107 protein-coding genes (2 of these 107 running past the window's edge) are annotated in these 114,960 nt (G+C 69.5%); 53 read left to right on the top strand and 54 right to left on the bottom strand.

The genetic code is table 11. The features are described from left to right. The 5 genes in view from AB0M51_RS04310 to AB0M51_RS04290 are tightly spaced (at most 43 nt apart) and all read right to left on the bottom strand, a layout consistent with a single transcriptional unit that may run on beyond the window. Positions 1-524 carry the 5' portion of a ribose-phosphate diphosphokinase gene (locus AB0M51_RS04310; protein WP_344201173.1) on the bottom strand. 454 nt of this gene lie to the left of the window's left edge, so the window shows 524 of its 978 coding nt (coding positions 1-524); the start codon lies at positions 522-524; the stop codon falls past the left edge of the window. Between the two features lie 37 nt (positions 525-561). Then, a complete protein-coding gene (locus AB0M51_RS04305; RefSeq protein WP_344201176.1) occupies positions 562-1,584 on the bottom strand; it encodes a GntG family PLP-dependent aldolase in 1,023 nt (340 codons plus the stop codon). Next, the gene (locus AB0M51_RS04300) at positions 1,581-2,954 is read right to left on the bottom strand and encodes a class II 3-deoxy-7-phosphoheptulonate synthase (protein ID WP_344201179.1); all 1,374 of its coding nucleotides are present in this window, start codon (positions 2,952-2,954) and stop codon (positions 1,581-1,583) included. The genes AB0M51_RS04305 and AB0M51_RS04300 overlap by 4 nt, the downstream gene beginning before the upstream one ends. A 43-nt stretch (positions 2,955-2,997) precedes the next feature. Beyond that, complete coding sequence (locus tag AB0M51_RS04295) at positions 2,998-3,399, bottom strand: DUF2237 domain-containing protein (RefSeq protein ID WP_344201182.1); 402 nt, start codon at positions 3,397-3,399, stop codon at positions 2,998-3,000. 27 nt (positions 3,400-3,426) lie between these two features. Beyond that, complete coding sequence (locus AB0M51_RS04290) at positions 3,427-4,191, bottom strand: lysophospholipid acyltransferase family protein (protein ID WP_344201185.1); 765 nt, start codon at positions 4,189-4,191, stop codon at positions 3,427-3,429. Positions 4,192-4,604: 413 nt separating this feature from the next. On the opposite strand from AB0M51_RS04290, the gene AB0M51_RS04285 reads away from it, so the two are divergent. From AB0M51_RS04285 to AB0M51_RS04270, 4 genes are read left to right on the top strand one after another with little or no spacing between them, the layout of a single operon-like run. Then, entirely contained in the window at positions 4,605-5,375 is a 771-nt protein-coding gene (locus AB0M51_RS04285) for an alpha/beta fold hydrolase (RefSeq protein ID WP_344201188.1), read from the top strand. After that, a complete protein-coding gene (locus tag AB0M51_RS04280) occupies positions 5,368-6,024 on the top strand; it encodes a hypothetical protein (protein ID WP_344201191.1) in 657 nt (218 codons plus the stop codon). Before AB0M51_RS04285 ends, AB0M51_RS04280 begins: the two co-directional genes overlap by 8 nt. A gap of 53 nt (positions 6,025-6,077) precedes the next feature. Beyond that, complete coding sequence (locus AB0M51_RS04275) at positions 6,078-7,310, top strand: TIGR00300 family protein (RefSeq protein ID WP_344201193.1); 1,233 nt, start codon at positions 6,078-6,080, stop codon at positions 7,308-7,310. A gap of 37 nt (positions 7,311-7,347) precedes the next feature. Next, positions 7,348-7,770, top strand: a complete 423-nt coding sequence (locus AB0M51_RS04270; RefSeq protein ID WP_344201195.1) for a nuclear transport factor 2 family protein — start codon at positions 7,348-7,350, stop codon at positions 7,768-7,770. A 1-nt stretch (position 7,771) separates the two neighbouring features. On the opposite strand, the gene AB0M51_RS04265 is transcribed toward AB0M51_RS04270, so the two are convergent. Further along, positions 7,772-8,866 carry a hypothetical protein gene (locus AB0M51_RS04265; RefSeq protein ID WP_344201198.1) on the bottom strand — a complete coding sequence of 365 codons (1,095 nt, stop codon included), beginning with the start codon at positions 8,864-8,866 and terminating at the stop codon, positions 7,772-7,774. Between AB0M51_RS04265 and AB0M51_RS04260 the strand changes: the two genes are divergently transcribed. From AB0M51_RS04260 to AB0M51_RS04250, 3 genes are all read left to right on the top strand, one after another. Next, entirely contained in the window at positions 8,817-9,566 is a 750-nt protein-coding gene (locus AB0M51_RS04260; RefSeq protein WP_344201201.1) for an enoyl-CoA hydratase-related protein, read from the top strand. The genes AB0M51_RS04265 and AB0M51_RS04260 overlap by 50 nt on opposite strands. A 94-nt stretch (positions 9,567-9,660) precedes the next feature. Then, positions 9,661-10,848, top strand: coding sequence for a hypothetical protein (locus AB0M51_RS04255; RefSeq protein ID WP_344201204.1), 1,188 nt, complete (start codon positions 9,661-9,663; stop codon positions 10,846-10,848). Positions 10,849-10,973: 125 nt separating this feature from the next. Further along, positions 10,974-12,020, top strand: coding sequence for a DUF5937 family protein (locus AB0M51_RS04250; protein WP_344201206.1), 1,047 nt, complete (start codon positions 10,974-10,976; stop codon positions 12,018-12,020). Here AB0M51_RS04250 and AB0M51_RS04245 read toward each other — a convergent pair. From AB0M51_RS04245 to AB0M51_RS04215, 7 genes are read right to left on the bottom strand one after another with little or no spacing between them, the layout of a single operon-like run. Then, positions 11,970-12,650: an endonuclease/exonuclease/phosphatase family protein gene (locus AB0M51_RS04245; RefSeq protein ID WP_344201208.1), complete on the bottom strand. Its 681-nt coding sequence runs from the start codon at positions 12,648-12,650 to the stop codon at positions 11,970-11,972. The two genes, AB0M51_RS04250 and AB0M51_RS04245, sit on opposite strands and share 51 nt — an antisense overlap. Next, positions 12,647-13,786: an ROK family glucokinase gene (locus tag AB0M51_RS04240; protein WP_344201211.1), complete on the bottom strand. Its 1,140-nt coding sequence runs from the start codon at positions 13,784-13,786 to the stop codon at positions 12,647-12,649. The genes AB0M51_RS04245 and AB0M51_RS04240 overlap by 4 nt, the downstream gene beginning before the upstream one ends. Positions 13,787-13,832: 46 nt before the next feature. Then, complete coding sequence (locus tag AB0M51_RS04235; RefSeq protein WP_344201214.1) at positions 13,833-14,792, bottom strand: ROK family glucokinase; 960 nt, start codon at positions 14,790-14,792, stop codon at positions 13,833-13,835. After that, the gene (locus AB0M51_RS04230; RefSeq protein WP_344201216.1) at positions 14,783-15,244 is read right to left on the bottom strand and encodes a hypothetical protein; all 462 of its coding nucleotides are present in this window, start codon (positions 15,242-15,244) and stop codon (positions 14,783-14,785) included. The genes AB0M51_RS04235 and AB0M51_RS04230 overlap by 10 nt, the downstream gene beginning before the upstream one ends. Further along, a complete protein-coding gene (locus tag AB0M51_RS04225) occupies positions 15,241-16,575 on the bottom strand; it encodes an ArsA family ATPase (RefSeq protein ID WP_344201219.1) in 1,335 nt (444 codons plus the stop codon). The genes AB0M51_RS04230 and AB0M51_RS04225 overlap by 4 nt, the downstream gene beginning before the upstream one ends. A 4-nt stretch (positions 16,576-16,579) precedes the next feature. Then, positions 16,580-17,011 carry an SRPBCC family protein gene (locus AB0M51_RS04220; RefSeq protein ID WP_131342091.1) on the bottom strand — a complete coding sequence of 144 codons (432 nt, stop codon included), beginning with the start codon at positions 17,009-17,011 and terminating at the stop codon, positions 16,580-16,582. A 4-nt stretch (positions 17,012-17,015) separates the two neighbouring features. Then, positions 17,016-17,483 (bottom strand): polyketide cyclase / dehydrase and lipid transport, encoded by a 468-nt coding sequence (locus tag AB0M51_RS04215; protein ID WP_344201226.1) that lies wholly within the window; start codon positions 17,481-17,483, stop codon positions 17,016-17,018. Positions 17,484-17,588: 105 nt separating this feature from the next. Between AB0M51_RS04215 and AB0M51_RS04210 the strand changes: the two genes are divergently transcribed. From AB0M51_RS04210 to AB0M51_RS04185, 6 genes are all read left to right on the top strand, one after another. Next, positions 17,589-19,376, top strand: coding sequence for an AMP-dependent synthetase/ligase (locus AB0M51_RS04210; RefSeq protein ID WP_344201229.1), 1,788 nt, complete (start codon positions 17,589-17,591; stop codon positions 19,374-19,376). A 605-nt stretch (positions 19,377-19,981) separates the two neighbouring features. Next, the gene (locus AB0M51_RS04205) at positions 19,982-20,884 is read left to right on the top strand and encodes an ABC transporter ATP-binding protein (protein WP_344201238.1); all 903 of its coding nucleotides are present in this window, start codon (positions 19,982-19,984) and stop codon (positions 20,882-20,884) included. Next, entirely contained in the window at positions 20,881-21,654 is a 774-nt protein-coding gene (locus tag AB0M51_RS04200; protein ID WP_344201240.1) for an ABC transporter permease, read from the top strand. Before AB0M51_RS04205 ends, AB0M51_RS04200 begins: the two co-directional genes overlap by 4 nt. A 19-nt stretch (positions 21,655-21,673) precedes the next feature. Further along, positions 21,674-22,906: a sensor histidine kinase gene (locus tag AB0M51_RS04195; RefSeq protein WP_344201243.1), complete on the top strand. Its 1,233-nt coding sequence runs from the start codon at positions 21,674-21,676 to the stop codon at positions 22,904-22,906. Beyond that, positions 22,899-23,531 (top strand): response regulator transcription factor, encoded by a 633-nt coding sequence (locus AB0M51_RS04190; protein WP_344201245.1) that lies wholly within the window; start codon positions 22,899-22,901, stop codon positions 23,529-23,531. The genes AB0M51_RS04195 and AB0M51_RS04190 overlap by 8 nt, the downstream gene beginning before the upstream one ends. 33 nt (positions 23,532-23,564) lie before the next feature. After that, positions 23,565-23,963, top strand: a complete 399-nt coding sequence (locus AB0M51_RS04185; protein WP_344201248.1) for an STAS domain-containing protein — start codon at positions 23,565-23,567, stop codon at positions 23,961-23,963. Here the strand turns inward: AB0M51_RS04185 and AB0M51_RS04180 are convergent, their stop codons facing one another. Genes AB0M51_RS04180 through AB0M51_RS04165 form a run of 4 tightly spaced genes read right to left on the bottom strand, consistent with a single transcriptional unit; the run spans position 23,964 to position 28,292 of the window. Next, positions 23,964-24,791 (bottom strand): carbohydrate ABC transporter permease, encoded by an 828-nt coding sequence (locus tag AB0M51_RS04180; protein ID WP_344201251.1) that lies wholly within the window; start codon positions 24,789-24,791, stop codon positions 23,964-23,966. Then, positions 24,788-25,837 (bottom strand): sugar ABC transporter permease, encoded by a 1,050-nt coding sequence (locus tag AB0M51_RS04175; RefSeq protein ID WP_344201253.1) that lies wholly within the window; start codon positions 25,835-25,837, stop codon positions 24,788-24,790. The genes AB0M51_RS04180 and AB0M51_RS04175 overlap by 4 nt, the downstream gene beginning before the upstream one ends. After that, a complete protein-coding gene (locus tag AB0M51_RS04170) occupies positions 25,834-27,072 on the bottom strand; it encodes an extracellular solute-binding protein (protein ID WP_344201256.1) in 1,239 nt (412 codons plus the stop codon). The genes AB0M51_RS04175 and AB0M51_RS04170 overlap by 4 nt, the downstream gene beginning before the upstream one ends. Continuing rightward, positions 27,069-28,292 carry a hypothetical protein gene (locus tag AB0M51_RS04165; RefSeq protein WP_344201259.1) on the bottom strand — a complete coding sequence of 408 codons (1,224 nt, stop codon included), beginning with the start codon at positions 28,290-28,292 and terminating at the stop codon, positions 27,069-27,071. Before AB0M51_RS04165 ends, AB0M51_RS04170 begins: the two co-directional genes overlap by 4 nt. Positions 28,293-28,416: 124 nt before the next feature. Between AB0M51_RS04165 and AB0M51_RS04160 the strand changes: the two genes are divergently transcribed. After that, entirely contained in the window at positions 28,417-30,135 is a 1,719-nt protein-coding gene (locus tag AB0M51_RS04160) for a glycoside hydrolase family 36 protein (RefSeq protein WP_344201262.1), read from the top strand. A 13-nt stretch (positions 30,136-30,148) separates the two neighbouring features. Next, positions 30,149-31,174, top strand: coding sequence for a LacI family DNA-binding transcriptional regulator (locus AB0M51_RS04155; protein ID WP_344201265.1), 1,026 nt, complete (start codon positions 30,149-30,151; stop codon positions 31,172-31,174). Here AB0M51_RS04155 and AB0M51_RS04150 read toward each other — a convergent pair. Beyond that, complete coding sequence (locus AB0M51_RS04150; RefSeq protein WP_344201268.1) at positions 31,163-32,059, bottom strand: LysR family transcriptional regulator; 897 nt, start codon at positions 32,057-32,059, stop codon at positions 31,163-31,165. The genes AB0M51_RS04155 and AB0M51_RS04150 overlap by 12 nt on opposite strands. A gap of 69 nt (positions 32,060-32,128) precedes the next feature. On the opposite strand from AB0M51_RS04150, the gene AB0M51_RS04145 reads away from it, so the two are divergent. Continuing rightward, positions 32,129-32,869, top strand: coding sequence for an SDR family oxidoreductase (locus tag AB0M51_RS04145; RefSeq protein ID WP_344201270.1), 741 nt, complete (start codon positions 32,129-32,131; stop codon positions 32,867-32,869). Here the strand turns inward: AB0M51_RS04145 and AB0M51_RS04140 are convergent. Beyond that, positions 32,829-34,031 carry an MFS transporter gene (locus AB0M51_RS04140; RefSeq protein WP_344201273.1) on the bottom strand — a complete coding sequence of 401 codons (1,203 nt, stop codon included), beginning with the start codon at positions 34,029-34,031 and terminating at the stop codon, positions 32,829-32,831. The two genes, AB0M51_RS04145 and AB0M51_RS04140, sit on opposite strands and share 41 nt — an antisense overlap. Positions 34,032-34,098: 67 nt before the next feature. Here AB0M51_RS04140 and AB0M51_RS04135 point away from each other — a divergent pair, with 67 nt between their 5' ends. Genes AB0M51_RS04135 through AB0M51_RS04125 form a run of 3 tightly spaced genes read left to right on the top strand, consistent with a single transcriptional unit; the run spans position 34,099 to position 36,785 of the window. Continuing rightward, positions 34,099-35,106 (top strand): DUF5937 family protein, encoded by a 1,008-nt coding sequence (locus AB0M51_RS04135; RefSeq protein WP_344201274.1) that lies wholly within the window; start codon positions 34,099-34,101, stop codon positions 35,104-35,106. Then, a complete protein-coding gene (locus AB0M51_RS04130; protein ID WP_344201276.1) occupies positions 35,103-35,774 on the top strand; it encodes a hypothetical protein in 672 nt (223 codons plus the stop codon). Before AB0M51_RS04135 ends, AB0M51_RS04130 begins: the two co-directional genes overlap by 4 nt. 45 nt (positions 35,775-35,819) lie before the next feature. Next, on the top strand, positions 35,820-36,785 hold the full coding sequence (locus AB0M51_RS04125) for an EamA family transporter (protein WP_344201278.1): 966 nt from the start codon (positions 35,820-35,822) through the stop codon (positions 36,783-36,785). On the opposite strand, the gene AB0M51_RS04120 is transcribed toward AB0M51_RS04125, so the two are convergent. From AB0M51_RS04120 to AB0M51_RS04090, 7 genes are all read right to left on the bottom strand, one after another. Beyond that, positions 36,778-37,929, bottom strand: a complete 1,152-nt coding sequence (locus AB0M51_RS04120; protein WP_344201280.1) for an alanine--tRNA ligase-related protein — start codon at positions 37,927-37,929, stop codon at positions 36,778-36,780. The two genes, AB0M51_RS04125 and AB0M51_RS04120, sit on opposite strands and share 8 nt — an antisense overlap. Positions 37,930-38,123: 194 nt before the next feature. Next, a complete protein-coding gene (locus AB0M51_RS04115; protein WP_344201282.1) occupies positions 38,124-39,230 on the bottom strand; it encodes a glycosyltransferase family 4 protein in 1,107 nt (368 codons plus the stop codon). Beyond that, positions 39,227-40,474 (bottom strand): M48 family metallopeptidase, encoded by a 1,248-nt coding sequence (locus AB0M51_RS04110; protein WP_344201285.1) that lies wholly within the window; start codon positions 40,472-40,474, stop codon positions 39,227-39,229. Before AB0M51_RS04110 ends, AB0M51_RS04115 begins: the two co-directional genes overlap by 4 nt. Beyond that, the gene (locus AB0M51_RS04105; RefSeq protein WP_344201288.1) at positions 40,467-41,894 is read right to left on the bottom strand and encodes a hypothetical protein; all 1,428 of its coding nucleotides are present in this window, start codon (positions 41,892-41,894) and stop codon (positions 40,467-40,469) included. The genes AB0M51_RS04110 and AB0M51_RS04105 overlap by 8 nt, the downstream gene beginning before the upstream one ends. Positions 41,895-41,932: 38 nt before the next feature. Then, positions 41,933-42,988 (bottom strand): NlpC/P60 family protein, encoded by a 1,056-nt coding sequence (locus AB0M51_RS04100; RefSeq protein WP_344201291.1) that lies wholly within the window; start codon positions 42,986-42,988, stop codon positions 41,933-41,935. Positions 42,989-43,244: 256 nt separating this feature from the next. Continuing rightward, complete coding sequence (locus AB0M51_RS04095; RefSeq protein WP_344201294.1) at positions 43,245-43,448, bottom strand: hypothetical protein; 204 nt, start codon at positions 43,446-43,448, stop codon at positions 43,245-43,247. Between the two features lie 106 nt (positions 43,449-43,554). After that, positions 43,555-44,862: an NYN domain-containing protein gene (locus AB0M51_RS04090; protein ID WP_344201296.1), complete on the bottom strand. Its 1,308-nt coding sequence runs from the start codon at positions 44,860-44,862 to the stop codon at positions 43,555-43,557. 174 nt (positions 44,863-45,036) lie between these two features. On the opposite strand from AB0M51_RS04090, the gene AB0M51_RS04085 reads away from it, so the two are divergent. Further along, positions 45,037-46,830, top strand: a complete 1,794-nt coding sequence (locus AB0M51_RS04085) for a DEDD exonuclease domain-containing protein (RefSeq protein WP_344201299.1) — start codon at positions 45,037-45,039, stop codon at positions 46,828-46,830. Here the strand turns inward: AB0M51_RS04085 and AB0M51_RS04080 are convergent. Continuing rightward, the gene (locus AB0M51_RS04080) at positions 46,827-47,246 is read right to left on the bottom strand and encodes a hypothetical protein (protein WP_344201301.1); all 420 of its coding nucleotides are present in this window, start codon (positions 47,244-47,246) and stop codon (positions 46,827-46,829) included. The genes AB0M51_RS04085 and AB0M51_RS04080 overlap by 4 nt on opposite strands. Before the next feature lie 84 nt (positions 47,247-47,330). On the opposite strand from AB0M51_RS04080, the gene AB0M51_RS04075 reads away from it, so the two are divergent. From AB0M51_RS04075 to AB0M51_RS04060, 4 genes are all read left to right on the top strand, one after another. After that, positions 47,331-48,128, top strand: a complete 798-nt coding sequence (locus AB0M51_RS04075) for a helix-turn-helix domain-containing protein (protein WP_344201303.1) — start codon at positions 47,331-47,333, stop codon at positions 48,126-48,128. Positions 48,129-48,160: 32 nt separating this feature from the next. Beyond that, a complete protein-coding gene (locus tag AB0M51_RS04070) occupies positions 48,161-48,445 on the top strand; it encodes an Lrp/AsnC ligand binding domain-containing protein (protein WP_344201305.1) in 285 nt (94 codons plus the stop codon). Between the two features lie 119 nt (positions 48,446-48,564). Then, positions 48,565-52,080, top strand: coding sequence for a hypothetical protein (locus AB0M51_RS04065; RefSeq protein WP_344201307.1), 3,516 nt, complete (start codon positions 48,565-48,567; stop codon positions 52,078-52,080). Between the two features lie 1,174 nt (positions 52,081-53,254). Next, positions 53,255-53,989 (top strand): hypothetical protein, encoded by a 735-nt coding sequence (locus AB0M51_RS04060; protein ID WP_344201309.1) that lies wholly within the window; start codon positions 53,255-53,257, stop codon positions 53,987-53,989. A 45-nt stretch (positions 53,990-54,034) separates the two neighbouring features. Here the strand turns inward: AB0M51_RS04060 and trpD are convergent, their stop codons facing one another. From trpD to AB0M51_RS04045, 3 genes are read right to left on the bottom strand one after another with little or no spacing between them, the layout of a single operon-like run. Beyond that, on the bottom strand, positions 54,035-55,075 hold the full coding sequence (gene trpD, locus AB0M51_RS04055; protein ID WP_344201311.1) for an anthranilate phosphoribosyltransferase: 1,041 nt from the start codon (positions 55,073-55,075) through the stop codon (positions 54,035-54,037). A gap of 4 nt (positions 55,076-55,079) precedes the next feature. Continuing rightward, the gene (locus AB0M51_RS04050; RefSeq protein ID WP_344201313.1) at positions 55,080-55,499 is read right to left on the bottom strand and encodes a hypothetical protein; all 420 of its coding nucleotides are present in this window, start codon (positions 55,497-55,499) and stop codon (positions 55,080-55,082) included. Positions 55,500-55,545: 46 nt separating this feature from the next. Beyond that, on the bottom strand, positions 55,546-56,463 hold the full coding sequence (locus AB0M51_RS04045; RefSeq protein WP_344201315.1) for a cytochrome c oxidase assembly protein: 918 nt from the start codon (positions 56,461-56,463) through the stop codon (positions 55,546-55,548). A gap of 142 nt (positions 56,464-56,605) precedes the next feature. Here AB0M51_RS04045 and AB0M51_RS04040 point away from each other — a divergent pair, with 142 nt between their 5' ends. Genes AB0M51_RS04040 through AB0M51_RS04025 form a run of 4 tightly spaced genes read left to right on the top strand, consistent with a single transcriptional unit; the run spans position 56,606 to position 60,793 of the window. Continuing rightward, positions 56,606-57,208 (top strand): heme-copper oxidase subunit III, encoded by a 603-nt coding sequence (locus AB0M51_RS04040; protein WP_344201318.1) that lies wholly within the window; start codon positions 56,606-56,608, stop codon positions 57,206-57,208. Further along, entirely contained in the window at positions 57,205-58,071 is an 867-nt protein-coding gene (locus AB0M51_RS04035) for a cytochrome c (RefSeq protein WP_344201321.1), read from the top strand. Before AB0M51_RS04040 ends, AB0M51_RS04035 begins: the two co-directional genes overlap by 4 nt. Next, complete coding sequence (locus AB0M51_RS04030; protein WP_363748011.1) at positions 58,068-59,123, top strand: Rieske 2Fe-2S domain-containing protein; 1,056 nt, start codon at positions 58,068-58,070, stop codon at positions 59,121-59,123. The genes AB0M51_RS04035 and AB0M51_RS04030 overlap by 4 nt, the downstream gene beginning before the upstream one ends. Then, complete coding sequence (locus AB0M51_RS04025; RefSeq protein ID WP_344201326.1) at positions 59,120-60,793, top strand: cytochrome bc complex cytochrome b subunit; 1,674 nt, start codon at positions 59,120-59,122, stop codon at positions 60,791-60,793. Before AB0M51_RS04030 ends, AB0M51_RS04025 begins: the two co-directional genes overlap by 4 nt. Positions 60,794-60,849: 56 nt before the next feature. Here AB0M51_RS04025 and AB0M51_RS04020 read toward each other — a convergent pair whose 3' ends face one another. After that, positions 60,850-61,314 carry a MarR family transcriptional regulator gene (locus AB0M51_RS04020; protein ID WP_344201329.1) on the bottom strand — a complete coding sequence of 155 codons (465 nt, stop codon included), beginning with the start codon at positions 61,312-61,314 and terminating at the stop codon, positions 60,850-60,852. 40 nt (positions 61,315-61,354) lie between these two features. On the opposite strand from AB0M51_RS04020, the gene AB0M51_RS04015 reads away from it, so the two are divergent. Beyond that, positions 61,355-62,176: an alpha/beta fold hydrolase gene (locus tag AB0M51_RS04015; RefSeq protein ID WP_344201332.1), complete on the top strand. Its 822-nt coding sequence runs from the start codon at positions 61,355-61,357 to the stop codon at positions 62,174-62,176. Positions 62,177-62,226: 50 nt separating this feature from the next. Here AB0M51_RS04015 and AB0M51_RS04010 read toward each other — a convergent pair whose 3' ends face one another. The 4 genes from AB0M51_RS04010 to coxB all read right to left on the bottom strand — a co-directional run bounded on the left by AB0M51_RS04010 (position 62,227) and on the right by coxB (position 66,703). Further along, positions 62,227-63,471: an Ig-like domain-containing protein gene (locus AB0M51_RS04010; RefSeq protein WP_344201334.1), complete on the bottom strand. Its 1,245-nt coding sequence runs from the start codon at positions 63,469-63,471 to the stop codon at positions 62,227-62,229. A gap of 195 nt (positions 63,472-63,666) precedes the next feature. Then, on the bottom strand, positions 63,667-64,062 hold the full coding sequence (locus AB0M51_RS04005; protein WP_344201337.1) for a cytochrome c oxidase subunit 4: 396 nt from the start codon (positions 64,060-64,062) through the stop codon (positions 63,667-63,669). Further along, positions 64,059-65,744 carry a cytochrome c oxidase subunit I gene (gene ctaD / locus AB0M51_RS04000; protein WP_344201710.1) on the bottom strand — a complete coding sequence of 562 codons (1,686 nt, stop codon included), beginning with the start codon at positions 65,742-65,744 and terminating at the stop codon, positions 64,059-64,061. Before ctaD ends, AB0M51_RS04005 begins: the two co-directional genes overlap by 4 nt. 71 nt (positions 65,745-65,815) lie before the next feature. Then, positions 65,816-66,703 carry a cytochrome c oxidase subunit II gene (gene coxB, locus AB0M51_RS03995; RefSeq protein WP_344201339.1) on the bottom strand — a complete coding sequence of 296 codons (888 nt, stop codon included), beginning with the start codon at positions 66,701-66,703 and terminating at the stop codon, positions 65,816-65,818. A gap of 94 nt (positions 66,704-66,797) precedes the next feature. Here coxB and AB0M51_RS03990 point away from each other — a divergent pair, with 94 nt between their 5' ends. The 5 genes from AB0M51_RS03990 to pulA all read left to right on the top strand — a co-directional run bounded on the left by AB0M51_RS03990 (position 66,798) and on the right by pulA (position 75,136). Beyond that, positions 66,798-67,913: an aminotransferase class V-fold PLP-dependent enzyme gene (locus AB0M51_RS03990; RefSeq protein ID WP_344201342.1), complete on the top strand. Its 1,116-nt coding sequence runs from the start codon at positions 66,798-66,800 to the stop codon at positions 67,911-67,913. Beyond that, on the top strand, positions 67,910-68,122 hold the full coding sequence (locus tag AB0M51_RS03985; RefSeq protein ID WP_344201345.1) for a sulfurtransferase TusA family protein: 213 nt from the start codon (positions 67,910-67,912) through the stop codon (positions 68,120-68,122). The genes AB0M51_RS03990 and AB0M51_RS03985 overlap by 4 nt, the downstream gene beginning before the upstream one ends. 13 nt (positions 68,123-68,135) lie before the next feature. After that, a complete protein-coding gene (locus AB0M51_RS03980) occupies positions 68,136-68,690 on the top strand; it encodes a GNAT family protein (RefSeq protein ID WP_344201348.1) in 555 nt (184 codons plus the stop codon). Beyond that, positions 68,687-69,421, top strand: a complete 735-nt coding sequence (locus tag AB0M51_RS03975) for a Sir2 family NAD-dependent protein deacetylase (protein ID WP_344201350.1) — start codon at positions 68,687-68,689, stop codon at positions 69,419-69,421. The genes AB0M51_RS03980 and AB0M51_RS03975 overlap by 4 nt, the downstream gene beginning before the upstream one ends. A 72-nt stretch (positions 69,422-69,493) precedes the next feature. Next, a complete protein-coding gene (gene pulA, locus AB0M51_RS03970; protein WP_344201353.1) occupies positions 69,494-75,136 on the top strand; it encodes a pullulanase-type alpha-1,6-glucosidase in 5,643 nt (1,880 codons plus the stop codon). Positions 75,137-75,170: 34 nt separating this feature from the next. On the opposite strand, the gene AB0M51_RS03965 is transcribed toward pulA, so the two are convergent. Next, the gene (locus AB0M51_RS03965; RefSeq protein WP_344201356.1) at positions 75,171-75,539 is read right to left on the bottom strand and encodes a DoxX family protein; all 369 of its coding nucleotides are present in this window, start codon (positions 75,537-75,539) and stop codon (positions 75,171-75,173) included. Between AB0M51_RS03965 and sigJ the strand changes: the two genes are divergently transcribed. Next, positions 75,463-76,530 carry an RNA polymerase sigma factor SigJ gene (gene sigJ / locus AB0M51_RS03960; protein WP_363748006.1) on the top strand — a complete coding sequence of 356 codons (1,068 nt, stop codon included), beginning with the start codon at positions 75,463-75,465 and terminating at the stop codon, positions 76,528-76,530. The genes AB0M51_RS03965 and sigJ overlap by 77 nt on opposite strands. Here the strand turns inward: sigJ and AB0M51_RS03955 are convergent. After that, positions 76,504-77,400: a diacylglycerol kinase family protein gene (locus AB0M51_RS03955; protein WP_344201358.1), complete on the bottom strand. Its 897-nt coding sequence runs from the start codon at positions 77,398-77,400 to the stop codon at positions 76,504-76,506. The genes sigJ and AB0M51_RS03955 overlap by 27 nt on opposite strands. 37 nt (positions 77,401-77,437) lie before the next feature. Between AB0M51_RS03955 and AB0M51_RS03950 the strand changes: the two genes are divergently transcribed. From AB0M51_RS03950 to AB0M51_RS03920, 7 genes are all read left to right on the top strand, one after another. After that, positions 77,438-78,847, top strand: coding sequence for a serine hydrolase (locus tag AB0M51_RS03950; RefSeq protein WP_344201361.1), 1,410 nt, complete (start codon positions 77,438-77,440; stop codon positions 78,845-78,847). Positions 78,848-78,894: 47 nt separating this feature from the next. Continuing rightward, complete coding sequence (locus AB0M51_RS03945) at positions 78,895-79,833, top strand: NAD(P)-dependent oxidoreductase (protein WP_344201364.1); 939 nt, start codon at positions 78,895-78,897, stop codon at positions 79,831-79,833. 31 nt (positions 79,834-79,864) lie between these two features. Continuing rightward, a complete protein-coding gene (locus tag AB0M51_RS03940; protein WP_344201367.1) occupies positions 79,865-81,124 on the top strand; it encodes a M20 family metallopeptidase in 1,260 nt (419 codons plus the stop codon). A gap of 567 nt (positions 81,125-81,691) precedes the next feature. Further along, positions 81,692-83,437 carry a DUF222 domain-containing protein gene (locus AB0M51_RS03935; protein WP_363748003.1) on the top strand — a complete coding sequence of 582 codons (1,746 nt, stop codon included), beginning with the start codon at positions 81,692-81,694 and terminating at the stop codon, positions 83,435-83,437. Positions 83,438-84,131: 694 nt separating this feature from the next. Then, positions 84,132-85,292 (top strand): amidohydrolase family protein, encoded by a 1,161-nt coding sequence (locus tag AB0M51_RS03930; RefSeq protein ID WP_344201373.1) that lies wholly within the window; start codon positions 84,132-84,134, stop codon positions 85,290-85,292. A gap of 33 nt (positions 85,293-85,325) precedes the next feature. Beyond that, a complete protein-coding gene (locus AB0M51_RS03925; protein WP_344201376.1) occupies positions 85,326-86,618 on the top strand; it encodes an amidase family protein in 1,293 nt (430 codons plus the stop codon). A 20-nt stretch (positions 86,619-86,638) separates the two neighbouring features. Continuing rightward, the gene (locus AB0M51_RS03920) at positions 86,639-87,445 is read left to right on the top strand and encodes a MerR family transcriptional regulator (protein WP_344201379.1); all 807 of its coding nucleotides are present in this window, start codon (positions 86,639-86,641) and stop codon (positions 87,443-87,445) included. Here the strand turns inward: AB0M51_RS03920 and AB0M51_RS03915 are convergent. The 3 genes from AB0M51_RS03915 to AB0M51_RS03905 are packed head-to-tail and all read right to left on the bottom strand — an operon-like array spanning position 87,432 to position 90,282. After that, entirely contained in the window at positions 87,432-87,923 is a 492-nt protein-coding gene (locus AB0M51_RS03915; RefSeq protein ID WP_344201381.1) for a DUF3830 family protein, read from the bottom strand. The two genes, AB0M51_RS03920 and AB0M51_RS03915, sit on opposite strands and share 14 nt — an antisense overlap. Continuing rightward, complete coding sequence (locus AB0M51_RS03910) at positions 87,920-89,305, bottom strand: amidase (RefSeq protein WP_344201384.1); 1,386 nt, start codon at positions 89,303-89,305, stop codon at positions 87,920-87,922. Before AB0M51_RS03910 ends, AB0M51_RS03915 begins: the two co-directional genes overlap by 4 nt. Further along, complete coding sequence (locus AB0M51_RS03905; RefSeq protein WP_344201387.1) at positions 89,302-90,282, bottom strand: D-2-hydroxyacid dehydrogenase; 981 nt, start codon at positions 90,280-90,282, stop codon at positions 89,302-89,304. Before AB0M51_RS03905 ends, AB0M51_RS03910 begins: the two co-directional genes overlap by 4 nt. A gap of 67 nt (positions 90,283-90,349) precedes the next feature. On the opposite strand from AB0M51_RS03905, the gene AB0M51_RS03900 reads away from it, so the two are divergent. From AB0M51_RS03900 to AB0M51_RS03890, 3 genes are read left to right on the top strand one after another with little or no spacing between them, the layout of a single operon-like run. Further along, positions 90,350-91,123, top strand: coding sequence for an Asp/Glu racemase (locus tag AB0M51_RS03900; RefSeq protein ID WP_344201389.1), 774 nt, complete (start codon positions 90,350-90,352; stop codon positions 91,121-91,123). Positions 91,124-91,146: 23 nt separating this feature from the next. After that, positions 91,147-92,331: a M24 family metallopeptidase gene (locus AB0M51_RS03895; RefSeq protein WP_344201392.1), complete on the top strand. Its 1,185-nt coding sequence runs from the start codon at positions 91,147-91,149 to the stop codon at positions 92,329-92,331. Between the two features lie 4 nt (positions 92,332-92,335). After that, a complete protein-coding gene (locus AB0M51_RS03890) occupies positions 92,336-93,526 on the top strand; it encodes a PLP-dependent aminotransferase family protein (protein ID WP_344201395.1) in 1,191 nt (396 codons plus the stop codon). Here AB0M51_RS03890 and AB0M51_RS03885 read toward each other — a convergent pair. Continuing rightward, the gene (locus AB0M51_RS03885) at positions 93,523-96,378 is read right to left on the bottom strand and encodes an FAD-linked oxidase C-terminal domain-containing protein (protein ID WP_344201397.1); all 2,856 of its coding nucleotides are present in this window, start codon (positions 96,376-96,378) and stop codon (positions 93,523-93,525) included. The genes AB0M51_RS03890 and AB0M51_RS03885 overlap by 4 nt on opposite strands. Before the next feature lie 93 nt (positions 96,379-96,471). Between AB0M51_RS03885 and AB0M51_RS03880 the strand changes: the two genes are divergently transcribed. Next, entirely contained in the window at positions 96,472-97,200 is a 729-nt protein-coding gene (locus AB0M51_RS03880) for a maleate cis-trans isomerase (protein ID WP_344201400.1), read from the top strand. Further along, positions 97,197-97,847, top strand: a complete 651-nt coding sequence (locus tag AB0M51_RS03875; RefSeq protein ID WP_344201403.1) for a GntR family transcriptional regulator — start codon at positions 97,197-97,199, stop codon at positions 97,845-97,847. The genes AB0M51_RS03880 and AB0M51_RS03875 overlap by 4 nt, the downstream gene beginning before the upstream one ends. 21 nt (positions 97,848-97,868) lie before the next feature. Here the strand turns inward: AB0M51_RS03875 and AB0M51_RS03870 are convergent, their stop codons facing one another. Continuing rightward, on the bottom strand, positions 97,869-99,329 hold the full coding sequence (locus AB0M51_RS03870; RefSeq protein WP_344201406.1) for an NAD-dependent succinate-semialdehyde dehydrogenase: 1,461 nt from the start codon (positions 99,327-99,329) through the stop codon (positions 97,869-97,871). Positions 99,330-99,391: 62 nt separating this feature from the next. On the opposite strand from AB0M51_RS03870, the gene AB0M51_RS03865 reads away from it, so the two are divergent. Beyond that, positions 99,392-100,657: an aspartate aminotransferase family protein gene (locus AB0M51_RS03865; RefSeq protein ID WP_344201409.1), complete on the top strand. Its 1,266-nt coding sequence runs from the start codon at positions 99,392-99,394 to the stop codon at positions 100,655-100,657. A gap of 74 nt (positions 100,658-100,731) precedes the next feature. Here the strand turns inward: AB0M51_RS03865 and AB0M51_RS03860 are convergent, their stop codons facing one another. Together AB0M51_RS03860 and AB0M51_RS03855 are read right to left on the bottom strand one after the other, a co-directional pair. After that, entirely contained in the window at positions 100,732-102,129 is a 1,398-nt protein-coding gene (locus AB0M51_RS03860; RefSeq protein WP_344201412.1) for an MFS transporter, read from the bottom strand. Between the two features lie 266 nt (positions 102,130-102,395). Beyond that, a complete protein-coding gene (locus AB0M51_RS03855) occupies positions 102,396-103,103 on the bottom strand; it encodes a TetR/AcrR family transcriptional regulator (protein ID WP_344201415.1) in 708 nt (235 codons plus the stop codon). A gap of 105 nt (positions 103,104-103,208) precedes the next feature. Here AB0M51_RS03855 and AB0M51_RS03850 point away from each other — a divergent pair, with 105 nt between their 5' ends. Then, positions 103,209-104,651, top strand: coding sequence for a DHA2 family efflux MFS transporter permease subunit (locus tag AB0M51_RS03850; protein WP_344201418.1), 1,443 nt, complete (start codon positions 103,209-103,211; stop codon positions 104,649-104,651). On the opposite strand, the gene AB0M51_RS03845 is transcribed toward AB0M51_RS03850, so the two are convergent. From AB0M51_RS03845 to AB0M51_RS03820, 6 genes are all read right to left on the bottom strand, one after another. Continuing rightward, positions 104,638-105,609, bottom strand: a complete 972-nt coding sequence (locus AB0M51_RS03845; protein WP_344201421.1) for a glycine betaine ABC transporter substrate-binding protein — start codon at positions 105,607-105,609, stop codon at positions 104,638-104,640. The two genes, AB0M51_RS03850 and AB0M51_RS03845, sit on opposite strands and share 14 nt — an antisense overlap. Then, positions 105,606-106,427, bottom strand: a complete 822-nt coding sequence (locus AB0M51_RS03840; protein WP_344201423.1) for an ABC transporter permease — start codon at positions 106,425-106,427, stop codon at positions 105,606-105,608. Before AB0M51_RS03840 ends, AB0M51_RS03845 begins: the two co-directional genes overlap by 4 nt. After that, the gene (locus tag AB0M51_RS03835; protein WP_344201425.1) at positions 106,424-107,590 is read right to left on the bottom strand and encodes an ABC transporter ATP-binding protein; all 1,167 of its coding nucleotides are present in this window, start codon (positions 107,588-107,590) and stop codon (positions 106,424-106,426) included. Before AB0M51_RS03835 ends, AB0M51_RS03840 begins: the two co-directional genes overlap by 4 nt. Continuing rightward, the gene (locus AB0M51_RS03830; protein WP_344201429.1) at positions 107,583-108,191 is read right to left on the bottom strand and encodes an ABC transporter permease; all 609 of its coding nucleotides are present in this window, start codon (positions 108,189-108,191) and stop codon (positions 107,583-107,585) included. The genes AB0M51_RS03835 and AB0M51_RS03830 overlap by 8 nt, the downstream gene beginning before the upstream one ends. A 154-nt stretch (positions 108,192-108,345) precedes the next feature. Beyond that, the gene (locus AB0M51_RS03825; protein ID WP_344201431.1) at positions 108,346-108,702 is read right to left on the bottom strand and encodes an iron-sulfur cluster assembly accessory protein; all 357 of its coding nucleotides are present in this window, start codon (positions 108,700-108,702) and stop codon (positions 108,346-108,348) included. A gap of 183 nt (positions 108,703-108,885) precedes the next feature. After that, entirely contained in the window at positions 108,886-110,013 is a 1,128-nt protein-coding gene (locus AB0M51_RS03820; protein WP_344201433.1) for a glycerate kinase, read from the bottom strand. Between the two features lie 119 nt (positions 110,014-110,132). Between AB0M51_RS03820 and AB0M51_RS03815 the strand changes: the two genes are divergently transcribed. After that, a complete protein-coding gene (locus tag AB0M51_RS03815) occupies positions 110,133-110,525 on the top strand; it encodes a VOC family protein (RefSeq protein ID WP_344201436.1) in 393 nt (130 codons plus the stop codon). Here AB0M51_RS03815 and AB0M51_RS03810 read toward each other — a convergent pair whose 3' ends face one another. Then, positions 110,526-111,257: an SDR family oxidoreductase gene (locus AB0M51_RS03810; RefSeq protein ID WP_344201439.1), complete on the bottom strand. Its 732-nt coding sequence runs from the start codon at positions 111,255-111,257 to the stop codon at positions 110,526-110,528. 76 nt (positions 111,258-111,333) lie between these two features. Here AB0M51_RS03810 and AB0M51_RS03805 point away from each other — a divergent pair, with 76 nt between their 5' ends. The 3 genes from AB0M51_RS03805 to AB0M51_RS03795 are packed head-to-tail and all read left to right on the top strand — an operon-like array spanning position 111,334 to position 112,940. Then, the gene (locus AB0M51_RS03805; protein ID WP_344201441.1) at positions 111,334-112,248 is read left to right on the top strand and encodes a LysR family transcriptional regulator; all 915 of its coding nucleotides are present in this window, start codon (positions 111,334-111,336) and stop codon (positions 112,246-112,248) included. Positions 112,249-112,255: 7 nt separating this feature from the next. Beyond that, the gene (locus AB0M51_RS03800) at positions 112,256-112,453 is read left to right on the top strand and encodes an endonuclease V (RefSeq protein ID WP_363747993.1); all 198 of its coding nucleotides are present in this window, start codon (positions 112,256-112,258) and stop codon (positions 112,451-112,453) included. Further along, a complete protein-coding gene (locus AB0M51_RS03795; RefSeq protein WP_344201446.1) occupies positions 112,446-112,940 on the top strand; it encodes an NUDIX domain-containing protein in 495 nt (164 codons plus the stop codon). The genes AB0M51_RS03800 and AB0M51_RS03795 overlap by 8 nt, the downstream gene beginning before the upstream one ends. A 6-nt stretch (positions 112,941-112,946) precedes the next feature. Here AB0M51_RS03795 and AB0M51_RS03790 read toward each other — a convergent pair whose 3' ends face one another. The 3 genes in view from AB0M51_RS03790 to AB0M51_RS03780 are tightly spaced (each overlapping or abutting the next) and all read right to left on the bottom strand, a layout consistent with a single transcriptional unit that may run on beyond the window. Continuing rightward, positions 112,947-113,612, bottom strand: a complete 666-nt coding sequence (locus tag AB0M51_RS03790) for an SRPBCC family protein (RefSeq protein ID WP_344201449.1) — start codon at positions 113,610-113,612, stop codon at positions 112,947-112,949. Further along, the gene (locus AB0M51_RS03785) at positions 113,609-114,463 is read right to left on the bottom strand and encodes a xanthine dehydrogenase family protein subunit M (RefSeq protein ID WP_363747990.1); all 855 of its coding nucleotides are present in this window, start codon (positions 114,461-114,463) and stop codon (positions 113,609-113,611) included. The genes AB0M51_RS03790 and AB0M51_RS03785 overlap by 4 nt, the downstream gene beginning before the upstream one ends. Beyond that, positions 114,460-114,960 carry the final stretch of a xanthine dehydrogenase family protein molybdopterin-binding subunit gene (locus tag AB0M51_RS03780; protein WP_363747988.1) on the bottom strand. It continues 1,884 nt past the right edge of the window, so the window shows 501 of its 2,385 coding nt (coding positions 1,885-2,385); the start codon falls outside the window, past its right edge — the gene reads right to left on this strand; it ends in the stop codon at positions 114,460-114,462. The genes AB0M51_RS03785 and AB0M51_RS03780 overlap by 4 nt, the downstream gene beginning before the upstream one ends.

The following is a 114,960-nucleotide window of genomic DNA, read 5'->3' as shown; positions in this document are numbered from 1 at the left end:
GTCTTGGCGTTGCCGAGGTCGGGGCTGACCACGACCGTGTCGGACAGGTCGCGGCCGCGGAAGTGGTCGGCGAGCACGCCGATGGCGGTCAGGTGGTCGACCGGGACCGAGAAGAACCCGTGCACCTGCGGTGCGTGCAGCGCCATCGTCAGCACGCGGTTGGCGCCCGCCGTGGTCAGCATGTCGGCGACCAGCCGGCCGCCGATCGAGATCCGGGAGGCGTCCTTCTTGTCGGACCGTGCGTACGCGTAGTGCGGGATGACGGCCGTGATCTGTGCCGCCGACGCGCCACGGGCGGCGTCGATCATCAGCAGCAGCTCCATCAGGTGCTCCTGCGTCGGCGGGACCAGCGGTTGCACGATGTACACGTCTCGTTGCCGGCAGTTCGTCTGCAGTTGCACCTGCAGGCAGTCGTTGCTGAAACGATGGATCTCGACCGGAGACAGCGGGACGCCGAGATCACGACAGATCTGCTCCGCCAACTCGGTGTGGGCACTTCCGCTGAACACGACGATCTCTCGCACGGCTCTCCCCGAACGCTGCGACCCGAACAGCTGAACCCTAACCGATGAGTCGCGCCAGCTTTTCCGCGGCCGTCCGGCAGTCGTCCGCCGACGCGTCGAGGTGCGTGACGATCCGCAGCTGCGTCGCCCCGACACCCCCGACGAGTACGCCGGCGTCGCGGGCACCGGCGACGATCGAAGGCACCGTGTGGCCGGTACCGGCGAGGTCGACGACGACGATGTTCGTGTCCACCTGGTCGGGCTTCACCGATCCCGGCGCGGCGTCCGCCAGCACGGACGCGATCATCTGCGCGTTCGCGTGGTCCTCGGCCAGCCGCTCGACGTTGTGCTCCACGGCGTACAGACCGGCAGCGGCCAGTACGCCGGCCTGCCGCCACCCGGCGCCGAGGCGCTTCCGCCAGACCCGCGCCTCGCGGATCAGGTCCGCCGACCCGACGAGCACCGAGCCGACCGGGGCGCCGAGGCCTTTCGAGAGGCAGACGCTCGCGGCGGCGGCCCGCCGGGCGAACGACTCGACGGTACGACCGGTGGCGACGGCGGCGTTCCAGAGCCGGGCGCCGTCCAGGTGCAGCGGCAGCCCGCGGGCGTCCAGCTCGTCCGCGAGTTCGTCGTACGCGTGCTGGATGGACCCGCCGCCGAAGTTGTGCGTGTTCTCGACCGAGACGGCCGACGTGACCACGAAGTACGGACCGAGGTCGGGCGCGATCAGGGCGCGGATCTGGTCGAGGTCGATCTGCCCGGCCGGGGCGCTCCAGGTCCGCGTGGTGACGCCGCTGACCGCTGCGTGCGAGCCGAGCTCCGCGCGGACGATGTGCGCGCTCGCCTCGCACAGCACCTCGCCGCCGGGTGGCACCAGTGCCCGGACGCCGAGCATGTTCGCGAGCGAGCCGGTGACGGTGAACAGCCCGGCTTCGTGCCCGAGCAGCCCGGCGACCGTCTCCTCGAGGCGGTTGATCGTCGGGTCCTCGCCGTAGACGTCGTCGCCGACCGGCGCGGACGTCATGGCCGCCAGCATCTCCGCCGACGGACGCGTGACGGTGTCCGACCGCAGGTCGATCACGCCCGCGCTCCCCGCAGCCGCTCCGCGACCAGGAACGCGAGCTCCAGCGACTGGTGCCGGTTCAGCCGCGGGTCGCACGCCGTCTCGTACCGGTTCGCCAGATCCTCCGCGACCAGCGCCTCGCCGCCGCCCAGGCACTCGGTGACGTCGTCGCCGGTGAGCTCCATGTGGACGCCGCCCGGCCAGGTCCCGACCTGCTCGTGCGCGTCGAAGAAGCCCTGCACCTCGTCCATCACGTCGTCGAAGTTGCGGGTCTTGTACCCGTTCGGCGTCTCGAACGTGTTGCCGTGCATCGGGTCGCACACCCACGCGATCGGCGAGCCGTGGTCGCGGACCGCCTCCAGCAGCGGCGGCAGCGCCTGCCGGATCTTGCCGGCGCCCATCCGGGTGATGAAGGTCAGCCGGCCCTCGATGCCCTTCGGGTTCAGCTTGTCGATCAGCTCCCGGATGTACTCCGGGGTCGTGGTCGGGCCGATCTTGACGCCGAGCGGGTTCGACAGCGAGGCCAGGAACTCGACGTGCGCGCCGTCCAGCTGCCGGGTCCGCTCGCCCACCCAGAGCAGGTGGCCGGACACGTCGTACGGCTGCTCGGTGCGCGAGTCGATCCGGGTCAGGGCGTGTTCGTACTCGAGGATCAGCGCCTCGTGGGACGCGTAGAAGTCGACGGTCCTGAACTCGTCGGACGTCGCGCCGCAGGCCCGCATGAACGCCAGCGCCCGCTCGATCTCGGACGCCAGCTGCTCGTAGCGCCGGCCGACCGGCGACGACTTCACGAAGTCGGTGTTCCAGGCGTGCACCTGGTGCAGGTCGGCGTACCCACCGGTGGTGAACGCGCGCGTCAGGTTCAGCGTGGCGGCGGCCGCGTTGTACACGCCGCGCAAACGCCGCGGGTCCGGAATGCGTGACTCAGGGGTGAAGTCGAAGCCGTTCACGGCGTCACCGCGGTACGACGGCAGCGTCACGCCGTCCCGGGTCTCCTCGCCGGACGAGCGCGGCTTGGCGTACTGCCCCGCGATCCGGCCGATCTTCACCACCGGCACGCTGGCGGCGTACTGGAGCACGACCGACATCTGCAGCAGCACCCGGAGCTTGGCCCGGATGTTCTCCGCGGTCACGCCCGCGAACGTCTCGGCGCAGTCGCCGCCCTGCAGGATGAACGCCTCGCCGCGGGCGACCGCGCCGATCTTCGTGGTCAGGTCGTCGCACTCACCGGCGAACACCAGCGGAGGCAGCGTCCGGAGCTCCGCGATCACCTGCTCGAGGGCCGAGGAGTCCGGCCATTCCGGCTGCTGCAGCGGCTTCAGGGCCCGCAGCTCGTCCAGCGTCGGAACCCCCGGCACCTGCCCCGTCGTCAACGTCGCGAATTGCATGCGCCCAACTCTAGGCGAACCGGTCGAACGGAGGGTGACCGTCTCAGGTCAACGACCCCGGATCCGCCGGTACGTCGACCGCGTGCGCCCGCAATACGGCCAGCGGAATCGTCTCCAGCGCCCGCGCATGTGTCGACGCCAGTACGACGGGAGCCGCCGCGCCGTCGTGGTACGCCTGCAGCCAGCGGGCCGCGACCACGCACCAGCGGTCGCCCGGCTGGAGGCCCGTGAAGCTGTACTCCGGGCGTGGTGTGACCAGGTCGTTCCCGACGGAGACCTGATGCGTCAGGAACTCCGCTGTCATCACCGCGCAGACGGTGTGGCTGCCGAGGTCCTCCGGGCCGCTCGTGCAGCAGCCGTCGCGGTAGAAGCCGGTGACCGGGTCGGTCCCGCACTCCTCCAGCGGCTCACCGAGCACGTTCAGGTCGCTGTCCATGACGGCCATCCTCGCCGGAAGCCGGGCGGAAACGGATCAGCTGGCCTTCGTGTCGCCGAGACGGACGTGTTCGTCGACGGACTCGCCGGCCTTGATCAGTTCCTTGGCCTTGTCGGCGTACATGTCGACGTACTCCTGGCCGGACAGGCCCATCAGCGCGTACATGATCTCGTCGGTGACCGAGCGGAGCACGAAGCGGTCGCGCTCCATGCCCTCGTAGCGGGAGAAGTCCATCGGCGCGCCGAACGCGACGCCCGGGCGGACCAGGCGCGGCAGCAGCCGGCCCTTCTCGCGGTAGAACAGGGTCGGCTTCATCCGGCCCGCGGGCTGCAGCTTGTGGGTGTCGATCATCGCGACCGGGATCACCGGTACGCCGGCCACGATCGCCATCCGGGCGACGCCGGTCTTGCCCTTGTACAGCCGGCCGTCGGGCGAGCGGGTGCCCTCCGGGTAGATGCCGAACAGGCCGCCCTTCTCGAGGATCTCCAGGCCGGTGTTCAGCGCCGCCAACGAGGCGCGGCCGCCGGAGCGGTCGATCGGGATCTGGCCGACCGAGCGGAAGAACGTCGCGACCAGCTTGCCCTTCAGGCCGGGGGCGGTGAAGTACTCCGACTTGGCCGGGAACACGATCTGCCGCGGCACCGAGACCGGCAGGAAGATCGAGTCGCAGAACGCGAGGTGGTTACTGACCAGCAGCGCGGGGCCGTCGGCCGGTACGTGCTCCAGCCCGGTGACCTTCGGCCGGAAGAGCAGTTTCACCAGTGGCGCGACAAAGAACCGTCTCAGGAACAGATACAGCATCCGCCTCGACCTCCGTCAACTCGCCCGACACACATCTACCCAGACACGACAACCGCGGCGCGTCAACCGTTCCGGTGCGGACACTACGTTCCAGCTTCCCCCTCAGGCAATGTCACCGCCAGGAATGCGGGTGTTGCTCACCGTGTTGTCACCTGGATGCAGACTGGATGCAGACTGATCGCAGCCTGTTCCTCGTCGAGGCACGTTGGTGCCACTGGCGGTGGTCCAGTCGTTCGCTGGCAAGGCGGAGGAGGGAGGCAGGACGGAGTCCTGTCGACCGACGACAACGCCGCCAGCGGGCGTCTGGGGCGCCGCCAGTGGTGCCAGACGTGTCTCGACGAGGAACTTAATGCGACGATTGTCACGCGCCCGGACGGCGCGACGGTGAGGACGTGAGCGGCGAGGAGTCGAGCGTGCCAGTGCAAGCCCACGCGGAGGAGTTTCGCAGTGCCGGGACCGGGGAGAACGCCGCCGTCGGCGTGCTGCTGAGTCACGGGTTCACCGGCTCGCCGCGCTCGATGCGCCCGTTCGGCGAGCACCTGGCCGCCGCCGGGTACGGCGTGGCGGTGCCGCGGCTGCCCGGTCACGGGACCAGCTGGCAGGAGATGAACCGGACCACCTGGCAGGAGTGGTACGCCGTTCTGGACAACGAGCTGGAGCGGCTCCGCAAGGAGCACGACCAGGTGTTCGTGATCGGCCTGTCGATGGGCGGCTGTCTCACTCTGCGGCTGGCCGAGGAACACGGTACGGACATTTCCGGCGTGGTCCTGGTCAACCCCTCGGTGCAGACCGACGACAAGCGGCTGGCGCTGCTCCCGGTGCTGGCTCGGGTACTGCCGTCGTTCCCCGGCATCTCGAACGACATCAAGATGTCCGGCGTCGACGAGGGCGCGTACGACCGGATGCCGCTGCGCGCGCTGCTCTCGCTGTCGCAGCTGTGGAAGGTCACCCGCGCGGATCTGGCGAAGATCACGCAGCCGGTGCTGTTGTTCCGCAGTACTGTCGATCATGTGGTGGAACCGAGCTCGGGGCGGACGATCCTGTCCTCGATCTCGTCCCGCGACGTGACCGAGACCCTGCTCGAGGACAGCTATCACGTGGCAACACTGGACAATGACGCACCGCGGATCTTCGCGGACTCGGCGGCCTTCATCAGCCGCTTGAGCGGCCGGCACGATGCGTGACAACGGCCTGACCGCGACGTCGTACACGTCACTCGGCGGCATCGACCCGCTGGTCGCCGAGCCGGTCCTGGACGCGCTCCGGGCGGCCGGGATCGCGGCGTACTGCGAGACCCGGAGCGAGGCCGGGAACGACGAGATCTTCGTCGACGCCGCGGCGGTGGACCGGGCCCGGCCGGTGATCGACCGCAGTACCGAGGACGCCGAGTGGAGGTCGCTCGTCGAGCAGTTCAACAAGCCGTCCGCGCCCGGGCACGACGGCGGCGAGGACCCGGTGCCGCGGTGGCCGGTCAGCGAGGACGTCGAGGAGAAGTACGAGCCGCTGATCGACGTACCGACCGGCCTCACCATCCAGGAGGAGGCGCCGGAGGAGGAAGCGAAGCCGGCGAAGCGCGCGGACGACGTCCACGACCACTTCGTGCCGCCGGAGCCGCCGCGCGGCCCGCGGCTGGACTGGGTCAGCCGGCTCGCCTGGCTCGGCCTGCTCGGCGGCCCGTTGCTGCTGATCGCGGCCGCGGTCTTCGACTTCGGCACCGGCCGGCTCACCACGCTCGCGGTCGCCGGGTTCATCGGCGGCTTCCTCACGCTGGTGCTCCGGATGAAGGACCGGCTGCCCCCCGGCGACGGCGGCGACGACGGGGCGGTCGTCTGAGCTAGCATGCAGATCGTCGGACAATCTGACGAGAATGCTTTGGGAGGCGTGCCGTGCCACAGGTCACCGAGACCGTCGAGATCACCGGCCACCTGATGGACTCCGGGTTGCTGTCGCGCGTCCTCGACGACATCCGCGGGTACGGCGGCGAGTACACGCTGGACAAGTTCGACCTCGGGTACGACAAGGACGACCCGTCGACGGTCCGGATGACCGTCGGCGCGGAGGACGAGGAGTCGCTGCAGCGGCTGCTGATGCGGATCCAGACCAAGGGCGCGAACCTGGTCGACCCCGGGACGCCGGAGATCACCGAGGTGACCCAGGACGGTGTCTTCCCGGACGGCTTCTACTCGACCACGAACCTGCCGACCCGGGTCCGGCTCGGCGGTCGCTGGGTCGACGTCCTGAACCCGGAGATGGACTGCGGACTGCTCGTCGACGGCGACACCGTGCGGACCATCCCGATGTCGGACGTGCGCGCCGGGATGAAGATCATCACCAGCGCGCAGGGCGTCCGGGTCACGCCCCCGATCGTCGTGAACACCGACGAGGGCTTCGGGTTCATGGAGTCCGACGTGTCCTCGGAGAAGCCGCAGCGGGTGCTGGTCAAGCAGGTCGCGGACGGTATGCGCGAGGCGAAGGCGAACGGCCAGAAGGTGCTGTGGGTCGGCGGTCCCGGCATCGTGCACACCGGCGCGGCCCCGGCGATGGTCGCGATCGTCGAGGCCGGGTACGTCGACGTACTGTTCGCCGGCAACGCACTCGCGACGCACGACATCGAGTCGTCGCTGTACGGGACGTCGCTGGGCGTCGACCTGGCCCGCGGGCGCGGCGTCGAGCACGGGCACGAGCACCACATCCGCGCGATCAACACGATCCGCAAGGCCGGGTCGATCGCGGCGGCCGTCGAGCAGGGCGTGCTGACGTCGGGCGTGATGCACGCGCTGGTGCGGCAGGGCAAGTCGTTCGTGCTGGTCGGGTCGGTGCGCGACGACGGTCCGCTGCCGGACGTGTACACCGACGTCCTCGAGGGCCAGCGGGCGATGCGGGCCGAACTGGACGGCGTCGGGTACTGCCTGATGGCCGCGACCATGCTGCACTCGGTTGCTACCGGCAACATTCTTCCGGCGTCGATCCCGCTGACCTGTGTGGACATCAACCCGGCGACCGTGACGAAGCTCGCCGACCGCGGCTCGTCGCAGGCCCGCGGGATCGTCACCGACGTCGGGCTGTTCATCGAGCACCTGGCACGTGAGCTGTCTCCCAGCTACGCCGACGGGAAGTGACCCCGGCGGCGTACAGGCTGGTGGCATGGCTGGGAGGATGACAGAGGACTTCGCAACGTTCCTGCGCCGCTTCGAGGAGGCGAACACCGCGTTCGTGAACGGCGACCCGTCGCTGTGGTTGCCGTTGGTGTCGCGCAGCGAGCACACCTCGATCTTCGGCGGGTTCGGCGGGCACGAGGTCGGCTGGTCCGAGATCGGGCCACGCTACGAGTGGGCGGCGTCGCAGTTCCACGACACCGGGAACCCGGTCGAGTTCGAGTACCTGGACCTGCACGTGGGCGCGGACACGGCGTACACGGTCGCGATCGAGCGCTGCACTGTCCACCACGTCACCCAGCCCGGGCCGGTCCCGCACGTCCTGCGGGCGACGATGATCTTCCGGACCGAAGGCGACGAGTGGAAGATCACGCACCGGCACGCCGACCCGCTGAACCCCAAGGCCGGCCCGGCGGGTCCCTGACTCAGCCGCGGGGCAGTCCGCGGTCCGGCCGCGTTGTGGACAGGCCTGATCTGCGGCCGGCCTCTCCGGTGGTGGCCACCGGAGCGGTCACACCGCGTGTCCCCTGGCCTCTGTTCAAGCCTGCAACGTTGGCGGCTCGCAACTGCCGTACGTTCTGGCGCAGAGCCTCGGCGAAGTTCTTGACCGTCTGCACCCTCATCTCGTGATCGTTGAAGTCCGGGTCGCGCACCAGCGCAGTCGTCGGCAGTGCGACCCTGGCGACGGTCGCCGACAGGTAAGTCTTCTTCGGATCGATCCACAAGCCGTCCGGGCTGGGCCCCGAGTCCTCCATGGTGCTTCCCGGAGCGACGCCGACCATCTTGGCGGTGTAGATGGAGGTCTGCCCGACGACCCTTCGCGCGTTGCTGTCCGGCGCTGACTCGAAGTACCCCGTGCCGGTGTCCTTGCCGCACGACATCTCCACCGCCGAGATCAGGTCCTGGCCGGTGATCGGCCCGGCGAACTCGACCATCTCCTGCACCGCAAAGTCAGGGACCTGCCTCGGTATCTGGTGTACCGATCCGTCGCGGCTCCGCATCTCCTCCATGGGGTCCAGGTCGGCGACCTGCTGCCGCAACTCGTCGCCGAACTGCTGCATCGAGGCGACGATGTCGCGGACGTCGGGGGTGTTCGGGTCCGGGGCGGAGTGCTCGTTTCCGGGAGCCGCTGTCGGGAGTGGCTGATAGGCGAGCTTCACCCGCGAGTACCGCATGTGCGGGTCGAGGTACGGCGTGTTCTCGTGAGCGGCGACGACCAGCGAGCGCTCCGGGTCCTCGGAGGCACGCCCGACGACGTGGCGCCAGCCGTCCCGGTACACCTCGTTCTCGAAAAACTGATCGCCGCCACGTTCGGTCACGGTCCGCACCGCGGCGATCACCTGCTGGCCGCTGGCAGCCTGGTCGAAAGTCACCGTGTGAATCGCCGGCGAATTCCTGAGGTCGATATCGATCACCGGCCGAGCGTAGTGGCGCAAGGGGCTAGGGCACGGGACGGTGTTGGATGGGCTCATGACCGAACTCGTGCAGCTGGCGGTGTCCGACGGGGTGGCGACGATCACGTTGAACTCGCCGCACAACAAGAACGCGTTGTCGCAGCAGTTGACCGGTGAGCTGCTCGCGCACCTGGAGACGGCGGGCGCGGACGACGCCGTACGGGTGATCGTGATCCGGTCGGCGCTGGACGTGTTCTGCTCCGGGGCCGACCTGTCCGAGGCGACGACGGTCGGGATGGGCGTCGGCGCGCAGCGGATGGTCGACGTCCAGCGCGCGATCGTCGCGAACCCGAAGCCGGTGGTGGCGCGGGTCGCCGGGCCGGTGCGCGCGGGCGGCATCGGCATCGTGGCGGCGGCCGACCTCAGCGTCGCCGGGGAGAGCGCGACGTTCGCGCTGACCGAAGTACGGCTGGGGCTGGCGGCGGCGACGATCTCGCTCACGGTCCTCCCCCGCCTCACCGACCGGGCCGCGGCCTACACCTTCCTCACCGGCAACGGCTTCGACGCCCTGGAAGCCGCCCGCCTCGGGCTCCTCACCCTCACCGTGCCCGACGCCGACCTGGACGACGCGCTCACCACGGTCCTGACGTCCCTCCTCAAGGGGGCCCCGCAAGGACTCCGCGAGACCAAGAAGCTCCTCAACCGCACCCTCCTGGCCGACATCGACGCCCGCGGCAAGGACCTCGCCGAGCTCTCCGCCTCCCTCTTCGCCTCCCCCGCCGCCCAAGAAGCCATGCTCGCCTTCCTCAACCGCCGCAAGAGCTAGTTCCGCGCCGAGGATTCGCGCTGGGTTTAATCGTTGCGGGTGGATCAGAGCGGACCGAAGGTCGAGCCGTCAGCTTCGGCCTTCAGGAGGACTCATGACCCATCGATCCGTACCAGCCGTTCTCGCGGCCGTGGCACTTCCCGTCGTGCTGCTGAGCGCCTGGTCCGGTCCCGCGGTCGCGGACGGCACCGGCGCCCCGGCGTACCGGATCACCGAGCTTCCGTCGCTCGGCGGCTCGATCAGCACCGCGACCGGAGTCAACGACCGCGGCTGGATCACGGGTTCGTCCACTCTGGCCGGTGACCGGATCACGCACGCGGCGCTCTGGCGGTCCGGCCGCGTGACTGATCTCGGAACCCTCGGCGGGGACAACAGCGCGGCCGTGTTCTCGAGCCACAGCAACCGGTTCGTGGTGGGCGTCGCCGAGACGGCGGCGGTCAACCCGGACGGCGAGGACTGGAGCTGCAGTGTGTTCTTCGCCGCTGCCGCATCGCACCATGACTGCGTCGGGTTCGTGTGGCAGGACGGCCGGATGCGGCCGCTGCCGACGCTCGGCGGGCACAACGGGTTCGCGGCCGGCTCGAACCGGCGCGGCGACATCGTCGGCTGGGCCGAGAACGGCCGGCTCGATCCGACCTGCAGCGGCACGCAGATCCGGCAGTTCCGCGCCGTCCGCTGGGACGCACGGACACATCGGGCTCACGAGCTCCCACCGCTGCCCGGCGACTCGACCAGTGCGGCCACCGCGATCAACGACCGTGGGGACGCGGTCGGGATCTCCGGTGCCTGCGGGTTCGCCGTCGGCGGGGTGAGCGCGGCGCACGCGGTCCGGTGGGACGCGGACGGTACGCCGCACGACCTGGGACGGATCGGCGGTGTGCAGTGGAACACCCCGGTCGCGATCAACGAGCGTGGCCTGATCACGGGATTCGCCAACGTGCCGGGCGGCGCGACACCGGCCAGCTTCTACCCGAACGCCTTTGCCTGGTCGCCGCGGAGCGGGATCCGCACTCTCGGGACGCTGCCGGGCGACGTACTCAGCGAGGGCCTCGGGCTCAACGACCACGGGCAGATCGTCGGCGAATCGTGCCAGGCGCATCTCGCGAACTGCCGCGCGGTGCTGATCGAGGACGGCCACATGACCGCCCTCAGGCCACAGGCCGGCACGCCGCTCACATTGCTCGACGCCGACGACATCAACGATCAGGGCACCATCGCCGGGACCGCGCGGCACGGCGCGTCAACCGTCGCGTACGCCGCCGAACCGGTCGGTCCGCGCTGACCGCGACGATTCGAGCAGAGCCGAATCGTTGCCGGCCCGGCCGCCGTTCGGCACTGTGATGCTGTGAACGACGCGCGGACGGGAGAGGGCCGGGCGCAGTCGCGGTACGTCGACGAGGTGGCGCCGTGATCCGGCTGCGCCTGAGCCCAGGCGACCTGGAGCGGCTGCGGTTCGCGTACTCACCACTCGCCGAGGTCGCGGAAAGCCTGTACGTGCTGCATTCGGGCCGGATCCCCCGCCTGCACCGGGCGTGGTACGAACGGATCCGCGAGGACTTGCACCGGGTCGACTTCGACGTACTCCGGGCGATCGTGCCCGCGCCGAGGCCGCACGTCGCCAGCTTCCTGCTCGCCGGGGCGCGGGAGCCGTCGACGTCGATCGACGAGCAGCTCGCGATGGTGGCGGCCTGTCCCGCCGACCGGCTGCGCGAAGATCTCGAGGTCGTCTGGCGCGGCGAACTGCCGGCTGCCACGGAGCGGGTTCTGCAGCATGGCGGCGCCCGGCGGATCGCGGAAGTACTCGACCAGTACTGGCAGGTCGCCGTTCGCCCGTACTGGCCGCAGATCCGGGCCGTGCTCGACGCCGACGTCGCCTACCGCGCCTCGCGGCTGGCCCGGGGTGGTATCGAGGCGCTGCTGGCCGACCTGCATCCCGAGCTCGAACTGGCCGAGCACGCGATCCACGTTCGCAGCACCCAGCCCGAAGGCCCCGACCATCAGCTCCGGGGCGCCGGGCTGTTGCTGGTCCCGTGCGTCTTCGCCTGGCCGCACGTGATGGCAGACCTCGGCAGCACCAACACCCCGAGCATCACCTTCGGCCCGCGAGGGATCGGCAACCTGTGGCCGGCCGCCGAGGTGTCGCGCACGGGTGCCGAATCCCTCGGCGCGCTGCTCGGCCGGAGCCGGGCGGCGATCCTGCTCAGCCTCGGGCTGCCCCGCTCGACGTCGGACCTGGCGGCCGATCTCCAGCAGAGCATGCCGGCCGTCAGCGCCCATCTCGCGGTCCTGCGCCGCTCGGGCCTCGTCACTTCCTGGCGGGCCGGCCGGCGTGTGCTGTACCAACGAACTCCGCTCGCCACCAGCGTGATCGCGGCCGGCGACAGCTTGCCGGAACCGCGCGAGTCAGCCGGTGACCTGGATCAGGAGTGGGAGGTGGTCGGAGGCGGCGGCTAGGTCCTCGTGGGTGGCGGGGACGGGGAGGAGGTGACCGGTCAGCGGAGGTTCGAGCTGGGCGGTGTCGATGCGTTTGTGGGGGTTGCTGGAGCTGAAGGTGAAGGCGTCGCCGAGGTCGGTGAGGCCTTCGGCCGTGAGGCGGTTCCAGATCGGGCCGTCGGGTTCTTCGTTCAGGTCGCCGGCCAGCAGGTACGGCGTGCCGAAGGAACGGCACAGCCGCAGGACCTGAGCCAGTTCGTGTTGGCGGCCGCGGGGGTGCAGGCCGAGGTGGCAGACGACCACCGCGAGGCGTGTGGGGCCGGCCTGCAGTACGCCGCCGACCGCGCCGCCGGGGAGCTGGGTGGCGACGAAGTTCAGCCGGCGGCGGACGAACGGGCGCCAGATCCGGCGGCCGCGGATCCCGCCGAGGTGGATGCCGTCGGCAACCAGGATCGCGTTCCGGGCGGACGCCGCGACGTACCGCAGGCCGAAGGTGGCGGCCATCGCCCGGCGTTTACGACGGGTGCCGAACCAGGTCGGCGCCTCCTGGACCAGCATCACGTCCGGTGCGCACGCACGCACCACCCGCGCGAGCGCCGTACGGTCGTCGCCCCACCGGTGCACGTTGTACGACAGCACCCGCAGGGTCACGCGTCAGGGTCGCCGTTCACGTCGGCCTTGAGATCGGCGTGGTGCAGGTCGGCGTCGGTGCGCATTCCGGTACGCCGGGCCGCGGACTTCCGGGCGGCCCGCTCCAAGCGGGTCGAACGCGCCGCGGCCGTCTTGGCCGTCACGGCCGTGGTCTTCACCCGGACCCGCCGCAGCCAGGTCGCCTCCTCGCGGGCCAGGTCGGCCGCGCCGACCATGCCGGCCTCCGGGCCGAGCACCGCGCGCACGATCCGCGCCTCGGGCCGGAACCCGCGGCCGGTCAGCGTCCGCTTGAACGCCTCCCTGGCCGGCGCCAGCAGCAACTCGCCCGCATCGGACACGCCGCCGCCGATCACGAACGTCCCGGGGTCCAGCGCGGCGGCGAGGTTCGCGAGGCCGATGCCGAGCCAGCGGCCGACGTCCTCGAGCAGCTCGACCGCGACCGGGTCGCCGTCCTTGGCCAGCTCGGTGACCATCGGGCCGTTGATCTTCCGCGGGTCGCCGCCGGCCGCCCGGAGCAGGTTGTGTGCGACCGGCGAACCGGACAGCGCCAGCTCCCGCGCCTCCCGGGTGAGCGCGTTGCCGGAGGCGTACTGCTCCCAGCAGCCGCGGTTCCCGCACTCGCAGCGGTGACCGCCGGGCACCACCTGCATGTGCCCGAACTCGCCCGCGATGCCGAACTTCCCACGCTGCAGGGCGCCGTCGTTCAGGATCGCCCCGCCGATCCCGGTGCCGAGCGTGACGCAGACCAGGTGGCTCTCGCCCTGCCCGCCGCCGAACCGCCATTCGGACCAGGCGGCCGCGTTCGCGTCGTTCTCGACCACGACCGGCAACCCGAGCCGGCGCTCGACCGCGTCCTGCAGCGGCTCGTGCCGCCAGGCCAGGTGCGGCGCGAACAGCACCGACGACCGGGTGCCGTCGACGAACCCGGCGGCGCCGATGCCGACGGCGATCACGTCGTGCCGGGACTCCAGGTCGTGGACGATGTCCGCGATCGCGTCCTCGGTCTCCTTCGGATCCGTGGTCGGCGTGTCCCGGCGCAACCGGGCGAGGATGTTGCCCTCCGGGTCGACCACTCCGGCCGCGACCTTGGTGCCGCCGATGTCGATGCCGATCGTCAGAGCTTGTGTCAGAGCCAAGGTTCGACCTTCCTCGCGACCCCCGCCGGACTGTCTCCAGTATCCGTCATAGGGTGGGAACGGGTTGCCGAGCCAGGTCGGCGGCGCCGATCAGACCGGCGTCGTTGCCCAGTTCGGCGAGCCCGAAGGCCGCGTGCGGCCGGTTCGACCTGGCCGGCAGGTTCTTCTCGAACGCCTGCTGCGCGGACTTCATCAGCAGCTCCTTCGCCGCGCTGACGCCGCCGCCGATCACGATCTGGCTCGGGTCGAACATCGTCGCCAGACTGGCCAGTCCCTCGCCGAGCCAGCGGCCGAGGTCCTCGAGCAGCTCGACCGCGCACGGGTCGCCCGCCATCGCGGCCTCGGTGATCATCGGCCCGGTCAGCTTCGCCGGGTCGGTGATGCCGCACACGCTCAGCATCTGCGCCGCCGCGAGCGAGCCCGACTCCGCGCGGGCCCGGCCCTCGCGGACCAGCGCCGTACCGGACGCGTACTGCTCCAGGCAGCCACGGGCGCCGCAACCGCACCGGTGCCCGCCGGGTACGACGCGCATGTGGCCGAGCTCGGCCGCGACCCCGTGGGCGCCGCGCAGCAGCTGGCCGTCGATCACCACGCCGCCGCCGATCCCGGTACCGACCGTGATGCAGATCATGTGCTCGGCGTCCTTCGCGGCGCCGAACGCGAACTCGCCCCAGGCCGCCGCGTTCGCGTCGTTCTCGACCACGACCGGGACCTTCAGCTCCTTGGCGACCCGGGCACCGAGCGGCTCGTCCCGCCAGGCCAGGTTCGGCGCGAACAGCACGGTCGAACGGTCCGACGACACGAACCCGGCGGCGCCGATCCCGACCGCCTCGACGTCGTGTGCGGCGATCAGTTCGGCGGCCGCGTCGCAGATCACCGCCGCGATCGCGTCGGTGTCGTCGGCCGGGGTGTCGCGGTGCGTGCGGGCGATGATCGCGCCCTGCTCGTCCACCACGCCGGCCGCGATCTTCGTACCGCCGATGTCGATGCCGATCGTCAGTCCCATGGTTCGGGGTCCTCACTCACGTCGATCCGGTCCACCCGGGACCGGGCCGATTCTTGATCCTGGGCCGGCTCCTCCTGCTGCGCGGTCCGCGACGCTGCGTCCTCCCGCGCCTGCCGGGCCGCGTCCGCGGCGGCCTCCAGCAGCGACCTCAGCGAGCCCAGGACGTGCGCGGCCGCGGTGGACAGCTGCTCGATCGTCTCGGGGCTGGTGTTCCGCACCCGATGGATCAGCTGACACACCGGGCACCAGACACAGTCCGGGCCGAGCTTGTGCTCGTGGTCCTGCTCGTGCTGCTCCGCCCGCTCGTCGGCGTCCGGCTCCGCGGCGGGTGTCTCCGCGGCCGGGGTCTCCGCGGCCGGTGTCTCTGCGGCGGGGGTCTGCGCGGCGGCGTTCTGCAGTACGGCGAACAGTTTCGCGGCTTCTTCCGCGACCGAGCCGACCGGCTCCTTCACCGGCCCTCCCCGATCGCCGCTTCCCGTCGCGCGAGCTGCTCGTGGTACTCCGCCGCCAGCCCCTGTGCGAGCTCCTGCGCGGACTCCAACGGCCCGGTCCCGCTCGGGACCTCGGGGACGGCAGGCCGCGCGGACTCCTTCGGTGCGAACCGCACCTGAAGGCGTCCCTCGTCCAGCCGCGCACCCGCGACCACGCCCCGGGCCAGCGCGGCCGGCAGCGGCAGGACCCGACGGTACGACCCGACGGTGATGATCAGCTCGTCCCCGTGCCGCGCCAGCTCCAGCTCGTCGGCGGATGCCAGCGGCAACGGCATCGTCAGTGTGTACGTCCGCCCGTCGGTGTCGATGTGCCGGTCCACCCACAACGACGTGTCGTCGGTGGCCCGCGAGAACGGGTCGTCCCCGCCGTACATCTCGACCGCGAACGCCGCCAGTTCCTCGACGCCGACCGGTTCGCAGACGCGGTACGGCGACTCCCAGATCGGCAGCGGCCGGAACGAGTCCGCGACCTCCTCGAGGATGCCCCGCTGGGCGGCGACCCACTGCCGGCGCCAGGTGTCCGCGCCGGCGGCCGGGAACACCCGGTTCGCGACCACGCCGTCCACGCGGTACCCGTACAGCGACAGCCTGGTCAGCGACCGGCGCGCCTCCGCGACCACGACCGCCTCCGGCGTCAGCACCAGCCGCACCGACGCGTCAGGGCCGGCCAGCAGCGTGCGGATGTCGGCCAGGTCGCCCTGCAGCTTGCGCAACGCGTCGAACACGTTGTCGTCCGGCACCGGCAGGCTGGACCCGCGGCTCAGACTGGTCCCACGGTTGATGAAGGGCCGGAACGTGCGCATCATCTTGCGCTCGGCGTTGAAGATGCGGTCCAGGTACCAGTTGAGTGCCTCGGGCAACCCCAGCAGCCGCAGCGTCTCCGCGGTCGGCGCGCAGTCGACGACGATCACGTCCCAGCGGCCGGACCGGACGTGGTCGCGCACCTCGAGCAGCGCGAGCACCTCCGCGGCGCCGGGCAGCACGGTCAGCTCCTCCGCCTCGATCGGGTCGACGCCGACCATGTGCAGCACCGACCGCAGGTAGCTCTGGATCTCGCCCCAGGACCGCTCGAACTTGCGCTGCGCGTCGATCTGCTGGACGAACAGCAGGTCGTCGATCTCGGTCGGCTCCTGGCCGACCTCGGAGTCGAACGCGTCCGACAGCGAGTGCGCGGCGTCCGTGGACAGCACCAGCGTGCGCAGTCCGCGGAGCGCGGCGAGCGTCGCCGTACCGGCCGCGGAGGTCGTCTTGCCTACGCCGCCCTTACCTGTGTAAAGCAGAACCCGGGTCACTGGATTACGACTCGACGCGCTTCTTCAGGCCCTTGAGAGCCGTGTCGATGATGACCTTCTCGGCCTTGCGCTTGAGCATCCCGATCATCGGGATCGCCACGTCCACAGCAAGCCGGTACGTCACCTCGGTCCCCTCCGCGCCCAGATCCTTGAGGACATAGGCACCGTCCATCCCCTTGACCATCTTCGCCTCGACCAGCGTCCAGGTCACCTCGTTGCGGGACCAGACGTAGGCCAGCGTGTACTCGTCGGAGATCGCCCCCGCGTCGACCTTGAACCGCACCTTGTTCGGCCGGCCCGCCTCGTCGGTGGACAGCACCTCGGTCTCCCGCATCGAGTCGGCCCACTCCGGATAGGCCGCGAAGTCCGCGATCACCGCCATGATTTCCTTGGGGGTCGCGTTCACCTGGATGGTCGAGGTGGTCTGTTCCGCCATCGATTCACCTCTTACCTTTGCTGGGACGGATGCTGCGAACGGCTGCCGGACCCCCCGATGGATCCGTGTCCTCCCCGGAGACTATCGCGGGATCGGATCCGGTACGGCGTTCGCCCGCCGCGCGGCCCTCCTCGATCTCGTCCTTGAACCGCCACAGCCGCTCCCGGTACGCCGCGACGTACCGCTCCTTGAGCCGCTCGGCCGCCCGCCCGCGGACCGGTTTCGCCGGGTCGACCCGCAGGTACCAGTGCACGACCACGCCGTCCCGGACCGGCTCGAGCCACCACTCCGCCGTACCGGTCAGGGCACCCGTGACGGACCAGCGCACGCCCTCCGGGCCGCGGCGTTCGGACGGGGTCATCGTGAGGTCTGGCCACCACTCGCGCCAGAGGGTGTCCGAACCGAGCCGCTCGGCGACGTAGGCTGGATCAGCAACGACCAGGTCGTCGCAACTGATGTCGAGCTGTGGCATGGCTGAAACCTAGTTCCGTGGGTCACATAAAGGTGGCTACTAGTGGGTAGGTGACTGTAGCGTGCGCCGGAAGTCGACAATTCGTGACCGACTGAGGAGACGCGGATGCGTGAGTACACCGTTCCTGCTGTGACAGAACCGCCCACCGGGAGCCTGAGCGACCCCGTGTGGGCGAACGCGTCCTCTCATCCTGACACCGCCGTGTTCAGCCGGCGGACCGGGGCGACCTGGACCGACGTCACCGCCGCGGAGTTCGCGCAGCAGGTCACCGGTGTGGCGAAGGGCCTGATCGCGGCCGGGGTGAAGCCCGGCGAGCGGGTCGCGCTGCTCAGCCCGACGCGGTACGAGTGGACGCTGGTCGACTACGCGATCTGGAGCATCGGCGCGGTCACGGTGCCGATCTACGAGACCTCCTCCCCCTCGCAGATCCAGTGGATCCTGACCGACTCGGAGGCGGTCGTCGCGATCGTCGAGAACGCGGCCCACGGTGCGGTCGTGGACTCCGCGCGGGCCGAGGCGCCGGCGTTGCAGGAGGTCTGGCAGATCGAGGCCGGTGCCGTCGACCAGCTGACCGCGCTCGGCCAGGACGTCACCGACGCCGAGTTCGACAAGCGCCGTACCGCCGTCACACCGTCCGACCTCGCCACGCTGATCTACACCTCCGGTACGACGGGACGCCCGAAGGGCTGCAAGATCAGCCACGCGAACTTCCTCGACGAGCTCGGCCCGGCGGTGAAGATCCTCGACGGCCTCTTCGACACCACCGGGGCCAGCACGCTGCTGTTCCTGCCGCTGGCGCACGTGTTCGCCCGGATCATCCAGGTCGGCTGCGTGATGAAGCGGGTCAAGGTCGGGCACAGCGCCGACGTGAAGAACCTCGTGGAGGACCTCGGCGCGTTCAAGCCGACGTTCATCCTGAGCGTGCCGCGGGTGTTCGAGAAGGTCTTCAACTCGGCCGCGCAGAAGGCGCACGCGGACGGCAAGGGCAAGATCTTCGACGCCGCCGCCGAGACCGCGATCGCGTACTCGCAGGCGCAGGACAAGGGCGGCGCAGGCTTCGGGCTGAAGGCCAAGCACGTGCTGTTCGACAAGCTCGTCTACAGCAAGCTCCGCGCGGTGCTCGGCGGCCAGGTGCAGTACGCCGTGTCCGGCGGCGCCCCGCTCGGCGACCGGCTCGGGCACTTCTTCCGCGGCATCGGCGTACCGGTGCTGGAGGGGTACGGGCTGACCGAGACCACTGCCGCGGTGTCGGTGAACCTGCCGGACGACATCCGGATCGGGACCGTCGGCCGGCCGCTGCCGGGTGTCACGGTCGGGGTCGCGGACGACGGCGAACTGCTGTTCAAGGGCGGCCAGGTGATGCAGGGGTACTGGAAGAACGACGACGCGACCGCGGCCGCGATCGACGAGGACGGCTGGTTCCACACCGGGGACCTCGGCGAGTTCGACGTCGACGGGTTCATCCGGATCACCGGCCGGAAGAAGGAGATCCTGGTGACGGCCGGCGGCAAGAACGTCGCGCCGACGCTGCTCGAGGACCAGATCCGGCTGCACCCGCTGGTCAGCCAGTGCATGGTGGTCGGCGACGGTAAGCCGTTCATCGCGGCGCTGATCACGATCGACCCGGAGACCATCGTCCCGTGGGCCACCGAGCGCGGGAAGCCCACCGACGTCGCGTCGCTGACCACGGACCCGGACCTGATCGCCGAGGTCCAGAAGGCGATCGACGACGCGAACGCCTCCGTCTCGCACGCCGAGGCGATCAAGAAGTTCTCCATCCTCCCGATCGACTGGACCCAGGAGTCCGGCGAACTCTCCCTCAAACTCTCCCTCCGCCGCCACATCGTCATGAAGAACCACACCGCCGACGTCGAGGCCCTCTACGCGAAGTGAAGAAGAGGAGAAACCGGAAGGAGGGAAAAGAAGGTTATCAGGAATGAAATAGCTAAAAGAACAAGGAAAGAAAACATACTTTAACCTGGTGGCCGGCCTTGGCGTTCAGCCGGAGGTCTGCCTGATCAAACTCCAGGCCGACGAACTTGAACAGTTCGAGCCACCACTCCAAATCCTGGCTGTTCGCAATCGCGGGTGTAGACGGGTCTGAGCCTTCAGGGGCGCTGCGTTCGCCCGCTGGCGGGTTATGTCATCGCCGGCCCACTACAGAGCGCCAGCGGACAAGCAATCCGCCATCCGCCCCAACCCCTCACCCGAGGGCACCCAACTGTCCCCGCCGTCGAGTCGTGGCGAACGGCTCACACCCCCTGCGCCGAGTCGTGAGAAAGTGCGCCAGAAACCAGCCACAATCCAGTACGTGGCCACCTGGGCACCGACCGGGCCCTTCCGTCGCACACCCTCAACTGCGAAGAGCCTCTTTACTCTTCTTTCCAACTACTCGTCCTGTGCCGTAGGTCGTACTCCCGGGGTCAGCCGATCGGTTGATTGCCGGTCGAGCTTGTTGGGCGATGTGGGTGCGGTACGTCGTCCGCGAGGCTCGGGGTATGACGATTGTTGAGGTGGCCGGCCTGCGGAAGGGGTACGGCGGGCGGACGGTGGTCGACGATGTCTCGTTCAGTGTCGAGGAAGGCGAGATCTTCGGGATTCTCGGGCCGAACGGGGCCGGGAAGACGACCACCGTCGAGTGTGTCGAGGGGCTGCGAATCCCGGACGCCGGGCAGGTCCGGATCGCCGGGCTCGATCCGGTGGCGGATCATGCGGCCGTCACGCAGGTGCTGGGGGCGCAGCTGCAGGAGAGCGAACTGCAGGCGAAGCTCACCGTCCGCGAGGCCCTCGAGCTGTACGGCGCCCTGTATCCGAAGCCGGCCGACTGGCGGCCGTTGGCGGAGCGGCTCGGGCTGACCGCGCAGTTGAACTCGCGGTTCGGTGTGCTCAGCGGAGGCCAGAAGCAGCGGCTGTTCATCGCGCTCGCGCTGATCGGCAACCCGCGGGTCGTCGTACTCGACGAGTTGACCACCGGCCTCGACCCGCGCGCCCGGCGCGACACCTGGGAGGTCGTCGAGGACATCCGCGCCCGCGGGGTCACGGTGCTGCTGGTCACGCATTTCATGGAGGAGGCGCAGCGGCTCTGCGACCGGATCGCGCTGATCGACAAGGGCCGGATCACCGCGCTCGACACCCCGCAGGGCCTGATCAGCCGGACCGCCGGCGCCACGGTCATCTCGTTCACGCCGTCCGGTCCGCTCGACGACGAGGAGCTGGCCGCACTGCCGGCGCTCGCGTCGGTCGAGGACAAGGACGGTCGCCTCACACTCGGCGGATCCGACGAGACCGTGACCGCGCTGCTGTCGCTGCTCGCCCGCAAGCGGATCACCGCCCACCAGTTGCGCGTCACCGACGCCACCCTCGACGACGCCTTCCTCGACCTGACAGGAGCCGCCCGATGACCACCGTCGCGACCACCTCCGCCGTACGGCGTCCCTCGCCGCGGATCGCCGTACTGCGAGCCGAGGCGCGGCTGTACCTCCGCGAGTTCGGCACGTTGTTCTGGGTGCTCGGGTTCCCGCCGTTGCTGCTGGTGATCCTCGGGTCGATCCCGAGCTTCCGGCGGGTCGACGACGGGCTCGGCGTCCGGCTGATCGACCTCTACGTACCGGTGCTGGTGATGGTCGGGCAGATCGTCGTCGGCCTGCAGGCGATGCCGCCGATCATCACCGGCTACCGCGAGCGAGGGATCCTGCGCCGGATGTCCGTGACCCCGGTCCGCCCGTCCGCGCTGCTGTCCGCGCAGATGGGCCTGCACGGCGCGACCGGGCTGCTGTCGGCGCTGATCTGCCTCACGATCGGTCGGCTCGCGTTCCACGTCCAGCTACCGCGCCAGCTCGCCGGCTACCTGCTGGCCCTGCTGCTCACGGCGGCCGCCGCGCTGGCACTCGGCGCTCTCGTGTCGGCCCGGGCCAAGACCGCACGGCTCGCGACTGCGTTCGGTATGGCGGTGTTCTTCCCGAGCCTGTTCTCGGCCGGACTGTGGCTCCCGGTCCAGTCGATGCCGCACACGTTGCGGCAGATCGTCGTCCTGCTGCCGTTCGGTGCCGCGTCGCGGGCGCTCGACCAGGCCGCGGCCGGGCAGTGGCCGGCGTGGTCGCACCTCGGTGTGCTGGCCGGCTGGACGGTCGTGGTGTCGATGACGGCGGCGCGATGGTTCCGCTGGGAGTAGGTTCGTGCAAACTGGGCTGGTGACGACGGCCGACAGCGAGCTCGACCGGCGCCAGGCGGCGTTCCAGCGCTGGGCGCCGTACTTCCTGCTCGGCCTCGGCACCCTCCTGGCGCTCGCGACGTCGGGAAGCCTGACGCCGGTCACCCGCGAGCGGGAGTTCGGGCTCGCGATGGTCGGGGTCGCGCTGGTCCTGCAGGTGTGGTGGACGTGGAGCGGCCGCGGCCACCGCGGGCCGAACGCGGTCTCGGTGACCTTCTACGTGATCCGCTGGGTGATCGCCTGCACGCTCACGGCGCTGAACGGGTTCTTCGCGTTCTACGTCGTGGCGGGGTACTACGACGCCGACGAGATGATCCCCGGCCGGAAGCGGCAACGCCTCGCGCTCTTCGCCTGCACGATCCCGATCGCCGGCGCCCAGACCGGCAAATGGCCGCCGCACGGCTCGATGTGGCTGGCGTTCGCCGGGCTCGTGGTCGCGAACAACGTACTGCTGACCGTCGTGAAGCACTTCGCCGAACAGCAGGAGGCCCGGTCGCAGGCGCGGGCCGACACCATCGCCGAGCTCGAGCAGGCCCACGAGGAGAACGCCGCGCTGCAGGCCCAGCTCCTCGTCCAGGCACGCGAGGCGGGGATCGCGGACGAGCGCCGCCGACTGGCCGCGGAGATCCACGACACGATCGCTCAGGGCCTGACCGGCATCATCGCCCAACTGCAGGCGGCCACGAACACCTCCGACCCGGACGTGGTCCAGGACCGCGTGGGCCGGGCGAGTGAGCTGGCCCGGCACAGCCTCGGTGAGGCCCGCCGCTCGGTGCAGAACCTCGCACCGGCCGGCCTCTCGTACGACGGTCTGCCCGAGGCGATGCGCAAGACCGTCGACCAGTGGTCGGAGCGGACCGGCGTACCTGCCGAGTTCACGCTGACCGGGACGGCGCAGCACCTGCACGGCGAGTTCTCCGCGACCCTGCTGCGGATCACGCAGGAGGCGCTCGCGAACGTCTCGAAGCACGCCGCCGCGACCCGCGTCGGCGTGACGCTCAGTTTCATGGACGACGAGGTGACGGTGGACATCCGCGACGACGGCAAGGGCTTCGACCCGCTGGCACTGCCGGCCCGGTCCGGTACCGGCGGGTTCGGGCTGGACGGCATGCGCGCCCGCGCCGAACGGATCGCCGGCTCGCTCACCGTCGAGGCCGAACCGGGTTTCGGTACGGCGATCTCGGCTCACGTACCGTTGGTGCTCAATGCCTGACATCACCCTGCTCCTGGTCGACGACCACCCGGTCGTGCGCAACGGCCTGCGCGGAATGTTCGAGGCCGCCGACGGTTTCACCGTGCTCGCCGAGGCACCCGACGGCGTCCGCGCGGTCGAACTCGCCGCCGAGCTCGAGCCCGACGTGATCCTGATGGACCTGCGGATGCCGGGCGGCGGCGGGCTGGACGCGATCACCGAGCTGACCCGCCGCGGCATCCGCTCGAAGGTGCTGGTCCTCACCACCTGGGACACCGACACCGACACGCTGCCCGCGATCGAGGCCGGCGCCACCGGATACCTGCTGAAGGACGCCCCGCAGGACGAGCTGTTCAACGCGGTCCGCCAGGCCGCCGCCGGCCGTACCGTCCTGTCCCCCGCCGTCGCGTCCCGGCTCGTCTCCGCGGTCCGCTCTCCCGCCCCGGCCCCACTCGCCGCCCGCGAACGCCAGGTCCTCGAGCTGGTCGCGAAGGGTACCTCGAACCGCGACATCGCCCGCGAACTGTTCATCAGCGAGGCCACCGTGAAGACCCACCTCAGCCACGTCTTCACCAAACTCGGCGTCACCGACCGGGCCGCGGCCGTCGCCAAGGGGTACGACCAGGGCATCCTCGGGCGCGACTGACCGCACAAGGTTGGACCGGGGTACCGGTTCGGCATGAAGGCAACCCCAAAACCACAGGTGGCCCGTTCCGTCCGTCCGCCGACGGACGCCAGCGGGCCCTTCGTCTGCAGCTGGAGCGCGGTCGGTGACTGCGCCGTCGTCCGGGTCGCCGGCGCGATCGACATCGGCACGCTGACCTCACTCGCCGACGAGCTGAAGCATGTGATCACCACCAAGCTCCCTCGCCTCGTCGTCGACCTCCGCCGGGTCACCCGGATGGAGGCCGCCGCGCTCGACGTACTCGCCGACGCCCACGACCTGGCCGTCGAGAACGGCGGCTGGCTGCGAACCTCCGGCGCCGGCCAATGGCTGCCCGAGCTGATGCGCCATACCCGGCCGGTCGCCCACTACCCGAACCTCGCGGACGCGCTCCCGGCGTACCGGCGTCGCTGACTACTTGCCGCCGGTGAAGGTGATGCCGTTGGTGATCTGCTTCTGGGCGGCGAAGAAGATCAGCAGACACGGGATCGTGATCAGCACGGACGTCGCCATCAACAACGGTGTGTCGGTGCCGTTGACGGACTGGAAGCCGGCGAGGGCCAGCGGAAGGGTCTTCCACCGGTCGGAGTTGATGTAGATCGCCGGGCCGAGGAAGTTGTTCCAGTAGCCCATGAAGAGCAGGATCGACACGGCGACCACGGCCGGGCGCGCCAGCGGCAGGTACACCAGCAGGAACGTCTTGAACCAGCCGCACCCGTCGACCACCGCGGCATCGGCCAGCTCCTCCGGCATCCGCGCGAAGAACTGCCGGAACAGGAAGATGTAGAACGGCGACCCGAAGAACGCCGGCAGGATCAGCGGGTAGAGCGTGTCGACCATGCCGAGGTTGTTGAACAGCATGAACTGCGGCACCATCGTCACCTCCCCCGGCAGCAGCATCGTCGCCAGGACGACGGCGAACAGCACGCCGGAGAACCGGACCCGCAGCCGCGCGAACGCGAACCCGGCCAGCGAGCACGAGAACACCGTCCCGGCGATCGGGATCAGCGTGGTCAGCACCGAGTTCAGCGCGTACCGCCAGAACGGGAACGACGTCACCGCGCGCACGTAGTTGTCCCAGCGGAACTCGTGCGGTACGACGCTCGCGCCCGCACTGCCGACGCCCGCGAGCGACCGCAGCGAGGTGGCGATCATCCACAGGAACGGGTACACGAAGACCACGGAGCCGAGGACCAGGACGACGTACAGCAGAACGGACTTCTGGAGGCTGGTGCGCGTCATCTCTTCGTCCTGCTCCTCTTCCTGCTCCGGAACTCGGTCTCGTAGTACACCGCGAACGCGCTGCCGCGCAGGGTCACCGCGGTGAGCGCCAGGATCACCGCGAACAGGATCCAGGCCAGCGCGGACGCGTAGCCCATCCGGAAGTTCTGGAACGCGTTGTCGTACAGGTAGTAGACGAAGAACAGCAGCGAGTCCTTCGGGCCGCCGTTCGCGATGAAGCCCTGGGTGAAGATCTGCAGCGAGCCGATGATCCCGGTCAGCGCGTTGAACAGGATGATCGGCGACATCTGCGGCAGCGTCACGTGCCAGAACTGCTTGATCGGTCCGGCACCGTCCAGCGCGGCCGCCTCGTAGAGATTCGGCGGCACGTCCTTCAGCCCGGCCAGGTAGATCACCATCGCGCCACCGACCGTCCACAGGCTCATCAGGATCACCGTCGGCAGCGCCCACGCCGCATCGTCGAACCAGCCCGGACCGTCGATCCCGAAGCGTCCGAGGACGTCGTTCATCAGGCCGTACCGCGGGTTGAACACCCACAGGAACAGCACCATCTGCGCGACCCCGGACACCAGCGACGGCAGGTACCAGATCGTCCGGAAGAGTCGCATTCCCGGAAGATCGGTGTTCAGCAGCATCGCGACCAGGAACGCCAGTGCGGTCTGCAGCGGCACGCTGATCACGGCGTACAGCAGGGTCACCTTGAGCGCCTGCGCGACCTTCGGGTCCTGGAACGCCTCCGTGTAGTTGGCCAGGCCAACGAACTTCGGCGGGGTGATGAGGTCCCACGCGGTCAGGCTGACGTACACCGACGACGCCATCGGGCCGAGCGTGAACAGGCAGAACCCGATCAGCCACGGCGACACGAACAGCCAGAACGCGATCGTCCGGTCCGCGCGCGGCCACTTCCGCCGCGCCCCGTACGCCGCCAGTCCGATGACGGCGTACAGGACGATCAGCAGCAGCAGGAACGGGACCAGCGGGACCAGCGCGCTCGGGACGCCCCAGGACGACGCCAGGTTCCGGATCCAGCCGACGGTCGGATTCACTTCTTCAGTGCCTCGGTGCACTTGGCGGCGAGCTGCGGCAGAACCTTTGCGACGTCGTCCTTGCCGGTGCCGAGCGCGGTGTAGCTGGTCATCCCCTTCTCGGCGTCACCGGAGATCTGTGCCTCCTTCGGCACCGACACGTCCACCACCCCGGACTTGAGCGCGGTCGTGAACGCGGCCAGGTTCCGGGTGGCGGGCAGCACCTTCTCCAGGGTCGGCGAGGACGCCTCGATGATCGGTACGCCGAGCGCCGTGCTGCCCTGGATCAGCTGGTCCTGTGCGACCTGCTGCGTACTCGCGAACTCGACGAACTTCTTCGCGGTCTCGAGCTGCTTTCCGGTCGCGTTCTTCGCGATGCCGAGCCCGTCCACCTCCATCGGGAACCCCTTGCCCGGGACCGGGACCAGCGTCCAGTCCGGCTTGCTGATCTTCGCGAAGTCCGCCACCGTCCACGGCCCGAAGTCGCTGAACGTGGCGAGCCGGCCGGCCGCGAACCACTGCGCCTGGTCCTGCCCCTGGATGTCGGTGGACGTCGGCGCGTACCGGTTCTTCTGCATGTCGACCACGTACTGCGCGGTCTTCACGCCGGTCTCGTCGCCGAAGGTGCATGCGGTCGCGTCCGCGTTGTAGTAGCCGCCGCCGGCCGCGGTCAGCCAGCCGCGGTACCAGAGGTTGCTGGAGCCGTACACGCGGGTCTTGCCCTCTCCGTGCGAGAGCTTGGCCGCGATGGCCTTGAACTCGTCCAGTGCCAGTGGCGTCGTTGCGCTCGGCAACGGCACGCCGGCGGCCTCGAACGCGTCGGTGTTGATCGCCATCACCTTCGGCTTGGCGGCAAATGGCATCGCGTAGTACTTGCCCTGGTACTGCATCGCCGACGAGATGTTCGGCTGCACGTACTTGCCGGGATCGACGGACTGTTCGGCGAAGCTCGGCGCGAAGCCGGCCAGGCTGGTGTTGCTGATCTCCATCACCGTCGACTGGGTGCCGGCCGCGATCGACGTCTGGAGCTTCTGCTCGTAGTCGGACTGGATCCAGTTTGTGGTCACCTTGGTGCCGGGGTTGGCGTGCTCGAACGCGGCCGCGATCGCCTTCAGTGAGGCGGCCTCGGAGTTGGTGCCCCAGAAGGAGAAGGTGATCTCGGCGCTGTCGTTCGCGGTGTTGGACGCCGGGGCGTTGCCGGTGGCGCAGCCGGCCGCCAGCAGGACGGCGAACGCGGCGGGGAGCAGTTTCTTCATGAACGGTCCTCGGGGTGGACGACCCGGGCGGTACTGCCGGGTGCGACGGAATGGGTCTGGGTGCCGACGGTCACGGTGAGCGGACCCGGTCCGCTGTGCACGGTGACTTCGGTGCTGTGCTTGCCCTCTTGCCGGATCCGGAGGGTCCAGGCGCCGATCGGCAGATTGTCGACAGTCAGATTGCCGACCTCGGCGGGCAGGTGGGACGTGACGGTCAGGGCGGCGTTCGGTGCGTCGGGCCGGAGCCCGAGCAGGCCCGCGACCAGGTGCTCGACCACCGTGAACGAGATCTCCGGGTAGTCGTCGCGGCTGTCGATCAGGTGCTTCGTCCAGCGCCACGCCGACTCGTCACGGCCGTGGTCGAAGAGGAACTCCGGCCAGTAGCTGAACGATTCGATGTTCTGCGGCGGCTCGGACTCCATCTGCCGCTCGAGGTAGTCGAGGAAACGCTCGGCGCGCTCCCCCGTGCCACTCAGCCCGAACACCGGGACGAGCGTGTGCGATTCCAGTCCCCAACTGAAGTCGAGCCCGTCCCTGGTGACGCCGCGAGCGAAGTGGTCGCCGTTCCACCACTCCTTGTAGACGGCCTGGAGCTTGTCGGCCTCCGCGTGCCGGCCGAGCTTGCGGAGCGCGCCGTACTGCGCGGCGAGGCCGTCGCCCGCACGCAGCAGCGGGGCCTCACGTTCGTTGTACGTCGCCGTGCCGAGGAAGATGTCCGCGGTGCCGGCGGCTTCGGGAATGCCGTCGCCGTCCGCGTCGTGGGCGGTGACGAACTCGTCGGTGCTGTGCCGGTAGTACGCCGCCAGGTCGGGGTCGTCGATCCAGCGCCGGTCGCCGGTCCAGTCGTACTGCTCCAGCGCCCGGTAGGTCAGGTCGAACACCGCGGGGATCTCCCGGACGAAGTGCTCGTCGTGGTGGTAGTCGAGGTCGGCAATCCGGCCGTCGAAGTGGAACGCCCAGAGCGGGAACCACTTCCGCGCCGGGGTCGCCGATCGGGCGAAGTGCCGGAACATCGCGAAGTTCTCCGCGTCCAGGCCCAGAAGGTGCGCCCCGGCTGCCTGGTGGCAGACGTCCCGGGAGTAGAACATCGGCCGCGACGGGTAGCCGGCCCAGTAGGACGGCAGGTTCCCGTCACCTGTCCGCACCCAGGCGAGAGCCCGGTCCCGGGCCCATCGGAAGGCGTCCTCGACATACGCCAGATCGGAGCTGACGGCCAGCACTCGCACTCCTCGCAAACGGTGTCACGCAAACGCGCAAAATCTGATATTAGCGGTAAAACTAGAGATCGGATCTCCTTCCGTCAATACCTTCAGCGGGCTGAGTTTTACCGCTATAGTCCTGTGCGTGACGACATTCGAGATCCGCTCTCCCGACGGTCGCACCGTTCGGACGGGGAGCTTGAGCGGGGCCGGCGCACTGACCGTGCGACCGGGTGGCGAGACCGGTGTGCTGCGCTACGACGTGGTCGCCGACGGCCCGGTGACGCTGCGCTGGACCTGGCCGGCCGAGGATGCGGTGACCCTCTGGCGGGCGGCCCAGGACTCACATCGGCAGCTCCCTACCGACTGGGGATCGCATCGCGAGATCCGCTCCGTCCGCTCGGCTCCGGTGGCGTCGCTCGTCGATGCGCGGAGCCGTAGTTTGTCGACAATCTCCTTGTCGACCAGCGTGCGGGTCTGTGACTTCGCGGTCGGGGTGAACGAGGAGACGGCCGAGCAGTTGGTCGAGCTGACCGTCACGGATGTCGAGGGCGAAGGTTTCACCCTGCGGATCGACCTTCGCGACCAGCACTTCGCCGACGCCCTACGTGCGGTCACTGCCGAGTGGGCCGCCGAGCTGGGTGACCGGATCGCGCCGGTGCCGGCGGTGGCCCGGGAGGCGATGTACTCGACCTGGTACAGCGACCATCAGCACGTCTCGGCCGCGTCGGTGGAGCGGCACGCGCGCGCGGGCACGGCGTACGGGACCAAGGCGGTGATCGTCGACGACGGTTGGCAGACCGCCGACACGCGGCGCGGGTACGCGTACTGCGGCGACTGGGAGCCGACCGGCGAGGCCTTCCCGGACATGGTGGAGCACGTACGGCGGGTGCACGAGCTCGGGCAGCGGTACGTGCTGTGGCTCGCGCCGCCGCTGATCGGTGTGCACTCGAAGGCCTGGCCGGACCTGCGGGACCGCATCCTGGGGTTCGCCGACGCCGACGTCACGGCGGTCCTCGACCCGAGGTACCCGGAAGTCCGCGAGCACCTGCTGGAGTCGTGCCTCCGGCCGGTGCGGGACTGGGGTGTCGACGGTCTGAAGATCGACTTCATCGACTCGTGGGCGCGGCCGTCCCCGCCGGCCGGGCCGGGCACCGACTGCGACTCGGTGGACGAGGGTGTCGAGCGGCTGCTGCAAGCGATCACCGACGAGCTGCGCGCACTCCGCCCGGACGTGTTGATCGAGTTCCGGCAGGACTACGTGCATCCGCGGCTGTGGCAGTTCGGCACGTTCCTGCGGGCCGGCGACTGTGCGCTCGACCCGGTCGAGAACCGTGCGCGGACGGTAGATTGTCGACTGTTGGCAGGTGACCGCGCGGTGCACTCGGACATGCTGATGTGGCACCCGTCCGCGTCGGCGGAGAATGTCGCGCAGCAGTTCATCGGCGCGCTGTTCAGTACGGCGCAGGTGTCGATGGAGCTCGACGAGCTGTCCGCGGAACACCAGCAGGTCGTCCGGTACTGGCTCGGGTTCATGCGCGACCATGCCGACGCCCTGCTGCACGGCGTACTGCTGCCGTCGCGGCCGGACGCGCGCTACACACAGGTCCGTGCGGTCGGAGCCGGCGAAACAGTCGTCGCCGTGTTCACCGACCAGGTTGTGCGGGTAGAGGATGCCTACACAATGGTGGTCAACGGTGGCGCCGAGCGACGGCTGTACGTCGAAGGTGCGGCCGGCGGCCAGGTGGAACTCGTGGTGTCGGACTGTTCCGGCCGCGAGGTGCATCGCGCGACCACGACACCGGCCGAGGTGTGGGCGCTCGACGTACCGGTCGGCGGGGTGGCCAGGATTTTACGAAGCTAGGGGGAAATCGACGGTGGTGGCACAGAAGCCGCGGCGGACGACGGTCGCGGACGTGGCGCGGCTGGCCGGGGTGTCGGCGATGACGGTGTCGAACGTGCTGAACGCACCGCACCGCGTCGCCCCGCCGACGGTCCAGACGGTACGCCGGGCGATCGAGGAGCTCGGGTACATCCCGAACCACGCGGCCCGCGCGCTGTCCTCCGGCCGCAGCCAGGTGATCGGCCTGCCGCTGTACTTCGACGACGAAGACGACACGGACGACGCTGACGACACTGAGGGTGCCGAGGACACCGGGCTCGGCGGGTTCCTGCACGGGCTGCTCGGCGGCCTGGTGAAGGCGGCCGCCGCGTCCGGGTACGGCGTCCATGTGACGACGCCGACCGAGGGCGCCACCGAGATCGCGTTGTACGAGAAGCTGATCGCGGCGCGGCAGGTGGACGCGATCGTCGTACTCGAGACGATGCCGAACGATCCGCGGCTCGAGTTCCTCAGTCGGCGGCGGTTCCCGTTCGTCGCGTTCGGGCAGACGGCGCCCGGCCAGCGGCAGTGCTGGGTCGACGTGGACAACGCGACGTCGATGGCGGGGATCGCCGACCATCTGCGGACGACAGGCCGCCGGCGGGCCGTCTACCTGGCGACCGACAGCCCACTGCCGTGGGTGCAGCAGCGGAGGGACGGGTTCGCGGACCGGTTCCCGGCGACCGAGATGCGGTCGTTCGGGTCGCTGGAGGCCGTGGCCGGGTACGTCGCCCAGGCGGACGTGCCGGACGCGTTCGTGGCCGACAACGACGCGTTCGCGGTGGTGGCGATGCGGACGCTGCAGCGGCGCGGGATCACGGTCGGCGAGGACGTCGCGGTGACCGGGTTCAACGACTTCCCGTTCGCAAGCATGCTGGACACGCCGTTGACCACGGCCCGGATACCGCTGCAGGACATCGCCCGCCATCTGTTCGACCGCGCGCTGCACGAGATCGCGGGGGAACCCGACGAACCGGGCCGCCTGGTCACGGCGCCGCTGGTGGTCCGCTCAAGCGCCTGACCGGTCGTGGGCCGGCGGTCCACTCGAGTACCGGACAGCGGCCTCGACGAACCTGGCCAGGTCCGCCGAGCGGCTGCCGGCGGGCCAGACCACCAGCATCCGGTACGGCTCGACGTCGGCCACCGGCCGGTACACGACGTCCGGCCGGACGTTCCGCTCCGCCATCGAGCGCGGCACCAGCGCGACCGCCTGACCGAACGCGACCACCTCGAGCAGCTGCGAGGAGTCCTGCACCACCGGCCCGTCCACCGGATCGTCCGGGCGCGCCGACCAGTAGTTGCGCTCGGCAACGTTCGCCCGGTTCCACCGCGGCGCCGGGATCCCGGCCAGGTCGTCGGCCAGCAACACGTCCCGCCCGGCCAGCTCGTGCCCTGCCGGAAGCGCAGCCACCCGCGGCTCCGCGTACAACATCTCGGTCTCCAGCCCGGCGTCGTCGAACGGCCTGCTGACCAGCGCGACGTCCGCCCGCCCGTCCCGCAGCATGTCCGCCTGCTCGCCGAACCCGCTCACCACCACCTGCAGCCCCGGCAGCTCATCGCTCAGCCGCTCTACCAGCACATGCAGCAGTTCGGTCGCGACCCCCGGTTTCGCGGTGACCACCAGCCCGCGGACGGTGCGCCCCGCCCGCTGCGTCCGCCGTACCGCCGAATCCAGCGCGTCCAGCACCGGCCCGGACTCCTTGAACAGCGTCTCCCCCGCTGTCGTCAGCGCGAGCCTGCTCCCCGACCGGTCGAACAGGTCGACCCCGACGCGATGCTCGAGCTGCCGCATCGCCCGCGACAACGGCGGCTGCGCGATCCCCAGCCGCTCGGCGGCCCGGGTGATGTTCAGCTCCTCGGCGACGGCTCGGAAATAGCGGAGTTCGCGGATCTCGGGTTCCGGCATACCTCCAGGGTATGGCGGACCACCCGATCGGTGTTGGTGTCCGGCAGCCCGGCGGGCTGGACTGGGGTCATGAATCAGAACGAAGTCGCCCTGGTCACGGGCGGGAACAAGGGAATCGGCCACGAGATCGTCCGGCAACTGGCGAGCCGCGGGTTCACGGTCTACCTGGGCGCGCGGGACACCTCGCGCGGTACGGCGGCCGCGGCCGAGCTGGACGGCGACGTACGGTTCGTCCAGCTCGACGTGACCGATGTGGACTCGGTCGCCGCCGCCGCGAAGCAGGTCGAGGCGGACTCCGGCCGGCTCGACGTGCTGGTGAACAACGCCGGCATCGTCGCCGAATGGGGCACGGCGGTCGCGGACATCACCGCCGAGCAGGTACGGACGGCGTACGACGTGAACGTGTTCGGCGTGGTGTCCGCGATCAACGCGTTCGTCCCGCTGCTCCGCCGTTCGCCGAACGCGCGGATCGTCAACATGTCCAGCGGTCTCGGCTCGGTGAACCTGCTGTCCGAGCTCGACGGGCACCTGGCGACGCAGGGTCTGCTCGCGTACAGCTCCTCGAAGGCCGCGCTCAACGCGCTGACCCTGGTCTACGCGAGCGCGCTCCGCGCCGACGGCATCAAGGTGAACGCCGCGACGCCAGGCCTCGTCCCCACGGACCTGAACACGCAGGCCGCCGTACCGCGCGGCACCCGGACGGTCGCGGACGGCGCCGCCGTGCCGGTCGCGCTGGCGACGCTCCCGGCGGACGGCCCGACCGGCGTCTTCAGAGGACCTGGGTCGCTGGACGACGTGGCGCCGTGGTGAGTGCCTGACGGGCGACCAGCAGCGTGGTCGTCGTACCGAGGACGCCGGCCAGCGCGATCGTCAGGTTCGGGGCGAGGAACGTGCCGACCACGCCGCCGAGCGCGATGCTGACGCCCTGGATCGCCATCAGTCCGCTCGTCTGGATGGTGAACAGCCGACCGCGGTGCGCCGGGTCGACGGCCTTCAGGATCAGCGGGTCGACGCCCTGGTTGAACGCGTACCCGGCACCGGAGACCGCGAGCAGGACCGCCGCCACCGGGATCGGCGGCACGGTCAGGAACGCGACCGCCGGCAGCTGGCTGGTGAGCAGGAACGGCACGACGAGCCGTCGCCGCACGGAAGGGGTGAACCGCGCGACGACGAGCTCGCCGAGCACACCGCCGACCGCGTACCCGGTGAACAACGCACCGGCGGCCGCGGCGACGGTGCCGACCTGGGCGGTGTACGCGACGGCGAGGCCGTCCGGCACCGACGAGAACGCCGGCGCCACCCAGGTCAGCAGGATCAGGTTGCGGAGCTTCACGTTCCCGAACACCAACCGCAACCCCGCCCACGAGTCGCGGACCGCGTTCCGGCTCCGCTCGCCCGCAGGTGTGGCCGGCGTCCCGGTGCCGATCAGGATTGCCGACAATCCGAACGTCAACACTTCGACGATCAGCAACGACCGCGCGCCGATCGCCGCGACCGCGATCCCGCCGAGCGCGAACCCGGTCAGCACCGCGGTCTGACCGATTGCCCGCAGCAACGACCTGCCCACCGGGAACAGGTCCTGCGGCAGCAGGTACGCCAGACTGGCCGCGCGGGCACCGGCGAAGATCGGCGCGATCATCCCGAGCCCGACCAGCAGCCCGAGCAGACCCCCGACCGGCATCCCCGGCAGCAACATCGCGAGTACACAGGTCGCGCTGAGTACGTCGCACGTCACCAGCACCCGCCGCGCCGGGAAACGGTCCGTCATCGACGAGAACAGCGCCCCGCTGACGGCGTACGGCAGGAACGAGCACACCAGGACGAGCGCCGACAGCAGCGGCGAACCGGTGCGCTCGAAGATCAGGATCGACAACGCCACCTGTGCGCCGACCGTCCCGAGCATCGAGACGGTGTGCGCGGCGTACACGGCACGCATGCCCGGGACGCGGAGTACAGCTCGGTAGGACCTCACGCTGCGAGGGTGCGGCACCGGGCACCGGCGGGCGTAGAGTTTTGGTTGTGGCCGAAAGTTCTGTCCGATGACGGTACTGCGTTTCACCCAGGCCGACGCGCTCCGCTGCCGCTTCGGCGCCTCGCCGCTGTGGGAGACGATGTCGGCGGTCCGGGTCATGCACCAGTCCCGCCGGCGATCGCTCTACGACGACTGGCTGGAGACGAAGCAGGAGGCCGTCGCACACCTCGACCTGCCCGGACTGCGCGCCGTACAGCCCCGGGCCGGGTTCACCCCGGACTTCCTGACCCCGCCGCCGAAGGCGTCCCGGGCGAGGTTCGCCACCGAGATCGCGCGCGTCCGCAGTACGCCGCTGACCAAGGTGCGGGAGGAGCTCGTCCAGTCCCGCGACGAGTTGCGGAACCCGGCCGCGCCCGAGATCGACAAGATGCTCGGCGACCCGGCCGGCACCCGGGAACGGCTCGCGGACGAGATCGAGCGGGCGTGGGAGGTGCTGGTCAGACCGGACTGGCCGTTGATCAGCCGGGTGCTCGAGGACGACATCGCGTACCGCGGCCGGCAGTTGACCGACGGCGGCCTGGCCGGGCTGTTCGACGACCTGCACCCGACGCTCAGCTGGGAGGACGACCGGCTGATCGCCTCCCGGTACCGTTCCGCCGACCGCGACCTGTCCGGGCAGGGCCTGCTGCTCGTCCCCGGCGTCTTCGCGTGGCCGCATCTCGTGATGGTCGTCGACCCGGCGTACCATCCGACCCTCGTCTACCCGGCCCGCGGCGCCGCCCGCCTCTGGTCCGACGCGCCCGCTCCCCCGGACGCACTGGCCCGCCTCCTCGGCCGTACGCGCGCGACCGTTCTCGTCGCCCTCGACCCGCCCGCCACCACGAGTGCCCTCGCCACCCAGTACGGCCTGGCCCTCGCCACGGTCGCCGAACACCTGTCCGCCTTGTCCGACGCGGGCCTCGCGACCCGACGGCGGACCGGACATCAGGTGCACTACCGACGGACCGAGGTGGGACAGGCCGTGATCGACGCCTCCGTCGGACAAGCACCCTCCGGCGTCAGAATGTTGAAGTGAGCAAGCCGACAATGGTCAGAGCGCCCAGCATCCGCCACACCAGGCGGTGGCCGGCCTCGCTGGCGGTGGTCTCGGTACTGGTCCTGCAACTGCTGGTGCCGCCGCAGGTGAACGCGTTGCCGCGATGGCTGATGCCGGCGCTCGGAGGCCTGCTGCTGTTGCCGTTGGTGTGGATGAACCCGTTCCACCTGCGCCGCGACGAACCGTGGTTGCGACCGGTCGAGGTGACTCTGGTCGCTGTGCTGGTCGCGGTGAACGCGTACTACCTCGCCGGGATGATCTCGATCCTGGTCAACGGCGACCCCAACCAGGGCAAGGTGCTGGTGAAGAGCGCGCTGCTGATCTGGGTGACCAACGTGGTCGCGTTCGCGGTCTGGCTGTGGGAGGTCGACCGCGGCGGACCGTTCGCGCGGGCGCCCGAGCACGCCCGCGAGGCCGAGCGGGCCGACCTGCTGTTCCCGCAGATGACCGTCGACCTGGACGGCTGGAAGACCTGGATCCCCGGGTTCACCGACTACCTGTACGTCTCGTTCACCAACGCGACCGCGTTCAGCCCCACCGACACGATGCCGCTGACCGCGCGCACCAAGGTGCTGATGGGCGTCGAGTCGGCGATCTCGCTGCTCACCATCGCGGTGGTCGCGGCGCGGGCGGTCAACGTGCTCTGAGATCTCACTCGACAGCCCTGTAATGGGCGTGAGACCGTTATGCGCATGTACAGCACGAAGTCGGTGGGGTTGGGGTTCGCGGTCTTCTCCGCGGTCACGTTCGGCGGGTCGGGACCGTTCGCCAAGGCCTTGATCGAGGCCGGTTTCACGCCGCAGCAGGCAGCCTGGTTACGGATCCTCGGCGCCGCCGCAGTGCTCGTGCCGCTCGTGCTGGTGTTCCGCGGCCGCGCCGGGTTGCGCGCGGCCCGGGCGTCCTGGAAGGCGCTGGTGCTCTACGGCCTGACCGGGATCGCCGGATGCCAGACACTGTTCTTCATCGCCGCGAGCCGGCTGCCGGTCGGCGTGGCGCTGATGCTCGAGTTCTCCGGGCCGGTGCTGGTGGTGCTGTGGCTCAAGTTCGGTGCGAAGGCCGCCGTACCGCGGTCGGCCGCGATCGGGGTGAGTATCGCGGTCGTCGGCCTCGCCACGGTGGCGGAGATCTGGTCCGGTTTGCGGATCGACGCGATCGGCCTGCTCGCCGGACTCGGCGCGGCCGCGTGCCAGGCGACGTACTTCATCCTGATCGACAGGCTGACCGGCGCCGCGGATCCGCTGGTGATGACCGCGGCCGGCAGCGTGGTCGGAGCCGTCGTCCTGACGCTGATCGCGGCACCCTGGGGTACGCCGTGGCACGTGCTCGTGGACACGATCGCGATCGGCCACCGGCACGCGCCCGGGTGGGTGATGGCGGCCTGGCTGATCGTGGTGAGCACGGTCGTCGCCTACCTGGCGGGCGCGGCCGCCGTACAACGGCTGTCGGCACCGATCGCCGGGGCGGTCGCGTACCTCGAGGTGGTCGCGGCGTGCGTCTTCGCGCTGGTGCTGCTCGGCGAGATGCTCCGGACCAACCAGATCATCGGCGGGGCGATCGTGCTGGCCGGCGCGTTCGTGGCCCAGTCGTCGGTCGGGAAGGTCGCGTCCCCGGAGATCCCCGAGCCTCCCCGCACCGACGTCCTGGACCCCGTCACCTGAGCGAGTCCACGAGCTCGCGCGGCAACCCGTGGGTCTCGTGCAGGTACTCGTAGTCGGTGTCGTCGAGCGACTTGTGGAACCGCTCGTGGCTGAGCACCTTGCGGCCCCGGTCGAGCAGGTTGCTGAACCGGATCTCCTCGTCGATCAGGATCCGCCGGATCAGCGTCACCGTCTCGCCCTGGTGGAAGTGGTTCAGGGTGTGCTCGAACAGCTCCACCGGAACGTCGGACAGTGAGCGCGACTCGTCGTCCCGCCAGAGGATCGTCAGCATCCTGCGGATCAGCCGGCGGAGCACGTAGCCGCGGCCGGTGTTCGACGGGTGCACGCCGTCGCCGACGATCACGATGCTGGACCGCAGGTGGTCGATCACGATCCGCCGAGATCGTTCGTCGAGCTTCCACAGCCTCGGGATGATCCGCATCCACGGCTCGAACAGCGACGTCTCGTACACCGACGACCTGCCCTCGAGCAGCATCGTCAGCCGCTCGAGTCCCAGGCCGGTGTCGATGTTCTGTTGCTTCAGCTCCTCCAGTGAGTTGTCGTCGTGGCGGCGGTACCGCATCATCACGTGGTTCCACACCTCGACCCAGCGGTCGTCGGTGGTCGGCGTACCCTCCGGCTCGCCCTCACCTGTCCAGACGAAGATCTCCGAGTCCGGCCCGCACGGACCGGTCGGGCCGTTCGACCACCAGTTGTCGTCGGTGGTCAGCTCGATCGGCAGCCCGAGCTCCTGCCAGGTCCGCAGCGACTCCTGGTCCAGCGGCACCTGGTCGTCACCGCCGAAGACGGTCACGTACAGGTTCTTCGGATCCAGGCCGAAGCCGGTCGTGAGCAGCTCGTACCCCCACCTCAGGGTCTGGCTGCTGCCGTAGTCCCCGAGCGACCACGAGCCGAGCATCTCGAACACGGTCAGGTGGGTGGAGTCCCCGACCTCGTCGAGATCCGTGGTGCGCAGACATCGCTGCACGCCGGTGAGTCTGCGCCCCAGCGGATGTGGTTCGCCTTCCAGGTACGGCGTGAGCGGATGCATGCCCGAGGTCGTGAACAGCACGGGATCGCCGAGCCGCGGGATGAGCGTGGACCCGGTTGTCGGAACGTGGCCGTGGTCGCTGAAGAAGTCGATGAAAGTCCTGCTGATGTTCATGGTTTTCGTCCTTGTCGAGAAAGGACCGGAACCAGACCACCGGCTACGGAAACAACAACACCGGCGAACCGTTTCCGGTCGCCGGTGGGAAGTTCAGGATGTCAGGCAGCGGCAGCCGGAGAGCATGAAGCTCGTACGGCTGCGGCAAGTCGGAACATCCGGTGCATGTCGGCCAGCGTACACGACATCCGCCGTCAGATGTCCAGCAGTTCCCTGAGCACCGCTCCCGAGCGCTCCCAGCCCCACTCGCTCTCGACCCACGTCCGCCCGGCCGCGCCCAGCTCGGCGCAGAGCCGAGGGTTCGCCAGCAGTCCGGCGATCCGCACGCCGACGGCCGCCGGGTTGTACGGGTCGACCAAGTACCCCGTCGTACCGTGCCGGACCGTGTCCGGCGTACCGCCCGAATCCCCCACGACCACAGGCTTCCCGCAGGCCGACGCCTCCAGCGTGACGATCCCCAGCGCCTCCGGCTCCAACCCGAACCGCCGCGTCCGGCACGGCATCGCGAACACGTCCCCGGCATCGACGTACGGCGGGATGTCCTGCCACGGCACCGCTCCGGTGAACACCACCGAGTCCGCGAACGGGGCGGCCAGCTCCTCCAGGCGGCCGCGCTCCGGGCCGCCGCCGACCAGCAGCAGCTTCGCCTCCGGTACGTCGGCCAGCACCCGGGGCCACGCCCGGACCAACGTGTCCTGCCCCTTCCGCCGGATCAGCCGCGACACGCACACCACCACCGGAACGCCGGTCAGCCCGAGCCTCTGACGGATCTGCTCCCCGCCGACGCCCGGGTGGAACCGGACCGAGTCCACGCCCGGCGTCAACCGGCGTACCACGGCTGTCGGCGACAGCGCCGGCCTGATCTGCTGCTCGCACCACCCTGACACCGTGGTGACGGTGTCGGCCGCGTCCCCGATCCGCCGCAGCGCCTGCCGGGCCCCGGGTACGCCGGCCCACCACGTCTCGTGCCCGTGCGTCATCGCGACGATCCGCCGCGCCCCGGCCCGCCGCAACGCAGGCCCCATCAGCCCGAGCGGTGCCGCCGCCCCGAACAGCACCCGGTCCGCGCTGTAGGACCGCATCAACTCCACGGCCCGCTTGGTGACCCGGGCCGTCGGCAACAACATCGACGTCCGGTCACGGACGACGGGAAACGGCAGGCGCGCGTCGTACGCCGTGTCGCCCGGCTCGCGCGACGTGTAGACGACGACGTCCGGGAGTTCGTCGCACAACGAGCGGACGAACGTCTCGATCCCGCCCTGCCGCGGCGGGAAGTCGTTGGTGACGACGAGGACCGTCATCGTTTGGCCAGTGGTGGCACCGTGGAGCCGTTCTGCGCGGCCCACGCGCGTCCCATCGCGATCCGCTCCGGCGGCGTCGGGTGCGTCGCGAAAATCCAGTACCGCCAGCGGCTCGGGTCCAGGCCGGAGATGTTCCGGACCGCGAGATCGCGTTGCATCGCGACGAAGTCCTCCGGGTCGTTCGTCAGCCGCAGCGAGTGGTAGTCGGCGCGCGCCTCGATCTTCCGGCTGACCAGGTTCTGCACCGGACTCGCCAGCGTGGTGGCGACGACCACCAGCGCGACGAACAACCCGGTCCGCCGCGGATCCGCCATCCGGGCCCCGAGCAACAGGTAGAGCAGCGTGATCCCGAACGCCGTACCGAGCACACCGATCAGGGTGCCGTGCAGTACGTCGTCCTCGGCGGCGTGCCCGAGCTCGTGCGCGACCACGAGCCGGATCTGCGCGGGCGGCGTGTCCTTCAGCAGTGTGTCGTACACGACCAGCCGGCGGGTCGACCCGAAGCCCGAAACGTAGGCGTTCAAGGCCGTCGTCCGCTTCGAGGCGTCCGCGACCAGCACGTCCTTGACCGGTACGCCGTCCTGGTCCGCGAGCTTGAGGAAATCGTTGCGCAGGGCGCCGGCCGGCATCGACGTGAAGTGGTTGAAGCGCGGCTCCACCAGCACCGGGTACGCGAACGAGACACCGAGCACCAGCAGCGCCGCGATGATTGCGCCCGGCAACCACCAGCCGCGCTGCCGGCGTTTCGCCAGCGCGATCAGCACGACCGCCACCACCGCGACGCCGAGCGAGGTGAGCAGCCAGTTCACGCCGCGGTCCCAGACCCACAACCGCCAGTTCTGCACCGACAGCCCGTACTTCAGGCTCACCCGCTCCGCGAGTACGTCGGTGGGGACGGTGACCAGGTTCGTGATCAGGGCGATCCCGGCGACCGTGACCGGTACGGCGAGGAACCACGGGCGGACGCGCAGCGCGTCGTACAGCCGGCGGCCGAGCGGGCTGAAGCCGATCACCAGCGGGACCACGACCGAGAGGATCCAGGACGTCGTCGACCACTTCAGGATCTCGTGCCGGAACGCGTCCTGCCGGGCGATCTGCGCGCTGGTGAAATCCAGCGCGGCGTCCGGCTCGGGCAGGTCGATCAGGTGCCACGGAGTGGTGACGGCGATCGTGAAGACCAGCGCAAGGGCGAGCAGGCTGGCGGTCACCCGCGGGGCCCACACGCCGGCCGGGCGCTTAGGCACCGGCGAGCCTCTTCAGGTACTTCTGCCACTGAGCGACGAACTCGGCCTCGGTCATCCCCAGCACCGACTTGAACGCGTCCGCCAGGCCGGTCGCGGTCCCCGACCGGTCCACCGCGCGGTAGAACGCCACCAGCTTGTCCTGCCCTTCACGCTCCGCGATCAGCCGGCATGCCAGCCAGGCCGACTCGTACGCCTGCGGCAAGTCGGCCGCCGACGCCGCGAACGCCTCCGGCGTCGGCAGGGTGGTCGGTACCTTCCCCGCCCGGACCGCCTTGAACAGTTCCTTCGCCGCCGAGTCGTCCTGCACCGGTACGGCGGTGAACGCGATGTAGTCCGCGAATCCCTCGGCCAGCCACAGCGGGACCGGTGACGCGGTCGCGTTCGACGCGACGTGGGTGGTCTCGTGGGTCAGGACGATCCGGCGGCCCTGCTTGCCGAGTTCCTCGAACAGCTTCGGGTTCGCCACGATCCGCACCGGCGCGTTGGCGACCGGCTGGTCCAGCTCGGCCATCGTGACCGCGGCGATCTGGGTGTACGTGTTCGGCTGGGCGCCGAGAATGCCCTCCATCTGCGCCTGTTTGGCCGGCAGGTAGACGATCACCTTCTGCCGCCACTTCTTGCCCCACACCTTGGACACCGACTCGACCGCCTTGTCGGCGACCGAGACATAGCTCTTCGCGTCGGTCTCCGACCCCAGACCGATCACCAGGCTTCGCTTGCCCTTCGCCAGCTCGAGCGGGCCGAGCGCCCAGATCGGCCGCCGCTGGCCGGCCGCGAACCGCTCCGAGAACGAGGCGGCGTACGTCTTCCCGTCGCGGGTCACGAACGTCACCGGGAGCGTCTCGCGCGCCGGCGTCACATCGAACCCGGACAGCTGCCAGGAGACCTCGACCTGCGCCAGCCACGCCTGCGCGCCGCCGAGCTCGAGCTTCCGGTCCGGGGTCAGTCCGCTCGAGTCCTCGCTCACATACCGCAACTGGAAGCTGCTGAGCGGGAGCGTGTTCAGGTTGCCGAAGATCATCCGCGCGCTCGCCTGGAACGCGGTGGCCTGCGGGTCGACGCTGTTCAGGAACTCGCTGCGGTTGTCGCTCGTGACCGCGTCGGCCATCTTCTGCAGGACCGCCTCGCCCGCGACCGCCCGCTGCACACCGGCCTGCGCCTGGTCCGTGCTCGGCGTCGACACCGGCTGGTGCGATCCGCGCGTGTTCGTCCCGGCCGGTGCGTTCGCGATGTGCTCCAGCCCGGCGTACCCGGCCCCGGCGACCAGGCAGACCGCGACGGCGAGCGCGACCTTCTTCAGGATCGGCGCGAACGGTTGCCCGGAGTGGCGATCCGGCTCCTCTGGGTCACCGCCGGACGAGACCACCGGCAGCGGAACCGTATCGCCGTGCTCGTCGATCACCTCGGCCCCTCGCTGCATGGATCCCCGGAGCCGCAGGATATGTCAAAAGCCTCGGATCAGCCCGGGCGGACCATGGTGTTGATCGGCATCTCGTCCATCGGGGCGATCTCGACGCTCTTGCCCGGCCGCGGGGCGTGCACGATCCGGCCGTTGCCGAGGTACAGGGCGACGTGGCTGATCGGGCTGTAGTAGAAGATCAGGTCACCGGGCATCAGCTCCGACCGGCTGACCTGGCGGCCCTCGCCGGCCTGCGCCTTCGAGGAGTGCGACAGCGAGACGCCGGCCTTGCCCCAGGCGTACATGGTCAGACCGGAGCAGTCGTACGAGTTCGGGCCGTCGGCGCCCCACACGTACGGGTCGCCGAGCTGCGACAGCGCCGCGTTGATCGCGATCGCGCCGCGGCCGCTGGCCGGGATGTTCGGGATGTCCTCACCGGTCCGGCTGCCGTCGCGGGTCGGGCGCTGCTTGCGCGCGTTCTCCGCTTCCTTGGCGTTTTCTTCCTCGATCCGCTTGCGGTCGGCCTCGCTGAGCTTGTCGAGGACCTTCTGGGCCTTGTCGAGGTTCCCGTTCAGCTGGTTCACGAGGCCGGTCTGCTTGGCCTGCACGGCCTGCAGCGCGGCCAGCTCGGTCTGCTCGCTCGCCTGCAGGTCGGTGAGCTTGCCCTGCGCGAGCTGGTAGCGACGGAGCGCCGAGTTCTGCTGGCCGGCGAAGGCCTGGGCGGTGGACGCCTGGCTGAGGAACTGGTCGGGGTTGGTCGAGAGCAGCAGCTGCGCCGTCGTCGAGATCCCGGACGTCTGGTAGCCGGCCACCGCCAGGGAGCCGATCTGCCGCTTCACCGCGTCCACCTGGGTCTGCTGCTTGGCGATGCCGGTCTTCAACGCGTTCACGCGGGCCTGCGCGGCGCTGATCTGGCCGCGGAGCTCGTTGGCCGACTCGCCGAAGACCTCGGCCTGCTGCTCGAGCGTGGCGACCTGCTTCTTCGCCTCCGCCAGGGTGGGCGTGGGGTCGGCGTCCGCCGCCCCCTGGATCAGGATCACGCCCGCAGCGACAGCGGTGCTGGTGATGGCGGCGAGGGCGATTCCCTTGGTGCGGTTGATGCGTCCGATGGACACAGCCCGGTCGGTCCCTTCCTCTGCTCGCGCCGTCCCCGTTGACCAGGCCGGACGCGGACATCAGGTCCGCGAAACCGCCGGGTCACTCCCTCGGCTTGCCGCTGCCCGGTCGGCCGGAGCGGCCGACACCCTGAGGCAACGAGAGGTAACAGTAGTGACCGTTTCGTGACCAGTGCAATTCGCCCCTCTGGTTTGATCGAAAATTAACGAAGCGAGTTCCCGGCCGAACGGCCGTTTCGCCTGCCGTCACAGGGCTTCAGCCGGTCTGCTCCCCGGGCCGGGCGTCCGGCTCGATGCTGTCCACCGCGTGCACCAGCCGCAGCGGCGGGACCAGGCCGGAGTCGGCCAGCGCGTCCAGCGCCGCCTTCTCGTCGTCGTCGATGCGCAGGCTGCCGGACCGTTCGGCCGACAACCCCAGCACGACCGTGACGACACAGTCCTGGCATCCCGGGCCCTTCATCACACAAGCGTCGCAGTCGATCAGCACAACATCCTCCAAGTGGGGAAGCACCCGGACTTGCATCCGGCTGAGAAGGACGCTAGAGAACCCCACCGACAGTTTTCCGCTAAGTGCGGGCTATGCGCGCCACCAGGCTGGCGGAGGAGAGGGCGCGGGCGCCGAGTTTGACGATGCTGTCGGCAACTTCGCGGTCGGTGGACACGACCACGACCGGGCGGCCCGGGGGTTCGGCGCGGACCAGCTGCCGGATCACCTCGTCGGCGATCACACCGGCCGGGCTGAACCGCACCCGGACGCCGCGCGGCGGGTTCAGCTGCACCGGTCCGGACAGCTCCGCGCCGTCGAACACCACCGTGACCTCGACGCGACGCTGCGCCACCAGCGCCCCCAGCGCGGTTACCAGCCGCTGCCGCTGCGAGTGCAACGGCGAGTTCGGCCAGGCCGTCTTGGTCACGTTGTACCCGTCGACGATCAGATGCACCTGCGGCAGCGCCAGCAGCTCGTCGAACAACGCCGGGTCGTCCTCGGGCGCCGTACGTCCGACCGGCGCCGCATCGGGCTCGGAGCCGGCCACCGTGTCCGCCGGGCGGAGCTCTCCCCCGGGCGGCAGCGCCAGCTCACGGCGCAGCCCGCTCGCTGCCTCCAGCAACGTGTCCAGCAGCAGTCGGGTGCGTGTCGTCGCCAGCTCACGCTCCTGTCCCGCCGTACGCCGGGCCGCGTGCTCGACCGCTTCCAGCTCGGTGATGCGGGCCCGGAGCTTGCGCAGCTCGCGGTCGACCTCGGCACGTGCGGCTTCGACCCGCTCGTCGGCGGACGCGGCCTCCTTCGTGCGCTGCTCGAGCTCGGTGTGCAGACCGGTGATCCGCTGCCGGGCCTCGTTCAGCTTGCGGCGGAGCGTGACGTTCTCGGTCTTGAGTTCGTTGACCTGTTCACGAAGCCGTTCGCGGACCTGACGGGTCTCGGTGCGGGCCTGATCGAGCTGGTCGGACAGCCGGTGCACGGCTTCGGCGTCGGCGCGCGGGTTCTCCACCGGGACCTGCGCGACCGCTGCCAGGTGCTGCTCCCAGTCGTCCGGACGGAGCAGGTACGCGAGTGCGGCGACCTCCACCGGGTCCGCGGCCGGGACCGGGACGCCGTCCGCGACGGCGTCGCCGAGCTCCGGGTGCGCCCGCCGTACCTCGAACGCGGTCAGCTTCCGGAAGTGGTCGTCGGTCTCCAGGATCGGGCCGAGCACCGACGCCGAGAGCTTCGCGCGTTTGGCCGGCGCGAAGCTGGCGAACCGGCGCAGCGGCGCCGGGATGTCGGTCGCGGGGAGCTGGCCGAGGGCGTGCGCGGCGAGGGTCAGGACGCGTTGCCGGACCGGTTCAGGCAGAGTCGTGGCGGCAGAGCTCGCGGCGGTGCCGGCCTCAGTCACCGGTCCGCAGTCCGGCTGGTACGGCGACCGGGAACGGCCGGTGACGCAGACCACAGTGAACGGCCCTGCGGCCCTGATCCACGGTGATCGCCTGTGTACGCATACAGAGAGCCTAGTCGACTCGCAGGCGTGTCACCCGCGGAATTGTCGGTGGCGGCTCCTAGCGTCGTGACCATGACCAGCCCCGGACGTGCCCAGGCGACGGATCCGCAGTTGCCGATCCTCGGCGTCCAGCACAGTTTCGACGACCTGGGGACCCCGCTGCGCGACATCACGTTCTGCATCGTCGACCTCGAGACGACCGGGAATCCGCCGGGCGAGGGCGGCATCACCGAGATCGGCGCGGTCAAGGTGCGGGCCGGCGAGGTGCTCGGCGAGTTCCAGACGCTGGTCAACCCGTCCGAGCCGATCCCGCCGTTCATCGCGGTGCTGACCGGCATCTCCGACCTGATGGTTGCCTCGTCGCCGCGGATCGAGTCGGTGCTGCCGGCGTTCCTCGAGTTCGCCCACGGCTGCGTGATGGTCGCGCACAACGCGCCGTTCGACATGGGCTTCCTGAAACACGAGACCCAGGTGCACGGGTACGACTGGCCCGACTTCGCGGTCGTCGACACCGCGCTGCTGGCCCGCCGCGTGATCACCCCGGACGAGGCGCCGAACTGCAAGCTCGGCACGCTGGCGAAGCTGTTCCGGACGACGACCACGCCGAACCACCGCGCCCTGTCCGACGCCCGGGCCACGGTCGACGTGCTGCACGGCCTGTTCGAGCGGGTCGGGTCGTTGGGTGTGCAAACGTTGGAGGACCTGCAGACGTTCTCGTCCCGGGTCGCGCCCGCGGTCCGGAAGAAGCGGCACCTGGCCGAGTCGTTGCCGCACGCCCCGGGTGTGTACCTGTTCACCGACGACCGCGGCGAGGTGCTGTACGTCGGCAAGTCGAAGGACCTCCGCACCCGGGTCCGCTCGTACTTCACCGCCTCCGAGACCCGGAACCGGATCGGCGAGATGGTCGGCATCGCCACCGGCGTCCGCGGGATCGAGTGCGACACGCCGCTGGAGGCCGAGGTCCGCGAGCTCCGGCTGATCGCGGAGCACAAGCCGCGGTACAACCGGAAGTCGAAGTTCCCCGAGCGGCAGCACTGGCTGAAGGTCACGGTCGAACCGTTTCCGCGGCTGTCGCTGGTCAAACAGGTCCGCGACGACGACGCCGGGTACCTCGGCCCGTTCAGCTCGCGGAAGACGGCGGAGCGGGCGATGGCCGCGCTGCACGAGGCGTTCCCGATCCGCCAGTGCACCGCGCGGATGTCCCGCCGTCCTTCGTTGTCGCCGTGCGTGCTGGCCGAGATGGGCCGGTGCGTGGCACCGTGCGACGGGCGCATCTCGGCGGATTCGTACGGCGAGTTCGTCACCGGGTTACGCGCCGCGCTGACCGTGGACCCGACGCCGGTGGTCGACGCGCTGGACCGGCGGATCGACGTACTGTCGGCGGACGAGCGGTTCGAGGACGCCGCCGTGCACCGGGACCGGTTGAGCGCGTTCGTGCGGAGCTCGGCGCGGATGCAGCGGATGGCGTCGGTGACCGGCTGTGCGGAGATCTGCGCGGCACGGCGTACCGACGACGGTGGCTGGGAGCTGCACGTGATCCGCCGCGGCCGGCTCGCGGCGGCCGGGTTCAGCCCCCGCGGGACCGATCCGCGGCGGCACCTGGAGATGCTCCGGGCGTCCGCCGAGACCGTGCTGCCCGGGATCGGCCCGGTCGCGACGGCGTCACCGGAGGAGATCGAGCTGATCCTGCGCTGGCTCGAGCTCCCCGGCGTCCGGCTGGTCGAGATGGACGGCACCTGGACCTGCCCGGTCAGCGGCGCCGGCCGGCACCTCACCCGCCTCGACAACGCCCACAGCGACATGCACCAGCACCCCACCGAACGCCGCCGCCACCTGCGCCCGATGGGCCCGGCCCGGGTCAGTTAACCGTCGATGAACTGGTAGTCCGCGCGGATCCTCCCGTCCGGAGCCAGCAGCAGCACATCAGTACCGCCACCCAGTACCTCTCCCCCGCCGGCCGGGACCATGGCCCAGCGCAGTTTCACCACATCCCGCAGTACGACGGCCTTGCCGTTCGGGACGAACTCGTACTGCCCGGGGGCGACGAACTCGCCGTACGCGGTGCTCACCCGGCGGACCAGCTCGTCGTGCCCCCGGGCCTCCAGACTCGCGGTGACCCCGATCTCGGCGGCCCGCTTCACGACCTCCTCGGGCGGTTCGAGGAGGTGTACGCCGTCCTCCGTCCACAGCTCCTCGACGGAGGCCCTCCGGACGTCGGCGTCGGGCTCGTTCCAGACTGCTACATAACGATTTGCCAGCTCTTGGGCTGAGTTGTTGTTCACGTCCACGACCTTGCCGGTGGCGGGTGCGCACGGACAATTCCCTGCTCGGTATGGACTGTCGGTGGCGTGCGTTAGAACTTGCGCATGACTTCCGAGGTGGCCGCGGGACTGCGGGCGTGGCGGACGCGGCGACGCGTCAGTCAGTTGGAGCTGGCCGTTCGCGCAGGCACCACGCAGCGGCACGTCAGCTTCATCGAGAGCGGCCGGTCGGTGCCCGGCCGCGAGATGGTCATCCGGCTGGCCGAGTCCCTGCAGGTGCCGTTGCGGGAGCGCAACCAGTTGCTCATGGCCGCCGGACACGCCCCGGCGTACGACGAGACGCCGTACGACGCCCCGAGCCTGGACGCGATCCGTGCGGCGCTGACCGGGATCCTCGACGGGCACCGGCCCAGCCCGGCCGTCGTCGTGGATCGGCGCGGCGACGTGGTGCTCGCGAACCACTCGTTCGATGCGCTGACCGCCGGCGTCGCGCCGTACCTGCTGGAAGCGCCGGTGTCGGTCCCACGCCTGTTCCTGCACCCGGACGGCCTGGCGCCGCGGATCGTGAACCTCGCCGAGTGGTCGTGGCACGTCGTCGACGGGCTCACCCGGGAAGCCGCGCTGGTGCCCGACCTGGCGGCCGACGAGCTGATCGCGGAGCTCGTCGCGCTGCTCCCGCCACGTCCGGAGCCGGGGCCGGACCACCTCGGGTTCGCCGTACCGTTGCGACTACGGACAGCGAGTGAGGAGTTGCGGTTGATCACCACGCTGACCAGGTTCGGCACTGCGATCGACGTCACCGTGTCGGAGTTGCGGATGGAGGCCTTCCTGCCCGCGGACGAACCGACGGCGCGGGCATTGCGGGGCCTCGATCGCACTATGCTTCAGCGGGTCGAGGTGTGAGAGGTATCAGAGGTCACAGAGGAGAGGACGGCATGGTCACCGCGATCGTGTTCATCAAGGCCGACGTCGCACGGATCCCGGAGGTCGCCGAGGCGGTGGCCGCCATCGACGGCGTCAGCGAGGTGTACTCCGTGACCGGCGGGCTCGACCTGATCGCGCTCGTCCGGGTCGCGCACCACGACGACCTGGCCACCGTGATTCCCGAGCACGTGAACCGGGTCGCCGGCGTGCTCAGCACCGAGACGCACATCGCGTTCCGCGCGTACTCCAGCCACGACCTGGAAGCAGCCTTCAGCCTGGGCGAGGACGGTGTCTGAGGACTGGTCCGTCCCGGTCCGACTGACACGAGCTGAAGTTACGGTGAGCACATGAACGTCTGGGGTCAGTTCGCCGAGCAGGTCCGCGCGTGCGCGCCGACGGTGCAGCGAGGACGCGGATGAGCAACCCACCCGCGGGCTGGTACCCGGACCCCACCGGCCAACCGAAGACCATCCGCTTCTGGAACGGCGAGAAGTGGACCAACCGCACCGACCACGAGGACCAGGCCGACCGCCTCTCCGCCGAGGTCGAGGCGGAGTCCTCCACCACACCCGCCGCCGAGCCCACGGCAACGCCGGACCAGTTCACGTCGTACGAACAATCCGCCCAGGAGCAGCACCCCACCAACGACCAGTGGTCGAACACACCCGACCAGTCGGCCTGGTCCGCGAACCAACAGCCCTGGGGCGCCGACCAGTTCACCCAACCGGACCCGAGCACCGAGCAGCCCCAGGTCCAGCCGTGGTCGAGCCACGAACAACAGCACCCCACCAACACACCCGACCAGCCAGCCTGGTCCGCTGACCAACAGCCGTGGGGCGCAAACCAGTTCACCCAACCGGACCCGAGCACCGAGCAGCCCCAGGTCCAGCCGTGGCCGGGCCACGAACAACAGCACCCCACGAACACACCCGACCAGCCGGCCTGGTCCGCTGACCAACAATCGTGGGGCGCAGACCAGTTCACCCAGCCGGACCCGAGCACCGAGCAGCCCCAGATCCAGCCGTGGCCGGGCCAGCAGCAACACCCGCCCAACGACCAATGGTCCGACACGTCCAACCAACCGGCCTGGTCCGCAGACCAGCAGCCCTGGGGCGCAGACCAATTCACGTCGTACGAACAGCCCGACCCCAACGCCGAGCAGACTCAGATCCAGCCGTGGTCGGGCGACCAGTCGGCACCCGACGTCGAGCAGACCCAGCAACAGCCGTGGTCCGGCCAGCAGTTCCCGGTTCACGACCAAACCCCCCAGCAGCCCTGGTCCGCAGACCAGCAGCCCTGGGGCGCTGACCAGTTCACGTCCTACGACCAGCCGGCACCAGATCAGCAGCACCAGCCGCCGGCCGACGCACAACCTTCTGCCGTGCAGACAGACGACACGGGCTCACCAGACGCCGGACAACCAGCCGACGCCTCAGGAACACGTACGTCCGGCCTCCGGTCGATCACCCCCTCCGAGGCAACCAACCCTCAGGACGCCACGACCGACGGCGGCTGGTGGCAACCGACCGCGACTCCACAACTCTGGGCGACCCCACAGCCCACCAACACCGCCCCCACGAACGACGGCCCGCGCCTGCGCGCCGTGTCCCCCGACGAGTACGCCCAGCCGCAGGAGACCGCGCAACCCGCCGGCGCCCAGCGCCCCGCCGTACCCACGGACAACGGCCCCACCCCCGCCGAACGCGCCCGCGCCACCTGGGGCGCCCCCGAACTCGCCCCCGCCCCCGCCGAACACTGGACCCAACGCGACATCGCCGAAGTCCAAGCCGCCGAGGCCGCCTTGGCCGCCACCGACGAGCCGGCGCCGACACAACCCACCACCCCCACCCTCAGACTCGCCCCACACCCCGCAGACACGCCCACAACCACAGAGCCGCCGACACCAGCCCCAACAACAGGCACCCCGACAACAGCCCCCACAGCCAGCACGACAGCAACTGGTACGACGGCGACGGGTAGCGGGGCCGGTACGACGGCGATTGGCTCCGCGGGCGGTACGACGGCGGCTGGCGCCGCGGCCAGTACACCGACAACGATTGGTAGCGCGACTGCCCCGCCGACGACCGCAGGTGCGAGCGGCACCCCGGCCGCTGCCGGTCCAGCGGCTGACGCACCTGTAGCTGACAAGACGGCGGCGCAGGCAGCCGGGCAGCCCGACGCGCAGGCGGCCGGGCAGGCCGACGTCCCGGCGGCCGGCCAGTCCGCGGTGCACGCGGACGGCGAGTCCACGGTTCAGGCAACTGGACAGACCGCTGCACAGACGGCTAGGCAGACCGGACCACAGGCGGACAGCCAGACCGAAGCACAGGGGTCTGAGCAGGCTGCTGGGCAGGTGGCGGAGGAGGAAGCGGCTCGGTTGGCGGCTGAGGACTCCGAGGCGACGGCGCTCCAGCCCGACTGGGGCAGCCCGGGCGGCGAGGACCAGTCCGACGACGCGACGAGCGACGTACCCGCGTGGGGTGTCGAAGCCAGTGACGAGGACGACCTGACGACGCCAGAGAAGGCCGGCCCACTCTGGACCGTTCCCGAGTCGACCGACTCGACCCCAGACCATCCCATCCAACTCTGGGGCGACCAGAACCAGAACCAAACCGACCAGCAGTCCCCGAACCAGAACCAAGGCTGGGCCAACCAACAGCCCGCCAACCAAGGCTCAGGCCACCAACAACCAGCCAACCAGGGCTGGGACGACCAGCAGGTCGGCGACCATGGCTGGGGTGACCCGCAAGCCGGCAACCAAGGCACGGGCGACCAGCAGGCCGGCAACCATGGCTGGGGTGATCCGCAGGCGGGTAACCAGAACTGGAATCAGCAGCCTCAGCAGGACCAGAGCTGGAACGCTCAGCAGCCCAACGGCGAGCAGCAGCAGTCCCAACAGCTCTGGGGCTCCCAGCAGGGTTCAGCTGGTACGGACGCGCCGCCCGACAACGGCTGGGGCGTCGGCGACCAGCACGGCGTACAGGAATCAGGCCCCTGGGGCCAGCAAGCCCAGCAGCACGCCGTCCAGCAACCCAACAACAACTGGTCCAACAACCAGCAGCAGTGGGGCGCCCAACAAGGCACAGGCACCCAGCAGACGGCCCAGCAAGCCTGGGGTGAGGACGGGAACGAAGCCTGGGGCGGCAAGGCCGACCTGAGCTCCAGCGTCGGCAAACGTGACAAGGGCAAGACCAAGAAGTCCAAGAGCCCGGGTGGCGGCGGTCCGTTCGGTGGGAAGCTGCCGTTGATGGTCGGCGGCGGCATCGCGCTGGTCATGCTGATCGTCGCCGCGATCGTCCTGATCACCAACCACGACGACAAGACGGCGAACCCCGAGCCGACCGGTACGCCGACACAGAGCGCCTCGCCCGGACCGACAGGTGGAACGACGCCCGGCCAGTCCAAGAACCCGAAGCTGCACGAAGGCGCCAACCGGATCGCGTCGACCGCGATCTCGTTCCCGCGCCGGAAGCCGCCGTGGTCGGACCGGATCCGGCTGGTGCAGCAACTGCAGCACTCGAACGGCCAGCGCATCGTGCTGACCGAGAGCGCCGTCGGCTCGGACGACTGGTCCGCGGACATCTTCGTCGGCGGGCTCGGTACCGGGTCCGGGTTCACCGGCGACCCGAAGGCGACCGCGCTGTCGCTGTCGGCGCAGCTGCACGGCGGTGGCATGTACGGCAACATCCCGGTGACGTTCAAGCCGCTCGCGAACGGCGCCGTGAAGCGGACCGGCAAGTCCGGCTGGTTCGTCCAGCAGACCGTGACCACGACCGCCGCCAAGGTGACCGACCGTGTGCTGACGCTGACGGTGGCCGTCTTCGACCTCGGCGACGGTACGGCGGTCGCGTACATCAGCGAGATCCCGAACAACCGCCCGGATCTGAAAACGGCCGCAGACGAGGCCTTTAAGGGAATTCAAGTTGGCTGACAACAACGACCAGAACCCGCCTGTCGAGGAAGGCTACGAGCCTTACCCCGGTACTGCGGGCAGTGAGGCACGCTCCACGGCAGGCGACCCCCTGGCCGGTACGCCGGTAGCCCCGCCGGCTCCGGCTCCCCGCTCCAACCAGCCGGCCCCCAGCGAAGCTCCCTCCTCGGACGCCCTCTTCGGCCAGTCCCCCGCCCCCGCGCCGCCCCCACCACCACAGGCCCGCCCCCAACACGCGGCCCCACCTCCGTGGTCCGGCCAACAGCCGGGCACCCAGGTCCCGCGACCGCAACAGCCTGCTCCAGGCAACCAGCAGCCCAGCAGCCAGCAACCGGGCGCACACCAGCCAGGCGGATCGCCTGGCCATCACTCTGCTGGTCAGCAGACGGGTAGTTCGCAGGCGGGCGGTTCGCAGGCAGGCGGCCAGCAGGCGGGCGGTTCGCAGGCGGGCGGTTCGCAGGCGGGTGGTTCGCAGTGGTCGGACGGCAGGCAGCAGGCCGGAGCACAGGCACCTGGCCAGCAGGCATGGAGCCAGCAACAGCGACCAGGGCACTCTGGCGGCCAGCCACCCACCGGCCAGCCGGCGCGGCAGCAGCCAACGGCCCAGCAGCCGCGTGCTCAGCACGCGGCTCCACCGGCAGGACCGCAGTACCCCGGTCAACAGCAACAACCGACCCCACCTAACCAGCCCGGGTACCCGCAGAGCGGGCAGGCGTGGGCTGCTCAGCAGGCACCACAGCAGTTCGGCCAGCAGCCCGGGCAGCGGCCGACCGGCTGGCAGGCGCAACCGATGGGACCGCAGCCCGGCGGGCAGCACAGTGGTCCACACGGCGCGCAACAGCCTGGCCGGCCAGGCGGGCAGCAGCCCGGCCCGCAGGGCGCGCAACACCCTGGCCCGCAAGGCACGCACCACCCTGGCCCGCAAGGCGCGCACCAACCCGGCCCACAAGGCGGGCAGCAGCCCGGCCCGCACGCGATGCCGCAGGGTGGTCCGCACGGCGGGCAGTTTGGTCAGCCGGCTGGTGCGATGGGTGAGGCTATCTCTCGAGCTGCCGGGCCATATGCGCAGCCGGCAGCCGGCAGCCACCGTGCGGGTGGGCACACCGACCCCGCGCGCGGGCCAGTTGCAGTCGGAGGCCACGACGGCCGGTCCGCGGCAGGTAGCGGTGGCTGGTTGAGTGGTGGTTCGGCAGGCGGCAACGGCCGGGCGAGAGTGATCGGTGCCGCCGTGCTGGTCGTTGCCGCGCTCGCGGCCACCGGGCTGAGCGCAGGCTGGATCTGGAACAAGGCCGACGCCCTCACCCCGGTCGCCATCCCGTCCACGGGCAAACCGCTCGAGACCGTCAAACCGTCGGCCAAGCCGACCAAGACGGAGGCGCCGACCGGCAAGGTGATCGGCACCGAGATCGTCGCCGCGAACACCGACACGATGCCGATCATGAGTTCGGCCTGGGGCAACTACGTCGAGACGACCGGTCTGTCCGGCGGCGCCGCGACCTGGCTGACCGTGCACAAGAACTACGACGGCAAGGGCGCCACCTGGGGCAACTACACGGCGTTCGGGCAGCTCCCGCCGGACATCCCGTACAAGAACACCCCGGCGGGTCTGAAGGAGGCCGGGATCCAGATCGGCGCCCGCGCGATCTCCAATCTGTACAAGAACGCGCAGATCATGAAGGGCACCCAGCACAAGGCGATCTCGGTCAGCGGCCACCCGGGCCACGAGATCGTCGCGAAGGTGGTCGTGAAGGTGCCGAAGCTGGCCGAGACCTACTCGACCGTGATGATCGCGGTGGTCGACCGCGGCGACGGTACGGCGGACGTGTCGATCGCAGACATCGCCGGCTCCACCCCGGCGTGGCAGAACGTCTGGCGCTACAAGGTCGCCCAGATCAAGATCAACAAGTAACGCGAGAGGGGCCGGCCGGACACCCGGCCGGCCCCTGTCGAAAGCTCAGCGAACCTCGGCGCAAGCGGCGATCCACCGGTCCAGCACGTCCTTCGCGGCCCCGGAGTCGAGCGCCTCCGCGGCCCGGTCCATCCCGGTCCGGATCCGCTCGGTCACGGTGCCTGCCTCCGGCGTGTACGCCGCCAGCGCCGCACCGGCGTTCAGCAGTACGACGTCCCGCACCGGCCCCGGCTCGCCCTCGACCAGCGCCCGTACGACCTTCGCGTTGTACGTCGCGTCCGCGCCCTTCAACGCGTCCGTGGACACCGGCTCGATGCCGAGCTCCTGCGGATCCAGCGTGACCGGGCCGGCGACCTCACCACCGCCGACGCTCCACACCTGGGACGTCGTCCGCGTGGTCAGCTCGTCGAGGCCGTCGTCGCCGTGGAACACGAGCGCGTCGATCCCGCGGCGCGCGAGCACCCCCGCCATCAGCCCGGCGACCCGCCCGTCGGCGACCCCGACGGCCTGCGCCGACGGGTCGCCCGGGTTGGCCAGCGGGCCGAGCAGGTTGAACGTCGTCGGTACGCCGAGCTCGCGACGCGGTACGGCGGCGTTCCGCAGCGCCGGGTGGAACGCGGCCGCGAAGCAGAACGTGATCCCGGCCCGCTCCCCCACCTCGGCCACCTGCGGACCGCTGAGGTCGAGCGGAATTCCGAGCTCCTCGAGGACATCGGCGGCGCCGCACGCGGACGAGGCCGCCCGGTTGCCGTGCTTCACGACCTTCGCACCGGCGCCGGCGGCGACGATCGCCGACATCGTGCTGATGTTCACGGTGTGGGCCTGGTCACCGCCGGTCCCGACCACGTCGAGCGTCCGGCCGGGGACGGTGATCCGGGTGGCGAACTCGCGCATCGTCTGCACGAGCCCCTCGACCTCGGTCACGGTCTCGCCCTTGGACCGCAGCGCGATCACGAACCCGGCGAGCTGGGCCGGCGTCGCGGCCCCGGACAGGATCTGTTCCATCGCCCACGCGGTGGCGGCGGCCTCCAGGTCCTCGTGCCGCAGCAGCGGACCGATGACCTGGGACCAGGTGTAGGCACCCATCGGGTCAGGAAGTGATGGCGGGCAGCGCTGCCACACGCTGCCGGAGCAGGTCCGCGACGACCTCGGCGAGCTTGATCGGGTCGATCGGGTGCGACACCGCGCCCTCGGCCCGCGACCAGGTCGCCAGCCACGCGTCCTGCGGGCGGCCGGTGATGACCAGCACCGGCGGGCACTGGAAGATCTCGTCCTTCAACTGCCGGGCGATCCCCAGGCCACCGGCCGGAACGGCTTCGCCGTCCAGGATGGCGAGGTCGATCTTGCCCTTGTCCATGGTCTTGATGACGGCCGGCTCGGTCGCGCACTCGACGTACTCGAGCTCGGGCAGATCGGCCGTCGGCCGCTTGCCGAGGGCCAGCCGGACGGACTCCCGCGTCGTACGGTCGTCGCTGTAGACCAGGACCCTCAGCGGACGCTCTGAACTCATCGATCCATCCCAAGCTGTGTTCTGACGAAGACTGGACACCCGAATGCTACCGGGGCACCTGTGCGGCCCTGCGAGCCTGTTCCTCCAAGCGGTCCAGACGCCGGTCCTCGCGGCGCGCCTCACGCTGCGAATCGCGCACCCACTGGACGAAAAGTACGGCGAAGAAGACCACGCCGACGATGTCGCCCGAGCCCCACAACAGCCCGCCCGCGATGTACTGGTCGTGCAACGGCGACGGCGGCCAGGATCGCTCGAAGCTGGTGTACCAGTCCTCGGCGATCAGCTTGTCCGCCGACATGATCGTGATCCCCAGGAACGCGTGGAACGGCAACGTGAGGAACGTCATCAGCAACCGGAACGGGTAGATCACCCGCCCGGGCACCGGGTCCAGCCCGAGCAGCGGCCAGAAGAACAGTGATCCGACCAGGATGAAGTGCAGGTGCAGCAGGTCGTGCAGGACCGTCGAGCGGAGCGTCGCGTCGTACCAGCCGCTGAAGTACAGCGCCCAGGGGCTCAGGACGAACAGCGTGAACCCGATCAGCGGGAAGCAGACCACCTTCGCGAACCGCGAGTGCAACACGGAGAGCAACCACTTCCGCGGCTGTTGCGGGAGCGTCCGGAGCGCCAGCGTGACCGGGGCGCCGAGCGCCAGCGCGAGCGGCGTCAGCATCGACAGGATCATGTGCTGGACCATGTGCACGCTGATCAGCACGGTGTCGTACGTCCCGAGCGCGGACTGGGTGGCGATCACGGCGCTCCCCAGACCGACCCCGACGAACGCGAACGTCCGGCCACGGGACCACTTGTCGCCGCGTGCCCGGAGCTTGTGGACGCCGTACAGATAGAGGGCTCCGAGCACCACGATCACGCCGAGTAACACCGGTTCGAAGGTCCATGCCGTCAGCAACCGGACCGCCGTCAGAGGCTCGATCTGGTCGCCCGGGGCGGCGTGAAGGGGAAGCACGCATCCACAGTAGGAACAGCCTGTCGGCGACATGCACGGGGGTGGTCGTAGCGCTGAACGCAAGGACCGACATAATGACCGCGTGGCCACTGCAACCGCGCTCCCAGCGTCTCGTGAACACGGTCATGCCGACCGTCCCAGCATGGTCAGTGTCGGCACGATCGTCTGGCTCTCGAGCGAACTGATGTTCTTCGCCGCCCTGTTCGCGGCGTACTTCACCATCCGGTCGGTGACGACCGCCGCCGCCGCTCCCGGAACGGACACGCTCTGGAAGCTGATGACCGAGCACCTGGACGTCCCGTTCGCCGCGGTGAACACGACGATCCTGGTGCTCTCGTCGTTCACCTGCCAGTTCGGCGTCTTCGCGGCCGAGCACGGCCGGGTCGGCCGCACCGGCTCGCTGCTGAGCGTCCGCACCTGGGGCATGCGTGAGTGGTTCATCCTCACCTACCTCATGGGCGCGGTGTTCGTCGCCGGTCAGGTGACGGAGTACACCGGGCTGGTGCAGGAGGGCCTGACGATCTCGTCCAACGCGTACGGATCGGTGTTCTACCTGGCGACCGGATTCCACGCCCTGCACGTGACCGGCGGCCTCATCGCCTTCATGTTCGTCCTGGCCAGGACGTACATGGCTCGTAAGTTCACCCACGAACAGGCCGTCTCGGCGATCGTCGTGTCGTACTACTGGCACTTCGTCGACGTGGTCTGGATCGCCCTGTTCGCGACCATCTACCTGCTCAAATGAGTGAGAAGAGAAATCCCTTGTCACCGGCGCGCTTTCTCTCCGCGCGACGACGGCACCGGTCCGCCGGCCTCGTCGTGCTCCTGTTCGGCCTCCTGGCAGTGGGTTCGGCGTACGCCGCCTTCGCCCCTGGCAACGCGGAGGCGGACAACTCGGCCCAGTCGCAGCAGATCGAGGAGGGCAAGAAGCTCTTCGCGGTCGGCTGCGCCAGCTGCCACGGTCTCAACGCCGAGGGCGGTACGAACGGTGGGGGCAAGTTCACCGCGCCCTCGCTGATCGGCGTCGGCGCGGCCGCCGTCGACTTCCAGGTCGGCACCGGCCGGATGCCCGCCATGCAGCCGGGCGCGCAGATCCCGCGCAAGACGCCGGTCTACTCGCAGGCCGAGATCGAGGCTCTGGCCGCGTACGTCGCCTCGCTGGCCCCCGGCCCGGCGGTGCCGTCCGCGGACTCGTACGACGTGAGCAAGGCCACCGACGAGCAGGTGACCCGGGGCGGCGAGCTGTTCCGCACCAACTGCACCGCGTGCCACAACTTCGCCGGCCGCGGCGGCGCACTGCCGAACGGCAAGTACGCGCCGTCGCTGATGGGCGTCAGTGAGAAGCACATCTACGAAGCCATGCTGACCGGCCCGCAGCAGATGCCGGTCTTCTCCGACCAGGTCATGCAGCCGCAGGACAAGCAGGACATCATCGCCTACCTGAAGGCACTGCAGAACCAGAAGGACCCGGGCGGCTTCGGCCTCGGCCGGCTCGGCCCGGTCTCCGAGGGCCTGTGGGGCTGGTTCGTCGGGATCGGCCTGCTGGTCGGCGTAGCGGTCTGGATCGGCGCCAAGGGCGTCAAGGCCAAGGGAGCGAAGGCCAAGTGAGCGACGAGAAGAAGCTTCCGGTCAAGGCGGAAGAGGAGCACCACGGGTCCGCCCTCGAGGTTGCGGAGCCGATCCCGGACCCCGGCATGGAGCCGCACGAGCCGCGGATCACCGACATCGACCCGAAGGCCGCCGACCGCGTCGAGCGTCAGGTGTCGGCGATGTTCGGCATCGCGACGCTGCTGGTGCTGGGCGCCTGCGTGGCGTACTTCGCGATCCCGCGGGACTCGATCCTCGAGTTCGGCCCGCTGTCCGGCAACGCGAACAACATGGTCATCGGCCTGTGCATCGGCCTCGCGCTGTTCCTGATCGGGGCGGGCGCGATCCAGTGGGCCAAGAAGCTGATGGTCGACGAGGAGATCGCCGAGGACCGGCACGCCGCGCACTCGTCGCCGGAGCAGATCGCCGAGATCACCGAGGCGTTCAAGCAGGGCGCCGCGGAGTCCGGCTTCGGCCGCCGCAAGATGATCCGGAACTCGCTGATCGGCGCCCTCGGCGTCCTCGGCCTGCCGGCCATCGTGCTGCTCCGCGACCTCGGCCCGCTGCCCGGCCGGGCGCTGTACAACACGATCTGGGCGAAGGGCATCCGGGTCGTCAACGACGTCACGAACCGCCCGATCAAGCCGTCCGACCTGGTCGTCGGCCAGCTGGTCAACGGCGCGCCGGCCAACCTGGCTCCGATGCAGGAGGAGGACCCGGTCGCCTACCAGAACGCCCGGGCGAAGGCCGCGGTGATCATGGTCCGGATCAAGCCCAGCGAGATCCGCACCAGGCCGGGGCGGGAGAACTGGGGCATCGACGGGATCCTCTGCTACTCGAAGATCTGCACCCACGTCGGCTGCCCGATCTCGCTGTACGAGCAGACCACGCACCACGTGCTCTGCCCCTGCCACCAGTCGACCTTCGACCTGTCCGACGGGGCGAAGGTCGTCTTCGGCCCTGCGGCCCGGCCACTGCCTCAGCTACCGTTGGCGTTGGACAGTGAGGGCTACCTGGTAGCGCAGAGCGGCTTCACCGAGCCGGTCGGCCCGAGCTTCTTCGAACGAGGGTGACAACAGTGTCAACAAGCACAGAGTTCCCCGGACCGGTCAAATGGTTCGACGATCGCCTCGGCATCGCGAAGATCGGGAAGAAGAACCTGCGGAAGGTCTTCCCGGACCACTGGTCCTTCATGCTGGGCGAGATCGCGCTCTACAGCTTCATCATCCTGCTGCTGACCGGCACGTTCCTGACCTTCTGGTTCAAGCCGTCGATGGCCGAGGTCACGTACAACGGCTCGTACAGCCTGCTCAAGGGCGTGCACATGTCGGAAGCGTACGCCTCCACGCTGAACCTCAGCTTCGACATCCGCGGCGGCCTGCTGATCCGGCAGATCCACCACTGGGCGGCCGTGCTGTTCATCGCCGCGATGATGGTGCACCTGCTCCGGATGTTCTTCACCGGCGCGTTCCGCAAGCCGCGTGAGCTGAACTGGCTGATCGGCTTCGGGATGCTGTTCCTCGGCATCATCGAGGGCTTCATCGGCTACGGCCTCCCGGACGACCTGCTGTCCGGTACCGGTCTGCGGATCACGAACGGCATGATCCAGGCGTCGCCGGTGGTCGGCACGTACATGAACTTCTTCATCTTCGGCGGTGAGTTCCCCGGCGGCGACTTCGTCTCCCGGTTCTTCATCGTGCACGTGCTGCTGATCCCGGGCATCATCCTCGCCCTGGTCACGGCGCACCTGTTCCTGGTCGTGTACCACAAACACACCCAGTACGCCGGTCCCGGCCGGACGCAGAAGAACGTGGTCGGGTACCCGCTGTTCCCGGTGTACACGGCCAAGGCCGGCGGCTTCTTCTTCGTGGTCTTCGGTGTCACCGCGCTGATGGGCGCACTGATGCAGATCAACCCGGTCTGGCTGTACGGACCGTACGACCCCGCCGCGGTGACCGCCGGCTCCCAGCCGGACTGGTACATGGGCTGGCTCGAAGGCTCGGTGCGTATCTTCCCCGGATTCGAGTCCCACTTCTGGGGCATCACCCTCAGCTGGAACCTGATCATCCCCGCACTGATCGTGCCACCAGCCTTCGTCACCCTGGTCGCGCTCTACCCCTTCATCGAAGGCTGGATTACCGGGGACAAGCGTGAGCACCACCTGCTGGACCGGCCGCGAGACGTGCCGACCCGGACCGGTATCGGCGTCGCGTTCATCACGTTCTACGCGATGCTGTGGATCGGCGGTGGTAACGACCTGATCGCCACCCACTTCCACATCTCGCTGAACAGCGTGACCTGGTTCCTGCGGTTCGCCGTGATCCTCGGCCCGATCCTGGGCTTCTGGATCGCCCGCCGCTGGGCGATCTCCCTGCAGCGCGCCGACCACGAACGGCTGCTGCACGGCCTGGAAACCGGCGTCATCATGCGCGACGCCGACGGCAAGTACACCGAGAAGCACCAGCCGATCTCGACGTACGAGGCCTACTCGCTCACCGCACGGGATCGCCTCGTGCCTCACGAGATCGGCCCCGAGACCGACGACAACGGCGTTCGCGCCCCGCGCCGGGCCCTGAACAAGGCCCGCGCCGCCCTGTCCCGGTTCTACTTCGCCGACGCGGTCCAGAAGCCGACCGCCCAGGAGATCGCGGAGGCGCACGAGCACGCTCACGACGCCGACGAGATCCACGAACTGACGGAGGACACGGAGACCTACCGCGAGGTCACCAGCGACCACTCCTGACGTCTGAAGCACCACCCAAAAGGCCCCGGGCACTCGCCCGGGGCCTTTTGCGTGGCTCAGCCGATGGCCTCGCTCATCGCGGTCAGCCAGCGCTTCAGCGTCTCCTGCTCAGTTGGACTCAGCTGGGCTGTCTCAGCTGTCATTCGGTTGAGGAGGGGGCCGAAGAAGTGCCAGCCGAGTTCTACGGCGCTGTCGGAGACCTGCAGGTGGGTGCTGCGGCCGTCTGAGCGGCTTCTGAGGCGTTCTACGTGGCCGGCGGCCTCCAGGCGGTGGATGACCGCGGTTGTCGCCTGAGAGGTCATTCCCAGCTGCTGGGCGAGCCAACCCGGTGTTGCGTCCACTCCGGCGCGTTCGGCGTCCAGGAGGCGGACCAGCGCCCGTACGTCGGTCCCGTGCAGTCCCGTCGTCCGAGCGAACTCCCCGATCGCCAGCTCCAGCTTGAGCGCGACCTCGCGCAGGCGGTGCACCACCTCCAGCGCAGCGGCCCGCTCGGGGTCCGCCGGCATCACTCCTTCACGCATGCCCGCAATTTACCTCACTCAGTGAGCTATTCTCGGCAGCATGAGCTTCCAGGCCGCGTACGACGCACTCCTCGCCCGCTGGAACGTCCCGGTCGAGCAGATCGAGCTGACCGACGAGTTCGGTACGACGCACGTGAACGCGTGCGGTCCCGCGGACGGCCCGCCCGTCGTACTGCTGCCGGGCCACGGAGCGACCTCGCCGGTGTGGTTCACCGTCGCACCGGAGCTCGCGAAGGACCATCGGGTGTACGCCGTCGACCTGATCGTCGACGCCGGCCGCAGCGCCAACACCGGCCGGAGACCGCGCACGCCCGACGACCTGCACAGCTGGCTGACCAACGTGCTCGACGGACTCGGGATCGAGCGCGCCGCGCTGTGCGGGCACTCGTACGGCTCCTGGATCGCACTCACCTACGCGATCGCCCAGCCGTACCGGGTCGACCGTCTCGCACTGCTCGACCCCACCGACTGCTACCTCGGGCTGCGCATCCCGTACGTCCTCCGAGCGCTACCCGCTCTCGTACGGCCCTCACGGGCCCGCAGCGCCGCGTTCTTGCGCTGGGAGACCCAGGGGCTCCCGCTGGATCCTCAAGTCCTGGAACTGGCCGGTCTCGCCGCCGAGCAGCCGTCGACACCGTTCGTCCGCACCAAACGCCCCACGGACGACCAGCTGGGTGCGGTCGCTCCCCTGGTGTTCGTCGCCACGCGTAGCAGGAGCCAGGACGCCGCCCGGCTGACCCAGCGCATCACCACGCTCAGCCCCGGCGCGATCGTCGTACCGCTCGACACCGCGACCCACCACTCGCTCCCGTCACTGCACGCGGACGAGGTCGTCCCCGAGCTGCAGAAGTACTTCAACTGAAAAGCCCCCTTCCCGCCGGCAGGCAGGAAGGGGGCTTGTAGTTCAGAGGGTCAGGACAGGGCCGAGCCGGCCTTGTAGGCGGCCCAGGTGGTGTTCCAGTCGGTCCAGCCGTTGCCGGGCTCCATGGTGCGGCTGGTGCCGGTCACGGTCACCGGGTCGCCGATCAGGGTCTGGCCGAAGTACCACTGGGCGTCCTTGAGGCTCATGCCGACACAGCCGTGGCTGACGTTGACACTGCCCTGGCTGCCGACGGACCACGGCGCGCCGTGGATGAACTCACCCGAGCTGGTGACGCGCTGCGCCCACTTCACGTCCGGGATGTTGTAGTAGTTCGGGTCGCCGGGCTTGATGCCGACGGTCGCCGCGTCCATCCGCTTGGTCGTGAACTTCTCCATGATCACCTTCACGCCGCTGCGGGTGGTGAACCCGTCCTTGCCGGCGGTGATCGGGATCGTGCGAGCCAGCTTGCCGTTGATCGTGACGGTCATCACGTGCTTCTTCACGTCGACGTGACTGACCACGGACTTGCCGATCGTGAACTTGATCGACCGGCTGCTCGTGCCCCAGGTGTTGTTCCCGGCGTTCACGCCCTGGGTGTCGACGTTCACCGTCACCTTCGTGCCGGTAGGCCAGTAGTTCTTCGGCCGGTAGTTGACCTGCTTGCTGTTCACCCAGTGCCAGCTGCCGTCGACCGGGACCGAGGTCTTGACCGAGAGCCGCTTCTCGACCGCGGCGCGGTTCTTGACCGGGTTGTTCCAGTAGATCTGCACCGGGTACGCCACGCCGACGGTGGAGGTGTTCAGCGGCGCGATCGAGGCCTTCAGGCTCCTGGACGCCTTCAGCGTCTTGAACGTCGAGCTGACCGGCACACTGCCGCCGTCGCTGCCCTCCGCCGAGCCGCTCACGGTGTACGACGTGCCCGGCTTGAGCAGGTCGGTCGACGTCCACTGGGTCTTGTCGGCGTTGAAGCTGCCGGCGATCGTGTTGTCGTCGTCGTCCTTGACGGTGACGGCGGTGAGCTTGCCGCCGGTGCTGGTGACCGTGACCGGCTTGTCCGGCTGCACCGAGGTGGCACCCTTGGCGGGCACGACGGCGATACTGGCCGCGTTGCTCTCCGTCGGAGTGCTCGAGGCACCGGGCGTGCTCGAGGCGCCCGGCGTACTGCTCTGCGACGTGGAGGCACTCGGCGTCGACTGCCCGCCGTTGCCGTTGCCGTCGGCCTTCGTGTCGCTGCACGCCGTGCCGATCATCAGCAGGACGCAGATTCCCGCCACAGCAAGGCCGCGCTTCCTCACCGAACCGCTCACCATTCCCCAGCTCTCCCCTGTTTAGTCAAACCGCGGTAAGGGTAACCTGCCGCGGCGACATTTCCCTGCATCGCACGCACCGAACCGGTACGGACCACAACCCTCCGTACCAACAACACTCTTAAGACGCACGAAGACGCCGCCCGGTTCGTTCCCGGACGGCGTTTTTCGTACGACTCTCAACTAGTGAGCGTGGTCCCCGCGGTAGTACTCGAAGATGAAACCGCTCAGCGTGATGATGCCGATACCGACACCGGCGATGAACAGCCACCAACCGAACACGATGCCGAGCACGACCACGGACAGGGTCAGCGCGCACCACAGCGGCCACCAGGAGTGCGGCGGGAAGAACCCGAGCTCGCCGGCTCCGTCGACGACCTCCGCCTCCTTGCGGTCCTCCGGGCGGGCGTCCATCCGGCGCGCCGTCACGCTCAGGTAGAACGCCACCAGCAGCGACAGGAAGAACGTCATCACCAGCGCGGTGGTCCCGGTGGGGTCCTCCGACATCAGCCAGTAGATCGGCGTGACGATCACCAAGAACACACTCAGGATCCCGAAGACCCAGGCTTCGACCTTCACGCCTCGTCCTTCCCCTCGGTCCCGGGCCTGCCGGCCTCCGCGATCGGCTTCTGATCATCGCCGTCGAGCAGGTTGTCCGACCGGGCCGGGTTCACCGGCCGGTCGGCCAGGGCCAGCTCGGCGTGGTGCAGGTCGAACGCGGGCGACTCCGAACGGATCCGCGGCAGCGTCGTGAAGTTGTGCCGCGGCGGCGGGCAGCTGGTCGCCCATTCGAGCGAACGGCCCCAGCCCCACGGGTCGTCGACGCCGACCGGCACCTTCTTGCGCGACTTGTAGACGTTGTAGAAGAACGGCAGCATCGACGCGCCCAGGATGAAGGCCCCGACGCTGGACACCTCGTTCAGCGTGGTGAAGCCCTCGTTCGGGCTGTAGTCGGCGTACCGCCGCGGCATGCCCTCGACACCCAGCCAGTGCTGCACCAGGAACGTCGTGTGGAAGCCGATGAACAGCAGCCAGAAGTGCAGCTTGCCGAGCTTCTCGTCGAGCATCCGGCCGGTGAACTTCGGCCACCAGTAGTAGAACCCGGCGAACATCGCGAACACCACGGTGCCGAAGACGACGTAGTGGAAGTGCGCGACCACGAAGTACGAGTCGGACAGCTGGTAGTCCAGCGCCGGCGAGGCCAGGATGACACCGGTCAGACCGCCGAAGAGGAAGGTCGTCAGGAAGCCGACCGACCAGAGCATCGGCGTGTCGAACGACACCGAGCCGCCCCAGATCGTGCCGATCCAGTTGAAGAACTTCACCCCGGTCGGGACCGCGATCAGGAACGTCATGAACGAGAAGAACGGCAGGTTCACCGCGCCGGTGACGAACATGTGGTGCGCCCACACCGCCACCGAGAGCACCGCGATACCGAGCGTCGCGCTGACCAGGCCGATGTAGCCGAAGACCGGCTTGCGGCTGAAGACCGGCAGGATCTCGGTGACGATGCCGAAGAACGGCAGCGCGATGATATACACCTCGGGATGCCCGAAGAACCAGAACAGGTGTTGCCAGAGTATTGGCCCGCCGTTGGCCGCGTCGAAGACATGGGCCCCGAGTGTTCGATCCGCCTCCAGGACCAGCAGCGCCGCCGCCAGGATCGGGAAGGCGATCAGCACCAGGATCGACGTCACCAGGATGTTCCAGGTGAAGATCGGCATCCGGAACATCGTCATACCCGGTGCCCGCATGGTGATGATCGTGGTGATGAAGTTGACCGCACCCAGGATCGTGCCCAGACCGGCCATCCACAGACCCATGATCCACAGGTCGCCGCCGACACCCGGCGAGCGGACCGCGTTGGACAGCGGCGCGTAGGCGAACCAGCCGAAGTCGGCCGCGCCGCCCGGGGTGAAGAAGCCGCTGATCGTGATCAGGCCGCCGAACAGGAACAGCCAGTAGCTGAACATGTTCAGCCGCGGGAACGCGACGTCCGGGGCACCGATCTGCAGCGGCATGATCTCGTTCGCGAAGCCGACGAACAGCGGCGTCGCGAAGAGCAGCAGCATGATCGTGCCGTGCATCGTGAACAGCTGGTTGTAGACCTCTTCGTTCACGATCTGCAGGCCGGGCTTGGCCAGCTCGGCCCGGATCAGCAGCGCCATCACGCCGCCGACCAGGAAGAACGCGAACGACGTGACCAGGTACATGTGCCCGATCAGCTTGTGGTCGGTCGTGGTCAGGTACTTGACCAGCATCTGGCCCTTGGTGCGCCGCCGGGGCAGCGCGGTGGTGCTACCGATGGCGCCGGTGCGCTCGGCGAACTCGGTCACTTCTCGCCCTCCCCTGAACCGGGAATGGTGGTGGCGTCGGCGCCACCGGTGGCTGCTCCGGTCTGGCCCTTGGCGGCCAGGTCCTTCAGGTGCTGGTCGTACTCCGCGCGGCTGACCACCTTGACGCTGAAAACCATGCGGCTGTGGTAGAGCCCGCAGAGCTCGGCGCACTTACCGGCGAAGGTGCCGGTCTTGGTCGGGGTCAGCTCGAACTTGTTGGTCCGGCCCGGGATCACGTCGAGCTTGAAGTAGAACGACGGTACCCAGAAAGAGTGGATGACGTCCGCCGAGGTCAGGTCGAAGTGGACCGACTCGTTCACCGGCAGCCACAGCGTCGCGGGCTTGTCGAGCGTGCCGGTCTCCCAGACGCCCTGCTGCCCGTCGACGGTGTCCTTGTAGTTGAAGGTCCACTGCCACTGCTGGCCCACCACGTTCACGGTGTGCTGCGGATTGGCGTCCATCCTCGTCACCGTGTTGCCGTGCTCGACGGTGTAGAAGAAGAGCACCCCGATGATCGCGAACGGCGCCAGGGTGTACAGGACTTCGAGCGGCAGGTTGTACCGCACCTGCCGGGGAGCGTCTTCGTTGCGCTTGCGGTACCGCACGCTGACCCAGAGGATCAGGCCCCAGACCATCACGCCGACGATCAGAGCGGCGGTCCAGGCACCGATCCAGAGGCTGCGGATCGCCTCGGTCCGGTCCGATGCGCCCTCGGGCAGACCGAGTCGCTTCCACTGCTCAGTGGTCGCCGACGAACAACCGGTCAGCAGCGTGGTGCCGAGCACCACTGCCGCACCGACCAGCAGGCGTCGCTTCGCCGGACGTGTGGCGCCGGCAGAACCTGCCGGTCGCTCCTCCACTCCGGGCGTGCCGTTCGAACCCACGGGGCGCCTTTCCCTTCCCAAGTGAGACTGACGACCAAACACTACTGGACCCCTTCCCCGATCCTGCGGAGAGGTAGGGCTTAGCGTTTCCCGCGTGAGCGAGCGTACGTATCTGGACGCCGCGTCGGCCGAGCCGATGCACCCCGCCGCGCGCGAGATGTTGCTGTCGGCAGTTGATTCCGGATGGGCCGATCCGGTGCGGCTGCACCACGAGGGCCGGACCGCGAGACTGCTGCTGGACAACGCCCGCGCGGTGCTCGCGGACGCGGTCGGTGTCCGGCCGGACGAGCTCTACCTGACCACCTCCGGTACGGCGGCGATCCGGGACGGGCTGGCCTCCGTACGGGCGGCCAGACGACGGGCAGGTACGTCGGTGGTGCACAGCGCCGTCGAGCACTCCGCCGTACTGCACACAGCCGGTGCGGACGCCGTCGAGGTCGGGGTGGACCGGCTGGGCCGGGTCGACCTGGACGCATTCACAGCGGCGGTACGGCGGCCTGGTGTAGCCGTGGCCGCGCTGCAGTCGGCGAATCACGAGGTGGGGACACGTCAACCCGTCGAGGCCGCGGCAGACGCGTGCGGCGACGTGCCGCTGTTCGTTGACGCGTCCGCTTCGATCGGGCACGACGCCGTGCCGAGCGGGTGGTCGCTGCTGGCGGCAAGTGCGCACAAGTGGGGCGGGCCGGCCGGTGTCGGGCTGCTGGCGGTGCGGAAGGGCACGCGGATCGCGCCGGCGTGGCCGATGGACGAGCGGGAGGACGGCCTCTCCCCTGGCTTTCCGAACGTACCGAACGCGCTGGCCGCGGCGGCAGCGTTACAAGCCAGGCTGGCCGAGGTCACGGAACTGAACGAGCAGCACAGGTCGTGGGTGGACGAAGTACGGCAACGCGTGGCAGCCGACGTACCGGACGTGGAGGTAGTAGGTGACCCGGTGGACCGGTTACCGCACGTACTCACGTTCTCGTGTCTCTACGTAGACGGTGAAGCTCTGGTGACCGCCCTGGACGCGGAAGGCTTCGCTGTCTCCAGTGGCTCCGCCTGTACGTCGAGCACGCTGTGGCCGTCGCACGTACTCGCGGCCATGGGCGTGCTGACCCACGGCAACGTCCGGCTCTCCCTGGCGCGTGACACGACGCATGACGACGTACTGCGCTTCTGCGCGGTGCTGCCGGGCATAGTGCAGCGCATTCGGGCGGAGGTGGGGATGTGAACGTGGACCTGGACTGCACCGGCCTGCTCTGCCCACTCCCCGTGATCAGGCTGGCCAAGATATTGCCGACCGTTGCCGTAGGCGACACCGTCACCGTCTTGGCCGACGACCCGGCCGCGGCAACGGACATCCCTGCTTGGTGCCGGATGCGCTCCCAGGAGCTGGTGTCAGCCGCCCAAAACCAGTACGTCGTGCGGCGGGTCAGCTGACACACTGCGCGACGTGACCGACTTCGCGTACAAGCCGACGCTGACCGGCGACCTGGTGGTCCTGCGACCGATGGACGAGGGCGACTACGACGCGCTGTCCGCCGCCATGGAAGACCCGGACGTGATCCGCTTCACCGGAAGCCACGGTGAGATCACCGAGGAGCGGGCCCGCCAGTGGATGCGGACCCGTAAGGACCAAACAGACCGGCTGGACCTCACGATCATCGACAAGGCGTCCGGGGTGGCCGTCGGCGAGGCCGTACTGAACCTGTGGGACCCGGACAACCAGTCCTGCAGCTTCCGCATCCTGATCGGGCCTGCCGGCCAGAACCGCGGTCTTGGCACCGAGGCGACCCGGCTGATCGTCGGCTACGGCATCGAGGAGCTGGGGCTGCACCGGATCAGCCTGCACGTTTTCGCGTTCAACCCGCGCGCCCAGCGCGCCTACGAGAAGGCAGGCTTCAAGCCAGAGGGCGTACTGCGCGAGGCGTTGCTCTGGGACGGCGAGTGGGTCGACGAGATCGTGATGTCCGTCCTGGCGACCGAGTGGATACCGTCGAGGGTGTGACCGACACTCTCAGGGACGCCGACCGCATCGCCGTACTGACCGGCGCCGGGATCTCGACAGCCTCCGGGATCCCCGACTTCCGCGGGCCTGAGGGCGTGTGGACGAAGAACCCGGCCGCCGAGGCGATGTTCGACATCGAGGAGTACGTCGCCAGCCGGGAGGTGCGGGTGGCGACCTGGAAGCACAGGCTCGCCGTACCGGCCTGGAGGGTCGAGCCGAACCCGGGCCACGTGGCCTTGGTCGAGCTGGAACGCCAGGGCCGGCTGGCCGGGCTGATCACCCAGAACGTCGACGGGCTGCACCAGAAGGCGGGGTCCTCACCGGAACTGGTCCACGAGCTCCACGGGACGGTCTGGTACGTCGACTGCCTCCAGTGCGAGCGCCGGGTCCCGATGGCCGACGTACTCCCCCGGCTCGAGTCCGGGGAGGAGGATCCGGCGTGTGAGGTGTGCGGCGGCATCCTGAAGTCCGCGACGGTCTCTTTCGGCCAGTCGCTCGACAGGGCCGTGCTGGATCGAGCCGTTGCCGCAACCGAGGCAGCGGACCTCTTCCTGGCGGTTGGCACCTCCCTGCAGGTCTACCCGGCCGCGGGGCTGTGCGACCTCGCACTGAACTCCGGCAAGCCCCTGGTCATCCTGAACGCGCAGCCGACGCCGTACGACGAGCACGCGACCACCGTGCTGCATACGCCGATCGAGACAACACTCCCGGAGCTCGTGACCTTACCGTGACCTTCGAGGCCTCCTCACAGTAGGACCTGCCCGCTACCGTCCCCGGCATCAGACGGCGGGGAGGGGTGCTTGATGCGCGGGTTCAGGCGTTGGACGGCAGGTTTCACAGCGGCCGCGGTAGTAGTACTGGGACTGGCTACTCCGACACCGGCGCCGGCGGCCGAGCGGGTGATCACTCTCGCCGGGTCACTACAGAGTGAGCTGGGCTGTGCGGGTGACTGGGACCCCGGCTGCGACGCGACCAGTCTCGGGAGCAGTGCGCCGTACACAAAGGTCTTCGACGTACCGGCGGGGTCCTACGAGTTCAAGGTCGCCGTCAACAAGAGCTGGGACGAGAACTACGGCGCGGGCGGAGTGCTGAACGGGCAGAACATCCCGCTCCGGATCGAAGGCCCGGCGAAGCTGCAATTCAGCTACAACGACACCAGCCACGTCGTAACGATCAAGCCGGTCGACCTGGCTGGTCCTACGGTGACGGCCGCCGACAAGGCGCTCGCGACGCCCAGTCTGCGGCAAGGCCTCACCAAGGAGCGCTTCTACTTCCTGATGGCGGACCGGTTCGCGAACGGCGACAGGTCGAACGACGCCGGCGGCCTCACCGGCGACCGCCTGCAGACCGGGCTCGACCCGACCGACAAAGGCTTCTACCACGGCGGCGACCTGGCCGGTGTGATCCAGAAGCTCGACTACATCAAGTCCTTGGGTACGACGGCCATCTGGCTGACGCCGTCGTTCAAGAACCGCCCGGTGCAGGGCTCGGGCGCGGATGTGAGCGCCGGGTACCACGGGTACTGGATCACGGACTTCACCCGGATCGATCCGCACCTCGGCACGAACGCGGACATGAAGCGGCTGATCGACCTCGCGCACCGCAAGGGCATGAAGGTCTTCTTCGACATCATCACCAACCACACCGCGGACGTGATCGACTACCAGTCCGGCAACCACGGGTACATCCCGAAGTCCACCACGCCGTACAAGGATGCTCAGGGCAACGTCTTCGACGACAGGCAGTACGCGGCCGGCGACACGTTCCCGGCGCTGGACCGGAACACCTCGTTCCCGAACGTGCCGATCTTCCACAGCAAGGCCGACGAGACCGTGAAGGTGCCGGCCTGGCTGAACGACCCGACGCTGTACCACAACCGCGGCGACTCGACCTTCGCCGGCGAGAGTGCGGAGTACGGCGACTTCTCCGGCCTGGACGACCTGTTCACCGAGCAGCCGAAGGTCCGGGACGGGATGATCGACGTCTACAAGACCTGGGCCGAGTTCGGGATCGACGGGTTCCGGATCGACACCGTGAAGCACGTCAACATCGAGTTCTGGCAGAAGTTCTCGCCGGCGATCCTGGCCGCGGCGCGTGGTGCGGGCGCGAAGAACTTCTTCATGTTCGGCGAGGTGTACGACGCGAACCCGCAGTTCATGTCGACGTACACGACCAAGGGCGACCTGCAGGCGACCCTGGACTTCGGGTTCCAGCAGAACGCCGTGGCGTACGCGAAGGGCGACCCGAGTACCAAGCTGCAGGACTTCTACGCGGACGACGACTACTACACCGACACGGACTCGAACGCGTACGAGCTGCCGACGTTCCTCGGCAACCACGACATGGGGCGTGTAGGCACGTTCCTGAAGCAAGGTGGTGCGTCGGGTCAGGATCTGCTCGCCCGGGACGAGCTGGCGCACTCCCTGATGTACCTGACCCGCGGGCAGCCGGTGGTGTACTACGGCGACGAACAGGGCTTCACCGGTGCCGGCGGCGACAAGGACGCCCGGCAGGACATGTTTGCGACCAAGACCGCCGACTATGCGGACGACGAGGTCGTTGACGGCACGGGTACGACGACGATCGGCAGCAAGGACCGGTACGACGTCAACACGCCCATGTACAAGCACATCGCCGCACTGGCGCAGCTACGGGCGAAGTACCCGGCGTTGTCGGACGGCCGTCAGGTGAACAGGTACTCGTCCAACAACAACGGGCTGTATGCGTTCAGCCGGCTGGGCAGCGACAACGTCGAGTACTTGGTGGTGGCGAACAACTCGAAGGCAACGGCGTCCGCGACCGTACCGACGTACGGCCCGAACACGTGGCTCAAGCCGGTCTATGGCGGCTCCCGGTCCATCAAGACCGACCGTGAGGGCCGTGTTGTCGTCAGCCAGGCGCCCTTGTCTGTGACGGTGTACCAGGCGCAGAACAAGGTCCCGCCGCGCGCCAAGGCGCCTGATGTCTACATGAGTTCGCCGGAACTCGGTGCGACAGTCGGTGGGCGTGCTGAGATCGCGGCTGCGGTCCCGGAGAACACACCGGCCACCGTGACCTTCGGCTACCGCCCCGTGGGCACAACGCAGTGGAAGCGGCTCGGCTCCGACGACAACGCGCCGTACCGGGTCTTCCAGGACGTCAGCGGGCTGGACAAGGGCACGCTCCTCGAGTACCGCGCCGTTCTCCGCGACGTCTCGGGCAATTACTCGGTCTCGGACTCGTACGGCGTGGTGGGCGACGCTACAGCGCCAGGAGGTGGCGGCGGCTCTACCGGCCCCGTCGTACAGCCGAACAACGTGTCCGTGCCGGGTGACCACAACAGTGAGATGGGCTGTGCGGCGGACTGGTCACCGGACTGCGACCAGGCGCAGCTGAAGCTGGACCCGAAGGACAACGTGTGGAAGGGCACGTACACCATTCCGGCCGGCGAGCACGCGTACAAGGCTGCCGTCAACAAGAGCTGGGATGAGAACTACGGTGCCGGTGGTGTCGCAAACGGCGCCAACATCTCATACACCGCGCCTAGCGGGCCCGTCACGTTCTACTACGAGCACGGGCGGCACTACGCCACGTCCAGCGCGGAGGGCCCGATCATCACGGCGCCTGGCTCGTTCCAGACCGCGTTGGGCTGCCCGACCGACTGGGACCCGTCCTGCATGCGACCCTGGTTGACCGACGAGGACGGCGACGGGACCTACACCTGGTCCACGAGCGAGTTGAAGGCGGGCAACTATGAGGCGAAGGTCGCACACAACCTGTCCTGGGACGAGAGCTACCCGGCTCAGAACGTCCCGGTCTCGGTACCGAGCGACGGACTCGTCGTCACGTTCTCGTACGTGCTGGCAACCCACCAGTTCACGGTGACGACGTCCAAGCCCGGTGCACAGCCGGACCTCAGCCAGGCGAAGGCGTACTGGCTCAACCGCGACACACTCGCCGTACCTGCCGGTGACCACCCGGAGCGGTACCGCTGGCGGCTGCATTGGTCGGACAGCGGTGCTCTGAAGGTGGACGCGGACGACATCGGCGGCTCGTCGGCGGCATTGCGGTACGACCCGACCGAGGTCAAACCCGGCTACACCACGCTGCGCCTGGACCGCGCTGACGTCGGCAAGATCCTGACTGGCCAGCTCGGTCTGGCGCAGTACGACGACACAGGCCGTCTGCTGGATGCCACTGGCGTGCAGATCCCCGGTGTACTCGACGATGTGTACGGCAGTGCGGTCAACCGCTCCTACGGCGTCACATGGCAAGCAGGCAAACCCACCTTCACCGTCTGGGCTCCCACAGCCCAAAACGTCCGCCTACTGGTCGGCTCCGATGCTGTAGCCATGCACCGGAACCCGGATGGTTCCTGGATCGTCACAGGGCCCCGATCGTGGAAGAACGCTTCGTACCGCTTTGAGGTGACGGTCTTTGCGCCCAGTACGGGAAAGGTGGAGAAGAACGTTGTCACCGACCCGTACTCGGTGGCGTTGACGACCGACTCGACGTACTCGGTGGCGGCGGACCTCAACGACGTGGCGGGCAAGCCGGCGCTCTGGACAACCACACCGTCGCCGAAGCTCGCCCGCGGGGTCGACTCGACGATCTACGAGCTGCACGTGCGGGACTTCTCCATCAACGACAGCACCGTGCCCGCAGCACACCGCGGTACGTACCTGGCGTTTGCGGACAACGGCAACGGTACGAAGCACCTGCGGTCGCTGGCCGCGGCAGGGCTGAACACGGTGCACCTACTGCCCACTTTCGACATCGCCTCGATCCCCGAGACCAACCAGCAGACCCCTGCCTGCGACCTGAAGTCCATGCCGGCCGACTCCGACCAGCAGCAGGCCTGTGTGACTGCCGTGGCAGCCAAGGACGGCTTCAACTGGGGTTACGACCCGTACCACTGGCTGGCGCCGGAAGGGTCCTACGCAACGCAGAAGGACGGCCTGCCGCGGGTAGCGGAGTTCCGCACGATGGTCGGCGCGTTGCACAAGTCCGGGCTCCGCGTCGTACTCGACCAGGTCTACAACCACACTCCGGCCGCGGGTGAAGCACCGACGTCGGTGCTCGACCAGATCGTGCCCGGCTACTACCAGCGGCTGGACGCGACCGGCAAGGTCGAGAACTCGACCTGCTGCAGCAACATCGCCACCGAGCACGCCATGGCCGAGAAGATCATGGTCGACGGCACGGTGAGCTGGGCGCGCAACTACCACGTGGACGGCTTCCGCTACGACCTGATGGGCCACCACACCAAGGCGAACATGCTGAAGATCCGCGCCGCGCTGGACAAGTTGACGCTCGCGAAGGACGGCGTCGACGGCCGGTCGATCTACCTCTACGGCGAGGGCTGGAACTTCGGCGAGGTCGCGAACGACGCACTGTTCGTCCAGGCCCGGCAGGGCAACCTCGGCGGCACCGGGATCGGCACGTTCTCCGACCGGCTGCGGGACGCGGTCCGCGGCGGCGGCCCGTTCGACGACGACCCGCGGATCCAGGGCTTCGGTTCCGGCGAGGCGAGCGACCCGAACGGTGCGGCCGTCAACGGTACGCCGGCCGATCGCGCCAAGCGGCTCGCGCACGACACGGACCTCGTACAGCTCGGCCTGGCCGGGAACCTGCGGTCGTTCACCTTCAAGTCGGTAGCGTCGGGGTCGGAGGTCCGCGGCGACCAGATCGACTACAACGGATCGCCTGCCGGGTACGCCGACCAGCCGGACGAAGTGGTGACGTACGTCGATGCCCACGACAACGAAACCCTGTGGGACACGCTGACGTACAAGCTGCCCACGGACCTGCCGATGCCGGACCGGATCCGGATGAACACGTTGTCGCTGGCGACGACCGCGCTGGCGCAGACGCCGTCGTTCTGGCACGCCGGCGCGGACCTGCTGCGGAGCAAGTCACTGGACCGCAACTCGTACGACTCCGGCGACTGGTTCAACACGCTGGACTGGACCGGCGCGGACAACGGGTTCGGACACGGCCTGCCGCCGAAGGCCGACAACGAGGCCAAGTGGCCGTTCATGAAGCCGCTCCTGGCGAACCCTGCGCTGAAGCCGACGGCGGCCGACGTGGCGACGGCTTCCGCGGCCGCTGACGATCTGCTGAAGCTGCGGTTCTCCACTCCCCTGTTCCGGCTGGGGTCCGCGGCGCTGATCAACCAGAAGCTGAGCTTCCCGGTCAGCGGTACGACGCCTGGGGTGATCACCATGCGGATCGACGACACGGTCGGCCCCGACCTGGACCCGGCGCTGAAGGGCGTCGTGGTCGTGTTCAACTCCACCAACGCCGCTGTCACCCAGCAGATCCCGGGCCTGAGCGGCGCCAACCTGAGCCTGTCCCCCGTCCAAGCCTCCGGGTCCGACCAAGTGGTCAAGCGGACCACCTGGTCGTCCGGCACCGGCACGGCGACCGTGCCGCCGCGGACTGTCGCCGTACTGGTCCAGCACTAGTGCCCTGAGATCGGCGAACTTCCGACTCAGAACGCTAGAGCGCGGCGAAGCGCGCCGCGGCGACGAAGGCCGCCAATGCCAGCAGGACGGTGTTGGCGGCCGTGGACCGCGGCTCGCGGAGTGACGAGTGGGAGGTCGCGGCGCCGACCATCACGACGCACAGGCCGACCGCAGCGAGCGGGGTGAGGACGCGGGCGGTGCCGCTCAGCCACGGCGCGAACAGGCCGGCGACCGCCAGCAGCTCGCAGACGGCGACCAGACGGACGAGTGGCATCGGGAACGGGGCGATCCCGGTCTGACCGGTGGCGATCAGCCGATCGCGGGACATGGTGACCTTCAGGACGCCGGAGATCGTGAAGACCACGCCCAGCGCGCCGGTGAAGATCCAGACGATTGTGTTCATGCAGATTGCAGACGATCGGGCAATCCGGTCTGTGACAGTGGAGGAGACTGTCACAGGGAGGATGACTCGATCGTCTGAGATGGATGTGATGGAGGAACTCAGACCGCTGCTGCTGTCGATCGCGTACCGGATGCTCGGAACGTTCGGTGACGCGGAGGACGTCGTCCAGGAGGCGTACCTGCGGCTACACCGCGAGCCTGCGGTGACCTCGCCCAAGTCGTTCCTCACCACGGTCACGACCCGGCTGGCGATCGACCAGCTGCGGTCGGCACGGCGGCAGCGGGAGCAGTACTTCGGGCCGTGGCTCCCGGAGCCGGCCGTCGACGAGTACGTCGACCTCGCGGACCGGGCCGCCCTCTCGGACTCGCTGTCCACGGCGTTCCTCGTCCTCCTGGAGCGGCTCTCCCCCGACCAGCGTGCGGTGTTCCTGCTCGGCGACGTGTTCGGCTACTCGTACGACGAGCTGTCCGCGATCCTGGGCAAGACGCCCGCGAACTGCCGCCAGCTCGCCGTCCGTGCCCGTCGTAGGATTGCCGACAATCGACCGCGCTTCGACCCGTCACCGCACGAACGCGACGAGTTGCTCCGGCGCTTCGTCGCCGCGGCCGAGGACGGGGACCTCGACGGCCTGGTCGCGCTGCTCACCCCGGACGCCACCTTCACCGGCGACGGCGGCGGCAAGGGCGGCTTCCCCCGCCCGATCCACGGCGCCCTGAACATCGCTCGGCTGGTGATCGGCTCGTTCGGCAAGTTCACCGCTCCGGAGGCCGCCGGCCGGCCGCCCGGGTTCAAGGGGCTCGGGACGTTGACGGTCGAGATCGTGCACGTCGGCGGCCAGCCGGCGCTCCGGGTCCACGACCGGACCGACCGGACGATCGCGATCTGGTCCTTCACCATCGTCGACAGTCGAGTGTCGACAATCCACGGAATCGTCAACCCGGACAAGCTCACCCACGTACAACCGTCACGGCACCCGGACCACGAGAGCTGACGGGTCGACCTCCGCGACCAGCGTGGCGCCGTCGGAAACGGTGTCGCCGTCGAGCTGCCGGCGTACCGCCCGGTCCGCCCGGACCTCGATACGGCGGCCCGTGAACCGTTCGAGATGCCGTTCGCGCCAGGACTTGATCACCAGCCCCAGCGCCAGGCGTGGCCAGTGGCTGATCCGGCGCGGCGCGAGGACGACCAGGTCGAGCAGGCCGTCGTCGGGTACGGCGTCCGGCAGCAGCGGGATGTTCGCCTGCAGGGTGCCGACGTTGCCGATCACCACAGTGCGCGCGCGACGGCGGACCGGCGGCCGGTCGTCGACCGTGATCCGCACCCGGACGAACGGATGGTTCAGGTTCTTCAGCGTCGAGATCACGTACGCCGCCCAGCCGAGGTGCTTCTTCAGCTCGTCGGGTGCGTCGTCGATGATCGCGGCGTCCAGCCCGAGTCCCGCCATCACCATGAAGCGGTCGGCCGGCAACTGGTCTCCCTCGACCCGCACGCTGTCAATCCGGCGCTCCGGGCCGTCGAGCAGCACCGTCAGCGCTTCCTCGAGCTCGAGCGGGATCCCCAGATTGCGGGCCAGCAGGTTCCCGGTCCCGCCCGGCAGCACGGCCACCGGGATCGCCGTGCGTGCCAACTCGGCGCAGACCACCCGCACGGTCCCGTCGCCGCCCGCGACCAGCACCAGGTCGACGTGGTCGTCGATCGCGCGGCGGGCCATCGCCGACCCGGCGTCGTCCGCGGTCGTCTCGAGCCAGAGCGGTTCGGTGAAACCGCGATCAGCGAGGGCCTTCTGGACCGTGCTGCGGAACTCGTCGCCGTCGACCTTCACCGGGTTGACGATCACGGCCGCTCGGCTGGCAGAACTCACCTGATGTTTGTCCGTTCGGGGAGATAGCGTGCTGTCGGTGAGCAGACTTCCACGGAGTACGCCAGAAGCCCAGGGTCTGTCCGCGGCCGCGCTCGGCAGTTTCGTCGGAGCGCTGGACGCCGGGCAGCCGGAGATCCAGACAATGATGCTGGTGCGGCACGGACACGTGGTCCTGGAGGACGCGTGGGCGCCGTACCGGCTCGATGAGCGGCACCTGCTGTTCTCGGTGTCGAAGAGCTTCACGTCGACGGCGGTCGGCCTCGCGGTCGATGCAGGATTGTTGACAGTCGACGATCCGGTCATCTCGTTCTTCACCGCGGACGAGCTGCCGGAGACGATCAGCGACAACCTGGCCGCGATGAAGGTCCGGCACCTGCTGACCATGACCACCGGCCATTCCAAGGACACCGTCGAGGCGCTCAGCCGGGACCGCCGGATGGTGAAGATCTTCCTCGGCCTCGACGTCGAGCACGAGCCCGGCAGCGTGTTCGTCTACAACAGCGGCGCGACGTACATGCTGTCGGCGATCCTCCAGCGGCTCACCGGCGAGAACCTGCTCGACTACCTGCGTCCGCGGCTGTTCGAACCGCTCGGCGCCACCGAGGCGACCTGGCAGGTGTCCAAGGAGGGCATCACCGTCGGCGGCTGGGGGCTCAGCCTGAACACCGAGTCGCTGGCCTGCTTCGGGCAGCTCATGCTGCAGCACGGCGCATGGGAAGGCCGGCAGCTCGTGCCGGCCGAATGGTACGAGGCCGCCACCTCGAAGCAGGTCCCCAACGATGCCGAGGCGAACCCGGACTGGAAGCAGGGGTACGGACTCCAGTACTGGCGCGGCCGGCACGGCACGTACCGCGCGGACGGCGCGTTCGGGCAGTTCATTCTGGTGTTCCCGGAGTACGACGCGGTGCTCGTCACGACGAGCGCGACCAGCGACATGCAGGCGATCCTGAACACGGCTTGGGACTACCTGCTGCCGGCGCTCGAAGGCAAGGAGGTCTCGGCGACGCCGCGCCCGGAGCAGCTCGAGCTGCCGCCACCGACCGGCGCCACCCCCGTGGCGGGCGACGGGCAGATGTACCGCTTCGCCGGGCGCAACCCGGTCGGGCTCACCGCGGTCCGGCTGGACGTCGACGGCACCGGGACGTTCACCTTCGAGGATGCGCAGGGCGGGAGCCACGAACTAGTCAGCGCCGCTGGCGGGTGGCAGGAGCAGCAGGCGCCGGGCACGGTCGGCGACGCCGGCCCCGAGACCGGTGAGCGGATCCTGACCAGCGCGTTCGGCGACGGCGACGCGTTCGTCGCGACGTTCCGCTGGGTCGAGACGCCGTTCGTCGCGACCCTCACCTGCCGGGTCGCGGACGGCGTGATGACGGTCGACGGGAAGCTCAACGTGTCCTTCGGGCCGACCGAGTTCACGGCAGTTTCGGACGCGATGTCACAAAGCTGAGCCGACCCGTGTCCTCCGGGTTGTAATCATCGACGACGGAGGACGAAATGAAGGTCTTGGTGGCAGGAGCGACCGGCGGACTGGGCCGGTCTCTGGTACCGCAGCTGGTCGCGGCCGGGCACGAGGTGACCGGGATGATCCGGTCCGAGTCCGGCGCGGCCGGCGTGCGGGCGTTCGGTGCGGACGTCGTACTCGCCGACGGTCTCGACGCGGACGCCGTACGCGCCGCCGTACTGTCGGTCCGCCCCGAGGTGGTCGTGCACCAGATGACCGCGCTCAAGGGCGGGATCGACTTCAAGCACTTCGACGACAGCTTCGCGCTGACGAACAAGCTCCGCACGTCGGGTGTCGACAATCTGATTGTCGCCGCACAAGCTGCCGGCGTACGACGGTTCGTCGTCCAGTCGTACGCCGGCTGGAACCTGCAGCACGGCGGATCCGCCACCAAGACCGAGGCCGACCCGCTCGACCCGGCCCCGGCGCCCGCGCAGCGGCAGACGATGGCCGGCATCAAGCATCTCGAGTCCGCGGTCCTGAACGCCGACGGCCTCGAGGGCGTCGCGCTCCGGTACGCGAACTTCTACGGCCCGACGGCCGACCTCGGCAAGGGCGGCTCGATGGTGGAGCTGATCCAGAAGCGCCGGCTCCCGATCATCGGCGACGGCACCGGCGTCTGGTCGTTCATCCACTACGACGACGCGGCGGCCGCGACCGTGAAGGCGGTCGAGAGCGACGTCACCGGCGTGTTCCAGATCGCCGACGACGACCCGGCGCAGGCAGCCGTCTGGCTGCCGGAGTTCGCGAGGATCCTCGGCGCGAAGGCACCGCGGCACATCCCGTCCTGGATCGGCCGGCTGGCCGTCGGCGACGTCGGGGTGGCGGCCTTCACCGAGATCCGCGGCGCCTCGAACGTGCTCGCCAAGTCGACGTTCGATTGGCAGCCCGGCTACGCCTCGTGGCGCGAAGGTTTCCGCAACGGCCTCTGACCTCGCGCGATGCCCTCTAAGGTGGGTGGGCATGAGCCTGACGCCCGCTGAACAGAAGGTGCTGGACCGCATCGACGAGGAGCTGCTGGTCCGGATCACCCAGGACCTGCTCCGCGCACCCGGCCAGAACCCGCCCGGCGAGGAAGCCGCCACGGTGGCTGTCCTCACCGCCGCGGCACGCGACCTCGACCTGGACGTGGCGGCGGCCGTCGTCGAGCCCAGCCGCGAGAACGTGACGGTGACGCTTGCCGGAGGCAACGGTCCCGGGCTGCTCCTGCTCGGCCACACCGACGTCGTACCGCTCGGCGACGGCTGGACGGTCGACCCGTACGGCGGCCTCGTCCGCGACGGCCGGATCTACGGCCGCGGCGCCTCCGACATGAAGGGCGGTCTGGCCGCGGCGCTGGCCGCCCTCGCGGCCCTCCGCGGCACCACCCTCAGCGGCCCGGTCGAACTCGCCGCGGTCGTCGACGAAGAGGAAACCGGCAAAGGCATCCGCGCCTTCATCGAGGCCACCCGGCACTCCTCTGTGGATAACTCCGGCCCGACCAGTTCGCCGGCGGATAGACTTGAAGCAGAAAGGACAGGGGCCGAACACCGTTACGTCGGGTGCATCACGGCCGAGCCGACCGATCTGCAAACGATCATCGCGGCGCGAGGCGACTCGTACCTGCAGGTCGCGGTCCACGGTCGCGCCTCCCACGCGGGCAACCCGGACGGCGGCGCGAACGCCATCTACGGCGCGGCCGCGGTGGTCGCCGAGATCGAGCGCCTGCACGCCGAACTCGCCCGGGCCCCGCATCCACTCCTCGGCCCGGCGACCTGGAGCGTCGGCCAGATCAACGGCGGGACCGGCGGCTCGATCGTCCCCGCCGAGTGCGTGGTGGTCGCCGACCGCCGGCTCCTCCCGGGCGAGTCTCCCGCCGAGGTACTCGCCGACCTGACGGCACGCGTCGGCGCGCTCCGGCTGGAGGACCGCGGGCTGACCGTCGAACTCTCGATGCCGATGGAGATGCCCGCCTTCGAGACGCCCGAGGACCACGACCTGGTACGCGTGACCGAAGCCGCCCGCTTCGACGCGGGCGGTCCACCGATGCCCCTCGCCGGCTGGACCGCGGCCTGCGACGGCGGCTACATCGCCCGCGATCTCGACGTACCAGTGGTCGTCCTCGGCCCCGGTTCGGTCACCACCCAGGCCCACCGCGCCGACGAATCGGTCGCCATCGCCGAACTCGTCACCGCGGCTCGTGCCTACGCCCTGATCGCCCTACGCCTCCTCACCCCGTCGTGACCCACATCGTCCTACGCCTTCTCACCCGGTCGTGACCCACTACGTCGCCACCATCGAGTACGACGTGGGGTTGGATGTGCTCGTTAGCGGACACGCTGTACATCTCCACCAGGGCGGGCGCTTTCGCTGTCCACGTTGGGCATGCGCCGTGAGTCCGGCGTCGTTCTCACCCTGTGTTCGACAGACGAACAAGGGCAAGTCATCGACAGCAAACTCATGGCGGGGTTCGCCGGGCCGCCGATCCGACGTCAGCCTTCAGCGAGACCGACGGGCGGCTTGTCGTCACCCCGCCAGGTCCGTGGACGCCGGGCGCCTCCGTATGAGTGTCCGACGTGTGGCCGAGTCCGCGCAGGAGATTTGCTCTTCGCAAGCTGAGGGCGAAGCGCCCGTCCGCGCGTTGGTGTCGAGACAGGGTCGAGGCCTTCTGGACGGACCGGGGTGAGATTTCCACAGCCGACCGGGAATGCAAGCCGAGGTCCACCCCGATATCTGTGGATAACTAATCTCCTTGAAAACAAGGCGATCCCGGCTGTGAAAACTGTCGGAGGCGCCGTCTAGAGTTTGGTCATGGACATTCTCGGCGGGCGCTCAGTGGTTGCCATCGGCAATCACGAGGTGCTGCCCGCCCTGGACCAGGTCGACGCCGACATCAACCGGCTCCTAGGCATCCGCCTGCAGCTGATCGCCCGCGCCGAGGCCGACGGCCTCGCCCAGGAGGCCGGTGCCCGCGACACCGTCGAACTCCTCACCCTGCGCCACCGCCGCGACCGCGCCGAGGTCTGGCGCGACGTCCGCCTGGCCCGCGCCCTGCCCAAATACAATGCCGTCGACACCGCCCTCACCCACGGCATCGAATCGGCCGACGGGACGGTACTTCCGCTGCAGCCCGCGCAGGCGGCCGCGATCATCACCGAACTCGAACGCGTCCGCTCCCGCGTCGCGACAGAAGTCCTCGACGTCACCGAGGACCAACTCGTCGGCCTCGCCGCCACCCACAGTCCCAAGGAACTCCGCACCGCCGCCAAACAGCTGTGTGACCGGATCGACTTCGACGGCCCCGAACCTGAAGAGCAGAAGGCGTACGCGCGGGAGTCCCTGACCCTGCGCACCGCGGATAACGGGGTGAAGTTCACCGGTTTCCTGGCCAACGAGAACGCCGAACTCCTCCGCGCGATCGTCCACACCGGCGCCCGCCCCCACAAAACCGCCGACGGCGAGCATGATCCCCGCCCCCGCGACAAACGCCAGGCCGACGCCCTCACCACCGCCCTCACGGTCGCCGCCAACGCCTGGGACACCGACACCGCCGGCCACGGCGCCAAAGCCAACATCACCGTCACCATCGACCTCGACGACCTCCGCTCGGCGACCGCGCACGCGACCGGCCAAACCATCTACGGCGACGACCTGTCCGCCGGCACCATCCGTCGTATGGCGTGCGACGCGAACGTGATCCCACTAGTGCTGGGGTCGAACTCCGAACCTTTGGACGTAGGCCGTCGTGAACGGCTGGTCACCCGGCATATCCGCCACGCCCTGATCGCCCGCGACCACGGCTGTGTCGTCTGTGCGGCACCCCCGGTGATGTGCGACGCCCACCACCTCACCTCCTGGCTCGACGGCGGCCCCACCTCAGTAGAGAACCTGGCGCTGCTCTGCCGTCGCCACCACGTAGACCTCCACAACAACCGCTGGACCATCACCATCACCAACGGCAAACCCCACGTCGCCCGCCCGGCCTGGGCCACCCCAACCACCACCTACTCCGCCCCAACCACCACCCAGCCCACGTGGGCCACCCCAACCACCGGCCAACCCACGTGGTCCACCCCAACCACCGGCCAACCCACGTGGTCCACCCCAACCACCGGCCAACCCACGTCGGCCACGCCAACCACCACCTGTCCCACCCGAAGCACCACCCACCCCACCTCGGCCAACTCCTCAGCCACCTTCAGCGCACAGCCCTGCCCAAACCCGGCGCAGCACCCCGCCCGCCCCGAGCCGCCACCCACCGAGCCGCCACCGGCCGCGCCGAGACGGGCCGAGCGACCGCCTGCCGACGTACCGCACACGCCTGCGCAGCCCGTCGGCGCATCAACACGCCCCGATCACCCGGACAACACCCGCATACCGCCCAAGCCCAGCAAACCGCCGGCCGACCCCTGGGACGACACCCCTGCACCCGCCCCACAAACCAGCCGCTGGAAGGCCGACGAAGCAACCCTCACCGCCGCAGCCCGCTTCGCCGTCTGGGGCACCCGCACGCCCACCAAGCCATCCACCGGCCCACCACCCTTCGCCACCCTCTGAACCACCCCGGGACCGGCCACACGCCCCCCCACCCCGGGGCAGAGGCACGCCGCCCCGAGTACCCAACACCCGCCCACGACAAATCCACCGTGCCCCGATCGCCCCGACGACCTGCATAGCCCCGGCCCCTCCAGTTCGACCACCCACAACCCACCCCGCCCCATCACCATCACCATCACCAACGGCAAACCCCACGTGGCCCGCCCGGCCTGGGCCGATCCGCCGGGGGCCGTGCCTGCCGGGGCTGCTCCGCCGGGGGCCGTGCCTGCCGGGACTGCTCCGCCGAGGGCCGTGCCTGCCTGGGCCGATCCGCCGGGGGCCGTGCCTGCCGGGACTGCTCCGCCGGGGGCCGTGCCTGGCTGGGGTGAGCGGTCCGACAGCAGAGCCAGACCGGCCGAGCCCAGCGAGCCGCCAGGCGACGCCTGGGGCGATACCGCCGTGCCCGCTGCGCGGAGTAGTCGGTGGAAGGCTGATGAAGCCACGCTGACTGCTGCAGCTCGTTTCGCGGTGTGGGGCGAGCGGGCGCCGACCCGACCCGCCACCGGGCCGCCGTCCTTCGTCACCATCTGAGCTGGGGTTCCGGCTGACGGCCGGGACTGGCGTGCCCGCGGGAAGAGCCGGCATGCGGCATACTCCGAGCCGACGGGTTCGCCTGGCTCGATTTCCTGGCTCGATCGCGAAGGAGTTGCACGTCGTGAGGCGACTGGTCCTGCATTCCGGGATGGTGCTGGATGTAGGGGCGGGTGAGATGCGCGACGCCGACGTGGTCATTGCCGGACATCGGATTGTCGACGTCGGTGTTGGGTTGGACGGGGACGACGGGATCGACTGCGCCGGGTCGCTCGTCGTGCCTGGGTTTGTGGATTGTCATACGCATGTGTGTTTCGGGCTGCCCGGGATGGACGCGTTGCGGGTGCCGCGATCGGCTCGGGTGTTGTCGGCGGTTCCGGCGCTGCGGACGTTGCTCCGACTCGGAGTGACGACGGCGCGGGACGCGTGGGGTGCGGACGCGGGGGTTCGGCTCGCGATCGCAAGCGGGTGGATCGACGGACCTGATCTGCAGCTGAGCCTGCGGCAGGTCGGTACGACGGGAGCGATCGGAGACCTCTGGGCGCCACGTACCGGGACCTTGGACTTCTACGGTGACCCGTCGCTGCCGGACCCGATCTTCGACGGGGCGGATGCGGGACGGGCCACCGTACGGCGGATGGTTCGAGCGGGCGCGGACTGGATCAAGGTGACGGCGACCGGGTCGCTTGCGCTTGGGACCGGCGTACACGATCTGCAGCTGACTTTCGACGAACTGGCGGCGGTGGTCGACGAGGCGGCGCGGCGTGGTGGCCGGCGAGTGATGGTGCACGCGCACGGTGCCCGCGCAGCGGAGCTGTCGGCGCGGGCCGGCGCAGCGAGTGTGGAGCATGGGACGTACCTGGATGTTGCCGCCGTCGAGGCGATGGCCGAGAACGGGACGTGGTACGTGCCGACCTTGTCGGTGACGCAGTCCGATCCGGAGCATGCGCCGGACGGAGCCGCCGAAGCGCATCGGGAGTCGATGCGACTGGCGATCGGCGCGGGAGTGCGGATCGCGATGGGAACGGACAGTCCGGTACGCCCGTACTCGGAGGCGTTGTGGGAACTGCGCCACCTGTCCGCGGCCGGTCTCGGTGACGCGGGTGCGTTGCGGGCCGCGACCATCGACGCGGCGCGGTTGCTTGGGCTGGCGGACGATCGGGGCGAGATCGCGGCGGGCAAGCGGGCCGATCTAGTGGTGCTGGACGGTACGACGCTGGACTGCACCGCCGTAGACGAGCGGATTCGGCGGGTGTTCCGAAACGGTGTCGAGGTCGGGCGTTGACTCTCACACGGTGTCAGACCGTAGACAATCCGCATGTTCACAGCTGGAGAGATTGCGGAGCGCATTCGTACGGGCAAGTCGACATCACGCGAGGTGACCGAAGAACTGCTCGATCGGATCGCGGCTGACACGGAGGTCAACGCGGTCGTCGAGGTCCGCCGCGAGCACGCGCTGGCCGCCGCGGACCGCGCCGACGCGGCCCGGGGCGCGCGAGGGCCGCTGCATGGAGTGCCGGTGACCGTCAAGGAGTGTTTTGACGTTGCCGGGATGCATACGACGTGGGGCAATCCCGCGTTCGCCGACTACGTCGCGGCCGAGGACGCGGTGATCGTGCAGCGGTTGGAGCGTGCCGGGGCGCAGATTGTCGGCAAGACGAATGTTCACACGATGCTCGCGGACTTCGGTCAGACGGCGAACGACGTGTACGGCCGGACCAACAACCCAGCCGACCTGACCCGTACGCCGGGCGGATCGTCGGGCGGTGCCGCAGCGGCGCTCGCCGCGGGGCTGACGTATCTCGAGTACGGCTCCGACCTGGTCGGGTCGATCCGGCTGCCGGCTGCGTACTGCGGCGTCTACGGGCTGAAGCCCACCAACGGGCTCGTCCCACAACGCGGATTCCAAGTGCCGGGTACGCCGTACGTCCCGAGCGAAATGCCCAGATTGTCAACAATCGGACCACTCGCCCGCTCCGCCGCCGACCTGCGGATCGCCTTGCGCGCAACTGCCGGTCCGGAGGCGCCGTACTCCTACAACCTCGCAGCTCCTAGACACCGGAGCCTGAAGGACTATCGCGTCGGCGTGGTCACCGATCACCCGTCGGCACCGGTGACGGGTGACGTCGGCGACGCGCTGTCCGACACGATCGACCGCATCGCCGCGACCGGCGCGAAGATTGTCGACAGTTGGCCGTACGGCGTCGACCCGAACGCCCAGGCCGAGGAGTTCGGCCGCCAGGTGGAACTGTTTTTCGCCCTCCACGGCGGCGAACCGACCGCGATGACCGTCGACCGGCTCCTCGCCACCGAACGCAACCGCCTGGCCGCCAGAGCGACATGGCAGCAGTACTTCGAGGACGTCGACGTGTTCCTCTGCCCGACGAGCTTCACCGTCGCGTTCCCGCACGGCTCGACCACGATCGACGGGCGCCCGTACGAAGCGCAGGTCTTCTGGATCGCCCACGCCGCCCTGACCGGCCATCCCGCGCTCAGTATGCCGATCGGCCGGACGGCAACCGGGCTGCCGACCGCGGCGCAGGTCATCGGTCCCTGGCACGAGGACGACACCGCCATCACCTTCGCGGAACTCCTGCAGCGGGTCAGCTGACTACTGGTTGACTGTCAGACATGTTCGCGATCGGAGAGTTCGCACGGCACGGCCGGGTGTCGGTCCGGATGCTGCGGCACTACGACGCGATCGGGCTGCTCCGGCCGGCCTACGTCGATCCCGCGACCGGGTACCGCAGCTACACGGCGGCCCAGCTCGCCGATCTGAACCGGATTGTCGCACTGAAGGAGCTCGGCTTCTCGCTCGATCAGGTCGACAAGATGATTGCCGACAATCTGACACCGACCGAGCTCCGGGCGATGCTCACGATGCGACGTGCACAACTGGAGACCACCCTGGCCGAGAGCTACGCGCGGCTCGCCCAGGTCGAGTCGCGGCTCCGCGGCCTGGAGGCAGAGGCCCCGGCCAAGGACATCGTCGTCAAGGAGCTGCCTGCCGTACGCCTCGTCGGCCTGAGAGCGACGGCCGCGAGCTTCACGCCCGACGACATCACGCCCGTGCTGCACCCGCTCTGCGCGGAACTCGGCCGTCGTCTCCCCCACGCCGACGTACGACCAGCAGGCCGGCTCACCTGCCTGTACGAGCAGCAGGCGGACGTCGTCGTACGGGCGACTGTCCCGGCCGCGGTCGATGCCGGAGGCAACCTGAACGGACTCGAGGCCGTCGATCTACCGGCAATGCAAGCGGCAACGCTCGTCCACCGCGGCCCCATCGACCAGGTACTCCCGTCCTGGCAGGCGCTCGCCCGCTGGCTCGAGGACAACGGCCGACGCGCCGCCGAACCGGCCCGCGAGCTCTACCTCGACACCCCGGAGAACCCGGACGACTGGGTCACCGAGCTGCAGCAACCGTTCACAGCCGGGTGAACGACAGTGTCTCCCCGCGCGCGCCGCCCATCCACAGGTCCTGGCAGGCCGCGGCGAACTCCTCGAGATTCTCGGTGACGGCCCCGAACACGTTCCCGGGCACCCACCCCTGGTCACCGTTGATCAGCAGGTTGTTCCGCCCGTAGAACACCGCGAGGTCGACGATCGCCCCGGTCGTACCGGTGCCGGTCGTGTTCTCGTAGCCGTACGCCGGATTCCCGAGATCGTCGGAATCGAACGAGAACCAGCACAGATCCCCGGGGATCGGCGTGATCGTCGTGTTCTCCTTCCCCGGGTCAGGCGCGAACCCGGGCAGCAACGTGTAGATCTCGTTCCGCGCGTACTTGCCGTGGAACACTGGCGCCGACAGCGGCAGCGCATCCCACACCGCCGCGCACGTCCGCGGCGCGACGTCGTCGAGCAGTTTCGCCACGCAGCTCACGCCGCGCTTGTCCAGGCTGACCCTGATCTGCTTCATCGTGCCTCCAAGCTCGGGGTACGCCGGTGCCAGTCGGTCGCGGCCTGGTACGCCTGGCCGACCCGCAGCGTCAGAGCGTCGGCATGCCGACGGCAGACAATCTGCAATCCGACAGGCAGCCCGGCCGCGGTGAATCCGCACGGCACCGACAGCGCGGGCTGCTGGGTGAGGTTGAACGGATACGTGTACGGCGTCCAGTCGGTCCAGTCGGGCGAGGTCGATCCGTCCGGAACGTCCTGCCCGACAGGGAAGGCCGTGATCGGCAGCGTCGGCGTGACGAGAACGTCGTACTGCTGGTGGAACCGCCCCATCAGCGTGCCGAGCTCCATCCGGACCGCGGTCGCGTCGAGGAAGTCCGAGGCGGTGTACGCCGCACCCAGCTCGGCGACCCGGCGCAGCCCGGGATCGACCCGGTCGTCGACGACATAACCGGACAGCACCTTGGCCGCGCCGGACCACCAGAGCACGTTGAACGCGTCGATCGGGTCGGCGAACCCCGGGTCCACCTCGGTCACCTCGGCGCCGAGCCCGGCGAGGACGTCGACCGCCGAGCGCACCAGCGCCTCGACCTCAGGATCGTTCTCGACGAACCCGAGATCCGCCGAGAAGCCGATCCGCAGACCGGCGATCCCGTCGTCCAGGCCGTCCAGGAACGACCGGGCCGGCGTCGGCATCGCCGACCAGTCCCGCGGGTCGAACCCGGCCACCACGTCGAGCAGCGCCGCCGCGTCCCGCACGGTCCGGGTCATCGGGCCCGCATGCGACAACGTGCCGAACGCGCTCGGCGGGAACAAGGGGATCAGTCCGTACGTCGGTTTCAGCGCGACCGTGCCCGTGAACGCCGCCGGGATCCGGACCGAGCCGCCGCCGTCGGTGCCGAGCGACCACACGCCCATCCCGAGCCCGACCGCGGTCGCGGAGCCGCCGCTCGAACCGCCCGAGGTCTTCGCCGGATCCCACGGGTTGCCGGTCGCGCCGTACGTGAAGGAGTCGGTGACGCCCTTCCACGAGTACTCCGGCGTGGTCGTCTTGCCGAGGATGACCGCGCCGGTCTCGCGCAGCCGGGCGACCGACGGCGCGTCCTCGTCCCAGGGCCCGGCCGGGTCGATCATCGTGCTGCCGCGCAGTGTCGGCCATCCTTTTGTCCACAATGCGTCCTTGACCGACGTCGGCACACCGTCGCCGGGGCCGAGCGGCCGGCCGGCCCGCCAGCGGCCCTCCGACTCCTTGGCCGCGGCCAGTGCACCCTCGGCATCGACCAGGACGAAGGCGTTCACCTGCTTGTCGTACCGCTCGATCGCGTCCAGCGCGGCCTGCGTGGCGTCGACCGGGGACAGTGCTCCGGTCCGGTAGCCCTCGACCAACTCGGTTGCCTGAGTCATCGATCTCCTGTCGGAATGTAGCCGAGCTTCTTGTCGACGATGTTCAGCAGCGGCTCACCGGCCAGCCAGCGGCGCGCGTTGTTCGCGAACTGCGCCGCGAGGGTGTCCCGCCAGCCGATCACGTCACCGGACATGTGCGCGGTCACCGTCACGTTCGGTGCCGTCCAGAGCGGGTGATCCGGTGACAGCGGCTCGCGGTCGAACACGTCCAGGGTGGCCGCGATGTGCCCGTCGGCCACGGCGTCCAGCAGCGCGCCTTCGTCGACGATCGGGCCACGGGCAACATTGACGAGATGCGATCCCGGCCGCATCGCGGCCAGTACGCCGGCGTCGACCAGGCCCCGGGTCGCGGCGGTCAACGGCGCCGCGAGTACGACGTGATCGGCCCACCCGACCTCGGCGGACAGATTGCCGCTGGCAACGACCTCGCCGAAGTCCGGGTCGTCCCCACGCGCGACCCGGCCGGCACCCCGCACCTGCAGCCCGGCAACGCTGAGCAACCGGGCGGTCGCCCGGCCGATCGCTCCGGTCCCGACGACGAGCGCCTTCGCGCCCAGCACACTGCGGGTCTCGCGGTGCTGCCAGCGACGCTCGCGCTGCAGGTCGAAACTGCGCCGGCTGTCCTTGGCGTGCGCGATGACCGCACCCAGCACGTACTCGGCGATCGGGCGGTCGAACACCCCGTGTGCATTGGTGACTACGACCGCCGAGTCCCGCAACTCGTCGAAGAGCAGTGTGTCGACACCGGCCGCCGTGACGTGGATCCATTCCAGCGATCCGGCGTCCGCCCAGACGTCGCGTACCGCAGTCGAGAAGAAGTCCCAGAGCAGTAATGCCTGGGCACCTTCTACCGCGGCACGTAACCCGTCGGCGGCGCAGTACCGGAAGTCGAGCGGCAGCCCGCCCAGACCCGGTGGCCGGTCCGTCGCCCGCTCGCAGAGCACCGCGACGACTGGGCGTTCCACGGGGGCCGGCACAGCTTCGAGGCTAGGAACTCGCTGGTAGGATTGTCAACAATCTCCCGAGGGCCGCACACTGACTCGCATGAGCACGCGTCCCCTCACCAACCCGATGCCGGCAGCGGTCCCACCGCTGCTGCAGACCGGCATCGGCGTCGTCGCGCCGTACGACTTCGCGCTCGACCGGGAACTCTGGCGCTGGGTCCCCGACGACGTCACCCTGCACGTCACCCGGACGCCGTACGCCCCGATGGCCGCCACCGTCGAGATGGCGGTGCACATCTCGGATCCGGCCCTGATCGCGCGGACGACGTACAACGTGCTCGCGGTCGCCCCGCTGGCGGTCGCGTACGCCTGTACGTTCGGCAGTTTCGTCGGCGGGCTCAACGGCGAGCTCGCGCTCGTGGACGCGATGGTCGGCGCCGGTGCCCCGGCCGCGGTGACCACCAGCGGCGCCCTGCTGCTCGCGCTCAGGCGGCTCGGGATCAACCGGATCGCGACCGTCACGCCGTACACCAACGACCTGACCGCGGGCCTGTCCGCGTACCTCGCCGAGGCCGGCATCGAGGTGGTCGCGACCGCCGGGCTCGGGCTGATCGCGCAGATCTGGGCGGTGCCCTACGAGACAACGGTCGAACTCGTGCAGAGTGTCGACAATCCTACAGTCGAGGCGATTTTCATCAGCTGCACCAACCTGCCGACGTACGACGTGATCGCCGGGCTGGAGGCGACGCTCGGCAAGCCGGTGCTGACCGCGAACCAGGTGACGATGTGGGCCGTCCTGGAGCTCGCCGGCCGCACCGGGATCGGGCCGGGCCAGCACCTGCTGGCCGCTGGACCGGCAGCGAGCCACGCATGAGCGACCCGGGAAGGGGTGAGTCCGTGTCCGACCTGCTGGAGCAGGCGGTCGAGTCTGACGAGTACGCCGGCCGGCTGGCCCGGGTCCGTGCCGTCCTGGCCGAACGCGGCCTCGGCGCGCTGGTGGTGAGCGACCCCGCGAACCTCTTCTATCTCACCGGGTACGACGCGTGGTCGTTCTACACGCCCCAGTGTCTGCTGGTGCCGGCCGACGGCGAGGTCCAGCTGTTCGCGCGGGCGATGGACGCGGCCGGGGCGTCGTACACCTGCAATCTGCGGTCCGACCAGATCCACGGCTACCCGGAGCGTCTCGTGCATCGCCCGGACGTCCACCCGTACGACTGGATCGCGGACGTGTGCCGCGACCTCGTACCGGCCGGAGCCGACGTCGCGGTCGAGGCGGACGCGCACTACTTCACGCCGCGCGGCTACCTTGCCCTCGGCAACGGGCTGCCCGGCCGCCGGCTGGTCGACTCGGCCGAGCTGGTGAACTGGGTCCGGCTGGTGAAGTCGGAACACGAGCTGCGCCAGCTGCGGATCGCGGGCGGGATCGCCGAGCAGGCGATGCGGATCGCGCTCGACCAGCTCCGGCCCGGGCAGCGGCAGTGCGACCTGGTCGCCGAGATCCTGGCCGCGCAGGCGACCGGTACGCCGGAGCACGGCGGCGACTACCCGGCGATCGTGCCGATGCTGCCGACCGGCGACGCGGCCGGTACGCCGCACCTGACCTGGACCGATCGCCCGTTCCGCACCGGCGAGGCGACCACGGTCGAACTGGCCGGCGTCTTCGGCCGGTACCACGCCCCACTCGCCCGGACGATCATGCTCGGCGACCCGCCGCACCGGCTCCGCGAGACCGCCAAGATCGTTGCCGACGGTATGCGTGCAGCATTGTCGACAATCCGGCCAGGTGTCACCGGCGCCACGGTGCATGCCGCCTTCAACGAAGTGATCGCCGCGCACGGCCTGGTGAAGGAATCGCGGATCGGGTACTCGATCGGTATCGGGTACCCGCCGGACTGGGGTGAACGCACCGTCAGCCTGCGTCCCGAGGAGACCACCGTGCTGACCGCGGGAATGGCGTTCCACGTCATCCTCGGGATGTGGATGGAGGGCTGGGGTTACGAGCTGTCCGAGCCCGTGGTGGTCACCGCCGACGGAGTGGAACGACTGACCGGTCTGTCCCACGAACTGACGATCAGGAGGTAAGCCCTTGTCTGCACTCCCGTACGCAGCCCGCGCGACAGGTCTCGTGGGTTCGGTGATCGACTCGAGTACGTCGCTCCTGCACAAGCAGACCCACGACATCGTCCGCTTCGCGATGGGTTCGCCCGCCGCCGAGGCCGTACCGTCGCAGATCCTGTCCGCGATCGCGGCCGACGAACTGGCCCGCCCGGACGCCTACGACTACGCGGCCACCGAGGGCGATCCGCCGCTGCACGCCGCGTTGCTGGAGACGCTTCGCGGGACCAGCGACGAGACGACCGCGGACCGTCTCACCGTCACGGCCGGCGGCATGCAGGGCCTCGACCTCTTCTGCAAGATCTTCGTCGACCCGGGCGACCTCGTCGTCGTGGAGTCCCCGACGTACACGAACGGCAGTGCGACGGCGCTGTCGTACGGCGCGGAGCTGCTCGAGGTGCCGGTGGACGACGACGGGATGATTGTCGACGATCTACCGAAGCTGCTGGACGGACGGCGGCCGAAGGCGATCTATACGATCCCGACGTTCCAGAACCCGTCCGGCGCGACGCTCTCACTGGCGCGGAGGCATCAGCTGCTGGAACTGGCGCGGTCGTGGGGTTCGATGGTGATCGACGACGACCCGTACGGTTTGCTCCGGTTCGCCGGCGATCCGTTGCAGACGCTGCGGGAGCTGGGCGCGGGCGATCCGCTGGTGTTCTCGGTCCGGACGTTCTCGAAGATCGTCGCGCCGGGGCTGCGGGTCGGGTGGGTCGATGCGGATCCCGAGCTGCAGCAGTTGCTGATCAACGCGAAGCAGGCGATGGACACGTGTACGAACCTGCCGGCACAGCGGTTGCTGGCCGGGTTCCTCAGCGGTGGTCATCTCGAGGATCACCTGGTGCGGCAGCGCGCGGAGTACCGGTTGCGCAAGGAGGCGATGCATGCCGCGCTGACCGAGCACTTCGGTGACATCGCGCGGTGGACGGATCCGGAGGGCGGCTTCTTCCTCTGGGTGACGCTGGAGAACGGCGTCGACACCCAGGAGCTGTTCGAGGTGGCGCTGGCGGAGGGCGTGGCGTTCATTCCCGGTCCGGCCTTCTCTCCCAGTGGGCGCTTCTCCGACGCGTTCCGGGTCTGCTTCGCGTCGACGACTCCCGACCGCATCCAGGAAGGCGTCACCCGGCTCCGGCGGGCAGTCGACAAACTCGCGGCGAACTAGCCCGGGGCGCGACCGCTGCCGGGCAGCGCTTCGGCGAGCAACTCCGCCAGGTGGCGGGCGGTACGCGGGGTGCCCTGGGCGATCTGGGTCCGGCAGCTGAAGCCGTCGGCGAGGACAGATGTTGTCGACGGCAACGAACGTACGGCGGGCAGCAGCGTGCGCTCGCCCACCGCCTTGGAGACGTCGTAGTGCTCGCGCTCGAACCCGAAGTTGCCCGCCAGGCCACAGCAGCCGGGCGCGGCGAGGTCGGTGTCGATGCCTGCGGCCGCCATCAGTTTGCGGTCGGCGTCGAAGCCCAGTACGGCGTGCTGGTGGCAGTGCGGCTGGACGAAGGCCTCTCCCCCGACCTGCGGCGGCGTCCAGCCGGCGTCGACGAGCAACTCGGACAACGTCCGGATGTTCGCCGCCGCCGATCCGGCCAGCGGATTGTCGACCAGCGCGGGCGCGTCATGGCGGAAGGCCGCCGTACAGCTGGGTTCGAGGCCGACGATCGGCGTGCCGGCGGTCAGGTGCGGAGCCAGGACGGCCAGCGACCGGTTCAGCACGCGGCGAGCGGTGCTGAGCTGCCCGGTCGAGATCCAGGTGAGGCCGCAACAGACCGGCTTGCCGGGAAGGACCACCTCGAAGCCGGCATCCTCCAGTACGGCGACCGCGGCTCGCCCGATCTCCGGCGCCAGGTAGTTCGTGAACGTGTCCGGCCAGAGCACAACCTTCCGCCCGGCAGCCCTCGGCGTACGACCTTCGAACCACCGGGTGAAGGATTGCGAAGCGAAACCGGGCACCTCCCTCTCGGCGGCGATCCCGCCCAGCCGTTTGGTCAGCGGCAGCGCGGCGAACCGGTTCGCGAGTTTCGGAGCCCGGGACGCGAGCCGGGACCACAGCGGCAGCCAGCCCATCGACCAGTGCGACAACGGCCGGGCCCACGGGCGGCGGGCGTAGTGATGCTGGGTGAACTCGGCCTTGTACGTCGCGATGTCGACGTTCACCGGGCAGTCCGACAGACAGCCCTTGCACGACAGACACAGGTCGAGGCCGTCCCGTACTTCGGTGGATCGCCAGCCGTCCGTGATCAGGTCGCCCTGCAGCATCTCCCAGAGCAGATGTGCCCGCCCACGGGTCGAGTGCAGCTCCTCGCGAGTCACCTGATAGCTCGGGCACATCACACTGCCGGTCGTCTGCCGGCACTTGCCGATCCCGACGCAGCGCCGCTGCGCCTGCGCGAAGTCGTGGCCGTCCTCCGGGTAGCTGAAGATTGTCAACAGTTGACGATCCTTCGCCGGACCGTCGTGCCGGATCGCGGCGTCCAGCGGCGGCGGATCGGCGATCATTCCCGGGTTCAGCACCCCCGCCGGATCCCAGATCCGCTTCAGCTCCCCGAACAGAGCGACCCCGTCCGCGCCGTACATCCTCGCCAGCAGCTCGCCCCGCGCCCGCCCGTCGCCGTGCTCGCCGGACACCGACCCGCCGAGCCCGACCACCAGGTCCGCGGCCTGCTCGACGAACTCCCGGTACGTCGCGATCCCCCGCCGGCTCAACAGATCGAAGTCGATCCGCATGTGCATGCAGCCCTCGCCGAAGTGCCCGTACGACGCCCCCGACAGTCCGTGCCGCCCGAGCAACTCGTCGAGCCCGCGCAGGTACGCACCGAGACGCTCCGGCGGTACGGCGGCGTCCTCCCAGCCGCCCCACGCCTCCGCCCCGTCCGCACGTCGGGTCGCGAGACCCGCGGCATCCGTACGGCAACGCCACAACACGGCTTGCGCCCGGCGGTCGGTCACCAGCGATGCGGTCGCACCCGAGTCGCGCAGTTCCTCGAGCATCGCGCGGGCCGCGGCCGCAGCGGCCGCCTCGTCCGGTCCGCCGACCTCGACCAGCAGCCACGCGTTGCCGTCCGGCATCCCGGCGTGCACCGCGGCCTCACGGACTTCCTTCGGCAACCGGTCGACAAGCTCGTTGTTGATCGACTCCATCGTCAACGGCGCATGCCGCAGTACGACCGGGACACAGTCCGCAGAGCTGATCGAGTCGGCGAACCCGAGCACGCACAGAACCCTTGCCTTGGGCAACTCGACGAGCCCGACCGTCGCCCGGAGCGTCGCAGCCAGACCGCCTTCGCTCCCGGACAGCAGCCCGGCGACGTTGTAGTCACCGAGCAGCCGGTGCAGCGCGTACCCGGAGATCTGCCGGGTGAACTGACCGAACCGCCGCCCGATCAGCAGTTCGTGCCGATCCGCGAAGGCCTGGAGCGCCCGGTGCAGCTCGCCTTCGCGTCCAGGCCGGGCGGCAGCGACAGCTCGATCGGCCGACGAGTCGACCGTCAGCCGGGTGCCGTCGGCAAGGACCAGCTCGAGCGATCGCAGATTGTCGGCCGTCGTCCCCCAGGCGACCGAGTGCGCGCCGCAGGCGTTGTTGGCGATCATCCCGCCGAGCGTCGCCCGGCTCGCCGACGACGGGTCGGCGCCGAACGCGAGCCCGTGCGGCTTCGCGGCCGCGAGCAGGTCGGTCAGTACGACCCCCGGTTCGACGACGGCGGTCCGGGTTCCGGGGTCGATGTCGAGGATCCGGTTGACCTGCCGCGAGGCGTCGATCACGACACCGCCGATCGCGTTGCCGGCCATCGACGTACCGCCGCCCCGGAGAACCACCGGCGCACCCGCCGCCGCGGTCAGCGACACCGCCGCCGCAAGGTCGTCGACGTCCGCCGGTACGACGACGAGATCGGGGACCGCGCGGTAGTTCGAGCCGTCCGCCGCGTACAGCGCGCGGGTCCGGCGATCGTCGGCCGCGGTCCCCCGGAGCTCTCCACGGAGCGTGGTCAGCAGCCCCTGAACGTCGTACGCAGAGTTATCCACAGGGTGCCTCGCAGCGGACCCGGACTCCGGACGCTCTGGGGTTAACATTGTCGACAATCTACCCATTCGGTGCACATCAAGCCAGGAGGTCCGATGGTCACGGTAGGGCTGCTCTATCCCGGGCACAGCGCCGAGGACGACTATTCCATGCTCGAGGCGAGACTGGACGGGCAGGTCAAGCTGCCGGTCGTGATCACCTCGGTGGGCGAGGACGCCCATCGCGTGGACGCGCTCCTCGACCTCGGCCGGGCGGAGCGCCTCGCCGAAGGCGCCGCGCAGCTCAAGCGGTCGCGGCCGGACTCGGTGATGTGGGCCTGTACCTCGGGCAGTTTCGTGTTCGGCCGCGAGGGCGCCAACATCCAGGCGGGTGGGGTCGCGCAGGCGGTCGGCGTACCGGCGTCGTCCACCTCGATCGCGTTCGTGGAGGCCTGCCAGGAGATGGCGATCCACCGGGTCGCGGTCGCCGCGTCGTACCCGGAGGACGTCGCCCAGCACTTCGTCCGGTTCCTCGCCGGGGCCGGCATCGAGGTGGTGTCGATGGGCAGCAGCGGGATCGTCACCGCCGCGGAGGTCGGGACGCTGGAGCCGGAGCAGGTGATCAGTATGGCCAAGGCGGCCAACCACCGGGACGCCGACGCGGTGCTGATCCCGGACACCGCGCTGCACACGCTGGGAATCATCGACGAGTTGGAGACCGCCACCGGCGGCGCGGTCCTGACCGCGAACCAGGTGACGGTCTGGAAGGGTCTCGAGCTCGCCGGCCCGGTGCCGTCGCTGCCGGGTCTCGGGACGCTGTTCGCGCAAGGGGAGATTCAGCTGTGACGAGTTACATCGAGCCGCTGGCTCAGGAGTCGACGCCGAGCATCATCGCCGACAAACTGCGCAAGGCCATCGGCCACGGGGAGTTCAAGCCCGGCGCCCAACTGGTCGAGGCCGACCTGGCCCGCAAGCTCGGCGTCAGTCGCGGGCCGTTGCGCGAGGGGATGCAACGGCTCACCCAGGAGGGGCTGCTGGTCCCGATCCGCAACCGCGGCCTGTTCGTCATCGACATGACGCCGGCCGAGATCCGTGACATGTACTACGCCCGCGAGTCGATCGAGCGGGCTGCGGCCATGCTGATCCTCCGCGACGGTGACTTCGAGACGGTCGGGCTGGACCTGCACGCGATCGCCGAGCGGATGAAGCCGGTCCGGCACGATCCGGCCGCGGTCGGAGAGATCGACATCCAGTTCCACGAGTTCCTGGTCCGGGCGTCCGGCAGCCCGCGGCTGGCGCGGATGCACCGGACCCAGATCATCGAGACCCGGATGTGCATCCACGCCCTGGAGTCGACGTACACCGCCGACGACAACCGCTACCTGGAGCACCGCCGGATCGCGGCGGCGATCCGGGACTGCGAGATCGAGCGGACCGACGAACTGCTCTCGGAGCACATGGAGGACGCGATCGAGCGTCTCACCCGCAAGTGACCGCGGGCCTGTTCAGCCGGCTCAGCTGTCGACGGCGATACCGATGTACTTGGTCTCCAGGAACTCGTCGATGCCGATCGCGCCGCCCTCGCGGCCGAGTCCGGACTGCTTGACCCCGCCGAACGGCGCGGCGGGGTTCGACACCACGCCCTGGTTGAGCCCGACCATCCCGGTCTCGATCGCCTCGGCCACCCGGAGCGCCCGCCGCAGGTCGTTCGTGAACACGTAGGCGACCAGCCCGTACTCCGTGTCGTTGGCGGCCCGCACCACCTCGTCCTCGGTGCTGAACGGGGTCAGCGGCGCGACCGGTCCGAAGATCTCCTGGTCCGCCATCGCCGCCTCCCGCGGTACGCCGGTGAGCACCGTCGGCGGATAGAAGTACCCGTTGCCCGGAGCAACTTCTCCGCCGGTGAGCACGGTCGCGCCACGGTCGACCGCGTCCGCGACCAGCGCGCGCACCTTGTCCCGGCCGGCCTCGTCGATCAGCGGGCCGACGTTCACGTCCGGTTCGGTACCGCGGCCGACGGTGAGCCCGCCCATCCGCTCGGCGAGCCGGCGGCCGAAGTCGTCGATCACCGAGCTGTGCACGAAGATCCGGTTGGCCGCGGTGCAGGCCTCGCCCATGTTCCGCATCTTCGCCGCGATCGCGCCGGTCACCGCCTCGTCCAGGTCCGCGTCCTCGAACACGATGAACGGCGCGTTGCCGCCGAGCTCGAGCGAGGTCCGCAGTACCTTCTCCGCGCACTGCTCGAGCAGGATCCGGCCGACCCGGGTCGAGCCGGTGAACGACAGCTTCCGCGCCAGCCCGGAACGGATCAGCGGCTCCATCACGCCGCCGGCGTCCATCGCGGTGACGCAGTTGACCACACCGGCCGGGAGGCCGGCCTCGGCCAGGATCCCCATCAGGGCAAGCATCGACAGCGGCGTCTGGTGTGCCGGCTTGATGACACTCGTGCAGCCGGCCGCGATCGCCGGCCCGAGCTTGCGGGTGCCCATCGCCATCGGGAAGTTCCACGGCGTGATCAGCAGGCACGGGCCGACCGGCTGCTTGGTGATCAGGAACCGCGCGTTGCCGGCCGGCGCGGTCTGGTAGCCGCCGTCGATCCGCAGCGCCTCGCCGGAGAAGTGCCGGAAGAACTCGGCCGCGTACGCGATCTCGCCGCGCGCCTCCGCCAGCGGCTTGCCCATCTCCAGCGTCATCAGCAACGCCAGCTCGTCGACCCGCTCCATCAACAGCCGGTACGCCGTCATCAGCAGGTCGGACCGTTCCCGCGGCGACGTCCGGGCGAAGTCCGGCTGGGCGGCGACCGCCGCGTCGAGGGCGGCCCGTCCGTCGGCCGGCGACGCGTCGGCGACCGCACAGAGCACCTCGCCGGTGGACGGATCGACGACGTCGAACGTCCTGCCGCCGGTGGCGTCGACCCATTTCCCGTCGATGAACAGCCGCTTCTCGACGGCGTGGACCACTGTGGACTCGTCCATCTGCACCCCTTCACCGGCCCGAACTGCTGAGGTAGGATTGTCAACAATCTACCATCCTACGGTTGGAGAAGTCTGTGGCCGAGCTCTCGCAGATCCTGAAACAGGCGACCGGCGTGGTCGCCGCCCGCGGTTCGGGCGTACAGCTCTTCGACGAGGACGACCGGCGGTACCTGGACTTCACCGCCGGCATCGGCGTCACGTCGACCGGGCACTGCCATCCGCGCGTGGTCGCGGCCGCCCAGGAGCAGGTCGGCCGGATCATCCACGCGCAGTACACGACGGTCATGCACCGACCGCTGCTGACGCTGGTCGACCGGCTCGGCGAGGTACTCCCCCGGCACCTCGACCGGATGTTCTTCGCGAACTCCGGCAGCGAGGCGATCGAGGCGGCGCTCCGCCTCACCCGGCAGGCGACCGGCCGGCCGAACGTGATCGTGTTCCACGGCGGCTTCCACGGCCGGACCGTCGCCGCGGCGTCGATGACGACGTCCGGCACCAAGTTCCGCTCCGGGTTCAGCCCGCTGATGGCCGGCGTCCACGTGTCACCGTTCCCGGACCCGGGCCACTTCGGCTGGCCGGTCGAGCAGGCGACGGAGTTCGCGCTGAAGCAACTCGACTACGTCCTGCAGACGTTGAGCACGCCGGCCGACACCGCAGCGTTCTTCGTCGAGCCCGTACTCGGTGAAGGCGGCTACGTCCCCGCGAACGAAGAGTTCTTCGCCGGGCTCCGCGAACGCGCCGACGCGCACGGCATCCTGCTCGTCGTGGACGAGGTACAGACCGGCTTCGGGCGGACCGGGAAGTTCTGGGGCGGCGACCACTTCGGCTCGCACCCGGACGTCCTCGTCACCGCGAAGGGGCTGGCGTCCGGCTTCCCGCTGTCCGGGATCGCCGCGTCGTCGGCGCTGATGGAGAAGGCCTGGCCCGGTTCACAGGGCGGCACGTACGGCGCGAACGCGGTCGCCTGCGCGGCGGCCGTCGCGACGCTCGAAGTGATCCAGGACGAAGGCCTCGTACAGAACTCGGCCGACCGCGGCGCGCAATTGAAGCAGGCGCTGCAACTGGTCGCGGACAAGCACGAGCAGATCACCGACGTGCGCGGGCTCGGCCTGATGATCGGCAACGAGTTCCGGGACGCGGACGGCAAGCCCGACGCGGCGACCGCCACCGCCGTACAGCAGGAGGCCGCCCGACGCGGCCTGCTGCTGCTCACCTGCGGCGCCTGGGGTCAGGTCGTGCGGTTCATCCCAGCGCTGGTCGTCTCCCCCGACGAGGTCGACGAGGCGGCCGGCCTCTGGTCGGACGCCGTCTCCGCCGTCCTCGGCTGACAGCAGGCCCGCCTTTCCGGAAACAAACCCGCACTATGCGGCGAATTGTTTCCGGAAAGGCGGGCCTTTTGCTGTCAGGCCTTCGCGTGGGCCGGTTCGAGGGCCACCGGGGGCGGGGCGTCCTCGGTGCCCGGGATCTCGGTGCCGTTGATCGGGCACCGCGACGTCTCCGGAACCTTCGCGAGCGCGAGCGCACCGATCACACAGGCCGCCATCATGTAGTACGCCGGGACCAGCGAGTCACCGGTCTTCGCGGTCAGCCAGTCGTTGACCGCGGGCGCCGTACCGCCGAACAGCGACGTCGACACGTTGTACGCGATCGCGAAACCGGCGTACCGGACGTGGGTCGGGAACATCGCCGGGAAGGTCGCCGAGATCGTCGCGAGCTGCGGCACGTACAGCAGGCCCAGTACCGCGAAACCGACGATCGCGCCGACCATGTTCGTGCCCATCAGCAGGAACATCGGTACGCCGAACACGAACAGCCCGGCCAATGATGCCCACCACAACGGTTTTCGCCCGAGCCGGTCGGAGGCACGGCCGGCGAACGGGACGAAGACCATCATCGCCAGCATGCCGATGATCGGCACGATCAGCGACTTGTCCGCACTCAGGCCGATCTGCTTCTCCAGGTATGTCGGCATGTAGGTGAGCAGCGTGTAGTTCACGACGTTCAGCGCGATCACCATGCCGCCGAGGCGCAGGATCGGCGCCCAGTAGCCGGACAGCAGGTCCTTGAACTGGGTCGCGGTCTCCTCTTCCTTCTGGCCCTTCGCCTCGAGCTCGCGGAAGACCGGCGTGTCCTCGAGCCGGGACCGCAGGTAGACGCCGACCAGACCGAGCGGCGCAGCCACCAGGAACGGCAACCGCCAGCCCCAGGCGTGCATCTGCTCGTCGCCGAGAACCAGCGAGAAGCCCAGCATCAGCAGCGCACCGAGCGAGAACCCGGACAGCGTGCCGAACTCCAGGAAGCTGCCGAGGAACCCGCGCTTGCGGCTCGGCGCGTACTCGGCCATGAAGGTCGCGGCACCGCCGTACTCACCACCGGTCGAGAAGCCCTGGACCATCCGCAGCAGGACCAGCAGCACCGGCGCCCAGTAGCCGATCGTGTGGAACGAGGGGACGAGTCCGGCGAACAGGGTCGCGCCGGACATCATCAGGATCGTGATCGCCAGCACGTGCTTGCGGCCGAGCCGGTCGCCGAGCGGGCCCCAGACCAGGCCGCCGAGCGGGCGGACCAGGAACGAGACGGCGAAGGTCATCAGCGCCAGCAGCGTCTGGCTCTGGGTGTCACCGGGGAAGATCGCGGCCGAGATGTACGTCACGCCGTAGGCGTAGATGCCGTAGTCGAACCACTCCGTGGCGTTACCGATCGCCGAGGCGGCGATCGCTTTCTTCAGTACTCCTGGGGGCTGCTCCTGTTCGGTCGGCGGCCTGGACGTAGCGCCCGGCGGACTGCCGGGCGTGCTCACGGGCGGACGGTCCTGCGGCCGCTGGTGTGGATCCACTGGCGGCGGGGTCTCGGCGTCCACGATTTCCTCCTGTCGTCATACGGCCCCACCCGAGTGCCCACCCCACACGCAATCCACACGCCCCACGAGAGTCGAGTCGTAGTTTTGTTGACAATCCGAAGGTTAACCATGTGCATTCGTGAACCACAAGCACTTGGACACACCTGCAACAGCCCCGTCCGCCGGCCTTCTCAGGCGGTGGACGGGGCTGCCGGTCCCGGGATCGATCAGGACTGCGCGAGGGCGGCGAGACCCGCCGTGATGACCGTGATGCCGAACTCGAACCGCTCGTCGCCGGAGGCACCCGAGGTAAGCGGTCCGGCGAGCGCCACGACCAGCGGGAAGCGGTCGGCGGGCTGTCCCGCGAGATACGCGCGGAGGCCGGCGACGAAGGCCTCGACGTCTTCGGCGGTCCAGTCGGAGGCGCTCTGCACCGTCTCCTCGAACGCGATGGCCGTTACGTACAAGGGAATCAGGTCGACGGCCCACGCCGCGGCCTGGTCGGGGAGGTTGCCGGCCTTGAGCAGCGCCAGCATTCGCTCGGTGGTCTGAAGGGCACGCTCTCCCGTCGGTACGGCGCCGATCGCCGCGCGGGCGACGCCCGGGTTCGCGCGCATCGCGCCGAGCATCGCGCGCATCACGTCCTTGAGCTGCTCCTGCCAGCGGGCGGGGTCGACCGGGTCGTCGAAGGACATCCCGGCGGTGGCCCGCTCCACCAGGAGCTGGTCGAGCTCGCGCTTGTTCGCGACGTGGGCGTAGAGCGAGGCCGGTCCGGTCTTCAGTTCCTGGGCGACCTTGCGCATCGAGACGCCGTCGTACCCCTCCTTGCGCAGCAGCTCCATCGCGGCGTCGACGATCCGGTCCCGGGTGAGCGGCGCCTTGCGTTCGCGAGCCGGCTTCGCGGGGGTGATCGGCTGCCACGGAGAGTGCGTCATGGGACCACTGTAGCGAACACCGTACTTGACGCGAACACCGTTCGCGAGTAGAACAGTGTTCGTCAACGAACAGCGTTCGAAACTTCTTCTTCGAGGGGGCCTCCGATGAGCACCACAGTTCAGGACTCAGCAGAAACGACCGGCGGGGGTACGGCCTTCCGCTGGCGGTGGGTCGTGCTGGCGACGATCCTGATCGCGGAGATCATGGATCTCGTCGACGCGACGATCGTCAACATCGCGGCGCCGTCGATCCGCGCCGAGCTCGGCGGGTCGGAGTCGGCGATGCAGTGGATGCTCGCCGGGTACACGCTCGCCTTCGCGATCGGGCTGATCACGTTCGGCCGGCTCGGCGACCTGGTCGGGCGGCGGCGGCTGTTCGTGATCGGGGCGCTCGGATTCACGGTCGCGTCCGCGGTCTGCGGGCTGGCCGGCAACCCCGAGGTGCTGATCGGCAGCCGGTTCGCGCAGGGGCTGCTCGGTGCGGTGATGATCCCGCAGGGCTTCGCGATCCTGAAGTCGATCTTCCCGGCCGACGAGCTCGGCAAGGCGTTCGCGATGTTCGGGCCGGTGATGGGCCTGTCCGCGGTCGCCGGTCCGATCCTCGCCGGCCTGCTGATCGACGCGAACTGGTTCGGTGCCGGCTGGCGGACGATCTTCTTCATCAACGTCCCGATCGGCATCGCCGCCCTGGTCGGCGCGCTGCGCTTCATGCCCGAGGTCAGGACTCCCGGCGCGGCCCGGCTCGACACGGCCGGCGTACTGCTGGTCAGCCTCGCCTCCGGGATGCTGATCTATCCGCTCGTCCAGGGCCGCGAACTCGGCTGGCCATTGTGGACAATCCTGATGTTGACCGGATCGCTGGCCGTCTTCGCGCTCTTCGGCTATCGCGAACGCCGGTCCGGCAACCCGGTCATCGACCCGTCGCTGTTCCGCAACCGCGGGTACCTCGCCGGCCTCGGCGTGATCACCACGTTCTTCCTCGCGATGAACGGCTTCATGCTGGTGTTCAACCTGTTCACCCAGCTCGGCCTGCACTACAGCCCACTGAAGGCCGGACTCGCGATGGTGCCGTTCTCGCTCGGCATCGCGATCGGCGCCCCGGTCTCCGCCGCACTGCTCGCCCCGAAGCTCGGCCGCAAGGCACTCCAGCTCGGCGTCGCGCTGATGACGGTGGCGATGGGCGGCGTCTGGTTCACTCTGCACACGTACGGCAATGCCACCACGATCTGGAACCTCGTCCCGGCGACACTGGCCACCGGGATCGGCGCCGGGCTGGTGTTCGCGCCGCTGTTCGACATCATCCTGGCGTCTGTCGACGACCAGGCCGCGGGGTCGGCATCCGGCGTACTGACCGCCATGCAGCAGTACGGCGGGGCGATCGGCGTCGCCGTGATCGGCACGATCTTCTTCCAGCTGTTGCCGACCCGCGCGTTCCTGGGCGCGACCGAGACGTCGGTCCTGGTCGCGATCGGGTTGTTCGTCGTCAGCCTCGCGGTGACGTACCTACTTCCCCGGCAGGCAAGGGAGAACGCCGTCAGTCACGGCTGATGAAGCCTTCCTTGACCAGCCAGTCCATGGCGACGTCGGCGGGCTCGCGCCCCTCGACGTCGACCTGGGCGTTCAGGTCGATCAGCACCGGATCGGTCAGCTTGTCCGACACCGGCTGGAACAGGTCCCGCAGCTGCGGGTACTTGTCCAGCACCTTCTTGCTGATCACCGGCGCCACGTTGTACGCCGGGAAGTACTTCTTGTCGTCCTGCAGCACGACCAGGTCGAGCGACTTGATCCGGCCGTCGGTGGTGAAGATCTCCCCGAACCGGCAGTCCCCGTGGCTCGTCGCGGCGTACACCGCACCGGTGTCCAGGGTCCGGATGTTGTTCCGCGGTACGCCGCTGCCCAGCGGGATCCCGTAGTGCTTCAGCATCGGCTCGAACCCGTCGTTCCGGTTCGCGAACTCGGACTCGACACAGAACGTGCGGTCCTTCACCGGCAACGACTGGACCTGCGACAGCTTGGTGATGTGCAGCCGGTCCGACTCCTTCCGGGTCATCGCGAAGCCGTAGCTGTTGTTCATCGGCGCGGGCTTCAGCCAGATCAGCCCGTACTTCTCCGCGTCCTCCTTCGCGACCGCGTCGTACTGCTTCTGCTTGTCCGGGATGCCGGTGTCGTGTCCCAGGTACGAGATCCACGCCGTACCCGTGTACTCCCAGGCCATCTGGATCTGGTCCTGGATCATCGCCTGGCGGGACGTGTCGCTGCCGGGCATGTTGGTCAGATCCTTGACGTGGGCACCGGCCGCGCCCAGCAGGATCGCCGCGATCTTGCCGAGGATCAGCTGTTCCTGGAAGCTCTTCGACCCGATCCCGATCGTCAGGCCGTCGAGGTTCTTCACCGAGCGCAGCTGGCCCTGCAGGGTTCCGGAAGGTACGAAACCGCCGCTGGTGCCGAGGCCGCAGCCGGACAGTACGAGGAGGAGGGCGGACGCCGCCGCCACCAGGCGCTTCATCCGAGCCCTCTCGGTCGGGTGACTTCTTCCAGGACGCGGCCCGCCCAGTCGATCAGCAGGGCGAGCGCCCCGACCAGCAGCGCGCCGCTGATCAGGACCGGGTACCGCAGCAGCCGGATGCCGGTGGTGATCAGGCTGCCCAGTCCTCCCGCGTCGATGAACGTCGCGAGCGTCGCGGTCCCGACGACCAGCACGAGCGCGGTCCGGATGCCGGCCATGATCACCGGTACGGCGAGCGGCAGCTCGATCCGGCCGAGGACGGCGAGAGTCGACATGCCCATCCCCCGCCCGGCCTCGACGAGCGTGTGGTCGACACCTTGCAGGCCGACGATCGTGTTCCGCAGTACCGGCAGGATCGCGTACAGGCAGAGCGCCACGATCGCGGTCCAGAAGCCGAAACCGAGCCAGATCGCGAGCAGCACGATCAGCCCGATCACCGGAGCGGCCTGGCCGGCGTTCGCCACCGCGACCACGACCGGCGCGGCCCGCCGGGAGCGCGGCCGGGTCAGCATGATGCCGAGCGGTACGGCGATCACCAGCACGATGACTGTAGCGACCGCGGTCAGCTTCAGGTGTTCGAGAGTCAGCTGCCCGACGAGCTTCCACTCCAGCTGCCGTTGCTCGATCGAGTCGAGCTCGGCCTGCGAACGCCAGATCGCCCAGGCCCCGACGACGATCGCCACGAACAGCGGCTGCCCGATCAACGTGCCCCACGACGGGCGCCGCGCCCGGCTGCTTGCGAGCCCGGCCGCGGTCGCCTTGGAGTCCGCGAGATTCTCCTTCTGCTGAAGATCCGGTCCAGGATCAAGAGCGGTCATTGCGCGACCTCCGCCTCCGGCTGGCCGTTGCCGTCCTGGATCCGGGCGAGCACGGCCTGGAAGTCGACGACGCCGAGGTACTCGTCGCGGCGGCCGGTGACGACCGCGCTGCCGTGGCTCGACATCAGCATCGTGTCGAGCGCGTCGTTCAGCGTCGCGCGCCGGTCGATCGTGACCAGGTCGGTGTCCTCGTGCGGCGCCGGCACGTTGGCGACATCCGACAAGTCGGTGGTCCACATCCAGTCGACCGGGCGCCGGCGCCGGTCCAGCACGACGACCGAGTCGTCACCCGCCTCCTTCGCGGCCCGCAGTACCTCGGGAGCCGGGTCGCCGATCTCCGCGACCGTCGGCTGGTTCAGCTCGATCTCACTGACCCGGCTCAGGGTCAGCTGCTTGAGCGCGGCGCCCGCGCCGACGAAGTCCGCGACGAACCGGTTGGCCGGGTTCGCCAGGATCGCCTCCGGGGTGTCGTACTGCGCGATCTGCGCGCCCTCGGTGAGGATCAGGATCCGGTCACCGAGCTTCACCGCTTCGTCGAAGTCGTGGGTGACACAAACGATCGTCTTGCGCAGCTCCTCCTGGATGCTGAGCAGTTCGTCCTGCAGCCGCTGCCGGGTGATCGGGTCGACCGCGCCGAACGGCTCGTCCATCAGGATCACCGGCGGGTCGGCGGCGAGCCCGCGGGCCACGCCGACCCGCTGCTGCTGCCCGCCGGACAGCTCCCGCGGGTAGCGGCCCCGGTACCGGTCCGGGTCCAGGCCGACGAGCTCGAGCAGTTCGTCGACACGTTCGGCCGTACGGCGCTTGTCCCAGCCGAGCAGGCCCGGGACGAGCGCGATGTTCTGGGTGACGGTCATGTGTGGGAACAGGCTGCCGCCCTGGATCACGTACCCGATCCGGCGCCGCAGGTCGTCGTCGTCCTGCCGGCCGATGTCCTCGCCGCCGATCCGGATGCTGCCGGAGGTCGGCTCGATCAGCCGGTTGATCATCTTCAGCGAGGTGGTCTTGCCGCAGCCGGACGGTCCGACGAACATCACGATCTCGCCGGCCGGGATGTGCAGGGACAGCCCTTCGACGGCGGGCTTCTTCTGGCCCGGGTACCGCTTGACGACATCGGTCAACTCGATGTCGACGCCGCTGACTTCAGGTTCGGTTTCAGGCACGGATACCCCTCGAGGTGGTCAGGCGGCCGACGAGCAGCAGCAAGGCGTCCAGGATCAGAGCGAGCAGGACAACGCCGATCGTGCCGACCAGCGCGGAGTTCAGAGCGTTCGCGCCACCGATCTGGGTCAGACCGGTGAAGATGAAACTGCCCAGGCCGGGCCCGAGCACGTACGCCGCGATCGCCGCGATCCCCATCGACATCTGGGCCGAGACCCGGACGCCGGCCAGGATCACCGGCCAGGCCAGCGGGATCTCGATCCGGAGCAGGGTCCGGATCGCGCCCATGCCCATCCCGCGCGCCGACTCGATCAGCGTCGAGTCGACGCCGGCCAGGCCGACCACGGCGTTCCGCAGGATCGGCAGGCAGGCGTAGAAGGTGACCGCGATCACCGAGGTCGCCGTACCGATGCCGGCCACCGGGATCATCAGCCCGAGCAGCGCGAACGACGGGATGGTCAGACCGACCGCGCTGACCGCGCCCGCCAGCGACGCGACCCGCGGGTTGCGGTGCACGACGACCGCCAGGCCGACCGCGATCACGGTGGCCAGCAGGACGCACTGGATGACCAGGCTCAGGTGCTGGTAGCTCTGATAGAGCAATTGTGAATGACGCTCAGTTATGTAGTCCCACACACGGCAACCGGTACCCAATAAGCGTTGGCTTACACATCGGCAGCGTCGCTACCGAAGTCCGGGCATGACAAAACCCCTGGTCACGCGCAGGTGACCAGGGGTTTTCTCGGCCTAGCTCAGCTCAGTTGAACGAGTCGCCACAGGCGCAGGAGCCGGTCGCGTTCGGGTTGTCGATCGTGAAGCCCTGCTTCTCGATCGTGTCGACGAAGTCGATCGTCGCACCCTTCAGGTACGGCGCGCTCATCCGGTCGGTGACGACGCTCACACCGCCGAAGTCGGCCACCACGTCACCGTCGAGCTGCCGCTCGTCGAAGAACAGCTGGTACCGCAGCCCGGAGCAACCACCCGGCTGCACGGCGACCCGCAGCGCGAGGTCGTCGCGGCCTTCCTGGTCGAGCAGCGCCTTCACCTTCGAGGCGGCTCCGTCGGTGAGGAGAACACCCGTCGCTGCGGCCTGCTCGGTCTGCGCTTCAGTCATCCCTGACTCCAGTCATCTACTCAAGTGCCTACGCACGAACTCCGTCGGCACGGAAGTCTCTTGTCAACACAGGACAACAGACGCCGTCCCGCGCTCATTCCCATGGTCGCACACGAATTTCACGGATCAACCAACCCGGTCACGGGCCGAACACCCGCGCCGCGGGCCGTCCGTGACGCAGGGTCAGCGGGCCCAGGTCCGGGCGACCCGTTCGGCGACCGTGGCGAGCGAGCCGTGCGGGTCCGCGAAGGCCTGCTCCTCACCCACCGTGTCGACCAGCGCGTACGCCGACTCGACTCCCATCGACCGCATCTCGCGGGACCCGATCTGCACCTTCCCGGCGAGGACAACGCACGGGCGCATCGCGTCGTTCGCGACCTTCGCGACCCCGGCGATCACCTTGCCGTCGCGAGACTGGAAGTCGAACGCGCCCTCGCCGCTGATCACCAGGTCCACCTGGGACGCCTTCTGCTTCAGCCCGGTCAGCTCGGCGACCAGGTCGATACCGGAGACGCGCTCGGCGCCGAGGAGCAGCAGCGCGTACCCCAGCCCGCCGGCGGCGCCGGCGCCCTTCTGATCCGCGGTCTTGCGGCCGGCCAGCTCCGCGAAGTGCGTCAGCCAGCCGTCGACCACCGGCTTCCGCTCGTCCGAGAGACCCTTCTGGGTGCCGAACACGTTGGTCGCGCCGCGCAGCCCGAGCATCGGGTTCTCGACATCACTCGCTGCCACGAACTCGACCCCCTCGACCCGCGCACGGGCCGCCGACAGGTCCACCGCCGTCAACCCGGCAAGCCCGGCCGCACCGCCATCCAGCCGACCACGCCCACCGGCCCCACCCGCGGTCGGCTCGGCGCTCTCGGCGGTGGCGCCGAGGGCGGCGAGGAGGCCGGCGCCGGCGTCGTTCGTACCGGAACCGCCGAGGCCGAGGATGATCCGCTTCGCGCCGGCGTCGACCGCGGCGGTGATCAGCTGCCCGACGCCGTACGTCGTCGCGTCCTCGGGGCGGCGCTGCTTCGGCTCCACCAGGTGCAGGCCGCACGCCTGCGCGGTCTCGACGTACGCCGTCTCCCCCGCCAGCAGCACCGTCGCCGGCGTCTCCTCGCCGAGCGGTCCGCGGATCGTGACGGACAGCAGCTTCCCGTCCACGACCGCCGACAGTACGTCGATGAACCCGGGGCCGCCGTCGGCCATCGGCGCCACCAGCACCTCGGCGCCGGGGTCGCGCCGCCGCCAGCCCTCCTCGATCGCCGCGGCAGCCTCCACGGCGGTCAGCGTTCCCGCGAACTTGTCCGGCGCAATCAGAATCCGCATGCGCACATCCTCCCCCACGCCGCGCAGGACCCCGACGCCTGTCCACGTGCACAAGAACAGGACGTACTCATCCAGGCACTACCTGTCCTTCCGAACCGGAACACGATTGGATCGCTGCTATGAAGTCGATCCTGTTCGCCCTCCGCGTGAGTGACCTGGAACGCTCACTCACCTTCTACACCACGGTCGGGTACGTCGAACTCTCCAAGATCCCGCTCGACGACGGCGCCACCCTTGTCTGGTTACGGCTGCCCGACGAGACGTCGGTGTCGCTGGAACTCGTGCACCGCCCCGCGGACGGCCCGGTCGAGGTTCGCGGTTTCGAGCACTTCGCGATCGAGGTCGAGTCGCTGAGCGCTGCCGTCGACCGCTTGACGGCAGCCGGCCTCTCTCCGGGTGAGCCGGTGGCGCACGGACCGGACGGCCCGAAGACCGCCTGGCTCGTCGACCCCGACGGCTACCGGTTCGAGCTGGTCGAGTGGCCGCCTGGTGGCATCCCCCTGGGCAACTAGTCAGAAGACTCCCCCGCCGGCCGCGAGGTTCTGCCCGGTGACCCAGCGGGCTGCGTCCGAAGCGAGGTACCCGACTACACGGGCGACCTCCGCCGGGGTCCCGACCCTCCCGAACGCCGAGAGCGACGCCGCCACGCGACGATCGCGCTCGGGCAGCAGATCGGTGTCGGTGAAGCCGGGCGACACGACGTTCACCGTGATCTCCCGCGGGCCGAGCTCGCGTGACAGGACACGGGCGAACTGCTCGACCGCGCCCTTGCTCCCCAGATAGAGCGAGGTCCCGGTGAACCACATCTTCGTGCCGCCGGTCGAGACCGCGACGATCCGCCCGCCGTCGCGGACCCGTCGCGCAGCCTCCTGCAGGGCGAAGAACGTGCCCTTGGCGTTCGCGGCGAAGACCTCGTCGTAATCCTCCTCGGTGCAGTCCACGAGTGCCTTGACGATCGCCACGCCGGCATTCGCCACCACGATGTCGAGCGGTCCCAGGGCATCCCCGGCCCGCGCGAACAGCTCCCGTACATCGGACACGCGGCCGAGATCCGCCTGGAACGCGGTGGCGACCCGGCCCGCGCGCCGCAGGTCGTCGACCAACGCCGCGGCGGCGTCCTTGTTGCTGACGTAGCTGAACGCGACCGCCGCGCCGGCCGTCGCGAGCTGTTCCACCACGGCACGGCCGATGCCCCGCGATCCACCGATGACCAGCGCGTTCCTGCCGTCGAGATCGTTGCTCATGACATCTGAGCCTCCCGGCACCGGCCGCACTCATCAAGGCCCGATCCCCGATCGCTGCGAGTAGCATGACCGATCGATGGAGCCGACGATCGAACTGCGCGAGCTGCGGATCTTCCTGGTCCTGGCCGACGAGCTCCACTTCGGGCGGACGGCCGCGAGGCTCGGCCTGACGCAGTCGAGCGTGAGTCAGTCGTTGCGAGCCCTGGAACGCAAACTCGGCTGCGAGTTGGTGCACCGGACCAGCCGCCGGGTGACGCTGACCGCGGCCGGCCAAGGCATGCTCGCGGAACTGCGGCCCGCCTACGGACAGCTGGCAGCGGTACTCGAACACACCCGCGGCGCGAACCGCCGGCTCGACGGCGTTCTGCGGCTGGGGATCTACTTCGTGGCCGGCGGTGCGCGACTGGCGGCGATCGTCGCCGCGTTCGAGGAGCGGTACGCCGACTGCCACGTCCAGGCCAGCGACCTGCCGGTGTCCGCTCCGCTCGAGCCGCTCCGGCGTGGTGAGGTCGACGTCATCGCGATGCGGCTGCCGTTGGAGCAGCCCGACCTGGTGGTCGGGCCTACGCTCGAGAAGCAGCCGCGGGTGCTCGCCGTCGGTGCTGAGCATCCGTTCGCCGGACGCGACCAGGTGTCGATCGAGGACGTCGCCGACTGCGCGGTGCTGCCGATGACCGAGGAACCCCGCGAGACGTTGGAGGCCTTGATTCCGCACCGTACTCCGAGCGGCCGTCCGATCCGGCGGTTGTCCCGCGAGGCCGCCAGCGCGTTCCAGGTGAGCGAGCTGATCGCCCGCGGGCGGATCGTCCATCCGACCGTCCCGGCCGCCGCCGATCGGCTCGGGCACCGCGGCATCGTGTACGTCCCGCTGACCGGGCTGCCTCCGTCACGAACAGCCCTGGTCTGGCGCCGGCGCAGCACGGATCCACGGCTCCGCGCCTTCATCCAGGTCGCCCGCGAACTACCTCGCCGTACCGGAAAGGACCAGTGACGGGGCGGTGATCGGATGGCCGACGAGCGCGGCTGAGGCTGTCGCGGTGCAGGAGGAGTTGCGCGGGCGGGTCGAGGTGGTCGACCGCGTGACGCTGGCGACGGCGGTGGCGCAGGTGTTGCGGCTCACGCCGACGTACCGGCTGCCGGAGACGACGCGGCTCGCGGATCGAGCGTGCCGAGAGGGGTTGCGCAGTGGTGGATGACACGCCTCGGGTGCCGGGGTACACGCGGCACGAGTACGGCGAACGGATCGGAGCGACGGCCCGCTTGCGGATCGGGGCCGCGGCGGCGGTGATGGACGGCGAGCGGCTGCTGCTGACCCGGCGTACGGACAACGGCGAGTGGTGTATGCCGGGCGGTGCGATCGAGCCGGGCGAGCGCCCGGCGGAGGCAGCTGAGCGGGAGACGTACGAGGAGACGGGGCTCAAGGTACGGGTGACCGGGCTCGTCGGCGTGTACTCGAACCCGGACGTGGTGGTGGTCTATCCGGACGGCGACCGCGTGCAGATCGTCGGGATGGTCTTCCGCGCGGAGGCCGTCGGCGGTAGGGCGGGAGCGTCCGCGGAGGTGAGCGAGAGTCGCTGGTGTACCGCGGCCGAGGCCGCCGAACTGAGCGTGATCGCTGGGCACCGGGCGGTGTTGGCGGCGGTGTTTGCTGGTACGGCGTACTTCGACGACCCGGAGCGATGACGTCGGTCAGCGGCGGAACAGGCGGCGGAGCAGGAGGGCCAGGGCGGCGCCGATCAGGTACGGCGTCGCGCGTTTGGCGAGCATCGGGAGCACGGTGTGGCCGAGGTCGAGGACAACCTCGTCGTCGCCTGTCTCCGCGGAGCCGGTGGTCTGGGTGGTGTCCCTCGCTGGTGGGGTCTGGGTCGGTGATGAGGTCACGGACTCCGGCGACGGAGCCTCGGCCTCAGGAGCGCCGTTGAGTTTGGTCTGCAGACAGGCCGTGAACTGGTCGAGGAGTTTGTTGGAGACGTCCTGGATGAGGCCGCGGCCGAACTGGGCGGGGCGGCCGGTGATGGTCAGGTCGGTGTCGACCGTCACCTCGGTGGACGCGCCGGAGGCGGTGAGCTTGGCGGTGACCCGGGCGTGCGCGGTGCCGTTGCCGCGGCGGTCCTTGCCTTTGGCCTCGATGACGGCCTGGTGGGCGGACTCGTCGCGTTCGAGGAAGGTGCCGGTGCCGGTGTACTGCAGCGACACCGGCCCGAGCTTCACCTTGCACGCGCCGGTGAAGTCGTCTCCTTCGTACGACGTCAGGGTGGCGCCGGGGAAACACGGCACCACCCGTTCGAGGTCGTTGAACGCGGCCCACGTCTCGTCCACGGGCGCCGGTACGACGAACTTGTGCTCGAGCTTCACGCCGTACCTGCCGCTGCCAGGACCGCGCGCCGGGTGAGTACCGTCGCGAGATGCCGGCGGTAGTCCGCGTCGCCGTTGCCGTCGCTCACCGGCGACGTGCCGTCCGCGGCCCGCGCCGCCGCTTCCCGCACCGCGTCGGCCGTCGCGGGCTGACCGACCAGGGCCGCCTCGACCGCGGTCGCCCGGACCGGTGTCGAGCCCATGTTGCCGAGCCCGACCCGGGCCTCGGCGATCCGGTCGCCGTCGAGCCGGACCGCCGCGGCGACCGACACGATCGACCAGGCCTGCGCGACCCGGCTGAACTTCTCGTAGTGCGCGCCCCAGCCCGTGTACTTCGGCACCCGCACCTCGAGCAGCAACTCGTCCTCGGCGAGCGCCGTGGTGAACACGCCCTGGAAGAACTCCGACGCCGGCACGGTCCGCCGACCGTCCGGGCCGGCGATCTCGAACGACGCGTCCAGCGCCACCGCGACGGCCGGCAGGTCGGCCGCCGGATCCGCGTGCGCCAGTGAGCCGCCGAACGTCCCGCGATGCCGGATCTGCGGATCGCCGACCGTTGCCGTGGCCAACGAGATCAGCTTGGCGTGTTCGAGCACCAGCGGATCGGACTGCACCGTGCTGTGCGGGGTCATCGCACCGATCACCAGCGCGTCGCCGTCGTCGCGGACCCCGCGCAGATTGTCGACCTTCCCGATGTCGACAATCGTCTCCGGCGCCGCGAGCCGCAGCCGGAGCGCCGGCATCAGGCTCTGCCCGCCGGCCAGCACCTTCGCGTCGGAGTGCTCGCGCAGCAGCGCCAGCGCCTCGTCGACCGTCGTGGGCGCGTAGTAGTCGAACGCCGCCGGGATCATGAGCGCTCCCCTTCCTGAATCGCCTTCCAGACGCGGTACGGCGTACACGGCATCTGCACGTCCGTGACGCCGAGCGGCCGGAGCGCGTCGACGACCGCGTTCACGACAGCCGGCGTGGACGCGATCGTGCCGGCCTCGCCGACCCCCTTCACGCCGAGCTGATTCGTGGTCGCCGGCGTCTCGGTCCGCGCGGTCTCGAACGCGGGCAGATCAGGTGCCCCCGGCACCGTGTACTGGTCGAACGACCCCGTGACCAGCGTCCCGCCCTCGTCGTGCACCGCTTCCTCGTAGAGCGCCTGCGCGATCCCCTGCGCGAGGCCGCCGTGCACCTGCCCCTCGACGATCAGCGGGTTCACCACCACGCCGACGTCGTCGACGCACACGTACGAGCGCAGCTTGGTCGCGCCGGTCTCGGTGTCGACCTCGACCGCGCACAGATGCGTGCCGTGCGGGAACGAGAAGTCCTCCGGGTCCAGCGTCGCGTCCGCGTCCAGCGA

This window comes from Kribbella sp. NPDC051137, assembly GCF_040682535.1.
Taxonomy (GTDB): Bacteria; Actinomycetota; Actinomycetes; order Propionibacteriales; family Kribbellaceae; genus Kribbella; species Kribbella karoonensis.
Note: the sequence above shows the minus strand (reverse complement) of the source record. Positions and strands in the feature narration are given on the sequence as shown.

Excerpts from the sequence above, each read along its gene's own strand:
- AB0M51_RS03925 (WP_344201376.1), top strand. The coding sequence starts at position 85,326 with ATGTTCACAGCTGGAGAGATTGCGGAGCGCATTCGTACGGGCAAGTCG.
- AB0M51_RS03965 (WP_344201356.1), bottom strand. The coding sequence starts at position 75,539 with ATGAACACAATCGTCTGGATCTTCACCGGCGCGCTGGGCGTGGTCTTC.
- AB0M51_RS04295 (WP_344201182.1), bottom strand. The coding sequence starts at position 3,399 with ATGGCCGTCATGGACAGCGACCTGAACGTGCTCGGTGAGCCGCTGGAG.
- AB0M51_RS04120 (WP_344201280.1), bottom strand. The coding sequence starts at position 37,929 with ATGAACATCAGCAGGACTTTCATCGACTTCTTCAGCGACCACGGCCAC.
- AB0M51_RS04105 (WP_344201288.1), bottom strand. The coding sequence starts at position 41,894 with ATGCAGCGAGGGGCCGAGGTGATCGACGAGCACGGCGATACGGTTCCG.
- AB0M51_RS04050 (WP_344201313.1), bottom strand. The coding sequence starts at position 55,499 with ATGAGTTCAGAGCGTCCGCTGAGGGTCCTGGTCTACAGCGACGACCGT.
- AB0M51_RS03900 (WP_344201389.1), top strand. The coding sequence starts at position 90,350 with ATGAGCACGCGTCCCCTCACCAACCCGATGCCGGCAGCGGTCCCACCG.
- AB0M51_RS03785 (WP_363747990.1), bottom strand. The coding sequence starts at position 114,463 with ATGATCCCGGCGGCGTTCGACTACTACGCGCCCACGACGGTCGACGAG.
- AB0M51_RS04220 (WP_131342091.1), bottom strand. The coding sequence starts at position 17,011 with ATGGCGGAACAGACCACCTCGACCATCCAGGTGAACGCGACCCCCAAG.
- AB0M51_RS04065 (WP_344201307.1), top strand. The coding sequence starts at position 48,565 with ATGAGCAACCCACCCGCGGGCTGGTACCCGGACCCCACCGGCCAACCG.
- AB0M51_RS04150 (WP_344201268.1), bottom strand. The coding sequence starts at position 32,059 with ATGCCGGAACCCGAGATCCGCGAACTCCGCTATTTCCGAGCCGTCGCC.
- AB0M51_RS04115 (WP_344201282.1), bottom strand. The coding sequence starts at position 39,230 with ATGACGGTCCTCGTCGTCACCAACGACTTCCCGCCGCGGCAGGGCGGG.
- AB0M51_RS03880 (WP_344201400.1), top strand. The coding sequence starts at position 96,472 with ATGGTCACGGTAGGGCTGCTCTATCCCGGGCACAGCGCCGAGGACGAC.
- AB0M51_RS03910 (WP_344201384.1), bottom strand. The coding sequence starts at position 89,305 with ATGACTCAGGCAACCGAGTTGGTCGAGGGCTACCGGACCGGAGCACTG.
- AB0M51_RS03920 (WP_344201379.1), top strand. The coding sequence starts at position 86,639 with ATGTTCGCGATCGGAGAGTTCGCACGGCACGGCCGGGTGTCGGTCCGG.
- AB0M51_RS03825 (WP_344201431.1), bottom strand. The coding sequence starts at position 108,702 with ATGACTGAAGCGCAGACCGAGCAGGCCGCAGCGACGGGTGTTCTCCTC.
- AB0M51_RS03855 (WP_344201415.1), bottom strand. The coding sequence starts at position 103,103 with ATGACGCACTCTCCGTGGCAGCCGATCACCCCCGCGAAGCCGGCTCGC.
- AB0M51_RS03850 (WP_344201418.1), top strand. The coding sequence starts at position 103,209 with ATGAGCACCACAGTTCAGGACTCAGCAGAAACGACCGGCGGGGGTACG.
- AB0M51_RS03810 (WP_344201439.1), bottom strand. The coding sequence starts at position 111,257 with ATGAGCAACGATCTCGACGGCAGGAACGCGCTGGTCATCGGTGGATCG.
- AB0M51_RS03915 (WP_344201381.1), bottom strand. The coding sequence starts at position 87,923 with ATGAAGCAGATCAGGGTCAGCCTGGACAAGCGCGGCGTGAGCTGCGTG.
- AB0M51_RS04215 (WP_344201226.1), bottom strand. The coding sequence starts at position 17,483 with ATGCCACAGCTCGACATCAGTTGCGACGACCTGGTCGTTGCTGATCCA.
- AB0M51_RS04095 (WP_344201294.1), bottom strand. The coding sequence starts at position 43,448 with ATGAAGGGCCCGGGATGCCAGGACTGTGTCGTCACGGTCGTGCTGGGG.
- AB0M51_RS04185 (WP_344201248.1), top strand. The coding sequence starts at position 23,565 with ATGAAGGCAACCCCAAAACCACAGGTGGCCCGTTCCGTCCGTCCGCCG.
- AB0M51_RS03840 (WP_344201423.1), bottom strand. The coding sequence starts at position 106,427 with ATGACCGCTCTTGATCCTGGACCGGATCTTCAGCAGAAGGAGAATCTC.
- AB0M51_RS03870 (WP_344201406.1), bottom strand. The coding sequence starts at position 99,329 with ATGGACGAGTCCACAGTGGTCCACGCCGTCGAGAAGCGGCTGTTCATC.
- pulA (WP_344201353.1), top strand. The coding sequence starts at position 69,494 with ATGCGCGGGTTCAGGCGTTGGACGGCAGGTTTCACAGCGGCCGCGGTA.
- AB0M51_RS04075 (WP_344201303.1), top strand. The coding sequence starts at position 47,331 with ATGACTTCCGAGGTGGCCGCGGGACTGCGGGCGTGGCGGACGCGGCGA.
- AB0M51_RS04260 (WP_344201201.1), top strand. The coding sequence starts at position 8,817 with ATGACCGAACTCGTGCAGCTGGCGGTGTCCGACGGGGTGGCGACGATC.
- AB0M51_RS04145 (WP_344201270.1), top strand. The coding sequence starts at position 32,129 with ATGAATCAGAACGAAGTCGCCCTGGTCACGGGCGGGAACAAGGGAATC.
- trpD (WP_344201311.1), bottom strand. The coding sequence starts at position 55,075 with ATGGGTGCCTACACCTGGTCCCAGGTCATCGGTCCGCTGCTGCGGCAC.
- AB0M51_RS04210 (WP_344201229.1), top strand. The coding sequence starts at position 17,589 with ATGCGTGAGTACACCGTTCCTGCTGTGACAGAACCGCCCACCGGGAGC.
- AB0M51_RS04270 (WP_344201195.1), top strand. The coding sequence starts at position 7,348 with ATGACAGAGGACTTCGCAACGTTCCTGCGCCGCTTCGAGGAGGCGAAC.
- AB0M51_RS04200 (WP_344201240.1), top strand. The coding sequence starts at position 20,881 with ATGACCACCGTCGCGACCACCTCCGCCGTACGGCGTCCCTCGCCGCGG.
- AB0M51_RS04040 (WP_344201318.1), top strand. The coding sequence starts at position 56,606 with ATGGTCAGTGTCGGCACGATCGTCTGGCTCTCGAGCGAACTGATGTTC.
- AB0M51_RS04180 (WP_344201251.1), bottom strand. The coding sequence starts at position 24,791 with ATGACGCGCACCAGCCTCCAGAAGTCCGTTCTGCTGTACGTCGTCCTG.
- AB0M51_RS04290 (WP_344201185.1), bottom strand. The coding sequence starts at position 4,191 with ATGCTGTATCTGTTCCTGAGACGGTTCTTTGTCGCGCCACTGGTGAAA.
- AB0M51_RS03815 (WP_344201436.1), top strand. The coding sequence starts at position 110,133 with ATGAAGTCGATCCTGTTCGCCCTCCGCGTGAGTGACCTGGAACGCTCA.
- AB0M51_RS04125 (WP_344201278.1), top strand. The coding sequence starts at position 35,820 with ATGTACAGCACGAAGTCGGTGGGGTTGGGGTTCGCGGTCTTCTCCGCG.
- AB0M51_RS04070 (WP_344201305.1), top strand. The coding sequence starts at position 48,161 with ATGGTCACCGCGATCGTGTTCATCAAGGCCGACGTCGCACGGATCCCG.
- AB0M51_RS04190 (WP_344201245.1), top strand. The coding sequence starts at position 22,899 with ATGCCTGACATCACCCTGCTCCTGGTCGACGACCACCCGGTCGTGCGC.
- AB0M51_RS04015 (WP_344201332.1), top strand. The coding sequence starts at position 61,355 with ATGAGCTTCCAGGCCGCGTACGACGCACTCCTCGCCCGCTGGAACGTC.
- AB0M51_RS03935 (WP_363748003.1), top strand. The coding sequence starts at position 81,692 with ATGGACATTCTCGGCGGGCGCTCAGTGGTTGCCATCGGCAATCACGAG.
- ctaD (WP_344201710.1), bottom strand. The coding sequence starts at position 65,744 with ATGCTGGTCAAGTACCTGACCACGACCGACCACAAGCTGATCGGGCAC.
- AB0M51_RS04085 (WP_344201299.1), top strand. The coding sequence starts at position 45,037 with ATGACCAGCCCCGGACGTGCCCAGGCGACGGATCCGCAGTTGCCGATC.
- AB0M51_RS03845 (WP_344201421.1), bottom strand. The coding sequence starts at position 105,609 with ATGAAGCGCCTGGTGGCGGCGGCGTCCGCCCTCCTCCTCGTACTGTCC.
- AB0M51_RS04020 (WP_344201329.1), bottom strand. The coding sequence starts at position 61,314 with ATGCGTGAAGGAGTGATGCCGGCGGACCCCGAGCGGGCCGCTGCGCTG.
- sigJ (WP_363748006.1), top strand. The coding sequence starts at position 75,463 with ATGGTGACCTTCAGGACGCCGGAGATCGTGAAGACCACGCCCAGCGCG.
- AB0M51_RS03820 (WP_344201433.1), bottom strand. The coding sequence starts at position 110,013 with ATGCGGATTCTGATTGCGCCGGACAAGTTCGCGGGAACGCTGACCGCC.
- AB0M51_RS04205 (WP_344201238.1), top strand. The coding sequence starts at position 19,982 with ATGACGATTGTTGAGGTGGCCGGCCTGCGGAAGGGGTACGGCGGGCGG.
- AB0M51_RS04170 (WP_344201256.1), bottom strand. The coding sequence starts at position 27,072 with ATGAAGAAACTGCTCCCCGCCGCGTTCGCCGTCCTGCTGGCGGCCGGC.
- AB0M51_RS04135 (WP_344201274.1), top strand. The coding sequence starts at position 34,099 with ATGACGGTACTGCGTTTCACCCAGGCCGACGCGCTCCGCTGCCGCTTC.
- AB0M51_RS03805 (WP_344201441.1), top strand. The coding sequence starts at position 111,334 with ATGGAGCCGACGATCGAACTGCGCGAGCTGCGGATCTTCCTGGTCCTG.
- AB0M51_RS03940 (WP_344201367.1), top strand. The coding sequence starts at position 79,865 with ATGAGCCTGACGCCCGCTGAACAGAAGGTGCTGGACCGCATCGACGAG.
- AB0M51_RS04255 (WP_344201204.1), top strand. The coding sequence starts at position 9,661 with ATGACCCATCGATCCGTACCAGCCGTTCTCGCGGCCGTGGCACTTCCC.
- AB0M51_RS04235 (WP_344201214.1), bottom strand. The coding sequence starts at position 14,792 with ATGGGACTGACGATCGGCATCGACATCGGCGGTACGAAGATCGCGGCC.
- AB0M51_RS03945 (WP_344201364.1), top strand. The coding sequence starts at position 78,895 with ATGAAGGTCTTGGTGGCAGGAGCGACCGGCGGACTGGGCCGGTCTCTG.
- AB0M51_RS04280 (WP_344201191.1), top strand. The coding sequence starts at position 5,368 with ATGCGTGACAACGGCCTGACCGCGACGTCGTACACGTCACTCGGCGGC.
- AB0M51_RS04300 (WP_344201179.1), bottom strand. The coding sequence starts at position 2,954 with ATGCAATTCGCGACGTTGACGACGGGGCAGGTGCCGGGGGTTCCGACG.
- AB0M51_RS04035 (WP_344201321.1), top strand. The coding sequence starts at position 57,205 with ATGAGTGAGAAGAGAAATCCCTTGTCACCGGCGCGCTTTCTCTCCGCG.